We start from the raw sequence: 95234 nt of genomic DNA, 5'->3' as shown, positions 1-95234 counted from the left end.
TTGAGCGATGGCCCTTCCATACAGAACCACCGGATCACTATGACCTGCTTTCGCACCTGCTCGACTTGTCGGTCTCGCAGTTAAGCACGCTTATGCCATTGCACTATCAGCACGATTTCCGACCGTACCTAGCGTACCTTCGTACTCCTCCGTTAACACTTTGGGAGGAGACCCGCCCCCAGTCAACTGCCTACCATGCACTGTCCCCGATCCGGATTACGACCAAGGTTTTAGAACCTCAAACAAACCAGGGTGGTATTTCAGGGCGGCTCCACGCAGACTGGCGTCCACGCTTCAAAGCCTCCCACCTATCCTACACAGACCGGTTCAAAGTCCAATGCAAAGCTACAGTAAAGGTTCATGGGGTCTTTCCGTCTAAGCCGCCGGGGAGATTGCATCATCACAAACACTTCAACTTCGCTGAGTCTCGGGAGGAGACAGTGTGGCCATCGTTACGCCATTCGTGCAGGTCGGAACTTACCCGACAAGGAATTTCGCTACCTTAGGACCGTTATAGTTACGGCCGCCGTTTACCGGGACTTCAATCAAGAGCTTGCACCCCATCATTTAATCTTCCGGCACCGGGCAGGCGTCACACCCTATACGTCCACTTTCGTGTTTGCAGAGTGCTGTGTTTTTTATTAAACAGTCGCAGCCACCAGTTTATTGCAACCCCTTCACCCTCTGCGCGCAGGCGCATCAGGCTACAGGGGCGTACCTTATCCCGAAGTTACGGTACCAATTTGCCGAGTTCCTTCTCCCGAGTTCTCTCAAGCGCCTTAGAATACTCATCTCGCCCACCTGTGTCGGTTTGCGGTACGGTCTTGTTAAACTGAAGCTTAGAGGCTTTTCTTGGAACCACTTCCGATTGCTTCTTCACCGAAGTGAATGGCCTCGCACCCTTGAATCCTGCGCCCGGATTTGCCAAAGCGCCTTCTCCAATGCAAGGACCGGGACTTCCAACACCCGGACAACCTTCCGCGATCCGTCCCCCATCGCATTTAACAATGGTGCAGGAATATTAACCTGCTTCCCATCAGCTACGCATTTCTGCCTCGCCTTAGGGGCCGACTCACCCTACGCCGATGAACGTTGCGTAGGAAACCTTGGGCTTACGGCGAGGGGGCTTTTCACCCCCTTTATCGCTACTCATGTCAGCATTCGCACTTCCGATACCTCCAGCACACTTTCCAGTGCACCTTCGCAGGCTTACGGAACGCTCTCCTACCATGCACATAAATGTGCATCCGCAGCTTCGGTATATTGCTTAGCCCCGTTACATCTTCCGCGCAGGACGACTCGATCAGTGAGCTATTACGCTTTCTTTAAAGGATGGCTGCTTCTAAGCCAACCTCCTGACTGTTTTAGCCTTCCCACTTCGTTTCCCACTTAGCAATATTTGGGGACCTTAGCTGGCGGTCTGGGTTGTTTCCCTCTTGACACCGGACGTTAGCACCCGATGTCTGTCTCCCGTGATTGCACTCTTCGGTATTCGGAGTTTGCTATGGCGTAGTAATCCGCAATGGACCCCACAACCATGACAGTGCTCTACCCCCGAAGGTGATACACGAGGCACTACCTAAATAGTTTTCGGAGAGAACCAGCTATTTCCAGGTTTGTTTAGCCTTTCACCCCTATCCACAGCTCATCCCCTAACTTTTCAACGTTAGTGGGTTCGGACCTCCAGTACGTGTTACCGCACCTTCATCCTGGCCATGGATAGATCACCTGGTTTCGGGTCTACACCCAGCGACTGAATCGCCCTGTTCGGACTCGCTTTCGCTACGCCTGCCCTAATCGGTTAAGCTTGCCACTGAATGTAAGTCGCTGACCCATTATACAAAAGGTACGCCGTCACCCCTTCGCAGAGGCTCCGACTGTTTGTATGCATGCGGTTTCAGGATCTGTTTCACTCCCCTCCCGGGGTTCTTTTCGCCTTTCCCTCACGGTACTGGTTCACTATCGGTCGATCACGAGTATTTAGCCTTGGAGGATGGTCCCCCCATCTTCAGACAGGATTTCACGTGTCCCGCCCTACTTGTCGTACACCTAGTTCTTCCTCGCTGTTTTCGTCTACAGGGCTATCACCTGCTATGGCGGCACTTTCCAGAGCCTTCGACTAACAATGAAGATAAAGAGTACAGGCTGGTCCCATTTCGCTCGCCACTACTCTGGGAATCTCGGTTGATTTCTTTTCCTGCGGTTACTTAGATGTTTCAGTTCACCGCGTTCGCTTCACGTAGCCTATGTATTCAGCTACGGATGACCCATACGGGCCGGGTTTCCCCATTCGGATATCGGTGGATCAAAGCTCGTTTGCCAGCTCCCCACCGCTTTTCGCAGGCTACCGCGTCCTTCATCGCCTGTGATCGCCAAGGCATCCACCACATGCACTTGTTCGCTTGACCCTATAACGGGTGTGTCTCCTGCATGATCCACGGGGAATCACACGCTCGCCACCCTCGCTACAGGTTGAGTATTCGTGTTGCGCCGTATTCCAAAAGCGATCTTTCGATCTCTCTTTTCATACATTGATACAATCACAACCCTGATTCACCTACTCAACCACCCATCTCTAAGTGATCTTTCGTGAATCTCTTTACTACTTCTTCCTGATTGTTAAAGAACGACAGCCGATATAAAGCTCTGCTTCATATCACTCTGACTGGCTCAATCGCCAATGCACAACGCTCTGCCTTTTACTGCCCGCAGAACGCTACGCATTGAGGATTGGTGGAGGATGACGGGATCGAACCGACGACCCCCTGCTTGCAAAGCAGGTGCTCTCCCAGCTGAGCTAATCCCCCAGTCATACAGCTACCCCAGAGGTTCAGACGATCAGCACACCAGACAAGACTTTGGTGGGTCTGGATGGATTCGAACCATCGACCCCCGCCTTATCAAGACGGTGCTCTAACCGACTGAGCTACAGACCCCTGAGTCTGTCCTGATTTCACAGCCGATAAGCGTGAGCGCTCAACGCATTGCTTTTACACAACTGACGCGTTTAGCTCGAGAAAGGAGGTGATCCAGCCGCACCTTCCGATACGGCTACCTTGTTACGACTTCACCCCAGTCATGAATCCTACCGTGGTGACCGTCCTCCTTGCGGTTAGACTAGCCACTTCTGGTAAAACCCACTCCCATGGTGTGACGGGCGGTGTGTACAAGACCCGGGAACGTATTCACCGCGGCATGCTGATCCGCGATTACTAGCGATTCCAGCTTCACGCACTCGAGTTGCAGAGTGCGATCCGGACTACGATCGGTTTTCTGGGATTGGCTCCCCCTCGCGGGTTGGCGACCCTCTGTTCCGACCATTGTATGACGTGTGAAGCCCTACCCATAAGGGCCATGAGGACTTGACGTCATCCCCACCTTCCTCCGGTTTGTCACCGGCAGTCTCCCTAGAGTGCTCTTGCGTAGCAACTAGGGACAAGGGTTGCGCTCGTTGCGGGACTTAACCCAACATCTCACGACACGAGCTGACGACAGCCATGCAGCACCTGTGTTATGGCTCCCTTTCGGGCACTCCCACCTCTCAGCAGGATTCCATACATGTCAAGGGTAGGTAAGGTTTTTCGCGTTGCATCGAATTAATCCACATCATCCACCGCTTGTGCGGGTCCCCGTCAATTCCTTTGAGTTTTAATCTTGCGACCGTACTCCCCAGGCGGTCAACTTCACGCGTTAGCTACGTTACCAAGTCAATGAAGACCCGACAACTAGTTGACATCGTTTAGGGCGTGGACTACCAGGGTATCTAATCCTGTTTGCTCCCCACGCTTTCGTGCATGAGCGTCAGTATTGGCCCAGGGGGCTGCCTTCGCCATCGGTATTCCTCCACATCTCTACGCATTTCACTGCTACACGTGGAATTCTACCCCCCTCTGCCATACTCTAGCCCGCCAGTCACAAATGCAGTTCCCAGGTTAAGCCCGGGGATTTCACATCTGTCTTAGCGGACCGCCTGCGCACGCTTTACGCCCAGTAATTCCGATTAACGCTTGCACCCTACGTATTACCGCGGCTGCTGGCACGTAGTTAGCCGGTGCTTATTCTTCCGGTACCGTCATCCCCCCACCGTATTAGGGCGGAGGTTTTCTTTCCGGACAAAAGTGCTTTACAACCCGAAGGCCTTCTTCACACACGCGGCATTGCTGGATCAGGCTTGCGCCCATTGTCCAAAATTCCCCACTGCTGCCTCCCGTAGGAGTCTGGGCCGTGTCTCAGTCCCAGTGTGGCTGGTCGTCCTCTCAGACCAGCTACAGATCGTCGCCTTGGTAGGCCTTTACCCCACCAACTAGCTAATCTGCCATCGGCCGCCCCTGTAGCGCGAGGTCCTAAGATCCCCCGCTTTCATCCACAGATCGTATGCGGTATTAATCCGGCTTTCGCCGGGCTATCCCCCACTACAGGACACGTTCCGATGTATTACTCACCCGTTCGCCACTCGCCACCAGGATTGCTCCCGTGCTGCCGTTCGACTTGCATGTGTAAGGCATGCCGCCAGCGTTCAATCTGAGCCAGGATCAAACTCTTCAGTTCAAACCTGTTACTGTTTTTCGGTTCAGTTAAGAACCGGTCGCTCACTCAACGTACTGACGAATGATCTCTCCATCTTTCAATGGAAAAACCTTCCTTTCATTACTGTGTGAGACTTGATACTTTCGCTTCTTCCGGCAGATCCCGAAGGATACGCCGGCGCGTCGCGCATCAAGCGCCCACACTTATCGGCTGTTAATTTTTAAAGATCGATTACGCATTCACTACCGAACCCGCACCGCCAGTCGTCAGCATCACAACCACCCGGTACCGCTTCGTTCTGCGTCGCTGCATCAGCAGCAGAGAAACGAGATTATGAAGAACTTCCGCTACGCCGTCAACAGGTTTTTCTAACTTCCTGAACCTGCCTGCTTCGCTGAAAGCCTTGCCACTGCTGGCTCTCCCGCCTCCCGCGCTCCGTTGTCCGAAGCACGAAAGAGCGAGATTCTAGCGAGCCGGACTCCGCCTTGCAAGCGTTATTTTGATAGGCATGGATTGCGCCAGAAACGGCGCGAGGACCACGACAAAACCGGACACCCAGCAAGGGCAAAAAGGACCGAAAACAATACCGAAAATCCGTGTTCCGCTAGCTGCCCCGAACGCATAATCAAACAGCCGCGTGCATAAGCATCACTCGTTCGACCACACCTAAATAGTGATCAAGATCCGGCGTCGCGCGATTCTCTTCTTTGGCAAGATCGTCCCATCTGCGCAGACGCAACGCGTCTTCCGCGTAAGGCTTTTGCAGGAACGCCTCAGCTTCCTCCTTGCTAAAAATGCCGCCCTGCAACTCCAGGCTCCGCACCGAATCAGCGGAAAGCTGGCCGAAATACGTGTCGTCGATGGCGCACAGGCAGCGCTTGGCGTCGACGTGCAAACGGATCGGCTCCAACACCGCGCTCGACAAAACCGGCCGCAAGAACGGCAGCGCAAAATACTGATGCAGATCGTCGATGCCCCGCTCCGTCGGCGTCTCGCCCTGCAGATTGAGCAAGTGGCCGAGGTCGTGCAGAAACGCCGCGGCAACCAGTTCCTCGTCAGCGCCAGCCTCCTCGGCCAATAAACCACTCTGCAACGCATGTTCGAGTTGCGTCACCGGCTCGCCGCTATAGGCCAGCTTGCCGTACTGCTCGAACAGGGAACGAATATCCTTCACACTCAATGCCACGCTCTCACTCCCACGGTAATGAAAAGGTCTTCAGATTGGTGAAGCTCTTCATGGCTTCCTGAACGCCTTCCTTATAGCCAAGCCCGGAGTCCTTGATGCCGCCGAACGGCGTCAACTCGATCCGGTAGCCGGGCACTTCCCACACGTTGACCGTTCCCACGCGCAATTCGTTGATGAAGCGCGTGATCGCATCCTGCCGGTTCGTGCACACGCCCGACGACAACCCGAACGCCGTGCCATTGCTAATGCGAATCGCGTCGTCGATTGTGTCGAAGGTGATGATCGGCGACACCGGCCCGAAGGTTTCCTCGCGCACCAATGTCATCGACGGATCGACGCCGTCCAGCACCGTCGGCGCATACAACGCGCCCTTGCGCTGATTGCCGATCCGCAGACGCGCCCCGCTCGCCACCGCCTCATTCACACGCGCCTCGAACAGCTGCGCAGCGGCGACGTCGATCACCGTGCCCATTTGATTGGATGCATCGAACGGATCGCCAAAAGACCAGGCGCGCGTCTTCTCGACGACCAGATCGGTGAAATCGGCGGCCACACTTTTCTGCACCAGCATCCGCTTGACCGCAGTACAACGCTGCCCGGAATTCTTATACGAGCCCTGCACCGCAAGCGTCGCCGCACGTTCGAGATCGGCGTCGTCGAGCACGATCAGCGGATCGTTGCCGCCCAGTTCCAGCACGACGCGCCGGTACGCCGCCTTGCCCGCAATATATTTGCCGATCGCCACGCCTCCCGTGAACGTGACGAGTTCCGCCAAAGGATGCGTGATCAGTTCATCGGCGATTTCGCGCGGGTCACCGGTCAGCACCTGCAGCATCGGCGCGGGCAAGCCGGCTTCGTACAGGACATCGGCGAGATACAGCGCCGACAGCGGCACCTTTTCCGAGGGCTTCAGCACGACCCGATTGTTCGTCGCAATGGCCGGCGCGATCTTATGCGCGACCTGGTTCATCGGATGGTTGAACGGCGTAATCGCGGCAATGACGCCCGCCAGCGGCTCGCGCTGCGAAAACACGCGGCGCTTCTTGCCGTGCGGCGTGAGATCGCAGGAGAAGCTCTGCCCGTCGTCGTGCAATGCCTCAATCGACGCGAACTTCAACACATCGGCGACACGGCCGATTTCATACCGCGAGTCCTGCTTCGACAAACCCGACTCGAGCGAAATCAGATCCGACGCCTCTTCGGTCCGCTCTCGCATGAGCGAAGCCGCGCGCTCCAGGATCTGCGAGCGCTCGTAACGCGTGAGCTTCGCTTCATAGGCCGCCGCGTACTCGAACGCGGCGCGCACGTCATCGACGCTCGCCAGCGGGACTGTCCCCACGCGCATTCCCGTATAAGGATCGAACACGTCGAGCTTGCGCGAGCGCGTCACGCGCTCGCCTTTGAGCCGCAGCGCTTCCGCCCGAAAAGCCGGATGGTCCCGCAGCACGGCGTTCATGATGACGACACGCGATTCAAGGCGATGTCGAAGATATCGAAGTTGCGCAGCCTCTTGCCGCCATCGCCGCCGCTGGACGGCAACGCTTCGACACGCCGGTTGAACAGCAGCGGCACTTCCTGCTCGGAAATCCCGCCATGCGAGCGCAACGGCACCGTCAGCCCGGACAGATCATGCTCAGCGCGCCGCGTGCCGAGCACGACATGCTTCGTGCTGACCACGACGATATCGCCGACGCGGTCGTTCGGCAGCTCGAAGCGCTCGCAGGCCGCCGCGTTGTCGAGCACGGTATCGATCCCCTGCAAGCCGCCGATCCGCTCGATCACCTGCGCGACGCTGACATCGTGCGGTAGATAGACGGTCGCGAAAGAACCGAGCGCGCCGTGATGCACCACATACGGATCCGTGATCGGCAGAATCACACGCGCGCGGCCGGCGCCGAGCCAGTCGTCGAGTACGTCCTGCAGATAGATCACGTTCGGCTCGCCGGTCTGCGGATCGTGCTTCGCGTTCATGCCGTGATCGGCGGTCAGGCCGATCACCCAGCCGAGCGCGTCGAGCTTCGCGAGGTAGCCGTCCATCATCGCGTAGAACGCGTTCGCGCCCTCGGTGCCCGGCGCCCATTTGTGCTGGATGTAATCGGTGGTGGATAGATACATCAGGTCGAGCTTGCGCGTTTGCGCGAGCCGCACGCCGGCGGCGAACACGAATTCGGACAGCCCCGCGCTATACACATCGGGCACCGGCAAGCCGACCAGATCGAGTACTGCGCCGATGCCGTTTTCCTCGAGCGTCGCCTTGTCGGCTTTCTCCGCCGAGAAACAGATGCCCTTCAACTGCCAGCCGAGCAGCCGGCGCAACTTGTCTTTCGCGGTGACCACGGCGACTGCGGCGCCGGCTTCGGCGGCAGCGGCGAGCAAGGTGCCCGCGCGCAGATAGGCGGGGTCGTTCATCATCACTTCCGCGCCCTCGCCGCCGTTCGCGTCCGGGTCCCAGAAGTAATTGCCGCAGATGCCGTGCACCGAAGGCGGCACGCCGCACACGATCGACAGATTGTTCGGGTTGGTGAACGACGGGACCACGCAGTCGCCCTTGAAGGCGCCGCCGCCCTTGAGCATCTTGCCGATGAACGGCGCGACGCCCGCCGCGACCGCGGCTTCGAGATAATCGAATTCGCAGCCGTCGACGCACACCACCACCGTCGGTTGCGAGGGCAGCCGGTAGCTGCGGCCGTTGACTTCGATCGTGCGTTCGCTTGTATTCGCCATCGTTCCCTTCCATGCGTGCCGGGCACACGCGTCGTAGTCAGTTCGTTGCAGCCATCTCAATCGTTCGACGCCGCCGGCGTCCGCAACACGTTCAACGGCCCCGCCGTTTCGCACGCCGCGTGGGCGCGCCGCAGGCCGCCGTTCACGTGCGCATGCATCAGCGCCGCGGCATGCTCGGCGTCGCGTGAAGCGAGCGCCGTCAAGATCGCGCGATGCTCGGCAAGCGAGCGCTCCATTGCGTCGGCATGCACCACCAGCGCGGCACGTCGAAACAGACTCAATTCGCACACCAGGCGCCGGTACGTTTCATACAACTTCGAATTACCCGATGCCGCCACCAACGCATCGTGAAACGCCACGTTCGCGCGCGCATAAGCATCGTGATCCCCGGCGTCGAGCGCCGCGCGCATCGCGTCGAGCCAGTCGCGCAACACGGCGAGCGTGCGGGCATCGATACTCGCCGCCAGCATCCGGCACGCCGCCTCTTCGAGCACCGCGCGCACTGCGTAAATCTCATCCGCTTCCGCCAGCGACACCGTCCGTACGAACACGCCGCGGTTCTTCTCGGTACGCACGAGCCCGGCCTGCTCCAGCGCGCGAAACGCCTCGCGCACCGGACCGCGCGACACCTGCAGGCGCGTCGCCCAGTCGGCTTCGTTGAGCTTGTCGCCGGGCGCGAGCGCCCCCTCGATGATGTGCCGTTCGATCTCGTCGCGAACCAACGTCGTGAGCGAATGCCTGCGCACAACCTCAATCGGATCGACAGAAGCAGTTTGCATATATTCGGTCATTTTGACAAATTTTGCCACATCGATATCTGTATGGGCTTTGCGCGCCGTCATGGCGCGCAAACACAACGTTCAGGGTTCGGGCGTCAGTCGACCCGACGGCGTGGGACGCGCGCCGCGATCAGCAGCAGCGCAGCGAGCGAAACCAGCAGAAGAATCAGCGATAGCGCGGAAGCCGGCAGGTAATAGCCGCGCTCCACCTGGCCGACGACCACGATCGGCACCGTCGCGAATCCCGGCGGATACACGGTGAGCGTGGCGCCGAGTTCGCCGAGCGAGAGCGCGAAGCCCAGCGCGAGACTCGCGCGGATCGCCGGCACCAGTTGCGGCAGCACGACGCGGCGCAAGACCATCGATGGCGGCGCACCGAGGCTTGCCGCGGCTTCGCGCAGAATCGTCAGTTCCGGGCGCAATGCGGCGGCGGCGCAGCGGTAGCAGAACGGCAGCACCAGCGCCAGCTGCACAAAGACGACGATCGCCGCGGAGCTCGACAGATCGAACGGCCGCTTGTGATACGCGATCAGCACCGCGAGCCCGAGCACCACGCTCGGCACGCCGTTGGGCATCATCGCGATGGTGTCGACGATCGCGCCGAGGCCGCGGCGGTCGCGCCCTTCGAGCGCCAGCGCGAGCCACAGGCCGAGAATCGTGCCGAGCACCGCGACGCCCATGCCGATTTCGAGGCTCGTGGTGAGCGCGTCGAAGTCGCTCGAACCGAGGCGCTCGAACCAGCGCATGCTGAAGCCGTCGGGCAGGATCGTGCCGGACCAGTGCGCGGCCACGCTCGACAGTGCGACGACCAGCACCGGCAACACGAATAGCCAGAAGCACAGCAACCCGGCCAAGCCGAGCAACACGCCGCCGAGCAGGCGCACCGCCAGACTGCGGCGCACCGGCCGCGCTTTCTTGTGCATGACCGGCAAAACGGTCGGGTCGAGTTCAACGGCCATGGCCCGCTCCCTTCACCTTGCGACGGTTGACCTGGCGGTACAACGCGTACAGCGACAAAGACATGATCAGCATCACGACCGCGCCGGCGGCGGCGGTCGGCAGATCGAGATCGACGGTGGCGGAACTGTAGATCGCCACCGGCAGCGTGATCAGATGCGCGCTGCCGAGCACGAGCAGAATGCCGAACTCGTTGAGCGTGAGCAGGAAGCAAAGAATCGTACCGGCCGCGATGCCCGGCCACGCAAGCGGCAGAATCACCTTGAACGCGACCATCCAGCCGCTCGCACCGAGACTTCGCGCGGCTTCGATCAACCGCATGTCGAGCGTGGCGAACGAAGCCAGTGTGGGACGCACGACGAACGGCGCGTAGAACACCACTTCCGCGAGAATCACCCCGCCCACGCCGAACAGGAAGTCGAGCGGCGGCGCCTGCAGATGAAAGAGCCGCTGCAAGCCGATGCTGACGGAGCCTTGCGAGCCGTACAGAAAGATCAGCGTGAAGGCGACCAGAAACGACGGGAACGCGACGAACAGTTCGAGAAAACGCGTGATCATCCGCGCGCCGGGAAACGGCTTGAAGAACAGGAGCGACGCCAGCGCGACGCCGAGCAGCGACGCGAGCCCGGCGCTGGCGAACAGAATCCACAGCGTCGTGCCGATCACGCCGCTCGTTTCCGGATTGCCGAAGAACGCCGAGTAAGCGTGCAGGCTCAGGCCGTGAGGGCCGGCCAGGCTCAGCAGCACCAGGCGCACGAGCGGATAAACGACCAGCGGCCCGAGCACCACCACCAGGATGAACAGCAGATGCCATTGCGCGGCGCGTTCGCGACGCTTTACCGCGGCCGTATGCGAGGCAGCGCTGGCGCTACGGCGCGCGGCGGCGGCATCGGCTGTGGCCGAGCCGAGCGGATTGGGCGTATCAGGGGTTGATAAGGACGACATCGTCAGCCTCGTAACGCAGGGAAATACGCGCACCCTTCTCCGGCATCATGCCGTGGCCGCGCGGCATGGTGACGAGCATCGGCTCGTTGGGCATCGCGTCCAGTGCGACGGAGACCGACAATACCGCGCCATACCATTCGACCGACGTGATCGTGCCGTGCAACTGCCCTTCGCCGAGCGGCACGATCCGTAACGCCTCCGGACGCAGACAGGCCACGCGATCGCGCTCGTTATAGCGTGCGTCGCCCAATCCGAAGGCGACCTGCGGCGGCAGCAGGTTGGCCGCGCCCAGATAACGCGCGACGAAGCCGTCGGCCGGCGTGTCGTACAACTGCTGCGGCGTGCCGAGCTGGGCGATGCGGCCTTCGCGCATCAATAGCGTGCGGTCGGACAACACCAGCGCGTCGTCCTGATCGTGCGTCACGCAGACGATCGTCAGATTCGGCAGGCGCTCATGCAGCGCCTTGAGTTCGGAACGCACCGAGGCGCGCAGATTGGCGTCGAGTGCGGAAAGGGGTTCGTCGAGCAGCAGCACATCGGGTTCGATCACGAGTGCGCGCGCGAGCGCCACGCGCTGCTGCATGCCGCCCGACAACTGCGCGGGCATCACGTGGCCGGCGTCGCCGAGTTGCACGAGCTTGAGCGCGTCGGCGACGCGGCGCGCGACATCTTTGGACGGCGTGCGGCGCGCGCGCAACCCGAAGGCCACGTTCTCGAACACCGACAAATGAGGAAACAGCGCATAGCTCTGGAACAGCAGACCGAGATTGCGCTTATGCGGCGGCACGTGCGTGAGATCGTGACCGGCCACGGTCAGCGTGCCGGCGAGGCCGTCCGCTTCGATAAACCCCGCGATGAAGCGCAACAACGTCGTCTTGCCGCAACCGCTGCGGCCAAGCACGGTAAGCAATTCGCCGCGCTGGATGGTCAACGACAGATCGTCGAGCACCGTGCGCGAACCGAAGCGCACCGTCAGATGATCGATCTGCACGCCGCCCGGCGTAGTCGAACGCGCGGCATCGAGCGTGTCCGGTGCGGCGCCGAGCGCGCCTGGCTGAGCAAGACTGGCGGTATTCACCGGGTTCATCCTCCAACTGGATTAATGCTGACGCAGCGCCTCGGGATTCCGCAGGCGCCGCCTGATTCCGCGACGTCGCCCGGTTACGTGACCGGTTGACGTCGATAACGCGACGAACGACGGCTTACTTCGGTTTGACCACTTCGATCTGCTTGCCCGACGAACCGATCACATCGTTCTTCCAGCGCGCCGTCCAGTCGGCCTTCTTCGCCATCACATGATTCCAGTCCACCGGAATCAGTTTCACGCCCGCGATCGCCTGCTTGACCGCTTCGCCATTCTTGCCGGTGAGCGGCACGTCGGTGCGCGCCGGAATGCCGAAGATGTCCGGCACCTTCGCCTGCACTTCCGTCGACATCAGGTAGTCGATCAGCTTCTTGCCTTCCGCCTGGTTCGGACCGTTCTTGATCAGGCCGATGGCGTACGGCAGTTGGAACGTGGTCGGCTGGCCGCCTTCGTGCGCGAGGAAAATCGGCTTGAGCGACAGGCCGCCGTTGGCCGCGTCGTCCAGATCCATTTGCAGGTCGCCGTTGGCAACCGCGATCTCGTTACGCGAGAGCAGCACGTCGAGGTAGCCCGTGCCCTTGGTGTGGAACTTGGCGCTGTTTTCAAGCTTCTTCAGATAGTCGAACGCCTTGTCTTCGCCCATCAGCAACGAGGTCAGGATGATCACCGCCATGCCGTCGCCCGCCGTGGCCGGGTTCGAGTAGGCAACCTTGCCGCTGAAGTCCGGGTGCAGCAGGTCGGCGAAGGTCTTCGGCTGGGTCTTGGTGACTTCCGGGTTGATCGCGAACGAGAAGTAGTTGTTCACGAAAGTCGCCCACGCGCCGTTCGGCGCCTTGGCGATCGCCGGCACGTTCTTGTAGTTGGCGCTCTGATAAGCCTGCAGCAGGCCGCTCTGGTCGGCTTGCTGAATGAACGGCGGCAGCGTGACGAGCACGTCGGCCTTCGGCTGATCTTTTTCGATCGTGGCGCGGTTCACCACTTCGCCGCTACCCGCCGTGACGATGTTGACCTTCACGCCTTCCTTCTTTTCGAAGGCCGGCAGCACATCCTTGTAGAGATTCTCGAGGCCGTCGGCGGTGTACAGCACCACGGCGTCGGCCGCGTGCGCCTGCATGGCCGTGGCGCCGAATGCTGCCGCGGCGACCAGCGCCGGCAGCAGTTTGCGTGCGAGGCCGGCCGTGGCGTGAAGGGAATTTGTCTTTGTCATGTCGTTTTCTCCGAAAGGCAAAAAACCAGACGGTCGGGAGATCCCGATACCTGTTGTGATTGAACGGCGGTAGCGCCGCGCCGCTTGCGTGTTGCCCGCATGAAGCTGTCGTGCGGATTCATGCGGATTGCAGATTGCCAACAACTTTGCTGTCCTCTTGTCGCCTCTGTCCAGCCTGACTCACAGCCCCGCTACGACACTCGCGCCGCCGGCCTTGCCTGAATGGGCACGGCAAGGATTACAGGTTTCCATGACAGCGCCATGACGATTCTGCCGATTTCCAAAAAATGACACAATTCGCCAATAATATCCAAATCAATATTGCCGTCGCCGTGCTGGGCGGCGCTCGTTCAGACAACGACGAAAGTTTGCGCGATGGCTGGAATCGAGCCGGTCCGGCCACGCCTGACACCCTGTGTGCCGACTCAACGCGATCCTACATGGCGAAAATGACGATGTATGCGTAACGCTTCGCGGCAGCGCAAGTTCGCGGCGGAGGTCGCTTTTGCCACGAACTTGCGCTTCCGACACGCCGCGTCTGTGGGCTAGTTCCGATCGACGGCGCGTATTGTGCCCGGTCAATCGGAATATTGCAGCGGATGGGGATAGTGGAAACGCGGCGTGTGTGTGTTGCATCCGCGCTTAAGGTGAACGACAGCACAGTGCGAGCCGCGGATCGGCTGCATCCTGAAGGCGGCTCGGCGGTATTCGACGCAGGGACGCCCGCCGCCGGCGGCAATCAGTGAGCGCCGCTCAGGCGATCAGGATTTCCGGACCGTGCGCCGTGATGGCCTTGCCGAGCGTGCGCTCGGGAGCCAGTTCGGTCACCAGATAACGTGCCGACTCGATGCCGTTGATACGCACCGGCGTCACACGGCCGAACTTCGAATGATCGGCGACGACCACCACCATGTCCGCCGCGGCGATCATGCGGCTACGCACCTCGGCGGCCATGCGGCTGTAGTCGGTCAGATAGCCGTCCGGCGAAATCCCACCCGCGCCGATGAAGGCAAAGTCCGCGTGATACTGCGTCAGTTGATGGACGGTATCGAGCCCGAAGGTGGCGTCTTCGATGTCGGACAATTCACCGCCCAGCAGCGTGATGCGATTGTCGTTGCGGCGGCCGAGCAGCAGCGCGATCCGCCAGTCGTTCGTGTACACGGACAAGCGATGCCGGTCGAGCAGCGCCCGCGCCACCGCCTGCGTGGTGCTGCCCGAATCGATGATCAGGGACGCGCCGTCCGGCACGAACTCCGCCGCGCGCTCGCCGATGGCGCGCTTCGCGCCGGCATTCGCGGCTTCGCGTGTATCGAGGTCGGGCTCGCGCCGGTCGCTCGACAGTGCGCCGCCATGAGTCGTGACCAGCAGGCCGCGCCCGGCCAGCGCGTTCAGGTCACGGCGAATGGTCTCGCGCGACACGTTCAGTTCGCGCACCAGCTCCGCGACCGAGAGCGCGCCGGTTTTGGCGACTTGCGCCAGGATGTATTGGTGACGTTGTTCTGCGAGCATCGACGGCGTTTCCTTCATCATCCCGCGTGGGGCTTGTCACGCGGGGCGTTTCTTGATCAAACGCCCTTCAGATAAGGGCTTTTTGCATCTGCAATCTGCACTGCGTGCGGCATCTACGGTTATCTGCAAGTTGCTGAACTCCAGATGTCGGCGCAACTTCTTAGCTCACTCGCCGAAAACCTACACCGGCCGTGCGAGTTGACGCCAAGGCCTCGAAACAGCTAAAGCCGGATACCCATATAGAGGCTTCAAGGCGTTCCTTGCGTTCGTCTGGAAGCGACCGTATCGCGGCGCAATTGGACCTGCCGATTCCAATCTCCGGTCGACGGCAAGATTAGTCGAGTGGCAACTCATTCGCGCGCGCCGCGACGCTGGCGAAGACCCCGTTCTCATACAAGGAATTGAGCCCGCCTGTGATGGCTTCGACGCCGGAATCATACACGGTGCGAAAATTGTGTGAGGATTTCCTCGCGGGCCACATTGAGCGACAGCTTCCGGATCGCAAGGGCCGTTCGGCTCGACACTCGGTCCTACAATTCATCGGCCGCTGAAGTCTCTTGTGCGGCGCGCCGCAAAAATGGCGGCGACCGCAAAAATCAAAGTCCATGCCGGCGGTGGGCGGCTCAACGAGAGAGGTGCCCTGCCCGAGGTCTTAGTCCGCGTGTGCGCGATCGAACGCCCACACTTCGGGGAAACCCATCAACTCGCACATCTCGGAGAACGGATACATCGCGTCAACGGCGGCTTCCGTGCTCCTGTGCGCCAGAATCTGCCCGTACATGTCCTTGAGCGCCTTCGTGACGGCTAAAAAGCCTGAAGCCGGATAGATTGCGAGCGAGAAACCGAGCTTCTGCAACTCATCGGGCGCAAGCTGCGGCGTCCGTCCACCTTCGACGACGTTCACCAGCAACGGAACATTGAAGGTTCGCCCGATCGTTTCGAGTTCCTCGATACTTTCCGGCGATTCGATGAACAGCACATCCGCACCCGCCTTCGCATACGCCTCGCCACGACGCAGCGCTTCATCGAGGCCGAGGGATGTACGTGCATCGGTGCGTGCGACGACCTGGAAATCGCAATCGCTGCGGCTTTCCACGGCGACCTTGATTTTGCGCACCATATCCTCGACCGGGATCACCCGCCGCCCCGGTGTATGGCCACATTTCTTCGGGAATTCCTGATCCTCGAGTTGAATGCCTGCCGCTCCCGCTTGCTCATAACCCCGGACGGTATGCGCGACGTTCAGTAATCCGCCATAACCCGTGTCGCCGTCGCAGATCATCGGCGTGTTCGTGCCGCCGCAGAATGCCGCGACGCGATTAACCATGTCGGTGTAGGTCGCGAGGCCCGCATCCGGCAGACCGAGGTACGACGCTACGGTGCCGAAGCCAGTCATATACAGACAGTCAAAGCCCATTGAGTCGGCCATCTTCGCGGATATCATGTCGAAGATGCCCGGGGCAGTGACAATCTCCTTGCGCGCCAACCGCGCTTTCAACGCTTGACGTTTGCCTTGCTGTGTGACGCTCATACGTGTCCTGTTTAACGAGTGAAGTAAAGTTTCAACGTTGCGATTCATGTGAAAGCGATGACGCCGGCAGTGCATCGTTCGGGTCGGTCGAAGGCGCAATGTCCTCGAGCGAGCGCCGATTCGTCTCGATACCGAACACTGCAAGGACAACCGCCAATACGACCAGCGCGCCGATGATCATTGTCAGCACGTCCTTCACACCGCCCGTCGCGTACATCATGACGACGAGTTGCGGCGCGAAGATGCCCGTAATGCGCCCGGCGCAACCCGCGATGCCACTTGCCCGCATGCGGTTCTCCGTCGCGAAGAGCTCGGGGATGTAGGTCGCAATGCCCAGCGCCACCATCAGATACGTGAGCGTGAACAGCAGGAAGCCGAGCAGCGTCGCCATTTCGATGCCGGTGGAATGCCCGTATAGCCAGCCAATTACCGCCGCAAGCGTCGACACCGCGATGAGTCCCTTCTTGCGCCCGATCCTGTCGGCGAGAAGTACGCCTAGCAACGCGCCTGCCGGTCCGCCGAGCGACATGAGCGCCGTATAGCCCAGCGACGATGCCATGCCGATGCCCTGTTTCATCAGGAACGTTGGCACCCAGACGATGAAGCCGTAGATCACCATGTTGATCGCAACCTGCACGACGATAGACACGAACGTGCGGCGGATCTGCGAGGGCCCGAAGAGCTCCATCAGCGTGGTTTTCCTGGTAGCGGTGTGCGGCGCATTGACGACGGGCGGCAACGTTGAATTGCGCGCCGACTCCTCCTCCGCTGCGCGCAGGATCGCTTCGGCTTCGTCGTAGCGGCCTTTCGATTCGAGCCAGCGCGGTGATTCAGGCATCTTTTTGCGAAGGACCCACACGATCATCGCGCCGACGCCAACGATTGCGAACATAGCGCGCCAGCCGATCGACGGAATGATCAGATAGCCGAGGAATGTCGAAAAGAACAGCGCCGAGTTGGTGATGAGCGACAGATACGCTGACCATTTTCCGCGTACGGTGGGCGGCATGAATTCGCCGATCGATCCGTAACCGACGACGATCTCCGCGCCCAGGCCGAGGCCCATGAAAAAGCGGCACACAATCAGCCACGTCATGTTCGGCGCAAACGCGCCCGCGATCGATGCGAGACCGAGCACCGCGAGATTGAATTGATACGTGAATTTGCGGCCTTTGGCGTCGCCCAGCACGCCGGCGGTAAACGCGCCGATCAACATGCCGATGAACGTCGACGAGAGGAACGCCGCGTTCAGGTGCATCGTCGACCAGCCGGTCTTCGCGAGCGCGCCAAGCACGCCGCCGGCAAGGTAAATGTCGAACGAATCCAGGAACATGCCGCCGCCGATCAGCCACAGCACGCGCCTGTGAAAGCGTGAGATCGGCAATCGGTCCAGACGAGCACCAGCGCTGACGGTGCGTACGGTTGTGCTATCGGTGCTCGGCATGTGTCGTCTCCAGTATTGTCGTCGTCGCGACTATCGAATGAATGCTCGTGATGCTGTTGCTGGGCGAACCAATGCTGGGATTCAGGATCCGGGGACGCTCCCGTTGGAGCGTTCGAGCACGGCGTTTTCGGCAGCAAGAATGTGGCAGCGCATGGCGGCTTCCGTCCACGCAGCGTTACGCGCTTCGAGCGCGCGAACGATTTCGAAATGCTGGCGTGCGCTGCGTAAGCGGTCGTCGTCGCTATACGTGCCGAAGGTCCACTTGATCAGCGGCGTTTCCTTCATCGACTTGAGGGAGCGGTCGAGGCGCGCGTTATTGCCGGCGGCCGTGATGATGGCGTGAAACTCCCCGTTCGCGGCGAACCATGCTTCGCTGGACTGAGCCGTCGATGGGCGTTGTGTGATCGCGAGCATCGCCTCGGCCAGCACCTCAAGACGCCCAATGTCGGATGCTGCGATAGACAAGGCCGCGCGTCCTGCGAGATACGGCTCGACCAAAAGACGCGCCTCGAAGATCTCCCGTGCATCCTGCAAGGTCCACGCTTTCACGCGCACGCCGTAGTTCGGGCGCGTTTCAACCCACCCTTCGGCATCGAGACGCCGCAGCGCCTCGCGTACCGGCGTGCGACTCACGCCCAGGCTCCTGGCAAGCTGTTCCTCGCGCAGATATTGACCGCCGCGATATTGGCCGCTCGTCACAGCGCCCTTGATTGCGGCGTAGACGTCGTCCGCTGAACGCGCCGGCTCGGCCTGCATTGTATGCAAAGATGCATTTATGTCTGACATAACGAGGCCACTTAGTGAGTATCAGGACACATTGTATGCAATGTCTGATGCGACTCATCTCGGGGATTTCCCGCAATACCGGTTAGCTATCGAGTTGGCCGTGCCGGATCAGCGGCCTGTTGACTGATTGGAAACGATGAGATGCGGCTGTTCGACCTTCCAACGGCGGACGCCTCATGGTTTGCACCGGCAAAAATTTCTGTTGCCAAACTTTTTGTTGTCGTATCATCCGTTTTGACAACACTTGTTGATTTCCGGGCCGGTTGTGCATTGCATGTTGCGACGCCACCCGCTGTCCGGCAGCCCTCCCTTGACTTTGTCAGGGGACATTGCCCACCACCGCGGAGAAATTATGGGACGTCGCTCTTTCCTCATGTCTATGGTTGTTGTCGCCATGCTCGGCACAACCGTCGCCCACGCTGACACCAAAGAACTCGTTGTCGGCACCGACACCTCCTTCATGCCCTTCGAATTCAAGCAGGGCGACAAGTATGTCGGCTTCGACCTCGATTTATGGGCGGAAATCGCGAAAGATCAGGGTTGGAAATACAAGATTCAACCGATGGATTTCAGCGGGCTCATCCCGGCCCTGCAGACGCAGAACATTGATGTCGCGCTTTCGGGCATGACGATCAAGGAAGAACGCAAGAAGGCGATCGATTTCTCCGATCCGTACTACGACAGCGGGCTCGCCGCGATGGTGCAAACCGGGAACACCAGCATCAAATCCATCGACGACCTGAATGGGAAAGTCATTGCGGCCAAAACGGGCACCGCCACCATCGACTGGATCAAGGCGCATCTGAAGCCCAAGGAAATCCAGCAGTTCCCGAACATCGACCAGGCCTATCTCGCGCTGGAAGCAGGCCGGGTGGATGCCGCCATGCACGACACGCCGAATGTGCTCTATTTCGTCAGCACCGCCGGCAAAGGCAAGGTGCAGGTCGCCGGCACGCCGGTCAGCGGCGACAAATACGGCATCGGTTTTCCGAAGGGAAGTCCGCTGGTCGCCAAGGTCAACGCAGAGTTGGCCAGGATGAAGGCCGACGGCCGCTACGCGACGCTGTACAAGAAGTGGTTCGGGTCGGAGCCGCCCAAGTCGTAATCGTCATCAGCAGGACGCGCGGCGAGCCCCGCTGCGCGACAGACGACTCAACAAGGAGCGGTGTGTGGAATTTGATTGGTCAGTTATCTGGACTGCGCTTCCAGACTTGATGGCCGGCGTGAAATTGACGGTGTTCATTGCGTTCGTGGGACTGATCGGCGGATTCGTCGTCGGCGTCATAGCCGGCATGTTCCGCGCATACGGCCCACTCGCACTGAACGTCGCCGCGCAGGTCTACATTGAACTCATTCGCGGCACGCCGATTGTGGTTCAGGTGATGTTTCTTTACTTCGCGCTGCCACTGCTTGCGCACATCAAGGTCGACGGGCTCACCGCCGCCGTCGTCGCGATCACCGTGAACTCGGGCGCCTATCTTGCCGAGGTCGTACGCGGTGCGTTGCTGTCCATTCCGAAGGGCTTGATGGAAGCCGGCCTCGCAATGGGATTGTCGATGCCGCGCGCGCTGCTGAAAATTATCGGACCGCTGGCATTCCGCCGGCTGATTCCGCCACTGGGCAATCAGTGCATCGTGAGTCTGAAGGATACGTCACTGTTCATCGTCATCGGGGTGGGCGAACTGACGCGCCAAGGCCAGGAGATCATTGCCGGGAATTTCCGCGCGGTTGAAATCTGGTCTGCCGTCGCAGTGATCTATCTGGTTCTCACCGGCGTGATGACACTGTCGTTGCGTCTCGTTGAACGAAGGATGCGCATACTATGAGCATGGTCGAATTCCAAAGTGTCTCAAAGAGCTTCGGCCACGTGCCCGTGCTTAAGAACATCGATCTTCGTATCGAGAACGGTGAGGTGGTGGTGATCGTCGGGCCCTCGGGCTCGGGCAAATCCACCCTTCTCCGTTGCATCAACGCGCTCGAAAAAATTAGCGGTGGTGAGTTGCTTGTCGATGGTGTGAGCGTCAAAGGTAACGCATCCGACATACGCAGCATTCGCCTCGAAGCCGGCATGGTGTTTCAGCAGTTCAATCTGTTTCCGCAGATGACAGCGCTCGAAAATGTCATGTTCGGTCCCATCGAGGTACGCGGCGCAACGCGCACCGAAGCGCGTGATCAGGCGATGGCGTTGCTCGACAAAGTCGGTCTCGAATCGCGGGCCAGTCACTATCCGTCGGAGTTGTCCGGCGGACAACAGCAGCGTGTGGCCATCGCCCGTGCGTTGGCCATCAAACCCCAGCTGATGCTGTTCGATGAGCCGACGTCCGCCCTCGATCCCGAGCTGCGTCACGAAGTGCTGAAGGTCATGCAGGACCTGGCGACGGAAGGCATGACGATGATCGTCGTCACGCATGAGATCGGCTTCGCGAAACGGGTGGGGACACGTCTGCTGTTTATGGACAACGGAGGAATTGCGGAAGACGGTGAGCCGGCAGAGTTGATCGATAACCCGCCTACGCAACGATTGAAGGACTTTTTAAGGCATGTGTCGTAGTTGAGTCGTACATCGGGTGCAAGCTTTGAGTCGTCCTTTATTTCCGCCCCGGCGTATCACGGGAGACATGGCTTCCACGCCGGAAGCGGGCGATTTTTTCGAAGGCACGTCCGCATACTTTTTTGCACTGTGTCCGGCCGGTGCGGCTATGTGCGCCCGGTTATTTCCCGCTCGCCGCGAACGTGAGACACGATAGCGCGAAGACGCAAATATCTTCGTAGGGGTTGCCCCAGTGCTCCAACCGACTATTTCCGCGGTTGACCAGACGCTAGCTCGGCTCGCTTTTTCAATGCGTCATTCATCGCATGCATGCTAATAACCGTGTCCCTCAGCACGCTCTGAGTCAGGGTGCCAGCAAGAATGCCAGTGAATGTTTCAGCCTGAATAAAGCGCGTTTTGCTGCCGATAGGTTCGAGAATGAAGCGGTGCTCGCCGTCAAAAAGACCAGGAAACCAAACGTAGCCTTTCCAACGTAATTCTCGAACAGCCTGCACCGCCAATATCTTGGGATGAAACACCATTGCGTCTGGCCCCGTCCCCGCCACAAACTCGATGACGTTGCCTTCACGAAGCTGCCCTCGTAATTGTGAAATCTCCGGATTCCACAATGGGTAGTCGTCGGTCGCCGTGAGGAGCGTCCACACCGTGTGAGGTGGACTGTCAATCAAAGTCTCTGTTTCAATCGAACCGTTGTGGTGCAGCGCCAATATTGCCAGGAATGCCAGGAAAACTGCCCCTGCAAAACCGCATATAACGCGCTTGACTAAATTCAAGATGGATTCCTTGCGGTCGAAGAAGTCGCATATTAGCCGCTCTGGCATGCTCACCCACTGATCCTTGCGCAGGCGTTTGCCGATAGCGACCCGTATGCAAGCGGCATGAATGGCTCTGAACCGCCTTTCGAATTGCATATATCGGCCTTTCAATCTTCGTCGAGAATCTCATGCACGGCCTTGGTCGCGAAGCGGCAATCACCCTGAATCGTCATTCAGGCCACTTTGTGAGCCATTCCGTTGCTGCTTTATTTTTCTCGCTAGAATCACCGGCTGCAACCGGTCCGTCACGCTATTCCCCGATACATCCAGCTTTTCTAACAATCCATTTTTGATTAGAAGGAAGACTCTATGTCAGGCGATTCGAGCAAACTGGATTTGGGCGATTTCGAGAGGTATATGGAAACTCTCGTGCGTGACTGGCACGTGCCGGGAGTCGGTGTGAGTATTGTCAGGGATAGCGAGGTCGTGATGACGCAGGGGTACGGCTATCGCGACGTTGCGAACGCGCTGCCATTTACTTCCTCGACACTGTTTCCAATTGCGTCGAATACGAAGCTCTTTACCGCTGTCGCTGCAGGTTTGCTGGTTGAACGCGGCCTGCTGAGTTTCGATGAACCCATTCGCAATGCAGTGCCCAGTCTACGGTTTTATGATCAATCACTTGATGCGGCAGTCACATTACGCGACATGCTCGGGCATAGAACCGGTGTGCCGCGTTATGACATGATCTGGTACGAATCGGATTACTCGGCGAAAGATCTGTTTGATCGCATCCGGTTCATGAAGCCGATTGCTCCGCTGCGCTCGCGGCTCATCTACAACAACATGATGTACGAAGCGGTCGGCCATATCATCGAGTTGATAAGCGGCAAGCCATGGCAACAATTCATCAGCGACGAGATTCTGGTGCCCCTTGGTATGCACCGAACCTTGTTCACGTATGGCGACGCAAAAGCCGACGACCAGGGAGACTACGCGCTACCGTTCTCTGAACGACGCGACAGCAATGAATTTTGGCAACCACCTGCGCCGAAAGATGACGAGTGCAGTCCGGCGGGCAGCATCGTCGCCAGCCTGGAGGACATCGCGCGCTGGTCGATCATGCTGATGAACGACGGACTGATCGACGGCAAGCAAGTCATACCTGAGAGCGTTCTAAAAGCGACGCTCGCTCCCGGCTTGCCGTGGCCAACCGAAATGAGCGACGTGTACGGCTTTAAAACCGAGCTTAACGGCATCTATGGCATGGGACGCATGACGGCTGCGTTTCGGGGTCATCTGTTGACGAGCCATGGCGGCACGCTGCGTGCGTTTCATTCGCAGGTGTCATATCTGCCGGAAGAGAAGATCGGTGTTTCTGTATTCGTGATAGGCGACCATTGCGCCCCGCTAAGCAACGCCATCGGCTTCGATATCTATAGTCGCGCGCTTGGCCTCAAAGAGACCGACTGGACGGCGCGCCTGCTCGACTTTCGCAGGAAGGCAAAGGCGACAATGCGCGAGGCGCGAGAACGGGCCGTGCCACGTGCGGTTCCGAACACACAGCCGTCGCACAACCTAGCGGATTACGCCGGTTCGTACGAGCATCCGGCGTATGGAACGTTGGATATCGCAACCGACGGCACGCAACTCCAGTTCGCATTCCGTCAGGTCAAGCTGCCCCTTAACCATTTCCATTACGACCGCTTCGACACGGCTAATGACGAGACGAATGGCGCGTGGTCGGTTTCGTTTCTCACGAGCATGCTCGGCGATATAGATCGCGCGGCGATACAGCTTGATGAGGCGGAAGCGGTGTTCGTTCGCCGGCCAACGCGACCCGATGCGGATGTCCTTGCAAGACTTGTCGGCACGTACGAAACGCCTCTTGGCAGGAAGGTCGGTGTCAAGCTGAGTCGGGACGGCGATATTTCGCTGTTCCATCCGGGCGAACCGGCCGATATCCTAAAGCCATTCAAAGGCTTGCAATTTCGCAGCAGCGATTTCCCGAGCATCACGTTTGAATTCGTTCTCGAAGAGGACGGTCGTGCGAAAGCACTTCGCCACTGGAATGCGCATGTCGAGCTGGAATGGCCGCGCATCGACGACTCCATCCCCGTTGATGCGCTCGAAGGCGGTGGGCTGGTCAAGAGTTAGCCTGGCGTTCCAGGCAGACGGCTGTAGGTATAGCTAACTGCCCGGACACGTCGCCTGCTCACATGCTTCAATAGAACTATCCTTTCGCGATGCAATGCCTTCGTCATGACAACCTTTGAACCGGTCACATTGTCTACCACTCGTCTCATTCTGCGGCCGCTGCGCCATGAGGACGCGCAAGAGCTGTTTGCGATCTGGTCAGATCCTGAGGCAATGCGCTATTTTCCGTTTCGAGCGATGACATCGCTAGACCAGGCAACGGATCGCGTCTCACGCAAATTGAAGACGTCAGCCGACGGCGAGGATTTTATCTGCGTAGTTGAATTGCGGACGACTCGCGAAGTGCTCGGCGACTGCGCTCTCTTTAATGCGAACGAGCAATGCCGGCGCGCGGAGATAGGCTTTAGTCTTAAACGCAAGCATTGGGGAAACGGATTTATGCGAGAGGCGGCTTCCGCGCTAATCGAGCATGGTTTCGGCACGCTGAATTTTCACCGGATTGAAGCGGATATCGACCCACGGAATTCAGCCTCGGCGCGTCTTCTCGAGCGGCTCGGGTTTATCCGTGAAGGACTGTTGCGTGATCGTTGGATAGTTGGCGACGAGGTGTCAGATAGCGCGTTGTATGGCCTGCTTGAACGTGATCGTGTGGCCAATACGGACACTAACTGGCGCTAGACCGATGAACTTGCCACTGTCCCTTGAGAGGCTGAACTCTCGACGACGGCGCAAATCCACTTCGCGTGTCGACCTACCGGAATTGGCTTACCACTGCTGCATTCTCTGCCGCGATGGTGGTCACGCGACAAACGGGAGCGGCGCACTCCCCGACTCGCCTCTTACCCATTTTGCGGCGCCTAGCCCAGACGAGTGAAAGTGGGGTTTTGTCTTCCATTTGACGACTAGGTGCTCGCAAGTTGCCACCTACTTCAGCTGCGACGTGACTAATCCGACCTACGCCAGAGGAGCTTCATGCCACTTTCTCCCAGTTCAATTCCACCCGCTGGCAAAACTCCATGCCTCACCTGACGACTTTTCCTGAAGGAGCAGTTTGCCTTCGTTATCGTGAATCACGGCTGCAACGGAGGGACTCAATAGCAAATCGCTACCAACCTTTTTCCTCAGCCAACTGAGGTAGCTTTCGTTATCAACGTGCAGCGACACCTTCCCCCCGATGAGTTCTTAGTTATCGGACTGTCGGCGATTTAGGGGGTGTAGTCGACCGTCTCTTCCTGACCGAACAGAGCCCCAAATATACCTCAGTGATCTAGCGCAATGCGGTAGCGAAGAGACTCAGCGAATCCATAGGCGGCCGTCTTTTTGAAGCGCTCGATCAAGACACCATTGCATGCTGCGATAACCCGCTGCGAGGCTAAATTCTCCGGGTCAACCGTTAGCTCGACGTAGGACAAACTTTGTCGCCTCGCTTCGCCCAGGATTAAATTGAGCGCTTGGCTGGCGTAGCCGTTGCCTCTCTTCCACGGTACGACTGAGAAGCCGATGTGTCCGAGTACATTCGGCGGCAATTCGGCGGTTCCAGACTGCCAACGAAATCCGATTGCGCCGCTAACTTCGCCACCCCAGATCCATCGGACAATGCCTGGCAGACGCGCGACGGTCGAGCCATCGGGCAAAGGAATCGGCCCGCCCGATGCGGTTGGATCATCCAGGCCGTCGACAAATGCCTCCGCGTTCACTTCGATAGCGTGCAATTGTTCGCGCGCAGCGACGTCTTTACGAACATTATCCGGTGACCATCCCGTCTCGAGGGCCGAAACGTAGCTTGGCAGCAATGCGGTCGTAGGTCTCAACAGTTCAATTGCGCTCATTTTGTTCGATGCGTGTCAGGGAGCAATGATCGTTAGCAGTTTAAGCGGTGCCGTCGAATGGCTCAAAATAGCCGAACTTTGCCGGATGCCCTTGAGCGTCGAATCGCTCCGCATGGATCAGCGCCCGGTTGTATTACCCGGCTCTCGACACAAGCTGGCGACGCGGCCTTGCTGCCGGAAACCCATCGCCTCGTATATCGCTCCGGCATGGTAGGTTTCATCTGCAACCATGATAAGCCGGTCCGAGCGTCCGGCGGTCAGCTTGACAACCTCGCTTATCAAAGTCTTGCAGACATTTTTGTTTCTATGCCGTGTCTCAGTAATAACTGCCTGGAAACGTCCAATGCCGTCGAGGAAGAATAAACCAAGACTTCCCACCTGCTCATCATCGATAAAAGCTCCCCACCAGTTTCCCAGACCGCGTTCGATCAGGTTCCTGTAAGCCCTCTGTTGATGCGCCATGTAACGCTGCGAGCTAATGCCCGTCGGATCCGGCATGTCGGCGAGTTGCATTCGGGACCAATCGTCCCATTCCTGCTGCATGGCAAACGGGCGCACCTTGACCAATGAATTGGTCGCAACCTGATTTATCTCATCCGGATGGGCCACCAGCACCCGACAGACAGTTGCCTCATAGCCTTGTTTCACGAATGCGTCGAGGGTCACCACGCTGCCGGCGCTCTCTGGCCACGCAAATGTCCGGTGTGCAATCAGCGGTGGTGTCCCGATGAGTTGGGCAAAATCATGCTCTAGCCGTTTCAGATCACTTTCCGCTGGTCCCTGTTGCAGGACCAGCATGTTGCCGAAAAAGTATTCGGGCGCGTCTGGTGTGCGAACGACGATATAGTCATCCCGTGACTCGACCATCCCGGTTTCCGTGTGCAGCAATAGATCAGTAGCGAGACCGAGGTTATCGGGAAATTGGTGCATTTTTTATATCATTACCAACGAACGGAAATCGTTCTTCTGCTTTTATGCGTATTGATTCTTCGCTTAGGGCGGATCACAACGTGCTGGAGGCCTCGTCAAAATCCGGCTCCATGGTTGCGATTGTCAGCGATCTACCCGGTCGTGTCGACCGGCCGAAATTAGCCGTTGCATACCGCACGCCGCTCATCACGGCTGCGTCCGTGACATGCTCTCGCGGGTGGAGAATCGCCGCCACCAATGGTTCAGTTTTTCGCATCCTTCCATCAAAGAAGCCGCTTCATGAGCCTGCATGAAGCACGCGAAGATCGGAGCGGCGTACAGATCGGCAAGTGTCACTTCGCCGCCAATCAGGAACCCTTGCTCATCGGACAGGCGGGTCAGCTCAGATAAACATACAGCGGCACGCGGCAGCGCGGCGGCGATCTTCGGCTCATCTGCCAGACGGCCTTCGCGAGTTGAAACTACGCGTTCAACGTATATGTCCCAAACAAGCGTTCGATATGCATAGGCATCCAGTATCGCGATAATCTGGTTTGCCCTGGCACGAGCTTTCGGATCTCTCGGCTGCAGCTTGACGCCGGGAAAAGCTTCGTCGATATAGCGCACAATCGCGCTTGTCTCGTAAAGATGGAAATCGCCATGCTCGAAGGCCGGAATGCGTCCGAACGGATGGCGTTCCAAATGCTCCTGTGGAACGCCGGTCGCTGCGAATACGTCTACCTCGACCAAACTGTATTTGATCTGCTTCTCTTCCAGAGCCAGCCGGGCGATTCGCACGTACACACTCCATGCTGCTCCGTACAGTCTCACCACTTCGGTCGTTGTCACAGGATCGCTCCATTCGCGTACGAGAGGGCGCGCTGTCGATAGGCTATGCGCGAATCATCTCGTCAATTAACTGGAGTGGCATCCGGAAACGTCCATGCGCCGTTCAGAATCTCAGCACGTGGCCGATAGAGTCGCACCGTATAGTTCCATCCGGCAACGATCGGAAGGCAATTTTCGACGTGGCCATCGCAGCCACCGAACTGTATGGCGATCGAACCGTCAGCGCCCTTTTTTGCAGTAAGGTCATTGATCGAGTACGCGTTAGACGAGTTCTTTTGAAAATAGCCCCGTGCATTGTAGAGGCTCACCGACCAGAAGGCGTCCACGGGAACGTTTTTAACCACGAGTCGATAGACCGTCTTCCCGTCGTTTCGCGATGGTGTGAAGTTGAGGTAAATCGCGTCCCTGTCCGGATTGCCTCCCCACGCCGCAGCGGCTCCGAGCAGGCGTCGCACCGGGTCGACTTCCTCTTTGGTACCGAAGGCGTGCTTGAAATCTGGAATCGTCGACGCAAGAACCAGTAGCGCGTCGCGGACCTTTTTCTGACTTACCGGATCCCAGTTCGGCAGGTCGAGCTTGCCAGGCGACTTCTGGCTTACTGTGATCGAGTCCTGTAGCTTGTGGACCTGCTCGATGTCCTCCGGGCTAGACGGCTCGACAAGGGTTCGAATCGCAACGGCAACGTAACGCGTGCCGACGCTCTCCCGCGTGAGGACATGCGTGCCTTCGCCGTAGAACACATTCGGCACGTACTGATCCTCATTGATGATCTGTAACGCCATGAAGCGCTTGCCAGGATCAGGCATGTCGATCGTAACCGGCCCCGCATCGAGATCGAACACTCCTGACGTATAGAGCGTGTCGCGGTTCAGGCGTATGACCGTCTGATGATCAATCGGTGCAGGCTCCCGGCGGTGTTCCAACTTGCCAAGGGTCCCTTGCTTTACCAGTGAAGTGAAATACAGGTCCGACTCGGCGCGAACAAAATTGTCGACTGTTACCGGTACGGGCGATCCGCCAGACGACTGGGTCTGGGCGGCCACGACTCCCGCGGCAAACAGAAGCGTTGCCAACGTGATTGAGTATTTCATACCTGTCCTTTTGCTTATCTGACCTGGAATGGCGTCGTAGCGCGAGCGCGTCAACGCACTTCGGTACCGGCTGGCGGAGCCCATTTCCCCTGCTTGACGATGTCCTTACGTCAGCGAGAATTGATTGCCGGGCGCGCATGGCAGCCAGTTTGTTTGCGGCACGCTTGACAGGTTGCGGGCCGATCGCGATTTTCAGTGATCCATCTGGCTCTTTCGTGAGACTACGGTCCACTTTCTCCTGCCGGATCACCAGGAGACGGCCCAGTAGGTATATGTAGGCGTCAGCCACGGTACGTTCATCGGGTTTCGCAACTGCCGCCGTTTGCGACTGCGAAAACGCCGCACCCGGGATTCCAATGCCGGCCGCGAGAGCCAACGCTACTACAACGCTTGCAAATACCTGCCTCGCCGCTGCGCAACCATGCGTGTACTACCTCCGTTCGAAAGGGATGTCGCTGTGTTCTGTCCCTGTCTGAGCATTGTTGAAACTTTCTGGAGAAATTGCAAGCTTTGGAAGCTTGCCCTAATGCCAGTGGTCAACGACCGAGAGGACACAGAGTGTGTCAAAACGTTAGCGCCTGAACTGAGTCAACGCGCCGAGACCGGGCGACTCATGAAGCGATTCGTCGAAGGCGATGCCCGCAACCAGGTCGCACTACTTCCTAATGTGTCGACGAAAAAATAGGACAGGACAGACGATCGCCGACTTTCGCCGTGACAGCGGCGCAGCGATTCGCAATGTATGCGGGCGTTTCGTCGAACTATGTCGCGGGCTGACGCTAGTATCCAGTGACATGGTGACCATCGAGGGTAGCAAATTCAAGGCGTCATACAGTCGCGACAGGAATTGCACGGCTAGCAAGCTCGATAAGCGTCGGCAGCAGAACTGGTCAGCACGCGCACGCTCTACGGCCCTGCGCTTCATTCAGATTCCACCGAAAACCCCAGATATTCGAACCTCGGAGCACTGTTCGCGTCGACAAAAGAACTGAGCGCTCCCACCGACACAAGAACATCGACCGTCGTTCGGCGCTTCGACACGAAATGCCACGTTGGAGGCATAGCAGGCATAGTGGGTTCGTTGCTCGCCTGACGCAGCGCTGCCAGCAGATCGGCGCGATCGGGCGAATACGCGACAAAGCCTTCGTTCGACACCGCCGCCTGATCGATACCCATTGCCGCACACACCTGCTGCTTGATGGGAACGTCTTTCTCATCGGCATCGCGCGACTGCTGGATCAGTTGCGCGACGCCCGCATCGACCAGCTTGCCAGCGCGCAACAACGGTGGCAATCCCGGCGTCCAGGCGTCGGGCGGACACGCTTTATGCGCGGGTGTCAGCGCGATGAATGGATTGATTTCCGCCGGATAGATCCGGCATACCAACGGCCTCTGTTCATAGATACCGCAGCGCATGTCGTCCCTAAGATTCGGGCATGGGCCGGGATGCGTGCCCGCCAGAATGACCACGATTCTCGCCGGCAAGGACCCACTCATCGCGGCAAACGATCGACGACGTTTTTGCGCCGCCTGAAGATTGTCCTCAGCGGGCTCTTCTGGCCACGGCAGCGCCTCGCAAAGAATCTGCACTTCGTCGCCGTGCTCCAGCCAGGCAATCGCCTCGCTCACTGTCAACGGCAAACGCAGGTCGTGGCAACACTTGCCACACATCGTGCACGCAAAATCGATATCCATGTCTCATAGCCCTTGCGTCGCGCGACGCGGTTCGGTTATCCAGCTACAAGTCCGGCAGACACACACGAGTGCGGACGCCCCCGTGTGGTTACCGCTTAGCTGAAACAGTCGGGCTTAGTCGCGTGAAAGCGCCAGACATTACAGGCCACGACTTTTATTTTTAGTCCATTGCGTGAATCTGCCTTCAAATCCCGCCCTGACGGTGCAAGCATGCGCTCGAGCAACTCCGAGCGGACGGCTTCCGGAAATACTGGCAACTGGTTGTTGGCAAAGATTGCCATGGCAAGTCCGCGCTCCGGAATCAGCGTGACGATGGCTCGACCGCCAGCCCGGCAATCCAAGAATCAATTCCGGCTTCGTCGACGTGCGGGACGTGGCCGATCTGCATGTGCGGGCGATGACTCACGAAGCCGCCGGCGGCGAGCGCTTTCTTGCCATCGCTGGCGAAAGCATGTGGCTGGCCGACGTCGCTCAGGTGCTCAAAGCGCGCATTGGGGCGTTGTTTTGTACAGATGCCAGCGTGCTCAAGTTTCGCCACGGTAGGGAAAGGCCGGGGTATTGTGTTACGCGTCGCGCGGCAATGCTCGCTTGCCCCGCTTACCTGCTAACCTAACCGCCTTGGCCGTGCGCGAGCGCCCCTCGAGAGACGGGGACGCCGCGTGGCCCATCAACCGAACTGCCGATGCCGCCACTGTTTCGCCGTCTACTGCTGCTGTTCCACGCGCTGCGTTACGGCGCGCGCCTGATCTGGCTTGCCGCGCCGCAAGACCACAAGCTGCACTGGATGATCGAGCTGATCGGCCGCTTGCATGCGGCTGACCGCAGCGGCAAGAGCCTGAGCGGCGTGCTGCCGGCACTCGGGCCGCTGGCGGCCCGGTTCGCGCAAACGCTGGCCGAACGGCCCGAACTCGCGACCGGCACCTTGCACGACGCCATCGACGCAATCGATCACATGGAAGCCCCGCTGCCGCCGCACGAGTCCGAACAGGCGCTCGCGCGCGCTTTCGGCAGGCCGCTCGCCACGCTGTTCAGCGCCGTGGATCTGGTGCCGGTGCGCAGCGGCTTCGCCGAACAGACGCATCTCGCGCGGCTCATCGTGCCGGTGAACGGCCATTACGAAGTAACCATCAAGCTGGTGCGCGCCGACCAGTTGCAACAGATCGGCGATGAACTCGCGCTGCTGCGCTGGGTCGCGCGCTGGCTGGAAAAGTTTTCAGGCACCGCGCGCCGCCTGCAATTGCGCACGCTGGCGCAGACCTTCACGGACGACATCCTGCGCCGCTTCGATCTGCGTGCCGAAGCCGCCAATCTGAGCCAGACCGGCCATCATTTCGACGACGACAAGCGCATCGTCGTGCCGGACGTGATCTGGGATCTCTGCACCGCCTATACGCTGACCATGCAACGCGTCAGCACCTTGCCGGCGAGCGACCTGCCCGGCCTGCATGCACATCACATCAAACTCGCGCCGCTCGCCGCGCATATCGTCGAAGTGGTGACCGAGCAGGCATTCGAGCATGGTTTCTTTCACGCCACGGTCGACGCGCGCCGCGTGCGCGTGAGCATCGACCCGGACACGCAGGGGCGCCTCGTGCTGGCGGAATTCTCGATCATGTCGAGTCTCTCGACCGGCGAGCGCGAGTTCTTCGTGCACGGCGCAACCGCGCTGTTCGAACAGGACTACGGGCGGCTCGCCGAAATGCATCGCGATGCCGGGCACGTGCCGCACGACACGCGCGCCGAATTGCTCGAAGCCGAGTTGCGCACGCGTGCGGAGGCGCATTTCGCGGCCGCGCCGGAAGACCGTTCGGCGGGTTCGCTGTTTCATCATCTGCTGCATGCGGTGCATCCTTTCGAGGGCGCGGTGCCCGCGCGGCTCGCGACCGCCCAGCGCTCGTTTCATCAAGCGGAACTGCTAGCGCGCGCGCTGCATCCCGGCGTCGACACGTGGAATATCGCCCGCGGCGTGCTGGCGGATATCGCGCGGCGCGACGTCGATCACCGCGGCTGGCTCAAACGCATTAGCCGCGAGTTGCCGCATCTCGCGCATATGCTGCCGCGCGTGCCGCAACTGGCGGTGCGCTATCTGCAACACGAGCACGATCTCGCGCGCACGCCGCAGCAGAGTGCGCAACTGATGACGGAGATCGGCCGCGAGTACCGCCGCACGCGGGTGCTGCTGTGGGCGTGCGCGGTGTGCGGCGGCGTGCTCGGCGCGGGGACGGTGCTGCTGATGTGGTGAAGTGCGCCGGTTCGCGGTTCAAACCACACTCCGCCCACACGTTCGGCCGATTGCAGTTTCAAGCAAGACGCGCGTTGCGTCTCCCGACAAGATGGCGGCTTTTCTCTTGACGCTTGCCAATGCTCGCTTCCTTTATCGCCGCTGTTTTCGTCGTGTTGTGGTCGACCGGTTTCGTGGTCGCCCGCGCGATTACACCGTATGCGGATCCTAACCTGTTCCTGCTTGCACGCTTCGGCGGCACGGCGCTGATATTCGCGCTGGCCGCGCTGTTTGCACGCGCCACGTGGCCCGGCGGACGCGACTTCGGCAAACATCTGGTAGCGGGCGCACTGCTGCAAGGCGTCTATCTCGGCGCGGGCTACTGGGCCGTCGCCCAAGGCTTGAGCGCGGGCGTGATGGCTTTGCTCGGCGCGCTGCAACCGCTCGCGACGGCCGCGGTTGCGGCGCCGCTCTTCGGCGAACGCCTGTCGCGGCGCGGCTGGACCGGCATGGCGCTCGGCCTTGCGGGCGTCGTGCTGGTGCTCGAACCGAAGCTGACGGCGGCCGCCGCACCGACGCCGCACGGCAGCGCGCCCACCTGGCTCGTCGTGCTGATCTCGATCGCCGCGATCGGCGCGATTACGGCGGGCACGTTGTTCCAGAAGACTTCTTTGGCCAAGGCCGATATTCGCAGCGCGAGCGCGGTGCAGAACTTCGGCGCGGCGCTTGTCGCGGCCGGGCTTGCGCTTGCGCTCGGTGAACATCGCTGGATTGCGTCCGCTACGCTGTGGGGATCGCTCGCGTGGGGGATCGTGATGCTTTCCGGGATCAGCGTGACTTTGCTGGTGTGGATGATCAGACGCGGCGACGCGGCGCGCGCGACCGCGCTGATGTTTCTCGCGCCGCCGCTCGCCGCGCTCGAAGGCTATGTGGGCTTCGGCGAGACGCCGGTGCCGCTGCAGATTGCGGGGTTCGCGGTTGCGTTGGTAGGCGTGTTGCTCGCGCGCTCGTGATGGGCGGCTTGCTCAAAATGAGCGGCGCGGGCGCGACGAGTACCGCCGCGAATCAATCCGCCGTGTCCGCTCCGGCCGGCACTTTGGCGCGCGCCTTGCTGCCGGGCGCAGGCGCCCACGCCGGGCGGCTCTTGCGCGCCGAATCCACCACGGCAATGTAACGCCCAGCCCACGGCGTCACCTCTCGATCGCTTTTCAACACCCACAGCGACTTACCCGACTCGACGAGCGCAACATATTCGGCGTCGAGAATGCCATAGTGATCGATAAACGAATTGAGCGACGCGGGAATGCGCACGCAACCCTTCGAGTGACGCATGCCGAGCAGCGATTCGAGATGGTCGGGGTCGGTGGCGTGCATCTGGAAACGCATCTGCGACATGCCGCCCTTGCCCCAACCGCGCTCGCCCTGGGCCCAGCCGAGGTCGAAGATCCGCATGTCGCGCTTGCCATAGCCGCGAATATGGTTTTCGTTCTGCGTGCCTTCCGAACGGAAATCCATGTTGGCCGGCGTATGCTCGAATACGCCGAGCGGTGTGATGAAGTGATCGTATTCGCCCGGCTGACCCGTCGAAACCGGCGACGCGCCGATCATCTGCCAACTGTCGGCCGGCGCGGCCCGAAAATAGATGAAGAGCGCCTGCACATTGGCATTGCGATCGACCAGCACGACATACTCGCCCGACAGATCGCCGAGCATATGCGCGCCGAGCGCGGCTTCCAGCCGATCGGCATAGGCTCGCTGATCCGCGGCCGGCACTTTCAGCGTGCGCGTGACGCTCTCTGCGAAAACGTCCCGCAGCATAAACGCGCGACGCGGGTCGACCACGCCGGCGGCATCCGGCGCCGCGACAGCCGACGCGTTGACGGCGACCACCGGACGATTCGCCGCCTTTGGTGCCGAGGCCGCAACGGGCGCCGAAGCTGCGATCGCCGCGCCGCATGACGCCATGCAAAATGCGGCGCTAAACGCACGTGCCAAACGGCGCAAGGAAGGCAACGCGCGGGCGATGCTCCGCACGGAAAGTCGATACGGCATACACGACACGTCGCGCGGACGATCGACCGGCGCGAAAGACAGATGGTCTATTACAGGCTGGCCAGGCCGCTTGGTGTGGTTCATCGCGTGTTTGAGCAAACCTGATTATTATTGACTGCTCGCCGGCTCATGCGGCGCTCTCAGAACGAGGATGTTACTAAGCACATTGCGATCTGTCGATGAAGATTCGCCGACTCAGTGATACCCCTGTAATAAGCGGACGTCTTTGCCGGTCAAAGCGGCGGATTTAAAGCGGTGCGAAGGTGAATTGAACCCGGGCCGGTTACGGTTCGACATGTGCGCGAGCGCGCAAGGAGCAAAAAGGAATCATGACGCAACACGATCCAGTCGCACGCCAGGCAAGCATCGCTGAGGAAATGCACATCAGCGCCGGGTTCGATCCTGAATATGAAATCGAGCGCCGGGTGGCTTTTCTCGCGAATTATCTGCGTAGCAGCGGCCTGAAAACGTATGTGCTCGGGATCAGCGGCGGCGTCGACTCGACAACCGCGGGGCGGCTCGCGCAACTCGCGGTTGAGCGATTGCGCGCCGAACATTACGATGCGCACTTCATCGCAGTACGTCTGCCTTACGGTGAACAGAAAGACGAAGCGGACGCGCAGCAGGCATTGCGCTTTATTCGCGCGGACGAAAATCTCACCATCGATATCAAAGCCGCGGCCGATGCCATGCTCGTCGCGCTCGATCAAAGTGGCCTGCTCTACAAGGACGAATCGCAACAGGACTTCGTGCACGGCAATATCAAGGCGCGGCAGCGCATGATCGCGCAATACGCGATGGCGGGCGCGCGGGCCGGCGTGGTCATCGGTACGGATCACGCGGCCGAATCGGTGATGGGCTTTTTCACGAAGTTCGGTGACGGCGGCGCCGATGTGTTGCCGCTCACGGGGCTCAACAAGCGTCGCGTGCGCGCGCTGTCCAAAGCGCTGGGTGCGCCCGATGCATTAGCGCACAAAGTGCCGACCGCCGACCTCGAAATGTTGCGGCCGCAACGGCCCGATGAGGACGCCTACGGCATTCCATACGATGCTATCGACGACTTCCTGGAGCGCAAACCGGTGAGCGATGCGGCGCGCGAGACCATCTTGCGTTTTTACGACGTGACGCGTCACAAGCGCGCGTTGCCGTACACACCGTTCGATTGGCCGACGCAGACAAGCGGAGATTGAGAAAGGGATGGGTATGCAGGTGACGCGCCAAATGCGCCGCGCCGGGCGCTGCGCGGCGTGTCAGCTTACGTGCGCTCTTGTCGCGCAACGCATTGAGGATAAATCGATCGCGCCGGGTTACTGAGCCGCCGGCGGTTCGTCGGTGAACAGATCGGCGCTGGCTTCCAGCGTCTGACCGCCCAACTGTTTGCCGTGAATCTGCCGCGCGATCACTTCGCCTACATAGGGCACTTCGGCGTCCAGTTCGACCATGGCGTACGCGCTGGGCTTGCCGGCGTCGACCACCTCGATGTTTTTCGCGTAATGCCCAAGTTCGTGCTTGAGGAACTCCCGCACTTCCTGCTCGCTGCACGATTCCGCGATGTTGCGCACGATCAGGTTCATGCGGCCTACCCTCTGCGCGCGTTGCGGCCAGCGCCGCGATCCGCGGACTGCACGCGCACAGGGCGCAATGCGGCACGCTGCTTCGCCTGCTCGGCAGCGAGTTGGCGGATCAATGCAGCACCGGCGGCGCCCAAAGCGGCCAATGACAGATAGAAGGCGATCATTTAATTCTCCCCTGCGAGTTTCGTCCCGTACTCAGGATAGCCACAATCGACAGTAAAAGCGATGTAACACAGTGTCGTCAAAAAACGGACTTAAATATCGCCGTCAATGCACTGTACCTGAATAAGCGGCGTCAAAAATAGCAAAACAGCTGTTCATTTTGCGTGATAGGCCCGGCAAGCGCATCGAATGCGGGCGCTGAATGCAAAAACCGGGCCGCGACACGCATCGCCACGGCATCCTGCGGGGGACCTGCGCAAAAGGCGGACTGGTTGTCGCGATCAGTCCGCCGCTTGCACGTTGGCCGAACTCACCCACCATGCGTTCTTGCCTTGCGGCAGCTGAACCAGCACCGCGGACGGATCGTCGACGCCGTCATCCGCAATTTCGCATACCGCCAGACCGTCAGGCAGGCGCTTTACCTCGCCGGCCGACTGGAACAGCGCAACCCGTTGCGCGCTCAACGGCCGCAACTGGCGATACACGTCGAAGCTGATGGCCGCGGGCACATCGCCGCGAATCTTCAGCGTGTCGGCCTGGCCGCAATGCACTGGCTCGGCAGCGAACACGGCAGTACTGCCGAATACGCAGCCGATAGAAAGAGCCATGACGGCAAGACGTGAATGGATCATGATGATTCTCCGAAAACTAGATGGGGTCACGGCCTGCGAGTTGCAAGCCGGGCGGCTGAATAGATGCCAGATGCGCATGAACGAAGCAGGCGCCGCAAACGAGGCGGCCGGCTTCATGGCGGGTTGTCGCGGCCGGCGCCATGACCATTGTCGCCACCGGTGGCCACGTCGAGCCGGCTGACGTCGCAGGACGTTTGACTGAAGCCCGAATAAACCACCGACCAGTTGCCGATAATCGCGGCTTGCGCTTCGGCGAGGCTCAGTTTGCCTTCGCAGACGCAGCGCTTGAGCATGACTGCCGCGCGCGCCTTGCGGCGCTCGCCCTGATGGCCGGCCCACGGCAGAAGATCGAGATTGGCGCGAGCGTCCGGCGAGCCGCCGAGCACGATAGGCACGCGGCGATCGAGCGCGAAGGAGGCGCCGTTGTCCGCATCGATGCCGCGCGCGGCGAGCATGCGGTCTTTATGCGCCATCAGTTCGTCGAACGGCGGGGCGACCGTGTCGGCGTAACCGGGACGGCAAATCGTGTCCCCCACCGATTGCTGCGTGACGCGCTCGTCGAGCATGGCGGCGTCCTGCGCGCAGGCGTCGACCGTGCGTAGCATCGCCAGCGCCGTGAAACCAACCGCGAGCGCAAAATGCGCAGTGCCGCGGGGACGCGCAACGCCGCACCGGCGCTCGAGCGCCGGCAAAGCCGTGCCGTACGTACTGCTGGTCGCGTCGCTGGAATACTCTGTGCGACGCCTGTCTGCAATGCCTGCGTTCATTCGTCGGCGCGCCGGGAGCGGCACGCAATAGTTCAATTCGCAGACTAATTAAAACACATTCAATATGGATAAGTAAAAAAGCCTGACTACGCGCGCCGCGCGCATAGGCCGCATTTAGCCGATTTGGCAGGCCGAGGAAACCGGCAGCGCCACCGCTCGCGCGTCGCCGGTCCCAGCCGCCTGATAGCCAGACGCCCTTGCGATGCCAAGGCGTCCCGCACGCGCCGCGTCCGCGACGCGGCGCGTCGATTCGCCGCTACTGCGGCACACGCGCCTGCAATGCGCGGATACGAAACAGCGCCTGCGTGTTGGACACCGTCGTATCGTACATCGTTGCGAGATCGGCCTTTAGCGCGGTACGCGATCCGCCGTCGAGATAAATCATATGTCCCGAAGGATAAAAGCGCGCCGACAGGTTCTGCCGGACCTGCTGGCTGAGCAACGGCATTTGCTGCAGATCGAGCACGGTCTGGTAAAACGGCGTGACGAAATCGAAGAAGCCGTTCGCCGACAGCACCTTCAGATCGGGATTGAGCGCCATCACGGCGGCCAAATCGCCGGCGGTGTACAGAATGATGTTGCCCTTCGAGTCGACGCCCTTCTGCGCGCCCGTCGGATCGATGTGACTGAAGTCCCAGTACTTGAAGGCCTGGTCGTTCAGATCCGTGAACGACGAATTCGACGTGTACTTCAGTTGCTCGTTCAGATACACGTTCCACATCGTCGTGTAGACGCCGGTGACCGCCGTCATGGTCGGGTCGTTGCCGCCGGAATTCGGGTCGATCTTGCCGGCAATGCCCGTGCCGATCGCCGTCACACGGCCGTCGTACTCGCCGAGCGCAAGCCCCTTGGATTTCAGCAGCGTGGTGAGGAATAGCGAATTGCCCCGGCTGTCGTACGAGGCGACATCCAGGCTCCACGCGAGCAAGGTCGTTTTGTCGATGCCCGTGTATTCGCTGAGCTTTTCGACCGTGGCCGCGTCGGTGGTCGGAAACTTGCGCAGCGCGGCCAGATAGTCGGTGCGCGCGAACTGCGCGACTTCTTCGGCGAACGTGCCGAGATCGGTCGGTCGTGGCGCGATGCCGAGCTTCTTGTGATACCACGCGTCCGCGGCCGCCGTGGGCAGCGCGCCGACCGGGTTGCCGGCCTGCGTGTAATCGAGAATCGACGATTGCAGCGTAATGCCGTTCAGATCCACGCCGTCTTCATGCAAGCGGTACGCCAGCACGCAACTGCGCGCCGTGCCATACGACTCGCCGAACAGGTACTTCGGCGAATTCCAGCGGTTGTTCTTCGTCAGAAAACGCTTGATGAACTGCTTGATCGAGTCCGCGTCCTGGTCGACGCCCCAGAAGTCGCGGTTCTTCTTGGGCGCGATCGCCGCCGAGTAGCCGGTGCCGACCGGATTGATGAAAACGAGGTCGCTCTTGTCGAGCAGGCTATCCGGATTGTCTTCCATCGAATACGGCGCGGGCGGCGTGAAGCTCGGCATCGAGGTCTTGATGCGACGCGGCGCGAACGAACCCAGCAGCACGAACACCGACGACGATCCCGGGCCGCCGTTATAAAAGAACGTGACCGGCCGGGCTTCTTCCTTCTGGTTGTCCTGCGTGAACGCCACGTAGAACATGCGGGCTTCCGGCTGCGAACTGCTCGGATCGACGATCACGAGGTGGCCCGCGGTTGCCGTGTAGTTGATCCTGTGCCCGCCGATGGTGACCGAGTGGTGCGTGACGGCGGCGCTTTCATCCGTGGCGGTGACGGAATCGTCAGGCCCGTTGCCGTAGGCGACCGGATCGAAGAACGGCTGATCTTTGGCTTTGTGCGGCGCGCTGGCGGGTGCGGGCGCCGGAGCCGGCGTGCCCGAAGCATGCGAATTGTGCGACGGCTGCGGACTAACAGAAGCTGACTCGGTATTCGTCATGATCGCTCCATGGGTTCGTTCACGTCTTTTGTGCACCCCGAAGGACTTTCTTCGGGGCGTGTGTTGCAGACTATAGTGCGGCCGCCACCTTCTGACCATTGGGACTGCCGAGCCCCGTGCAGGCATCCCAACCCGCGGATGCCGCGAAACTGCCGTTGTTGCCTTGCGTGATGTCGTTGCACGCGCCCGCCGCCTTATACAACTTAGGGTTGATGAAGCCGGCCGGCTGCCCTTTCGCCGCATTGATACGCGCGATCAGCGCGGCCCACAGCGGCGCGACCGCGCTGGTGCCGCCGACCACCGTCTGCGTACCGTCGATCAATACACTGTAGCCGGTCACCGGCGAAGCGTCGCCCGCCACGTCGGGCACGCCGCGCCCGCTGAGCGCTTTCTTGCCGCCCTTCGTCGACGTGGCGGACAAGCCCTTCTGCCAGACCGGCAGCGGGAAAGCCTGGCTCACGCCGCCGCCGGTCGCGCCGCCTTGCGCGCCGTCGTTCCAGACCGCCTCGTGCGAGATCGCGGTGCCCGACGCGGTCAGGCTCGTGCCGCCGCAGGCCAGCACATAGGGGCTCGACGCCGGGAAGTCGACCTGGTCGCTGCCCGTGCCGTCGCTCGAACCACTGTCGCCCGACGCCGCGCAGACCGTCACGCCAAGGGTTGCCGCTGACTGCAGCACGCTGTTGAAGGCCTGCAACGACTGACTGGTCCAGTTCGACTCCGGACCGCCCCAACTGATCGAAATCACCGACGGTTTGTTGGTCGTGTCGTGCACCGCGCGGCTCACCGCGTCGATAAAGCCGGCGTCGCTGTTCTGCGTGAAATACACCGCGATTTCCGCCCCAGGCGCGATTGCGCCGACAATTTCGATGTCGAGCGTGACTTCGCCGTCCGGTCCGTTCGGATCGCCCGTGGGCTGGTTGCTGCCCTGATCGACGCCGACCGACTTCACCTTGGGCGACGCAACGCCGAGACTCGCGAAATAGGACTTGAGATCGCTGGCGTTATACCCGCCGCCCAGTTCGATGATGCCGACGCACTGCCCGCCGCCGTCGCCTTGCGGAAAGTGGTAGAGCGACGCGAGCTGCGGAGGCGTGAACGAAACCTGATGACCACGGGCCGGCTGGAACGGCGGCCGGATGCGAAAGTGCGGCCGCGCCTGCGGGCGGTTGTCGAGGCCGAGCACGGCCTGCACCACGCCGTGCAGATCGTCGGGCACGCTGATCGCGCCGGTGCGGCCGCGGAACTGGCCAGACGTGTGATGTTCGTAATGTTCGAGCTTCACGGCGAACGCGTCCTGGAACTGGGCAATCGTGCCGCTCAGCAGCACCGTGCGCGCCGCCGGATCTTCGCGCACCACCGTCAAACCGTGTGCGCTGGCGAAGGCCTTGACCTTGGCGATGTCGTCCGGCGCGGCGCCGTAGTCCTTCGCGAGCGTCTCGCGCGACAACGGCTTGACGCTGGGATCGCCCGCTTCGATCTTGCTCATCAATGCGTCGAATTGCGCCTGCTGTTGACGGCGCAACATGACGAATACCTCGATCCGCTCTGTGGGATCGCATTGCCCGACGACTTTCGAACCCTGTTCCACTGTTCGCTCACTGCCTGGCAGCGGCTGCTTATTGACCATGGTGTCGACTCTCCAGTTAGCGTGACGGCGGGTTCCACGAGTTGGATCCACTCGCCACGCGCCTCTCACAACCTCATCGCCTGAAGGCGGCGGCAAGTTCGCTGTTTCGAGGACGTCAAAACGGTCCGACCAATCCATTCAAACACAGTTCCGGCGTGCGCGGCAGTTGTCCGAATGGCTAACGCCGCGCCGCCGCGATGCGCGTCTTTCGCCGCTCGCGCTATGATGCTGCAGCGGCAATCCAGCCGTTACATTGCCTCGCGCGCCATCCGCGCGCACGATCAAAGAATCAGAGGAAGCCCCATGTCAATTTCGATGTATCAAGCATCACTGCCCGTATTGATTCGCGGCCTGACGAACCTGCAAGTTATTCTGGGCAAAGCCGAAGCGCATGCCGCCGCGAAACAGATCGAGCCCACGGTGTTCACCACCGGCCGGCTCGCACCGGACATGCTGCCGCTCACACGCCAGGTCTATATCGCGAGCGACACCGCGAAGGGCTGCGCCGCCCGGCTGGCCGACGTCGAAGCGCCGAAGTACGACGACGTCGAGCAGACTTTTGAAGAACTGATTGCCCGCCTTCAAAAGACGATCGATTATTTGAAGGAATTCAAGCCTGAGCAGATCGACGGCTCGGAAGAACGCCCGATCACGCTGAAGCTGCGCTCGGGTCCGGTCGAGTTCACAGGCCAGTCGTATCTGCTCGGTTTCGTGCTGCCGAACTTCTTTTTTCACGTCACGACGGCGTATGACATTCTGCGTCACAACGGCGTCGATCTCGGCAAGCTCGATTATCTCGGCGGCATCAAGTAAAGCGCGAGCCTGCGGACTCGAAGTTGGCGCGGAAGCGGCAACGAGCGCGCACAGAGAGAGGCCTTTGGGAGCGGGAAAGATCGGCTCGCCCGCCTGCTCAAACGCGCGGCTGGAACGCGATGATCGCCATGCCGGCGAGCGTGAAAGCCACGCCGGCGGCGTCCCACAGCGTGGGCCGCACCTTGTCGACGCACCATAGCCAGGCAATCGCCACAGCTACATATACACCGCCGTAAGCCGCATACACGCGGCCTGCGGCGGTACCGTGCAGGGTCAGCAGCCAGGCGAAGAGCGCGAGGCTGAGCGCGCCCGGCACCAGCAGCCAGATCGAACCGCCCTCTTTCAGCCAGCGCCACGGCAAATAGCAACCGACAATTTCGGCAATGGCGGTCACGGCATAGAGCAAAAAAGTTTTCATCGAGTGGGAAAGCGAGTGATTGTGCCGCCACGAACAAGCTCTGGCGCTCTATTGGCTTTATTAACACAATCACTTTGCGCGCGGGCATGGGGCATGCGAGAGTCTTGGCATTTCCTTTAATTGCCAATGGCCATGAGCATCGCGTCACCCTGCATCGACATCTGCAAGTTCGACAGCAAAACCGGCTTCTGCATAGGCTGCATGCGCACGCGCGACGAATGCAAAAGCTGGAAGAAGATGAAAGACAAGCATCGCCGGAAAATCATCGAGGACCGCTCGCGGCGCGAGCACAAGCTGAGCAGATAAGCGGGCTCTCCTGCGCGGTTCACGGCCGGGCGGTCTGGAGAAGCGACGCGCCCTAGCCAGCCAGAATCAGTCCAGCGAGAGCCGCAACGCGAAACCGATCAGCGCGGCTGAGAAGGTCCAGCGCTGCAGCGTTTGCGCTAGCGGATGGGCGCGCATCCAGCCGGCGATCCGCGCGGCGCCGATCGCGTACAGCATGTCGAAACAGGCGCCGATAGCGAGCAGCACCAGACCGAGTTCGACCATCTGCAAAGCCACCGGCCCCGCCTCCGGACGCACGAACTGCGGCAGCAGCACAGAGCAGAACAGCAGCGCCTTCGGGTTCAGCAAGTTGGTGAGCAAGCCCTTGACAAAAGCAGCCCGCAACGGACGAGACTCGACGCTTGCCGTAGCACCCGCGCGGCCGCCGGCGGCATGACCGCCAGGCAGCGCGAACACCGGCGAACGAAAGATCTGAATTCCCACCCACGCGAGATAAACCGCGCCGCCATAGCGCACCACTTCGTATAACCACGGCGCGCTGCGCAATAGCGCGGCCACGCCGCATGCCGAGAGCGTAACGTGCGTCGCGCGCGCGAGCCCGAGGCCGCCGGCAGCCGCGAAGCCGCTGCGCACGCCGCGTCCGATACTGGTTTGCAGCACCAGCGCCATGTCCGGTCCAGGCACGGCATAGACGACAAAAAGCGCCGCAACATACACAGCCAGCAGATGTGCGGAAATCATCGAATTCTCCTGTTTTCAAGGCTCTATCTTGCAATCGTCGGCGGAGGGTTTGCTGGCGTATTACCGGCCCGGAGTGCTCACCCGTGGAGGAATGCGCTAATATTGCGGCCCGAGCACCGGCTTTCCTCCAATCCGTCATCAGCACCACAGAGCCATGACAACCGACCTCGATAAAACCGACCGCGCGATCCTCGCCGCGCTTCAGAAAGATGGCCGTATGTCCAACGCGCGGCTGGCCGAAACGGTCGGCCTCAGCGAAACGCCCTGCGCACGCCGGCTGAAGCGCCTCGAAAACGATGGCTATATCGACCAGTACCGCGCGATGCTGTCGCGCTCCGCGCTCGGCTTCGGCGTCGTCGCGTTCGTCTACGTGCGTTTTGCCGTGCACGACCGCGCGGTGGCGACGCGCTTCGAGCGCGAGGTGCAGGCCATCCCGCGCATCCTCGCGTGTCACAACGTGTCGGGCAGCGCCGATTACATCCTGCAGGTGGTGGCGCGCGATCTCGACGACTACGGCACCTTCATGCGCGATGAAATGCGTGGCCTGCCGGGCGTGACATCGGTGGAATCGGCGCTGTCGTTGCGCGAAGTGAAGGCCAACGGCGGCTTGCCGCTGTCCTGAACGCTAACATGGCATAGTCACCCCTTTAAAACGGCGCGAGCCGACCAGTTGAACACGGAGTTCTCATGGATCACGAACAGGCGCGAGCCGAAGAAACCGCGGCAATGCAGCGTGTATTGACCGCGACCCAACGCGTGCAGTCGGCGTTCGCGTCGCTGCAATCGCAATTCCCGCCGGCCGGCAGCGGCACGCCTTCGCAGTTCGCGCTGCAAACATTCGACGCCGCGCTGCAGGAACTCGAAGACGCGCAAGCCGCATTCGACGAACTGCTTGGCGATCTGCTCGACGGCAATCGTTGAGACATTGGAAGGCGTGTTTTCGTCGGCGCGGGGCGGCGGATCGTGCCGAGTCACGCACGCGCCGCGCCCCGCCATATCGGCTCAAGCCGCTCTCCACCGGCAGCAGCGAGAAATAGCCTTCATTAGCCTTTCTTTTCCATCGAAATTGAAAGACAAGACGCCTCCCACCACCACAACGTGGCCTGGCCCACACCCCGCCAAACAATATTTGCTTCGTTTAACGAAGCATGTTGACTTCCGCTTGCTGCAGTGCCTAAAATTCGCCGTCTTCATCAACGAGGCCCATGCCTTGGACACCAGCAGTAGTCGACCTTCGAACAGTTTCACTGCCTGACCGGCCCGACGCCCGCGCTTTTTTCTCAGCCGCCGTCTTGCCGACAGGCAGACGGTGCGCGCCGCAGTAACTTACTCCGTGCACCTTGACTAGCGCCATCCGGCCGCGCCGTGCTTACGCACATGCGTCCCGCCGATTGGCATCCCGTCGCGAGCCTTCGCTCGCGGCAGCGTTCGCTCGCGCCGTTTCGATTCGTTCGACATGCGGTGCGGCCGAACGCGTGGACCAACACGTGCGTACCGAACGCCGATAAGGAGCCGCCATGGACAGTGACAGTTATCCCATATGCCGACGAGTTGCCGCTCAATGTCCGCTCAGTCACGACCGAGCGGACAGGCAAACAATCATTTGCCCAAGGAAAAGCGAGTAGACCTGCTTCGCCGCGCGCCTGATGCGCCGCGCTCCGTGTCTGCTGGCTTTCCGCAATCCGCGTCAAGCCCTACGCCCGGAGAAAAAACATGTACCTCGCCACTCTCGTACCGACACGGCAGCAAACCCACAGCCATAGCGACGCCGCCCTCGCACTGCACGGCGTCAAGCCGCACTGGCTCGCCGTGGCCTGGCACCGCGTCAGGGCGCTCGCTTTGCGTGCCGTCTCGCGGTCCGCTTCGTAAGCACACACGCTCAGCGCGTCTTCGCGTTTGCGCCCGCGCCGCCGCCCCGTTCGGCCGCGCATCCGGCGGATCCTGAAGACGCCCCGCTCAATCCAATCAAACCTACTCAGGCGGCCAGCATGTCCACTCCAATCAACGTCTCACCACCCCGCAGCGCCGTTCTCGACGACGCGCACCTCGGCGACATCAAGGGCGCACTCGGCACCATCGCCCATCACGACACGGGGGCGCGCAACAGCTGGTGGGCCCGCGTGCGCACGCTGCTCGCGATTGTTGGGCCCGGCCTCATCGTGATGGTCGGCGATAACGACGCCGGCGCCTTCGGCACCTACACGCAAGCGGGACAGAACTATGGCACGACCTTGCTGTGGACCATGCTGCTGCTCGTGCCCGTGCTGTTCGTCAATCAGGAGATGGTGCTGCGTCTGGGCGCGGTGACCGGCGTCGGTCATGCACGGCTGATCTTCGAGCGCTTCGGCAAATTCTGGGGAGCCTTCAGCGTCGTGGATCTGTTCATCCTCAACGCGTTGACGATCGTGACCGAGTTCATCGGCATCACGTTCGTGCTCCAGTTTTTTGGCATTTCGAAGGTGGCCGGCGTTTGCATCGCCGCGGCGGTAACCATGGCCGCAGTGAGCACGGGCGACTTCCGGCGCTTCGAACGTTTCGCCGTGGTGCTGTGCGTGATGAGCCTGTTGCTCGTGCCAGTGCTGGTATCGATTCACCCGCCGGTCAGCCAGATGGCGCACGATTTTCTGATCCCGGGCTGGCCCGCTCAATCGAAGCTGAGCGACGTGATGCTGCTCGTGATCGGCATTGTCGGCACCACCGTCGCGCCGTGGCAGTTGTTCTTCCAGCAGAGCTACATCGTCGATAAACGCATCACGCCGCGCTTCATGAAGTACGAAAAGGCTGACCTGTGGATCGGTATCGTTTTCGTGATGATCGGCGCCGTGGCCATGATCTCGTTTTGCGCGGCGCTCTACGCGGGCAAGCCCGAGTTCGGGCATTTCACCGACGCGGGCGGCGTGATCGCCGACCTCGAAAGATATGCCGGCCGCACGGCCGCCGTGCTGTTCGCCGTGGCGCTGCTCGACGCGTGCATCATCGGCGCGGCGGCGGTGTCGTTGTCGAGCGCCTACGCGATCGGCGACGTCTTCAAGATTCGCCACTCGCTGCATCGCGGCGTGTCGGACGCGAAGGGCTTCTACCTCGTCTATTTCGCCATCGTGGCGGCCGCGGCGACGCTGGTGCTGATTCCGGGCAGCCCGCTCGGCCTTCTGACGGAAGCAGTGCAGACGCTCGCCGGCGTGCTGCTGCCGAGCGCGACCGTGTTTCTGCTGCTGTTGTGCAACGACCGCGCGGTGCTCGGACCGTGGGTCAACTCGAAGAAGCTCAACCTCTTCACAGGCGCAGTGGTCTGGGTGCTTGTCATGCTATCCATCATTCTCACGGCTTCCGTCATGTATCCGGACATCACCGGCGAAGTCATGCTTGAAGTGCTCGCAGCCGGCACGCTGATGGCCGTGGCAGGTTATGCGGCCACCGTCGTGGCCCGCAAGCTGCGGCGGAAATCCGGGAGCGCAGTGGCTCAGGAGAGCGAATTCGTGTGGTCCAAGGAAACGCGCGCAGCGTGGCGCATGCCGCCTCTGGACGAGTTGCCGGCGCCGCAATTGACGCTGTCCAAGCGGGTCTGGATGGGCGTGCTGCGCGGCTATCTGATCGTGGCGGTGGCGCTGGTGATCGTGAAAGTCGTGCAGATGGCGCTGCTGCATTGAACCGATAGCGCCCAGCCGGCGGCCGGGCCTGCCTCGGTCAATCACTATCCGTTTCGATGACCGCTTCGCAGAGAATCGGGAAATTGACCGAGTTCGCGATGTAGCACTTCTCGTGCGCCACGTGATGCAGGTGCGCGGCGAGTTCGGCATCACCGCCCGCGCGAATCACGACGCGCGGGTGCAGCACGATCTGTGAAAAACGGCCGTGTTTCGGGTCGTCCAGCATGGTGCCTTCGGCGTCGTCGCGATACGCCGTCACCGTGATACCGGCATCCGCGCACAGATGCAGATACCAGAGTTTGTGGCAGGCGCTGGCCGAGGCGACCAGCAGATCTTCGGGGTTCCAGCGGGTGGCGTCGCCGAGAAAGGCGGCGTCCGATGAACCTGGAATCTCCGGCTTGTTGCCTGCTGCTATCACATGATCGCGCCCGTAATCGCGGTAGCCGGAAGTGCCGCTTCCGCGATTGCCGGTCCATTGCACCGACACCTTGTATTTGTGCTCGCCGTACGCCATGCCCATCTCCTTGCCGTCGAATCGGATCCGCTTGCCGAGGCGTGCATTTTATCCGCGGCGCTCACGCGATGGACACGCCCCGCTTGCTGACTAATTCCGCGACGGCGGCGGCGCGCCCCTGCCGGCGAAATTCGGCACGCGCGGGTCCGGGTTCGCGTTGAGGCTCGTGCCGTTCGCCCGCATGGTGTTGAGTGCGGGACCGGCTCTTACCCCGCCCGCCGTTCCCGCACCCGGCGACATCGGGCTCAAGCCGGCGGCCGTCGACGGACCCGTTCCCGCTGTGGCCCCCGCATTGTTGCTCATGCCGGAAGGCGCGCCATTGACGGCAGCCGCTCCGGTGGCGCCTGGCTGCGTGACCGACTGCCCATACGCTGCGGCAACGGCACCGATCATCATTGCCGACGCCGCGATACTGCCCTTTACGATCTTCATAGCCCACTCCGTTACTTCGTCGAATTGCGCGAGCGCGAGGTCCGTGTTGCCCGACCGCTCAAATAGTAAGACGGCGCCCGGCCCGCTTCGTTCGCCACCGTACGACCCGGCCGACCCACACGCAACCCAGCGTCTACTGGATGACACGTGGTACACGCTCGACCACGTCCACACCAGGCTGCTGAAACTGGCCGAGGGTTTTCAGGCGACGACCGGCGCACGCCTGGCGAGCATCCGCCACGACCGCCCGCAACCTATCCGCGACGAACTCAGCGACGAAATCTGAACGTGTAACCGCTCGCGCGAAAGCGTACAAATCCTTACAAAGCAGCACGCAGCCCGCGTGCACCGAACGCACTTTCGCGGCGTTATTGCAGGCACCTACCCGCGGAGTCCGCCATGAATACGAACCTCACTTCCAGCCAGCCGCAACGCAGCCGCATTCATCCGCTAGTTGCCGGCGCGGCTGTCGCCGTCATCCTGGCGAGCGCAACCGGCATCGCCGCGATGACCGGTTTGCTGCCGACTTCGCACGCCGTCACGGAACCCGCGCTGCCGGTCACGGCAGCGGCGGCGCCGCTCGCCAGCACGCCGGTTGCGGCACCGCAAGCGGCCCCGGTTCAGCAGACGGCGCAGCAAACCGCCCCTGCCCGGCCGCCGGTTCATCATCCGCACCGCGCGACACCGGTCGCCGCGCCGAATTCCGCAAACAATCAGGGCTACCAGGCACCTTACGACGCCGCGGCACCGCGCCCGGTCGCCGCCGACCCGTACGCGGGCGAAGTCGTCGCCATCAATACGGTGCAGGCGCCCGAGCCGACCACGGGCCTCGGCGCGCTGGGCGGCGCGGTGGCGGGCGGGCTGGTCGGCAACCAGATCGGCGGCGGCCGCGGCAAGATTCTCACGACGATTGCCGGCGCGGTCGGCGGCGGCCTCGCAGGGAACGGCATTGAACACGCGGTGCGCAAGCAGACCACGTACCAGGTGCAGGTCCGCATGCAGGACGGTAGCTACCGCAACTTCAGCTACCCGACGCAGCCGGCCGTGCAGATCGGCCAACGCGTTCACGTCTCCGGCGATTCGCTTAGCGCTTCGTGAACCTGCGGCCGGCGTCCAAAAAGGAATAAGACGGCTCCGTCGCGCGTTATGATCAATCGTTACGCCAGAACGGCTGATCGCGCACGATGGAGCACGCCTACATCCACCTCTTGCACCAGTTAGCCGGCCATCCCGGCTGGACGCTCACGGTCATCTTCCTGGCGGCGTTTCTGGAGTCGCTCGCCGTCATCGGCACTTTCGTTCCGGGCAGCACCGCCATGTTCCTTGCCGGCGCGCTGATCGGCACCGGCTCGCTGAGTCTCGGCTGGGCACTCGCGTGGGCGATCGCCGGCGCCATCGCCGGCGACGGCATGAGCTTCTGGATCGGCAGCCGTTACAAGGACCGCATCGTCCAGTTCTGGCCGTTCTGCAAACATCCCGAGGTGCTCGAGGCAGGCCACCGCTTCTTCCACAAACATGGCGCGAAGAGCGTCGTGCTGGCGCGCTTCATCGGCCCTTTGCGGGCAATCGTGCCGGTGGTGGCGGGCATGCTCGGCATGCCGCCGCTGCGCTTTTACGCAATGAACGTGCTGTCGGCGCTGATCTGGGCGCCGGCCCATATCCTGCCGGGCATGATCTTCGGCGCCTCGGTGCTGCTGGCCGGCGCGGTGTCGTTCAGGCTCGTCGTGATCATCGCGCTGCTGGTGGGGATTGTCTGGCTGAGCTTTCGCGCGGCGCGTTTTCTGCTCTCGCACGCCAATGCGTGGTCGAGCGCGGCGGGCCAACAGCTGGGCAGCTGGGCCTGTCGGCATCCGGGTCCGTTCGGCCGTTTCGCGCGCAAGATGCTCGACCCCAGTACGCCTGACGCCAGCAGCATCCTGCTGACGTCGCTGGTCGTACTCGTGTCGGGCGCGCTTTTTTTCGGCGTGCTCGACGACGTCGCCAGCGGCGATCCGCTGACGCGAGTGGACGTCTCCGTCTACCACTTCCTGCAATCGGTACGCACGCCCTGGAGCGATACCGTTCTCGCCGGTCTCTCGACGCTCGGCAGCAGCATCACACTCGCGGCGCTGGTCGTGACGGTCACGGTATGGATGCTGTTGGAGCGGCGCCGGCGCACCGTCGGCTACTGGCTCGCGGCGGTGGTGTTTTCCCAATTGCTGATCTACGTGCTGCAGTTCGCGATGCACCGCGCGCCGCCCAATACGTCGATGATCGGCGCCTATGTGTTTCCGAGCAATCACGTCGCCGCAACCGTCATTGTGTACGGTTTCCTGGCGTTTCTGCTGGCGCGCCGGGTCGAGAGGCTGGAAGGGGTGCTGGTGGCGGCCGCGAGTGCGATCGTGGTGATCCTGGTCGCGCTCGCGGGACTGTACTTCGGCAGGTACTGGGTGTCCGACGCGCTCGGCGGCGCCGCGCTCGCCTACCTCTGGGTGGCGATCGTTGCGTTGACAGCGATGTGGCGGCACCCGGAAACGCCGCCCGAACGTGCGTTCATGCCCGTCGTGGTGCTGGTGGTCGTGCTGCTCAGCGTGGGTGTCCAGGTCGGCTTCAACATGCCCACGCCGCCGCCGGACAGCGCGCTGCGCCCGCCTCCCGTGCTGGTCTCGCAATCGCAGTGGACACTCTCCGTATGGAAGCGCCTGCCGTGTTACCGCTCGGACATGGGCGGCGATCGCAAGGAGCCGCTCACGCTGCAGTGGGTCTCGAACCTCGATTCGATCCGCGGACAGTTGCGCGCCCAAGGCTGGGTGGAAGGCACGGACGTCTCGGCGCACAGTCTGCTCTCGCTGGCCTCGCCCAATGTGGCGGCGGTGTCGCTGCCGGTCTTGCCGAAGCTCAACAACGGCGTGCCGTCTTCGGTGGTGTTCATGCGTCCGGGCGACACGCGCGACGAGCGCGACGTGCTGCGGTTCTGGCCCAGCGGTTACGCGGTGGGCAACGGCACCTCCGTCACGCCGCTGTGGGTCGGCGCTTTCGCGCACGAACGGCTGTCGCGCGCGTCGTGGCCGATCAACATTCTGCGGGTCGACAGGGAGATGACCTCGTTCGATGCGCACGAGAAATCGAGTGCGGGTCTCGGCGCGGAGCTCGTCGCCCGGGTCAGCTGCCGCGGCGTGCCGGTGTCGCTGCTCGCTTCGCCGACGGAGTGAGCGCGTTCGCTGCTCCAGCGAAGAAATCCTTCTGCGCTCAATCAGTTATGTCGCTTGGCCAGGAGTTGTCCACAGGGATGTGAACAATTTCTGTGGATAAATTCGCCCGCGACGCTCAAGAGCTACAAACACCTGTTCCGCTTGAATTTAACAACCTGGTTGCTGGCACACGGCCTCTGGTTGTCCGCATCATCGGGACACGGCAGGTGTTTTGCGTGACCATTCAGGGCGACTCCGGTCGCCCTTTTTTATCGGGTTGCTTGCTGCGCGTTCCCGGATTTGTTCGATGTCACGGCTGCGTACACGACCCGCGCATTGATTCTGCATGTCGGCACAATTCCCCTCCTGATCCGCAGACGCGCTCTCGTTGCCCGCGCCCGTCGCAGGCTTTTTTATGCCTGCGCTGACGCCAGCCTGGTGGTCCGTGTCGATGCACGATACATAACTTGCTCAGGACGGGGTGGATAACCGTCAATGCAACTGGACGCCGCTGACATTTCCCAGCGTTATTGCGAAATAGTCCTGCTGACTATCCAACGACTATCCCCGATGATTGAAAGAACTCGGGGAAGAGGTCAAACGATGAAAGCTGTACGCTGCGACAGGTATCCACGTCTTACGTATCCACGCCTCACGCCTCCTGTCTTTCCCGTGCGGGCCGCATTAGGCGCGTCCTGATTGATGGAGCGCGCCCGCTTCGATCTGCCCATGCCCGGCGTAGCGCTTTCACCGGAAAGCGTTGAACGTCTGATGGCCGAACCCTGGCGCTACGGGTTCATTTCCCTGCTGCGCCGTATCGGCGCCGATCCCCGCATTGATCCGGTCGGCACCGCGCGGCGTCCACAGGCGGAGCCGTTCCGTCTCGGCCAGGCACCGAGCCTCGCATTCGCGTCGCGCGAGATTGCCGACGTGCGTGAGGTCAACGGGCGTCTGAAGATACGGCTTCTCAGTCTGGGCATGTTCGGGCCGAACGGGCCACTGCCGATTCACATGACCGAGATTGCACGCGAGCGTGAGCAGAACCGGCGGGATGCGACGCTCGTCAACTTCCTCGACATCTTTCACCACCGCTACCTGACTCTGCTGTACCGGGCGTGGGTCTCCGCACAGGCCGCAGCGGGCCTTGACCGGAAGGATGACGAAACATTCTCCTTTTTTGTCGCGAGCCTCGCCGGCCACGATCCCGCCGAAATCGCCGGCCGGCCGTTTCCTGGCCATGCGCGCCTCGCCGCCTCTGCGCATCCGGTGCGCGAAGCGCGTAATCCCGACGGCCTGCGCGCGACGCTTGAGCAGTACTTCGGCGTACCGGTCGCAATCGAGGAATACGTCTTTCACTGGCTGGAAATGACGCCGGCCAGCCACAGTTATCTCGGCAAGCCCGTGGAGTCTTCGACGCTTGCGATGGGCGCGATGCTCGGCGAGCAGGTGCCGGACCGCCAGCACCGGTTCCGCATTGTCCTGGGGCCGCTCGACTTGCAGGTGTATCTGCGTTTCACGGCGCAGGGCGTGGACCTGCCGAAGCTGGTCGAATGCGTGAGGGAATTTGTCGGGCGCGGCTACCGGTGGGAACTGGAACTGCGCATCAAGCCACAGGGCGCACCGCCTGCGGTGCTGGGTGGAACGGAACAACTTGGCTGGTCCAGCTGGCTTGGACAGGCGCCCACGGATGCGCCGATTACCGGCATGCGCTTCGAACCGGAACAGTACGTGGAGCAGCCGGCGAGGCGATCCGTACCGTACCGTCAACGCCCGGAAACCGGCGCGGGTGATCTGCTGACGTACTACAACGAGGAGTTCCTGTACCTGCGCGAACTTGCCGCCGAATTCGCGCAGGCGCATGTAAAAATCGCCAGGCGTCTGGGCATGCAGGCGGGTGAAATCGGCGATAGGTATGTCGAGCGGCTCGTCCAGGCATTCGCTTTCATGTCCGCCCGCATGCGCATGAAACTGGACGCCGCATTCCCCGACTTCACGCGCCCCCTGCTGCAATGCCTCTATCCGAATTACCTCGCGCCGACGCCATCGATGGCGGTGGCACGGCTATACCCGGATCACGCCAGGAGCAAACTTGCACAGGGGTTTCATGTCCCACGCGGCAGTCCGTTCGCCTCCCCCGTGCCGCAGGGTGGCGGCTGCGTCTGCCAGTTCCGCAGCACCCAGGACGTCACGCTCTATCCGCTGGAAATCGTCAGCGCCCGGCTCACCGGCATTCCGCCCGATATCTCCGCGCTTGACCGCTACGTGCGCCCGGACCGGAACGTACGCTCCGCGTTACGCCTGCGGCTGCGAGCCACCGGCAGCGCCACCATCGGACAGCTGCGCGGTCTGGATCGCCTGCCGGTCTATCTGGCGGGCGACGTGCGGCTTGCCTCCCAGCTGTTCGAACTCCTGCATACCGGGGCGGCCGCATCGGTACTCGCCGCGCCGGGGAGTTTTGCCACTGCCCAGGAGCCGCTGCACGTGGTGCGAAACCAGGCCGTGATGCATGAAGGCTTCGGCACGGATCAGGCAATGCTGCCGCTTGTCTGGCCGAAGTTTCACGGCCACAACCTGCTGCACGAATATGCCACCTGTCCCGAGCGTTTCCTGTTCTTCACGCTCACCGGACTCGAGGCGGGCCTGCGCCGGATCGAAGCTCAGGAGGTCGAGATCGTCGTGCTGCTCGACCGCCCGGCAGGCGAACTGGTCAACCAGGTCGATGCCTCGCATTTTGCGCTGTTCTGCACCCCTGTCATCAACCTGTTTCCTGTCACGATAGACCGGCTCGAACTGCCTGAGAACAGCACGACCGCCGCCCTGCATGTCGATCCACTCGCGCCGGCCGACTACGAAGTGTTTTCAGTCGGGGCACTCTCGGGATTCGAAACCAGGGAATCCGCGAGTCTTGAGTTCCAGCCGCGGTATCCGACGCTGGCCCGCGACGAGAACAGCACCGGCCGCTATTTCGTCACCCGTCGCGAGCCCGCCCGGGGCACCGATCTGGCGCGTCGCTACCAGACACGCGCCACCTACGCGCCGGGCGACACACTGGTGTCGCTGGTCGATGCGAACGGCACGCCCGCTCATGACAATATCCGGTTCATCACCGCGCAGGTATGGGTGACGAATCGCGATCTGCCGAACCTGCTGGCCGTCAACGGGGTGGACGATCTCAGCACGGTCGTCAATGCACCGCTTGCCAGCGTCGGACTGATACGCGCGCCGGGCACGCCAAAGCGACCGCTTGCACAGGGCACCACCGCCTGGCGGCTGGTGCGCCAGCTCAATTTCAATCATCTGCCGCTGGAGGACCCAGGCGGCGCGGGACTGCGCGAACTGCTCCTGCTCTACCGGACCGGCGACAACCCCGGCTTCGTGAAGCAGGTGCAGGCAATCACGGGCGTGCAGATGCAGACGGTGACGCGCCGCCTGCCCGGTACCGGCGATCTCGTCTTCGGCTGCGGCACCGGCTGCACGCTCACCGTCGACGAAGGAGCGCTTGCAGGTGAAAGCCCGTATCTGCTCGGCGTGATCCTTGAACACTACCTGGCGCGCCACGTCCCGATGCATACCTTCGTGGAGACCTCGATGCGTTCGGTACAGCGCGGCCCCGTCGCGCTCTGGCCGCCCCGCATGGGCACCCGCAGCGCGGCCTGAATGGCCTGAGTAGCCGTGAGCCACATCCATTCATTCTGGAGGAAGGACACTCATGCTGGATTTTTCGACCCGCCGCACCATCACCGTGAGCGGCGCGGCGCTGCCGGACTCGCCGTCAGGCGAGCCCGCACTGGTGCTCAGATCAATCCGTGGCGAGGAAGCCCTGTCGGAAATCTACGCCTACACGCTGGACATGGTGACCACGCAAGACCTCGACATGTTCAGCGACGACGCGGCGAACCTTGACCTGCGTGCGATGATCGGCAGGCCGCTGACCGTGGCTATCCAGCTTGAAGGAATGAGCGGGGTTTCCGGCCCTTCGTGGATGTCGAACATCGGCTGCGGCATGCGTGAGATCAGCGGCATCGTGACCAGCGCGCGCTTTGTCGAACAGCAGGACCGGCAGAGCCATTACCGGCTCACGCTGCAACCCGGCCTCTGGCTTGCCGGGCAGCGCTCGGACTACCGGATATTTCAGCGTAAGAATGTTATCGACATCATTCGCGAAGTGCTGCGCATCTATCCGTTTTCCTGCGCCTGGCGCACCAGCCGGATATACCCGCGACTGGACTATCAGGTCCAGTATGGCGAAACGGATTTGAATTTTGTGCAGCGGCTGATGGCTGAGAACGGCATCTACTGGTTTTTCGAGCACTCGAAGGGCTATCACCGGATGGTGTTCGTGGACCATGTAGGCGCGCACAAGCCGGTGGAGAGCGAGGCGTATCACACGCTCGCGTACTACCCGCCGGGCCACAGGATCGACGCGGAGTATATCGACGCGTTCGATATCGCCCAGACGTTGCAGTCGGGCGTGTGGACGACCGGCGACTATGACTTCAAGCAGCCCGAAGCCAATCTCGGGGTGCGCAAGGTCCAGCCGCAGAAGACGATTCACAACGATCTGACGCGCTACGAGTGGCCGGGCGACTTCACCAGCACGGCCGAGGGCGAGAAGTCCGCGCAGATCCGCATCGAGGAACTGTTCGCGCGCGGCGAGCGCGCCGAAGGCCGCGGCGCGCTGCGCAATGTCGTATGCGGGACGACCTTCCATCTGGAGAACCATCCGTATCGCAAGGCGAACCAGGAATACATGGTGATCCGCGCGAAGCTCGATGCCGAAGAGACGATGGAATCGACCGGTCCGGGCGTCTACCGGTTCGACACCGACTTCACCGTGCAACCGGCGACCAATGTATTCCGTCCGGCGCGCACGGTCCCGAAGCCGCGCACCACCGGACCGCAGAGCGCCGTGGTGACGGGCTTCGATAGAAACGTCGTGTCCACCGAGCCGTATGGCCGCGTGACGCTCAAGTTCCGCTGGGACCGCTCGCCGAACCGGGACGAGAATTCGTCGTGCTGGGCGCGGGTCATGTCGCCGTGGGCGGGCAATGGTCACGGGGCCATCAACCTGCCTCGCATCGGCACGGAAGTGATCGTCGATTTCATCGACGGCGACCCGGACCGGCCGTTCGTCATCGGGCAGGCCTACAACGCGGACAACATGCCGCCGTGGCCGTTGCAGGACAACCATGCCCTGTCAGGCCTGCTCAGTCGCAATCTGCAAGGGAGCGGGTCGAACCAGTTCGTTGCGGACGACACACCGGACCGGTTACAGGCGCAGGTGACGAGCGATCAGGCGAACTCGCGGCTGGTGGTGGGTTACAACACGCGCATCGTGCCCGGCGAGGGACGCAAACAGGCGCGCGGCATCGGCTGGGAACTCGCCACCGATTCATGGGGCGTGGTCCGCGCAAACCGGGGCATGCTGGTGACCACCGAGACGCGCAGCGGTGCGCAGTCGCCCGCCAAGGACATGGGCGAGACGGTGCAGCGCCTGACGCAGGCGCGCGCGCAACACGAGGACATGGCGCGGCTCGCGCAGCAGCACAACGCGCAGTCGTCCGACGCGAGCCAGCACGACACCGCGAAAGCCATCAAGGCGCAGAACGACGCGATCCGGGGCGACACCGCCCACTGGCGTGAAAATCCGTTCCCCGAAATGACGCGGCCCGATCTTGTCGTTGCGAGCGCGGCGGGCATCGGGATGACCGCCGCGCAGGGAACACACATCGTGAGTGGACAGGATCATGCGGTGACAGCAGGTCGCGACGTGAGCGTGTCGTCGGGGCGCTCACTGTTCGCGTCGGTGCGCGGTGCGATCTCGATGTTCGCCTACCAGCTTGGGCTGAAACTGATCGCCGCGAAAGGCCGCGTCGATATCCAGGCGCAGAGCGACCAGATCGCGCTCGCCGCCCTGAAGGACATCACGGTCAGCAGCACGGACGGCAAGGTCGTCATCACCGCGTCGAAGGAAGTCTGGATCGGCGCGGGTGGGTCGTATATCCAGATCAACGGCAGCGGGATTATCAATGGCTCGCCGGGGGTGATTCTGGAGAAGGGGGCATCGTGGAATGTGCCCGGACCGTCGCTGATGTATGCCCGCCTTCCGCAGTTGGCTACTCATCCTATTACATTTAACTGCACAGCATTTGCGGCGCTGGAATCATCGGGGACAAGTTCAGACGCGGCGGCATTCATGCCGCCCAGCCCGGACGCAGCGAACATATCTACGCTCGCGGCGCCGACCGCCCCCGTCAGTTTCGCTGCCGCCTCGGGTAGCCTGGGAGGAGCCACGGCTGGAAGCGCGTCCGGTACGGCGCCTCAACAGGGGAACAAGGGCGAACCATGTACGTGGCAACTCGCGGATATTGTTGAGAACATCACAAGAAACGTGGACAGTGCGGATTATCTCGCTGTGAACGAAGATGGCACGCCGTACTTGTTTGGCACCGGTCAGTTCATGGCATGTTATGCAAATTACTGCGGTCACTTCGAATTAGCCTATGATTCGCGGAAGAAAGAAATTACCGCGACGGTGCGTATTTTGATGCGTCCGCGACAGGTGCGAGAAGCCAGCGCAGACGGAACATTTACGGTTGTTAGCTACAACCACGACAAGGAATGCGGTTTAGTAAAAGGTCCCGAGCGAAAGATCGAACCACGTACAGCAGAGTCGATTGCTAATTTTCTAAGTGATGCCAAGGCGAAAATAGAGAAAGATTTAAATCAAGATGGCTATAAGTTAACCGTGGCGGACTGTCTGAAGGGTAACGCCTGTTCATGCAAGATTCCGGTACATTTTCGCGTTGAATTTTTGACAAACGATCCGAACGGTCAAGCGCATGCAACAGTAAATCTGCATCCCTCCGTGGTGCGGGCCGACTCTGCGAATTGGGGAGAATCCGTCAGGTACGAAGACCGTAAAAACGGAAAGGAGGTCGCAATTCTGGTACACCATGTCCACACGCACGAAGCCGGGCATTTGTTCAGCTTCCCCGATGAGTACTATTACGCCTGTGGCGCGGTGCATAAGCAGTACATCAAGCCGGACAAGACCGTAAATATCCCGCTCGCGTTGTCAAACCCGAATAAGGATACGTGGCAGGGCAAAACGCAAGACACCCTGATGGGCGGAGGCGTCTACTTTAACAAGACAACTCGCACGCCGCCCTACTACCTCGAACATATCTCGGAGTGGTTCAAGCAGAAAAGCGGGATCACCTGGAAGGTAATCTAGACCAAGGAAAGGTAGCCAAGTGCGTAACGTTAGAAAATTATTTCTGGTGGCAGCGTTGGGTTTCTCAACTTCAATAATTGGTGGTGCTGCAATGGCAGGTAAGGATGGAATGCAATTCGCGGTTAATGGCTCATCTACCGGCAATGTCGTGACAAGCGTAAAAGTGGAAAATGGTCACTACACAATGACGATGCGCGGCGATACATTCGACGCCAAGATGGCGGGGTTCGGCGTATTCGAGGGCCAAGTGGACGCGGAAACGGAGAGTCAGCTTGAGGCGCTTAGAAATAGTGCTCCTCCTGGCGGACCCTATACCAGTTGGACACAAGTGAACAAGTATCTGCATTCGTTCTACGCGAACGGGACGAAGCTGGCAAAACTTGACGTCACAGGAACGATCGCGCCCAGAGACGGCAGACTAGTCCTTACGCTAGAGTTCCAGAATTCCGGTAAAAGCGAAGTTGTGTTCCGCAGCCCTGCTACTTGGGAAGGGATTTTTAACCCAATCAATGGGAACTCGTGGATTCTGGTTACCGGCGTCCGCAGCGACAATTTAAAGAAACATGAAAAGGAACTAGAGTTCGACACATCATGGTTCGGTGGCCAAGCACTTCTTAATCGCGCGGACTTTCCTGATGATGTAGTTCGAATCCAGCCTGGCCAAATTCGCAGGGCTAATTTTCTGGTGTGGCCGAGTAACCCTTTCAAGATGGGACGTTATCTTCTCGGCATCACTGTTGCGATCCGTGAAGTTCTGGCGCCTCAAGCCCTGAAAGGAAGCGTCGAATTCGTTGCGCCCGATACCTATGTTGAATTCACACAGGACTACCCTACGACCCATGAGGAACATGCGGCATTCGCCACACATTTGCGGGAGCAGAGCCAATGAGGCTAGCTTTCCGTGCCAGCGTCAAGCATAGGCCTAAGCCATGAACCTGATCCGACTCGGTGACACCACCGACCACGGCGGCGAAGTTATCACCGCCTCCGAAGTCATGCGCTATGGCGGTGTGCGCGTGGCCCGCAAGGGCGACGAAGTGACCTGTCCGCTCCACCCTGAGGTCGTGCCCAACGTCATCGTTGAGGGCGACGACAGGATCACGGACCACGGTGTCCCCGTCGCGCGTCAGGGCCACCATGCCACATGCGGTTGCAGCCTTATATCCAGCGTCGTCTGATTTCACGTTCTCGGGTCGCTTCCACGACACGGGTATTTGCATGGGCGTGCTGCGCAACCACGGCATGCCGGTGACCACCGAGACGCGCAGCGGTGCGCAGTCGCCCGCCAAGGACATGGGCGAGATGGTGCAGCGCCTGACGCAGGCGCGCGCGCAACACGAGGACGTGGCGCAGCTCGACGCGATCCGGGGCGGCACCGCCCACTGGCGTGAAAATCCGTTTCCCGAAATGGCGCGGCCCGATCTTGTCGTTGCGAGCGCGGCGGGCATCCGCATGACCGCCACGCGGGGAACGTACATTGTGAGTGGACAGGATCATGCGGTGACAGCGGGTCGCGACGTGAGCGTGTCGTCCGGGCGCTCACTGTTCGCGTCGGTGCGCGGCGCGATCTCGATGTTCGCGTACCAACTCGGGATGAAACTGATCGCCGCGAAAGGCAAGGTCGATATCCAGGCGCAGAGCGACCAGATGGCGCTCGCGGCCCTGAAGGACATCACGATCAGCAGCTCGGACGGCAAGATCGTCATCACCGCGTCGAAGGAAGTCTGGATCGGCGCGGGTGGGTCGTATATCCAGATCAACGGCAGCGGGATTATTAACGGCTCGCCGGGGGTGATTCTGGAGAAGGGACTTTGGGATGTGCAGGACGCAGACGCTCGCATACCGAGCTTCCCTCCGTTCGGATCGGGTACGCCCACTGATGACTACATCCATTCGCTGTAACTTTCCCTCCTGACAGACCTATGATTATCAGCCCGCCCTTTCTTTCAGCAGCCCACCCGCAGCAGAATGACGCAATGCCCACAGCGGATGCGGGCAACACGGTCGTACCCGACGGTGATGTGTGTGCCGCCAACATGCTCGAATGTGCGCCGGGCAACGGCGCCTATCCGGTCAGCTTCAATCTTGGCTGGCATGGCGGTGCGCATCTGAAAGCCCCGCTCGACGGCAATCAGGTCACTTCCGTGCGCGCCATCGCGGACGGCACAATCGTGTACGTGCGCCAGACGGATACGACCCATAAGCCGACGCTTCAGTACCGCAACGTGCGTACGGACGACGGCTGTGTCGTCATCCGGCACGATACGGAAATTGGCGAAGGCGACAACGCGAAGGTCACCTATTACTCGGTGTACATGCACCTCCAGGCCGCGCTGTCGTCGCTGTCCGTGGGCAAGAAGGTTTATCGCAAGGATATCCTGGGCACACCGGGCCAGATTTACGGGCAGTTTCCGCAGATCCACTTCGAGATCGTCTGCAACGAGGCGAACCTGAGGAAGTTCATCGGGCGCGCCCCGGGCCGCTGGGCAGCACCCCGGCTCGTACCGATGCGGTCTATGGCGATAACTGGTTCTTCATTCCTCGTGGTGCGAAGCTCTTTGCCAACGAACCACACCCTTTCCGTGATGACGACAGCGCGCCGCCTGTCGCGACGTTGCACCCACAGCCGTCTCTCGCGCCGGCGGGAACCGGTTGCGATCTTGTCGCCCGCATGCATTACGAGAAAGACTGCACGTTGACGACCTACCGGCAGAATGCGGATTTGGGCTGGTCCGTTTTCGGCGCAATGCCCCTGGAAAGAGATGCAGAGTACGGCCTGTATCGGCGTGCTAATGCCCTTCACGGACGCTTTACAGACGATTCTCTGGCGGCAATTGCTCCAGGCATGGCCGTGGCCTCTCCGAGTGCCATCTTCGAGATGATCCGTTTCGGACGCTGCATCAACGATCAACTGCCCGCCGGCGCGCGCTTCAATCACTGGCGGAAAGTTAGGACACCGGACGGTGACGGCTGGATCAATCTTTCGAAACCTGGTGTGCGAGTCTATAGCGATGCGGATTTCCCGGAGTGGGCCGGCTGGAGCTTCATTAACGATGACCCCACTCCCGACAGCCTGTGCGATTCACCGACTGTGAAGCGGTGGCTGGACGTCAATCATTCCGGTCATGTCAGCCACGCCGACGCTGTCGGGGCTCTGGGTGTCGATGCGGTTCATCAGCGCCTTGCTCACGCTGTCTGCAAGTTTCCTTCGGAATGGAGCCGGGACGGACTGGAGGCGCGATACAACTGGCTCAGGAGTCCGCATGAGGCATTGACCAGTCCGTTATCGGACGCAGCTTTTAGCAAGCTGGTGGATCACGCGCGCGATCTGGCGTTTTGGGAGGACGTCAGCGATCCTGATTTTCCGCATGCCGATGAGGTCTGGCATTTTCCGCCGACGGCATTTCTGCGGCACTTCAGACCGTGCCGTTGGCTCTCGTGTGAAGAACTGGAACAAGTCTACCCAAATACCTACGTCGAAAAATCGGGTGGACATCTGCATCAGGCCGCGAATGCTTTATCGAATGAGGTGCGTGAGCGTTATAGAACCATACTGAACCGACTAATGGAAAAGCACTCTATTACCCGAAATCCGATGCGAATGTCCCACTTCTTGGGCCAAGGAGCAGAAGAGTCAAGAACGCTCGCGTGGATGGAAGAACATCGAAGCGAAGCTTCATGCAACTCCTTATATGGGCATCTCAACGGTAACGACCTTCCGGGAGATGGCTACAAATTTCGAGGAAGAGGTATGAAGCAGCTAACAGGTAAATTTAATTATGCGGAATATTGGGTATATAGAGGCTGGTTAAGCCGGCAAAGTTTTACAGCGTCCTGGTGGAGTCATCCGCATCCGACGAGGCCAAACATCGCGACGCCGGACATCCTGCTGACAGTGCACTACAACACTATAGACACCGGCACTTGGTACTGGGAAGCGGGACCGAACCACGGGCTCCCGCATCCCCAAAGCACCATGAATAGCTACGCTGATAGAGGGGTAACGGCAGAAATCGCACATGTGCTTACAACACAAATAAACGGCGGCATCTACGGCCTGGAGAATCGGACCTATCACACGATGCGGTTGTATAAACTCATTGGAGATCAATAATGCATCTAGCGAATCGGTTCATCGCTGTCGCTTTGTTTGCATGCGCCTTTGTTGAAAATGCCACTGGCACATCGCAAGCGGCGATAAAAATTTACACTGACGAACATGTCCGTTTTTCGTACCCAGCCAATCGGTATGCAAAAATTGAAAAGCTCGATACGTCTCAAACTGATTTTCATGCATATTCTCTGCGACTGAAGGGTGTCGAGGCTGAGGATGTTTTAACGGTGTGTGAAAAGAATATACACGACTGCGGAGCCGATACGGGATTGGTTCAACCGTACTGGTACGATGCAGAAGGAACTCTGATGCTATTCAGCGCGACTACTGCGGTGACGAAGAAATCAGTGATCCCAGGAGAAACAGTGTACGAAGCTTTCCCTGCGTGCCCTGCTACAGAGGCTGGTGGAGCGTCGGCATATGCCGGAGATTGCTATGAGCTAGTCGCCAGTACACAGAATAAAACGATCTCCCTGACATACTGGATTGGGCCTAAGTCACGTCATCGCTCAAGGCGACAAGCTGTTAAGGCTGCAACTGAAATAATCCGTTCTGTTGAAGATAAATAATTCGCTTTCGGCCTTAAACTGGGAAAAATCACGATTGATCTCATTCGTTCAGATTTTGGGCGAATACTACTCTTCCTGCGACTGTGCGACGATATTCGAGTTTGCGAATCATTTCATGTCAGGTACGGACGGACAGGCGAAAATATTTACCGCATTTATGCTAAATCTGAAACCAGAGGGTGTGGAGGGGCTGCGAACTCGCCACTGGGAACAAGTGGCACTTTCGTATAACGGAAAGAATTGGAAGAAAATTAATCCAAGCTATGCGGCTAACTTGGCCAAATACTATGCGCAATTTAAATAAAATCATCATTTTGGCGTTGCTAACATGCCTTTGCCGGTCTACGGTTGCCGGGGAAGCCATCATCTTCGACCAAGCAAATTTGCTCGCTTTTAGTGATAGCGGGAGGGTTGCAGGATTTTATGATTCTGAGGATAACAAGTTCTCATGCTACTTTTTATTCTCGCAAAATTCCGAGGAAGATGAAAAAGTCCAAAATGTTCAAGAATATTCAGTCACCAAGATGCTTACCTTCGTTCCAAGTGATAGTTCCCTTGAATTCGAGGAGAGGTATAAACAATTCGACATACAAGGGCTTTTGTATAGGAAGAACGGTGAATGGATTATTAGAACATCCCGTCCGCAAGCTGGATGCGGAAATGCCACGGGGGTTTTCGAATTTGATCCACCGGATATCCGAGCCGAAAATTATATTGAATCAAAAAGAATTCCAGCAACAGGTATTAGACTAGTAAATACGAAGACGTTTTTTTATGACTTGCGGGGTGGGAAATTCATTGCTAGAAAGGGCTATCTAACGAAGTCGAACGGAGTCATCGTGTTAAGGACATATGGTCAGTTTTCCTATGTCCGGTTCGCAGACCCACGAGCGAACGCGACAGATTCCGGTCGGGTTTCAACCGGTTGGGTTCGCTCGGCCAACTTGGTTAATCCCTTTCCGCCGACCAGTAGGCAATGAACGAGGAACGATTCCATGATGAACCTGATTCGACTCGGTGACACCACCGACCACGGCGGCGAAGTTATCACCGCCTCAGAAGTCATGCGCTATGGCGGCGTGCGCGTGGCCCGCAAGGGCGACGAAGTGACCTGTCCGCTCCACCCTGAGGTCGTGCCCAACGTCATCGTTGAGGGCGACGACAGAATCACGGACCGCGGTGTCCCCGTCGCGCGTCAGGGCCACCATGCCACATGCGGTTGCAGCCTTATATCCAGCGTCGTCTGATTTCACGTTCTCGGGTCGCTTCCACGACACGGGTATTTGCATGGGCGTGCTGCGCAACCACGGCATGCCGGTGACCACCGAGACGCGCAGCGGTGCGCAGTCGCCCGCCAAGGACATGGGCGAGATGGTGCAGCGCCTGACGCAGGCGCGCGCGCAACACGAGGACATGGCGCAACTCGACGCGATCCGGGGCGGCACCGCCCACTGGCGTGAAATCCGTTTCCCGAAATGACGCGGCCCGATCTTGTCGTTGCGAGCGCGGCGGGCATCGGCATGACCGCCACGCAGGGAACGTACATCGTGAGCGGGCAGGATCATGCAGTGACAGCGGGCCGCGACGTGAGCGTGTCGTCCGGGCGCTCACTGTTCGCGTCGGTGCGCGGTGCGATCTCGATGTTCGCCTACGAGCTTGGGCTGAAACTGGTCGCCGCGAAAGGCCGCGTCGATATCCAGGCGCAGAGCGACTAGATCGCGCTCGCGGCCCTGAAGGACATCACGATCACCAGCACGGACGGCAAGATCGCCATCACCGCGTCGAAGGAAATCTGGATCGGCGCGGGCGCGCTCGTATATCCAGATCGACGCCAGCGGGATGTCGGCACGCCACGAGTCCCCTCCACCTCAGCGCTTCGCGCGCAGCGAAGTCCTCGAATCGTTGCGCGTCCACGCTCGCGTCGGCACGCACAAGACTTCTCGTCCGTTCGTCCAGAACGGCACCCCGGATCATGCCGCCGCGCGTGCATCGGTTATCATTCAATCGCCCGCTTACCGTGGTCCGCCCATGCGCGCGCGAGCTGCGAGTCAGGCACAACCTGACTGTTGCCGACAGGACGATCATGAGAGTTCTCCTTGTTGAAGACGACCTGCAGATTGGTCAAAGTCTGCTGCGTGCACTCAAGGACGCCGACTATAGCGTCGACTGGGTGAGAGACGGCGTCGCCGGGCGCGACGCGATGGCCAATGCCGAATACACCGTCGTGCTGCTCGATCTTGGCTTGCCCGGCGTGAGCGGCATCGAGTTGCTGAAGTCGTCGCGCGCGGCTGGCAACGTGGTCCCGGTGCTGATCCTGACCGCCCGCGATGATCTCGATTCGCGCGTACAGGGTCTCGATGTCGGCGCCGACGACTACCTGCTCAAACCTTTCGACGTCCCCGAACTGCTCGCCCGCATCCGTGCGGTGCTGCGGCGCAAAGCGGGCTATGCATCGTCGCGTCTCGGCGACGAATCGCTGAGCCTCGATCTCGACAAACGCACGCTGACCTGCAACGGCGCAACGACCGTGCTGTCCGCACGCGAATTCGCACTGATGCTCGCGTTTCTCGAACGCCCCGGCACGATCCTGTCGCGCGAACAGCTTGAGGACCGTTTGTACGGCTGGGGCAAAGAGGTCGAAAGCAACGCGGTGGACGTGCTGATTCATTCGGTGCGCAAGAAATTCGGCCTCTCGGTGATTCGCAATGTCCGCGGGCTCGGCTGGACCGTGATGCTCGGCGAAGCCGGCAAAGGCCCGGCGTCATGACGCGCCTACGTGCGCTCGTCGCGGCAACGTCGCTGGTCGCGCTATTCGGCGCCACGCAGCCCGCGCTCGTCGAAGCGAAAACCGTCCACTACACGAACGAGAAGGCCTGCCCTGTCGTTGCCGATCGCCCGGACCACAAGCCGTCGACTCGCGAGCAGATCGCCCATACGGTGAACGGCGACATCGCGTACTACCGTTTCGGCCACGGCACGCCGATCGTGCTGCAAACCGGTTTTCGCGCGACGGTCGCGGAATGGGACGCGGCCTTTCTGACCGATCTAGCCAAACGGCACGAAGTCATCGTCTTCGACAACCGCGGCATCGGCCGCTCCGAACCGGCTGCATCGAGCTTTACGATGCGGGACATGACGCTCGACGCGGCTGCGCTGATCGACACGCTGCGACTCTCCGACGTCACCTTCGTCGGCTGGTCGATGGGCGGCGCCATTGCCCAGCAACTCGCGCTCGATGCGCCGCTCGCCGTGCGACGCATCGTCCTCATGAGCGCGCCCGCGCCGGGATCGCTCGGCGTGCCGGTGACGCCCGAGGTCGAAGCCATCCTGTCGGGCAAAGCGGGCACCACCTTCATGGACGTCATGCGGCTCCTGTTTCCGCCCAACGCCGTGGATGCAGCGCAGCGGTGCTTCCGTCGGAATATGTTCCAGCCGGCCGGCTATCAGCCGCCCGCTGTGTCCGCGACCGTGACCGAGGGGCAGTCCGCGTTGCTGCACGATTGGGCCGGTGACGAGGCCGCCGCTGCGGCGCTGAAAAAGGTCCGCCTCGCCACCCTGATCCTGACGGGCGCCGACGATCAGGTCTTGCCGAAGCAGAACTCGGAAGCGCTCGCCGAACAGATTCCGCATGCGCAACTGCTCGTGGTGCGTTCGGCGGGCCACGCGATGATGTATCAATACCCGCACGCGCTGGCCGCCGCGATCAACACGTTTATCGCAAGGTCGCGCCCGCCCAGCAGCGCCGAATAAATCCCCCAGCCTCGGCCGGCGCCGCACGCATTCCAGTCCAAAAGTCACTCAAGGCCGAGCCGTGGTTCGCCGGTTTCACGCGCTCATTTCCCGCTCATTCTTCACGCCTAAGCTCTATTCCATCGACGGGCAATGCCGGCTCCCACAGCCAGATCGCAACGCTCGTCGCAACACGGAGTGGAGAAAATCATGTTCACTGAGCTTGCAAAGAAACTGAGCGCCTTGCTGATCACCACCGACGACCACGAACGCGACGCCTATCTGGCGTCATCGGCCGATCTGGTCGATCTGGAGCACCGCATCAACGTGGTCGAAACGCATGCGGATCCGGTACGCTGGTATGGGGCGAGCACGCCGCATGAAGGGAGGATGTGAAGCACGTCGTGCCGCCCACGCTTTAATGCGCGCGTCGCTCAAACGGGTCCATGAGGTGCGGACCGACTGGCTCGCCTGCTCCCGGCGAAGCGCCGAACTCAGTGACGCCACTCGTTCATACGGCCGCCCAAAATTTTCCAACGGAAAGATCCCGGCTTCTGCGGCCCGTTTGGCCAACGCATCTTCTCGTTGGAAAAATCTACCGGACCCGATCGCCGCAGATGCCCATTCTCGGCAATGCGAAGCAACAGACGCGCACACCGCATCAGTTTTCTCTAGAGTTGAAGGGTCGACCATCCAACACGCCAGTCGACTTTGTCGCGCTGATCGTCCAACGCGAGTTTCAATCAAAGGGAAAAACAAATGAAAACTTCTGTTCACCACGAAATACAGACCTATTCCGACGGGCAAATCGGGGGTCGTCAACTTCAAACGGGCGCCTTAAAACTTAAGCACACCATCCCCCCGGACGAGATCCGGGATAACCTGCCGGCCGGTCAAGGCGGCGTCGGGTTTCTCTTTCACGCGACCGACTGGGAAACCCTTTCCTTTTCGTTTCACAATGTGAAGCATCGAAATGCGTCATTCGAAGAAGAGCTTTGGAACACCAGGCCTTTCATTGCCTCACCCATCTATTCGGGATCGCAGATCATCGGCGCCAATATCGCCTGTCCCGTGCCGCTCGAAATGTGGCTCGGCAGCCCGCGCGGCATCAAGCGATTTCGCGAGACGCAATTTTTCCCGGCCCTGGAGCTGGCAAGACAGGCCGGCCTGAACATGGTGGCGATGGGCGCCTCCACGCCTTATGCGTGCAACTACGGAGCCCTGCCGCGCGACATCAAACCGCCGCATATCACCACCGGCCACGCCGCCACCGCCGCGATGCTGAAAGACTGGGCCATGCACTGCTGCAATGAACTCGACCTCGAATTCGGCAACACCAAGCTTGCTCTATTCGGCGCAGCTGGCCGGCTCGGCACGACGGTGGCCAAATACGCGCTCTACAAAGATGCACCGCGCGAGCTTGTTCTGATCGATCTGCCGGACAAGGTGAATCTGCTCGCCGAGCAAGCCAGGGAGTTGATGGCATCGGACCTGCTCGGTAAAACGCGCGTCTCTGTGCACACCTTCAGTCCAGACACCCCACTGCCGGACTTCGACGGCGCGATTCTGGCGAGCAGCACCAGCGTGCCCTACCTCACCGCGGCCGATCTCAAGCGCGCGCAGTTCTGGATCGACGACTCCCACCCGCGGGCGGCGAGCGTCGAGGCCGAACTCGCTTCACGCGGACATACGCTATATATTGAGTGCTTCGCCCGTGGGCCGGCCGGACTCAACACCGCGTTCCCGTTCCGGCTGCCGACCACGCGCGACTGCTATACCTGTTTCGCCGAAGGCTACTCCGCCTGGCAGGAAGGCATTGCGTCCGACTTCATCATCGGCAGCCCGCCCGTGTGGTCCGTCTCGTACACGCACAGCCTGCTGAAGAAGTACGGTTTCGCGGTCGGCCCTTTCCACGGAAAGGACGGTTCGCCGATCGAGCCGGCGGCTGCGCAACTTCGCGGCAAGCAAGAATTGATGGGCTCGTAAATGTCACTGGAGGCCTGATGGTCATGCCGCGCGAGAGCATGCGGGACGTGCTGGAACGAAGCCGGTTTGCAATACGATGGGGCGGCGCACTGGGCCTCCTGTGCCACCCGATCTACTACGTAGTCTGGACCTATGTCCTGCCACAGCCTTACGACAATCTTTCCCTTCGACTGAGCGCGGCGCTAGTCTGCATTCCGTTGATTTTTCAGGCGCGCTGGCCGAAGCGGTTCAATCATTACCTGCTGATCTATTGGCATTGCTGCCTGATCTACGTCCTGCCATTCGTTTGCACATTCCTCGCGATCAGAAATTCATTCTCCACCATGTGGATGATGACCGAGGTCATGATGATCTTCATCATGGCGTTGTGCATCGACAATCCGCTTTTGCTGATGGGCTGCATCGGCATTGGCGTGTTCTCCGGGTCGCTCGCCGCGCTGCTCAGTTCGCCGGTGCCGATTGTCGTGACCGCCGCCGATCAGTCGAATCTCGCCTTGCTGCCGGTCGTCGTCCTGTGCAGCATGGCGTTTAGTCATGCGATCAGTAAAGGACGCATCTTCGTTGAAAAGAACCGTGCGCTGCAGGCGCTCGCCGGTTCGATCGCGCATGAAATGCGCAATCCTCTGAGCCAGTTGCGCTACGTGCTGGATCGCGTGGAAGAAGCGCTGCCCGCAACCATGGGATCCGAGCGCCTGCTCGCGCTCGTGCACGACCCGCACGATCGACACGATAGCAATGGAAATACCGCCGGACTGTATCGTCATCTCGCGCAAGGGCAGTTGTCGATCGAGCGCGGCCTGCGCATCATTGCCATGACGCTGGACGAAGTCAGCGCCAAACCGATTCGTCCGGACTACCTCGCTTATCTGAGCGCGGCGAGCACCACGCGTAAGGCACTGGAAGAATACGGCTTTGCCGACGAAAAGGAACGCGACAAGGTCAGGCTCGTGGTGCGGGAGGACTTCACCTTCAAGGTCGACGAAACCGTCTATCTGTTCACGCTGTTCAATCTGATCAAGAACGCGCTCTATCACATCGCCACGCATCCGGCGGCCACGCTTACCCTGACCATCGAGCAGCAGTCGGTCATGGTTCGCGACACCGGTCCCGGCATTGCGCCCGCGATGGTATCGCATCTGTTCGAGCCGTTCCGTACCGCGGAGACTTCGGGCGGCACGGGGCTCGGGCTCGCCTATTGCCAGCGCGCCATGCGCGCCTTCGGCGGCAGTATCGGTTGCCGCTCGGAAGTCGGCAGGTTCACGGAATTCACGCTGCAATTTCCCGTCGTGCCAAAGAGCGAAATCGTGGACCACGAGCGGCAGATATTTGAACGCGCCACGCCGGTCTTCAAAGACAGGCGCATTCTGGTCGTGGACGACGACGCCGGTCAGCGTGCGCGCGCCTGTCGTGCGTTGTCGAAAGTGGGCGCATGCGTGAGCGAAGCGGAAAACGGCGCGGTTGCATTGACCGTGCTCCGCGAGTCGGCCCCTTACGACCTCGTGTTGATGGACATCAACATGCCGGTTCTGGACGGCTATACGGCCGCCGAGAAAATTCGCGCCGCTCACGACTATCCAAGCTGGAATGTCCTGATTGCCGCCTATACGGCCGAGCCCGGAAGCGTGGTGCGCGTGCTCGCGCGGCGCGCCGGCATGGACGGAATCATCAGCAAGTCCTGCAGCGTGCTCGAATTGATCACGACGCTGCAGGCGCTTCTCGAAAACGGCAACCGCCACCATCTGAGCCAGCAATCCGACGCGTTCTCCGGCAAATCGATCCTCGTCGCGGACGACGACACCTACAGCCGGCTGGTGGCCAAAGCCTATCTGGAGCGATGCGGCGCAAGCGTCGTCGAGGCCGAGCATGGGCAGGCCGTGCTCGCGCATCTGCAGGCGGACGGCGTGATCGACGCCATCGTCATGGATATGAATATGCCGGGCATGGGCGGCCTGGAGACGACCGCGTCGATTCGCGCCCGTGCCGACTCGTATGCCACCGTGCCGATCATCGCGCTGACCAGCCAGTCCGATCTCAAGGCGGTGCAAACCTGTCTCGCCGTGGGCATGAACGAAGTCATGATCAAACCGGTGCAAGCTGGTTCGCTCTACGCGTGCCTCGCACGACAGTTTGGGCGGCAACGTGACTCGAACGCGCCGGCGCAAACCGACCTATCGTCGACGTCGGCGGCCACGCCGGCCGGCAATCTGCCGATCGTGACGGACAGCGAACTGCTCGACGAGAAACACCTCGAAGAGCTGGCCTCGCTCGATCTGCTCGACGAATCGTTCCTCAAAGGCATCGAGCAGATCCGCCAGCTAGTGGCGCGGCTTGCGACAAGTGTCGCGGCCGGCGACCTCGAATCGACGCACGGCGTGTTGCACATCCTGCTCGGCGTGAGCGGCAATCTCGGCGCGCGAGCGCTGCATCAGTTCGCGCGGCAAATCTATCCGCGCGTGGTGCAAGGCGAATGGCCGGCGGAAACCGATTGGCTCGCGCGAATCGGCATCCTGAGCGAGCGTTCGACCGATGCGCTGCAGACGTATTTCGCCACGGCCAAGGCGGGCCGTGAGCATCGGGATTATTTCAGCGATCAGGAGTGACGCAAGTTGCCATGCAGGCCATCCAGATCACCGCAAAGCCGCCTGACTAGCGGACGGCTCCTCGTCATCAGCGGCGTGCAGGCGGCTATTGAATCCCGGAAAACCCATCGTCACCGTCGTCCCCGCGCCGACCGTCGAATCGACTCGCAGGCATCCGCCGAACGACTGCATGATGCGGTTGCAAAAGATCATCCCCATGCCGTGGCCGCCGGCGCCGGCGTACGTGGTGACCGGATCCTGCAGCAGACGCGCCTTGACCTCCGGCGCGATCCCCGGGCCGTTGTCGCGAATGCGAATCTCGGGTTCAGGGAACGCCACCACTTCGAGCCGCAACGCAGGCGCGCTGCTGCCGTCGAGCGCACGCAGCGCGTTGGACAACAGCGAAGACAGCACGAGCGCCACGCAATTGGGCATGGCGTGCACGATAAAATCCCCTTCCACGTCGACCCTGACCCAATCACGCTGTGACGCGACAAACGGATACGTGTCGAGCAGCGTGGCGATCAGGCGCGTCGCCCTGACGGCGCGCGTACCGCCGCCCGAGGCGGACTTCTGGCCGCCGCTCTTGTGCACCGTCGCCCAGAATGACGAGATCAGCGTCAGGCAATACTGCGCATTGTTCAACATCGACTTCGCGGCGAGGCCGATCTCCCGCTGACGCTCCGGATCGTATTGCTCGGCCACGTCGTTCTCGACGGAGCGCGCGAACAGCGAGATCGTGGCGAGCGGCGTGTTCAGTTCGTGGGCGAGGAAGGCGAGCGTCTCGTCCATGGCCAGCAGCCGCTGCTGACGCGTTTCGCGTTCCGTGTAGCGCGCGGTTGCGAGTTGCAGCACCTCGCGCACCATGTCCGTTCGCAGCGGCTTTTCGATAATGCGGAACACGTCGCCGGTATTGACCGTTTGCAGCAGCATGTCCTTGTCGGCATAAGCGGTCACGAGAATGCGCACGATTTGCGGATACTCGCGCGCCACCTGGCGCAGCAGATCGTCGCCGTCGCGGCCCGGCATGCGGAAGTCCGTCACCAGCACGGCAATCTCCGAGGCGTGCTTGCCGAGCACCGTTATCGCCTCGTCGGCGCCTTGGGCGACATACACTTTGTAATCGGCGCTCATCGCGCGCGCGAAGTGATTGCGCGACATCTCGTCGTCGTCGACGAAGAGAATGGAAAACGGCGGCTGCATAGGGTCACTCATCGCATTCCCAGCGGATGGCGGCGGGTCGACATTGAACGAAACCCACGTTACGGATGATAAAAATGGCTTGCCGCGCGGCAAGCACCGGATCGTTTTGGCGTTTGGAAGTATAGGGTATCGCGTCTCGCGAAAAATGGGGAATCACCGCACAGCCTTATCCGATATGCATCAGCGCAAACCAGACCGGCTCGCCGCGCATAACGGCACGTTGCTTGCGTACCGACAGAGCCGGACTGATCCACTGTCGCCTGCGCCGCGGGACCGCACAGCATGGACGCCGGAACCCTTCGAACCAGTGCGGTGCCATGGAACTGTCCAACGATGGCGATGCCGGCCGGGCCGGGCGCGTGCGCAGACGGCGGCAATCCCGCGTGCTGTCGCGCTACGCCGGGCGGCCCATCCGGCTGATCTGGCGCTACGTGGCGCGCCGCAAGCTGACGCACACCGTGGTGCTGGCGAGTGTCGTGGCGGCGGTCGGCTGCGCGCTGGCATCACAATATGGGATCCGCAATCTGATCGACGCGTTGCCGAACGGCCGCGCCCACCCGCAACACGTGATTCACGCGTTTGCCGTGCTGGTCGCGCTGATCCTCGCCGACAATCTGTTCTGGCGCATCGCGGGTTGGGTCTCGGCGCGCACGTTCGTGGCCGTGACGGGCGATATCCGGCGCGAGATGTTCGACTATCTCACTGTGCACGCCCCCACCTTCTTCGCCGACAAGCAACCCGGCGTTCTGTCCAGCCGGATTTCAGCGACGGCCAACGCGGTGTACGTGATCGAAAACACGGTGGCGTGGACGGCGTTGCCGCCGAGCCTGACCGTGGTCGGGGCGATCGTCATGGTCGGCGCGGTCAGCGTTCCCATGAGCCTGACGCTGGTCGCCATGTCCGCCGTGCTGGCGTTCTGCCTGTTCCTGCTGGCGCGCAAAGGCACGGCCCGGCACGAGGCATTCGCCGCGCGGGCCGCCTCGGTCGACGGCGAACTCGTCGACGTGATCGGCAATATGGGCCTCGTGCGCGCCTTCTGCGCCGTGGTGATGGAACGGCGCCGCTTCGACGAACTGCTCGCGGTCGAAAGCGACGCCCGCAAAAGCAGCGTGCTTTACCTCGAAAAGCTGCGCCTGCTGCACGCGCTCGCCACTTCCGTCCTGTCGGCGTGCGTGCTCGGGTGGACCGTGTGGCTGTGGAGCGTCGGCCGTGCGACCACTGGCGACGTGGTTCTGGTCGGCTCGCTCGGTTTCTCGATCCTGCATGGTTCGCGCGACATCGCCGTGGCGTTCGTCGACCTGACCCAGCATGTCGCCCGGCTCGGCGAAGCGTCCGAAACATTGCTGATCCCGCACGCCATGCCCGAACCCACCAGAGCGGCGCCGCTGGAAGTTCGGCAGCCCACCGTGGACTTCGAAAACGTGACCTTCGCGTATCCCGGCCGCCGCCCGGTGGTGAGCGGTCTGAACCTGCATATCGGCGCAGGCGAGCGCGTCGGTCTGATCGGCCCGTCGGGGGCGGGCAAATCGACCATCCTCGCGCTCCTTCAGCACTTCTACGAACCGGTCTCCGGGTGCGTGCGCATTTCAGGCCAGGACATCGCGCATGTCACGTTGCAAAGCTTGCAAGGCGCCATCTCGGTCGTGCCGCAGGACGCGTCGCTGTTTCACCGCTCGCTGCTGGACAACATCCGCTACGGTTGCCCCGACGCCACCGAGGCCGACGTGCGCCGCGCGTGCGAGGACGCCTACTGCCTCGATTTCATCAACGCGATGCCCGAAGGGCTCAACACCATTGCGGGCGATCGCGGCACCAAACTCTCCGGCGGACAGCGGCAGCGCATCGCGATTGCCCGCGCCATTCTGAAAGACTCGCCCATCCTGCTGCTCGACGAAGCGACCTCGGCGCTCGACACCGCATCGGAGATCGCCATTCAGGCCGCGCTCGAACGGCTCATGCAGCATCGCACCGTCATCGCGATCGCTCACCGGCTGTCGACCCTGCAGTCGTTCGACCGGATCGTGGTGCTCAACCGCGGCCGCGTCGTTCAGCAAGGCACGCCGGCCGAGCTGGCCGCCGTGCCGGGCATCTATCGCGACACGCTGGCCCGGCAGATCAGACGCACGCCGGCGCCGCGCTCCGATCTCATGTGATCGAAACGCCGGCGACGCCGCAAGGTCCTTCTTTCACACGCCGCCGCCCCCGCCGACCAGACGGCGCACGAGTTCACGGCCCCGGTTCGTCAGCCGCAGCGTCGACGCGCCGCCCACCATCACGCCCTCCTCGCGCCGGTCGATTTCGATCAGCTCGTATCGGCTCAGCGCGAGCACGTCAGGATCAATGGCTTCCTGACGCCGCCCGGTGTCAGCGAGACGCAGCAGTATCGCGAGTTCATGATGGCTCAGCATCGGGTATCTCGTCGGTTGAGATTGGACAAGGCCCTCATGCTAGCGAGCGAGCCCGACATTCGGGCTACGGTTCTGTTGCGTCGAGTTACGCGGTTACACCTCGGCTGCGCGTATGCCTCGCTTGTTCCCCCGTCACGGTCCGCGTCGTTGCTACTTTTTTCCGTATGGCCGCGCTCGCGCCGAGTAGACGGCACGGTGCCACGGCCCGGTCGACCGTAACAAATCGAAACGCCCGTCAAGGTGGTGTCGCGAGAATTAGCTCCACAGTCGGATAGACTCTGGGCGTGATTGTCTGGATTCCTGTCGCCGGCACCGGCGATGCCCATCCTGGGAGTTCGTATGACGCTCTTCGACAGCCATTGGCCGGACCGTCCATCGACGGCGTTCGCCGGGTGCCACGCATCCGGCGGGAGACCGTTATGAGCGAAGCGTCGACGATCCAGGCCAAGCGTCCGCGGCGTGGCCGCATCGTGTTCGCAATCGTGGTGCTGGCGCTGATCGCCCTGGTGGTGTTTCATGTGTTGCGCTCGAAGCCGGCCAAGCCGGGCGTGGCGCCCCAGGTCGTAACGGTCGCCGCCGCCACTACTGGACCGATGCCGGAGACGCTGAGCGAACTGGGCACCGTGACGCCGGTTGCCACCGTCACCGTGCTCCCGCAACTGAGCGGCTACCTGACCGCCGTCGGCTATCGCGAAGGCCAGGACGTGCAGAAAGGCCAATTCCTCGCGCAGATCGACCCGCGCCAGTATGAAATCAGCAAGCGTCAGGCCGAGGCGCAACTTGCCAAGGACAAGGCGGCGCTTGCCCAGGCGCGCGCCGATCTCGCGCGCTTTACCCAGCTCAACGAGCGTAAGTCGATCGCCGAGCAAACCTATGCGGACCAGAAGTTTCTCGTCCTGCAGGACGAGGCGGCGGTCAAGGCCGACGAAGCCAACATCGCCCAGTTCGATCTCGACCTGATCTACTGCCACATCACTGCGCCGGTGTCAGGCCGGGTCGGGCTGCGTCTCGTCGACCCGGGCAACTACGTGACCGCGTCGAGTCAACCGGGCATTGCGGTCATCACCACGATGAAGCCGACCACCGTCCAGTTCACGGTTCCGCAAACCGCGCTCGATAAGGTGCTGCAACGCGTCAACGCCGGCGCGCAGTTACCCGTCGCGGTGTTCAGCAGTGACAATTCCCGGCAGATAGCGACCGGCACGCTGTACGCGATCAACAACCAGATGGCGACCGCGACCGGCACCGTCACGTTGCGCGCAACGGTCCCCAATGACGACGAGGCACTCTTCCCCAACGAATTCGTCAACGTCAAACTGCTGGTCGACACGCTGCAAAACGCGGTACTGGTGCCGACGCCCGCGGTGCAGAGCGGCGCGCCCGGCGACTACGTGTATCTGGTCAACGCCGACAACACCGTATCGGTGCGCAAGGTCACGCTGGGACCCAGCGACGGTCAGCATACGGTGATCACAACGGGACTCGCCGCCGGCAACGTGGTCGTCACCGACGGCATGGACCGCTTGAGCGACGGCTTGAAGATCAAGGCGTCGGCTGCGCGGCCGGGCTCGGGTGCCGCGGGTGCGTCGGCGGCCACGCCGGCCGCACGGCCGGCCTCCGCGTCCGCGGCCGACGCGGCATCCGCGGCTTCATAGCACGCCGCCCCGTCGATGAACTTCTCCCGCCTGTTCATCCTGAGGCCCGTGGCGACGTCGCTGCTGATGGTCGCGCTCGTGCTCGTCGGCCTGGTCGCGGTGCGCTTCCTGCCGGTCTCGTCGCTGCCGGCTGTCGACTATCCGACCATCCAGGTCCAGACCTTTTACCCCGGCGCGAGTCCGAATGTGATGGCGACCACCGTCACCGCGCCGCTCGAAGTCCAGCTCGGCGAGATTCCGGGCTTGCAGCAGATGGTGTCTTACAGTTCGGAAGGCGCGTCGGTGATCACGCTGCAATTCGATCTCTCGCTGAATCTCGACATCGCCGAACAGAACGTGCAGCAGGCGATCAACGCCGCCAACAGCTTCCTGCCGGCCGGCCTGCCCGCGCCGCCGACCTACGCCAAGGTCAATCCGGCCGATCAGCCGATCCTCACGCTCGCGGTCACGTCGAAGTCCATGTCGTTGACGCAGTTGCAGGACACCGCCAACAATCGCCTCGCCACCAAAATCTCCGAAGTGCCCGGCGTCGGCCTCGTCACAACCGCCGGCGGCAATGTGCCGGCCGTGCGCGTCGAAGCGGACCCGCAGAAGCTCGCCGCCTACGGCCTGAATCTCGACGATCTGCGCACGCTGCTCGCGAACGTCAACGTCAGCCAGCCGAAAGGCAATTTCGACGGACCGGAGCTCGATTACACCATCAACGCGAACGACCAGATCGTCGATCCGCAAGACTATCTGGCCACCGTGATCGCGTATCAGAACGGCGCGCCGGTGTATTTGCGCGACGTCGCGCGCGTGAGCCAGGCCGCGCAGGATGTGGAACGCGGCGCGTGGTACAACCGCACGCCGGCCATCGTGCTGAACGTGCAGCGTCAGCCGGGCGCGAACGTGATCGCCACCGTCAACCAGATCATGAAGCAATTGCCGGCGCTCGAATCGACGCTGCCCGCCGGCCTGCAAGTCACGGTGGTCGCTAACACCACGGGCGTGATCCGCTCGTCGGTCTCGGACGCCGCGTTCGAACTGGTGCTCGCCGTCGTGCTGGTCGTGCTGGTGATTTTCGTGTTCCTGCGCAACGTGCCCGCCACCATCATTCCGAGCATCTCCGTGCCTGTCTCGCTGATCGGCACGCTCGCCGTGATGTACCAGCTCAACTATTCGATCGACAACCTCTCGCTGATGGCGCTGATCATCGCGACCGGTTTCGTCGTGGACGACTCGATCGTGATGATCGAGAACATCGTGCGCTATCTGGAAGAAGGCAAGACGCCGCTCGAAGCCGCGCTCGAAGGCGCCGGCCAGATCGGCTTCACGATCCTCTCGCTGACGGTCTCGCTGATCGCGGTGCTGATTCCGCTGCTGTTCATGGGCGGCGTAATCGGCCGGCTCTTCAGCGAATTCGCGATCACGCTCGCGGTGACGATCGTGATCTCCGCGGTGGTCTCGCTGACCGTCGTGCCGATGCTCTGCGCGCGTCTGTTGCGCGCGCAGGCGCAACGCCATCCGAGCCGTTTCGAGCGCATCAGCGAAGGCCTGTTCGACAAGACGCTCGCCGCGTACGAGCGCGGCCTCGTCTGGGTGCTCGATCACCAGTTGCTGACGCTGGTGGTCGCGCTGATTACGGTCGCGCTCACCGCAATTTTGTACATCGTGATTCCGAAGGGACTGTTTCCGGTGCAGGACGTCGGCGTGATTCAGGGCATCAGCGTGGCCGACAACTCGGTGTCGTACACGGCCATGGTCCGGCGCCAAAGCGCCCTCGCCGACGCGATTCTGAAGGATCCCGACGTGGTGTCGCTGACCTCGTATGTCGGCATCGACGGCACCAATCCGACGCTGAACAACGGCCGCTTCCTGATCAATCTGCGCCCGCGCGACGACCGCTCGATCACCGCCGAGGAGATCGGCCGCCGCATCCAGCAGGAAGTCGCCGACGTGCCCGGCATCCGCCTCTACCTGCAGCCCGAACAGGACCTGACGCTCGATACCTCGATCTCGCGCAACCAGTACAACTTCGTGCTGCGCGGGCCGAACCAGCAGGCTTTCAATCAATACGTGCCCGCGCTGATCGCGCGCATGAAGCAGATTGCCGCGATCACGGACGTCACCAGCAATCTGAACACCAACGGCTTGAGCGTGAACGTCGAAGTGAACCGCCAGCTTGCCGCGCGCTACGGCATCACGGCGGCCACGATCGACAACGCGCTGTACGACGCGCTCGGCCAACGCATCGTCTCGACCATCTTCCAGCAGTCCGATCAGTACCGCGTGATTCTGGTGGCAAAGCCCGAGACGATTCCCACTGTGCAGTCGATCGGCAATCTGTATTTGCCGAGTCAAACGAGCAGCACCGGGCAGGTGCCGCTGTCGGGCATCGCCAAGATCAGCATCACACAATCGCCGTTGTTGATCAGCCACCTCGCGCAGTTCCCTTCCGTCACGATCTCGTTCAACCTCGCGCAGGACGCATCGCTCAGCGCCGCCGTGGCGCAGATCCGCGACGCCGAGAAAGCGGTGGATCTGCCGCCTTCCATCACGACCTCGTTCCAGGGCGCGGCCCAGGCGTTCGAGGATTCGCTTTCCAGCGAGGTGTATCTGCTGATCGCCGCGCTGGTCGCGGTGTATATCGTGCTCGGCGTGCTGTACGAAAGCTACATTCACCCGGTGACGATTCTCTCGACGCTGCCCTCGGCCGGCATCGGCGCTTTGCTTGCGTTGATGATCGCGGGCAGCGATCTCGACGTGATCGGCATCATCGGCATCGTGCTTCTGATCGGCATCGTCAAGAAGAACGCGATCATGATGGTCGACTTCGCGCTCGAAGCGGAACGCGTGCACGGCAAGCCGCCGCGCGAGGCGATCTTCGAAGCGTCGCTGCTGCGCTTCCGGCCGATCCTGATGACCACGCTCGCCGCCATGCTCGGCGCGCTGCCGATGCTGCTCGGCACCGGCACGGGTTCGGAACTGCGCCGGCCACTGGGTCTTGCGATCATCGGCGGGCTCACGCTCAGCCAGGTACTGACACTGTTCACGACGCCCGTGATCTATCTCTTCTTCGACCGCCTCGCGCAGCGTGTGAAGAACCGCCGCCGCGCCGCGAATGACGGCACCGCGGCGCCGCCGGAGAACGCGCCGTGAACATCTCGGCGCTCTTCATCCGGCGCCCGGTCGCGACCGCCCTGCTGGCGTTCGCGATCCTGATATCCGGCGCGCTTGCCTATTTCCGCCTGCCGGTCGCGCCGCTGCCGAACATCGCCTTTCCGGTGATCGCGTTGCAGGCGAACATGGCAGGCGCGAGTCCGGAAATCATGGCGGCCACGGTTGCCGCACCGCTGGAGCGGCGCCTCGCCACCATCGCCGACGTCAACCAGCTCACCTCGATCAGTTACGTGGGTTCGTCGCTGATCATCGTGGTGTTCGGCCTGAACCGCGATATCAACGGCGCGGCGCGCGACGTGCAGGCCGCCATTCAGGCCGCCCGCGCCGATCTGCCGACCACGCTGCGCAGCAACCCGACGTACCGCCAGTACAACCCGGCCGGCGCGCCGATCATGGTGCTCGCGCTGACCTCCGACACGCTGACCAAAGCCCAGCTCTACGACTCCGCCGATTCGGTGATTCAGCAGCAGTTGTCGCAAGTCACCGGCGTCGGGCAGATCACGCTCGGCGGCGGCGCGTTGCCCTCGGTGCGCGTCGAGCTGGAGCCGGGCAAGCTGAACAGCTACGGCATCGGCCTCGAAGACGTGCGCGCGGCGATCGGCGCGGCGAACGCGAACAGCGCGAAAGGCCATGTCGATCAGGGCGAGCAGCGCTACGTGGTGACATCGAACGATCAGATCAGCAAGGCCGCGCCGTATCGCGACGTGGTGATCGCCTATCGCGACGGCGCACCCGTGTTGTTGCGCGACGTCGCCCAGGTGCGCGATTCGAATGAAAACATTCGCAATGCCGGACTCTACAACGGCAAGTCGGCGGTGCTCGTGATCGTTTATCCGACGCCGGGCAGCAACGTCGTGCAGACCGTCGGGCAAATCCGCGCACGTCTGCCGATCATCGAAGCCGCGTTGCCGAGCGCGATTCATGTGAACGTCGCCATCGACCGCTCGGAGTCGGTGAACTCCTCGGTGGCCGATACCGAGCGCACGTTGTTCATCGCAGTGCTGCTGGTGGTGGGCGTGGTCTTCGTGTTCCTGCTGTCGCCGCGCGCCACGCTGATTCCGGCGGTCGCGCTGCCGCTCTCGATCGTCGGCGCCTTCGGACCGATGTATCTGCTCGGCTATAGCATCGACAATCTCTCGCTGATGGCGCTGACCATCGGCACCGGCTTCGTGGTCGATGACGCGGTCGTGGTGCTGGAAAATATCGTGCGTCATCTCGAAGCCGGCCTCGAGCCGAAAGAAGCCGCGCTGCGCGGCAGCGCCGAGGTCGGCTTCACCGTGATCTCGATGAGCCTCTCGCTGATCGCCGTGTTCCTGCCGATCCTGCTGATGCCCGGCATTGTCGGGCTGCTGTTTCACGAGTTCGCGGTCACGCTATCAATCGCGATCATTTTGTCGCTGATCATTTCGCTGACCGTCACGCCGGTCATGTGCGCCTACCTGCTCAGCCACGAACGCGCGATGCATTCAAAGGCACGCTGGGCACGCTGGATCGAGGCGCAGTTCGAGCGCTTCAAACAGGCCTATTCCCGTTCGCTCGCAACGGCGCTCGATCACGCGCTCGCGGTCGTCCTGCTGCTGATCGGTCTGCTCGTGGCCAACGTGTTTCTTGCACGGCTCCTATCCGGGACGTTCTTTCCAGAGCAGGACACCGGCATTCTGATCGGACAGATCATTGCCGACCAGAGCGTCTCGTTCGCCGCCATGGAAAAGAAGCTCGCGCAATTGCAGTCGATCGTGAAGCAGGACCCCGCGGTAGCCTCGGTCGCAGGCTTCACCGGCGGACGCGCGCTGAATACCGCGAACGTATTCATCGAACTCAAACCGCTCGCCGAACGCCATCTGTCGGCGACTGAAGTGGTCAACCGCTTGCGGCCGAAGCTCAACGCCGTCTCGGGCGCGCGGCTTTTCCTGCAGGCGCAGCAGGATCTGCAGATCGGCGGACGCCAGGCCGCGGCCGAATACCAGTACACGCTCACCAGCGACGATGCGAACGCACTCTTCACATGGGTGCCGAAACTCGTGACCGAACTCGGCAAATACCGCAGCAAGATGGAGGACGTGAATTCGGATCTGCAACAGAACGGCTTGCAAACCTATGTGAATTTCAGCCGCGCGACCGCCGCGCGTTATGGCTTTCAGCCTAACCAGATCGACAATGTGCTGTACGACGCGTTCGGCCAGCGCACCGTGTCGACCATTTACAACGCGCTGAATCAGTACTTTGTCGTGATGGAAGTCGCGCCGGCCTATTGGCAATATCCGCAAGCGCTCAATCAGATCTACCTGAGCACCGCCGCCGGCAACGCGAACGGCACGCAGCAGACGCAGATGTCGCGCGCCACCGTTAAAGCCGTGCAGCAGCCGGCGGCTGTCAGCAGCGCGTCGAGCACCAGCGCGAACACGAATTCGCTGAACGCCGATGCCGAAGCGAATCAGCAGACCAACAGCATTTCGAACAGCAAGGGCGGCAATTCCAGCGGCAGCGCCGACAGCACAGCGGCCGAAACCATGGTGCCGCTCGCCGCGCTGATGACCTTCTCGAACAGCCACACCGCGACGCAGGTGAACCACCAGAGCGGACTTGTGGCCGGCACCATCTCGTTCAACCTGCCGGCAGGCGGATCGCTGAGCGAAGCCGGTCAGATCATTGCGCAGGCCGAGCGTGACATCGGCATGCCGGCGTCGGTGCATGGCGCGTTCGCGGGCGCCGCGCAGGCTTATGGGCAGTCGATGGGCGCGGTGCCGCTGCTGATTCTCGCGGCGCTGGTGGTGGTGTATCTCGTGCTCGGCGTGCTGTACGAGAACACGGTGCACCCGCTCACGATCCTGTCGACGCTGCCGTCGGCGGGCATCGGCGCAACGCTGGCCTTGCTGATCTTCGGCACGCCCTTTTCTGTGATCGCGATGATCGGCATCATTCTGCTGATCGGCATCGTCAAGAAAAACGGCATCATGATGGTCGATGTCGCGATCCAGTTGCAGCGCCACGAAGGCAGGAACGCGCGCGACGCAATTCACGAGGCCGCGGTGGTCCGCCTGCGTCCGATCATGATGACGACCGCCGCCGCCGTGCTGGGCGCCGTGCCGCTCGCGATCGGCATCGGCCAGGGCGCGTCGCTGCGCCAGCCGCTCGGCGTGACGGTCATGGGCGGCCTGCTCGTCAGCCAGGTTTTTACGTTGTACACGACGCCGGTGATTTATCTGTACCTCGACCGGCTGCGCGCGCGACTCGCCAGATGGTCAGCGCGCCTGCCGTGGAATCGCCGCGGCGAAGCACCGGATACGAGTTCATGATGAAGACGATCTCCCCCACCCGACTGGCCGGCGCGATGCTGGTGTTTTCGACTGTGTTGTCGACGGTGTTGACTGCCGGCTGCACGGTCGGCCCCGACTATCATCGCCCGCCCTTCGCGACGCCCGCCACGTGGAAAGAACTGCCTGGCTGGACCGAAGCGCAGCCCGCCGCCGAGTTTCCGAAGGGCGACTGGTGGACGGGCTTTAACGACCCGCTCATGGATGAATTCGAGCCGCTCGTGTCGGTGTCGAACCAGACCGTGCGCCAGGACTATGCGAATTACCAGCAGGCACTGGCCGAAGTGCGGCTCGCACGCAGCGCGCTGTTTCCGACGATCGGCGTGACGGGATCGGCGACCCGCGCACGTTCGTCGACCGGCAACTTCAGTAGCGGCTCACTTGGCGGTCTGGGCGGGGCGAGCAGTTTTCAGCGCATCAACAATGCCGGCTCGCTCGAAGCCAACGCGAGCTGGGCGCCCGACCTGTGGGGTCTCGTGCGCCGCAATATCGAGCAGAGCGCCGCCACCGCGCAAGCGACTCAGGCGACGCTCGCGAACGCCACGCTCTCCGAGCAGATCGCGCTGGCAAACGCGATCATCGATCTGCGCGTGACGGACGCGAATATCGACCTGCTCACTCACACCGTCGACGCGTTCCAGCAATCGTTACGCGTCGTCGCCGAGCAGGACAAGGCCGGCACCGTGCCGCCGTCAGACCTGGTGAGCGCGCAGACACAACTGGAGTCGGCGCAATCGAGTCTGATCGCGCTGGGCGTCGCGCGCGCCCAGAATGTGCATGCGATCGCGGTGCTGGTCGGCAAGAACCCCGAAGAGTTGGACATACCTCCGAACACCATGCTGCCGACGCTGCCGTCCATTCCGGTCAGCGTGCCGTCCACCCTGTTGCAACGCCGGCCCGACATTGCCGCCGCCGAGCGTCAGATGGCGGCGCAGAACGCCGCAATCGGCGTGGCCGTCGCCGCGTATTACCCGACGATCTCGCTGTCGGCGCTGGACGGCTTCACGCAGTCGCCGTTGGCCGGCCTGCTGCATATCAGCAACTACGTGTGGTCGTTGGGTGGCCAGGCGAGCGAGACGCTGTTCGACGGCGGGCAGCGCAGTGCGCAGGTCGATGCGGCAAAGGCGTCGTACGAAGCGGCCGTGGCCAATTATCGCGGCACCGTTTTGGCGGCGTTCCAGGGCGTGGAGAACGACCTTGCCGGCTTGCGCATCCTCGCGCAGCAATCCGAGGTGCTGGAGCGCGCCGTCCGCGACGCGACGCGCGGCACCGAGATTGCGCGCAACGAATACCAGGCCGGCACGGTGGACTTTACGACGGTGGCGACTGCGCAAGCCGCTCAACTGAATCTTCAGCAAACCGCATTGAACGTGCAACAAACACGCTTGCTCGATGCGGCGTCGTTGATCGGCGACCTGGGAGGCGGCTGGTCCGATAGCGAACTGAGTGATCCGCGCAGGACGGGGCAACAGAGCGCGTCGCCGTAAGCCCTTACTTGCCGATCCGTTCGGTCGAGACGCTAGTCGTTTTCTTTCGCCACCACCGCGCCGGCGATCCGATGCCGCGCTGGCGACGCCGTGACAAAGCCCGGTTCACCGCGCGACGACTATCTCAGGATAGCGAAGCAAGCATATTCGACAGCCGTCTGATGTGAGCCTTGAACGCGTCGCTGGCTTCGCGATCGGTGGTGGGATTCAGATGCGACGTCTCGGCGAGTTGAGCCTGCTCGTGGAAATCGTTGGCGACCGTGCGCCGCACGTCCGGTGGCAACGACCGCACGATGGAGACCAGTAGCGCCTCTTCGGCGTGGATCATGCCCAGAATCGAATGAGTGTCCATGGCAACAACTCCGTTGATGGCGCAGTAAGTTCAATCTAGCACGCTCCGCGCCGGGTATTCTGGTTACTTCCGCATACCTCTCGTTACAAACCGTCAGCGGCCGGTTGGTTATCATGTGCGCTCGCATCGCTCTGAGCACCGTTGGCTAATTATGAGGAAGATCGGAAAAGCGTTGGTAGTCGGTCTGGTGCTGGCAGAGGTCGGATTCGCCGTTTACCTGCTGTCCCCAAAAAGTGATCCGGCCACCCGCGACCCCGCGGCCGTTTCGGACGGCTCCGCGGCGTCGGCTTCGGACAAAGTGCAGTCCGGCACGTTACATGTGACAGCCGACCACGCAATCGGCACGCCGCCGCCCGGCGCGAGCGCGGATATCGCCACTCGCGCTCCCGCGCCGAGCCCCGCTCAATCCGTGCAGGGACACATCACGTCCGCCCCCGAACGGTCAACTAAACACGCCGCGCAATTGCCGCAGCAACCGGCACAACCGCATCCCCAAACGGTCCAAACGCCCGCCGTGGCCACTGTGCTTGCAGGCACCGATTCAAAAGCAGCCACCGTTGTGCAACCCGCCCGCAGCCGCGACGGTCTGCACCGCCGCGACTCGACTTCGCGCTCGACCTCGGCAACGGACGAACTCGTCAAGGAATCGGCCAAGCTCGATCCGGCGCTCCCACCGCCTGAGCCGGTTGCACACGACGACCAGCCTCGTCGCGGCTCGAACGCGGTAGGAGCCGCGATGACGGAACAACTCGTCAGAGAGTCCGCCAAGCTCGATCCGGCATTGCCGCCGCCGAACCCATCGGGCGTGCACTAGTCGGGTGAAACGCCGTTCGTGCGGCCGCCGTAATCCACGTGATCGCCGTGATCACGCACCGGCTGCTCAAGCCATGATGCGTTCGATTGCGCCGTAGTCTACGATGTAGTGCACATCCATGCGCGCCAGCAGCAAGTCTGCCAATGCAGCGCGGCGCAGGCCTGGACGCATTCCCATCGCAGCGAATCTTGATGGAGCACGAGCATGGCCAACGACTCCCCCGACATGGCAGAACGCGGCACCGGCTGGATCGACCAACCCGACAATGCTCAGGCGATCGCGCTGCTGGTCGAGAAAATCAAGGCACAGCAGGCGACGATTGCCGCGAGCAGCGCCACTCATCTGGACGGACGCGTCGACCGCGGCCAGCATCAGAAGCAAACGCTCGGCGCCTTCGGCACGCTGCGGATCTTCGAAACGATACCCATCGCGCTCAAGCATGGTCCTTTCGCGAAGCAGGACGATCTGGAGCGCTCGCTTTGCTATCGGGTCGCCTGCCGTTTTTCGAACGGCCAGCCCTGCCCTTTCTCCGACCAGGCCGCGGATGTTCGCGGTGTCGCCATCAAGTTCTTCACCGCCGAAGGCATGGAAACCGACCTCCTCATGACCAACGAGGGCGGCCGTTCGCACGCGCGGAACGCGGTGCAATTCATGGACTTCGCCGATATCCTCGTCGCCCAGATCGCCAGAGGCGCGCTGGGAGCACTGGAGCGGGCGTCGATCGAACTGTTGAACGGCACGCTGGGCCCCGCCGAAACGGCACGTATCGTCGCCATCCTGGCCAAGGAAACGACGTTGCACTCCGTCGAAAGCCTGACGACCGAGCGGTTCTGGGGCTCGGTGGTGAAGCTCGGTCCCGCAGCCATCAAGTACTCACTGCAACCCGAAGACGCCACGGCGCCAGGCACCGACGGCGACCGTCACGGCGACGACTATCTGCGCGAAGACCTGTTGAACCGCCTGCAAAAAAGTCCGCTCAAGTGGCAGCTCTGCGCGCAGTTCTTCGTGGATGAAGAAAGCACGCCGGTCAACGATGCATCGGTGGTATGGGCAGGGTCGCCGATTGCGATCGGCGTGCTGGAGATTGCGTCACCGCCTTCCGCCGACGATGAAACGCGCATCAATCGGATGGCATTCAACCCGGCCAACGGCTTCGAACCGCTCGGCATTACGCACGCCCGCAAAGATGTCTACGCGGCCAGCGCCGCAAATCGCAAGGACCGCGGCGTCTTGTCGAGCGAGGAGGCGCGCCGCTGCATTGGGCCAGTGTGAAACCGCTTGCGCCCTAAGCGGATCATCGTGAAGCCTCTCGACAGAGACCGGCAGGTTCGACGCCGGCGGATAGATTTGCAATGCCAGATCGAAACCTTCCTGAACCGGATCGATAGCGCGGTCGTTGACGGTCACGACAAATTCCACGCGTCGGTAAGCGGCGCGAAATTCGATCAGTGTCTGCGAAAAATGGCCGAGAGAGCCGCAGGACGTGGTTATTGAGCGTACCCGCCAGCGCCTGCGGATCGCCGCGCGAGCGCCCGGCTAACGCCCCACTACTCGCACTCACACCCGCTAATTCTCCGCTCATTATGCAAACGCACAATCCGTCTCAGCACAGCCTGATTCGCCTATCGAATCATGCATCACTGAAGCGGAGCAATCATGCAACACGAAGAGAAAGCAGCGTTTCGGCCGTATATCGACGCCTTGCTCGATCAACTGGAAACACATTCTGATCGGGCGGTGCTGCGCTATTTCGACCATGACGTAACGGGCAGTACCCTGCGAACGGCAATCTTTCGCTATGCACGGGCGCTTGCGGTGCTCGGCATCGGCCGGGGCTCGCTGGTCGCACTGCTCGCCCCCAATTGTCCGGACGCGCTTGCGATCCGCTACGCGGCAAACCTGCTTGGTTCGGCGACGATGTTCGTGCCTGCATCAACGAATGCCGGGCGGCACGCAACCTTGCTAGCCCGCGTCCAACCGGCGCTTCTCGTGGCCTTCCCGGAAACCCTTCACGACATACCCATTGCGCTCGAGAGCCGCGTGCTGTTCGCCGGCGTCGGTCCCGCCTCTGTACGCCTGGACAAGCTTGCGCAAATGCATGCGAATCAGCCGTTGCGCAGACCACTGAGCGCCGACGACCTCGCGGTCGTCGTCTCGTCGGGCGGCACGACGGGCGTGCCCAAATGCAGCCGCCGGTCCTTCGCGGCGTACTCGGCGATGGTCTGCGCGGCGAACGACAAGGACCGGCGCCAGCTTATCAATGGCCCGCTCGCGTACCTGTCGCAAGTGCTGGTGGACATGACGCTCATCGGCGGTGGTACGGTCGTGTTGAAGCGTCGCTACGATCCCGCGGAGACGCTCGCGACGATCGAATCGGAACGTATCACCGACGTGCTGCTCGTCGAGCCTCAGCTGTTCGAAACAATGGACCACCCGGACGTCGGCCGGCGCGACCTGTCGTCGCTGCGCTCCATCGCGCACATCGGCGGGTCAGCGCCCGCGGTACTGCGCGAACGCGCGATCGCGCGTCTCGGTCCCGTGCTTACCCATCTCTACGGTTCAAGCGAAACCGGTGTCGTCAGTATTCTGCCGCCATCCAACTATGAGGCCAATCCGGAACTGCTGCTTTGCGCGGGCGCTATTCGACCCGGCGTCGAGGTACGTTTGCGGCGCGCCGACGGAACGGTGGCAGGTGCCGGACAGTGCGGAAACATCGAAGTTAAGTCGGCCGCCGTGGCGGATGGTTACTACCATCAGCCGCTCGAAGAGGCACAAAAGTTTCAGCACGGTTGGTGCCTGACCGGCGACGTCGGCTTCATCGACGAAGCAGCCGATCTGCACGTTCTCGGCCGCGCGGCCGACGTCGCGGAAATCGACGGAGTGACGATCGGTCCGACACAGATAGAAGATGTCTTGTGCCGCTTACCTGACGTTCGCTACGCCGTGGCGCTGGCCGCAAACAGGAGTGCCAGCGAACACGGATGGGACGCGCTGATCGAACCGTGGACCGCTGGGCAGGTGGACGTCACGCGATGCATGCGCAGGCTGGAAATTTCGCTCGGCTCGTTAATCGCGAAGCGGATCCGTATCGTCGTGGCCGATCGCGTGCCGCTTACTGAACAGGGAAAAGCCGACCGCGCCGCAATCGAAATGATCCTGCAAGGCGACTCTCAGCCGAGCCACGGTGCGCTGCAACCGGTCGGCAATGTCGACACTGGCCGTCAGCCGGGCGATCGCCGCAATGCCTCCGCCAATGGACCCCGATCCGCCACATGACACACCCATCATCCGTTTTCCTCAGCTAGCGCCCGCGTAAGGCTAGCTGAATTGTCACGGCGATTCGCCCGGACTATCTCAGGGTTCATTTCGCCGCCCCGTTCTTGTCGATATGGAAAGGAGTAGCAAATGCGTCACTATCAATGCAACAGTCCCGAGGCAGCGGGCCGCATCCTGGCGGCATGCCTGTTAATCGATGGACACCTCAGCCTCACTGAACTCGACGCGCTTGACCGCTGTGGTATGGAAAGGCGCCTGCGGTTGGATCGACACCGATTGCTTTCGATCGTGCAAACGCTGTACGAAGATCTGACGCGGTCTGGCTATCTGAATTGGAGCGACGTATGTCAGGTCGATCCCGCGACGCTCGCCTGGCTCGCGGCTGATGTGCAAGACCGGCGGCTCCGTCGCGACATCATGGACCTGTGCAGCGAAGCGGTCATGGCCGACCAACGCCACTGCTACCGCGAAGCCGAGTTCCTGAGACTGCTGCGCGACGCGTGGCAACTTGCGGCCCGTCCCGTTCGGCAAGTTTCGGTAGAGGGCACGTCCGCTTCTTAACCCGTGGCCTCTCGCGCCACCGGCCATATAATCTGCCGCATGGCTGCGAGGATGGCTCGACATCATTGTCATAGCCGCGCGATAAATGGAGGCTCCTTTTACATGGATCACGCTGTCTTTTCCGCCATTGTGCCTGGGCCTCTCGTTTCGAGTGCGGCGGAGAGATGACGCTCGCCGGCACCCTTGTTCAGCTCTGCCGCACGGCTATTTTCGGGCTCGTGCGTGAGCTGGCGGCCTGGAAGGCTTCCCGAGCGCGCGCGACATTCGCCGCAGAGGCAATGCTCTCGGTCGCGCTCTCTGTCGCGCTTGCAAACGCGTTGGGCCTATCGGACACGTGGTGGGCCGCAATCAGCGGCTTCGCGGTCATGCAAACGAGTTTTTCCGGTTCCGTGCAGCGTGCCGCACACCGCATCATCGGCACGGTGATGGGGGCCGCGCTCGGGGCCATCGCCGGGCCGTGGGTCGGCGACCGTCCGTGGGTGTTCGTGCCCGCGCTGGGGGTGATCGGCGCCGTCGCGGTGTATCGGGCCAACGGGTCCAAGGCGACCTACGCCTGGGTTCTGGGCGGCGTGACGGCCCTGATGGTGATGTACGAAGCGCACAAGTTCGCGTCCTTCCGGGCGACCGCCTTGTTTGCGGCGCTGCGCGTCGCCGAGGTCGCGGTTGGAACACTTGCTTGCCTGCTGGTGGCGAGCGTGTTTCATTTCGGGCCGAAGTGGTATCGAAGGAACAGGACGGCACTGGAGGCTTCAACCGCTCGTGCGGCGGGTGAGTCCGACGGTGTACCAGCCGCTGAAAATTTGACGCCGCCACTGGAATCGGCACGCTCGACTCGTATGCTGTTGTGCTTGCAGGCCGCGCTGTCCATCACAATCCTTGCATCGCTGACGTACGTTCTGCATCTGCCGGGTTTCGCGCAAGCAATGGTTACGGCGATCGCGGTGCTGATCGTGCCGCCGGGTCTGGCAGCAGAAGGAACGCGGCAGCCGGTCATGGAAAAGATGGTGCAACGCGTAGCCGGCTGCCTGCTGGCCGGTGTGATTGGTGTGGCGCTCCTCCCTCTGATGCAAGGGCAGGCAATCCTGTGCATGCTCGCGCTGTCCATCGGCGTGTGGGCAGGATGCCACGTGCAAACAGGACGGGAAGGAGCAAGCTACGTGGGGCGGCAATTCACCATCGCCTTCATCATGGTGTTTGTCCAGGATCACCACTGGTCGTCCGATCCATTGCCTGCGCTCATGCGGCTATCCGGCATTCTCACCGGAATTGCCGTGCTGGCGCTGGTGATGTTCGTGACCGGCCGGCTGTACATGCCGCCCATGCCGCCCATGCCGCGGGATGCGAGTCGTTGAGACACGTGCGCACTTCGTGTTTTCGCCGGGATTCATTTTCGACTGCGATCATTCACCTGGTAGCCGTTCAGCGAGTCCGCGGCACCGTGATAGATGGTCGTATGGTCAATTCGCGGAAACGCTCGAAGCCTGTTGAACGCTCAGCGGCTATACATTGCATTCCAGTCCTCAGCCGACACGCCGCCGCCCACTCGGGACGTAATCGATGCACCGGCGTTGTTACTCGTCGATGCATCGCGCGCCGCCACCTTCGCTTCGGCGGCCTGGACTTCATCAGGATAGTGCGTCGTATCGCCGTCACCGACGTGCCATCCCACGCTCTCCAGTTGCACGAGTTCTGCACGGACCTGCGCACGTGTCGTGTGTTCGGTCGACTGAGCGAACGACGCAACGGGAATCACAAGCGCGCTGGCAAAAAGGGCTCCACGGATAATCGATTTCATGGCAAACACCTCGATAAATGTTGAACCTGCCTGTAACAAACTCTATTGTCTGAAGTGGCGAATGAAGTCTGTGCTTCAACGGGGCGCGCAATGCATAAGTGAATATCTCGCTTCCATCAACCGGGATCAGATCGCGCCATCGATCTACATTGCGCTTCTGCGGTAGCATCACCATCACAACCTGGAGGCTCGACATGAATGCGAAACCGCTGACACTTGGTATCGATCACATCGGCTTGACCGTTCGCGATCTGAATCTCACTCGCGACTTTTTCATCAATTGTCTGGGATGGACGCAAGTTGGCGAGAAGCCGGACTATCCGGCTGCGTTCGTGTCCGACGGACAGGTGATGCTCACGCTGTGGGAAGTCCAGAATCAGGCGGGACGCGTCGAATTCGACCGCAAAACGAACGTCGGCCTGCACCACCTGGCGCTGCGCGTGGGCAGTGAAGCAGCGCTCGATGACGTGTTCTCGAAGGTGTCGAAATGGCCCGGCGTCGAAGTTCAATTTGCACCAGAAACCTTGGGTGCCGGCCCGAAGCGGCACACGATGATTTTCGAACCGGGCGGCATCCGGCTCGAGTTCGACTTCGATCCGCGAGTCGCGGCGGCCTGAGCGCGCGCTGCAACTGCAAGCAGACTCAGTGCGGCAGGCGGTCCGCGACTTTCGCCACACCCGCCGCCGCGCACACCTCGTCCTTGTCGCCGCCGGGTGCGCCGCCGATCCCAAGCGCGCCCACTATCTCTCCATTCACCTTGAACGCTACCGCACCCGGCAATGCCATGACGTTGTGCACGGTCGCGAGTTGCGGCGCGTATGGACTCGTCTTCATCAATTCGAAAAAGCCGCTCGACCGGTCGAAGCCGAATTCCGGCCCTAGTGTCACGACGGTAAACGCTTTACGCATACTCGATTCAGCGGTGTGTACCGTGCTCCTGTCTCCGCGCAGTACTACCTGGGGCGCGCCATCCATATCGAGCACCGTCGCGGTCACCCAGTAATGCTTCGTTTCGCACACGCGAATCGCTTCTTTCGCCGCGTCGAGCGCGACATCGAGCGGCAAGGTGTAGTGATAGCCGGACGGCTGCGGGTCTTGTGCCTGACTTGCCGGCGACACGAGCGACGCAATGCATAGCGATGCGGTCAGACTAAAACGTTTCATGGTTACACCGTGCGGGCCGCGATGGCGCGTGAACAGATCGATAAACGGCAGTAGTGCACACATAAAGTTTTGGCGCATGTCGACTGACAATATCTGCTTGTGGTTCAAGCGAACTATAGGAGTCGCGGTGGCTATTTGGCACGGCGTGTCGCTGAAGAACAGTTTTTCCTTGCTGGAATAAATGCTTCCAGAAATGGATCGGTTGGCGGCAACTATTCCCCATTAGCCATTTGCAACAGGTCCGGGGCTAGCCTATCTTGAATCACTGAGCGGGATTGGCTGCGTGGTTTGCGTCAAGGGCCAATCGGAGCATTAGCAGCCAATTCGAGCACGGATCGAGGGAGACGCGGCCATGACAACACCGCTGCATGGTCAGATGATGGACGTCCCGCTGACGGTTTCTTCGTTGCTGGCGCATGCGTCACGCTACTTCGGCACGACAGAGATCGTGTCGAAGCGCGTCGAGGGCGATGTGCATCGGTACACGTATCGCGACTGCGAGCGGCGCGCGAAGCAACTCGCGCAGTCGCTGATCGCGCTCGGCGTCGAAGCGGGCGACCGGATCGGCACCCTCGCATGGAACGGCTACCGGCACCTGGAAACGTACTACGGCACGACGGGCTTCGGCGCCGTCTGCCACACGATCAATCCGCGGCTTTTTCCCGAGCAGATCGCCTATATCATCAATCACGCCGACGACAGTCATGTGCTGTTCGACATCACGTTCGCGCCGCTCGTCGACATGCTTGCGCCGCAATGCCCGAACGTGCTCGGCTGGATTGCAATGACGGACGAGGCGCATATGTCGCGCATGTCGACGGCCGCGTCGTGCTACGAAGCGTTGCTCATGGCGAAGGACGGCGACTTCGACTGGCCGCTCATCGACGAGCGAAGCGCATCGAATCTCTGCTACACCTCGGGCACGACAGGCAATCCGAAAGGCGCGCTGTATTCGCATCGCTCCACGGTGCTGCATGCGTTCGGCGCATCGCTTCCCGATGCGATGGGCTTGTCCGCGCGCGATTCTGTGTTGCCGGTCGTGCCGATGTTCCATGTGAACGCGTGGGGCATTGCGCATGCCGCGCCGTTGACTGGGGCGAAGCTGGTGTTCCCCGGCAAGGACCTCGACGGCAAGTCGCTCTACGATCTGATGGAAGCAGAACGCGTCACGTGTTCGGCGGGCGTGCCGACCGTGTGGCTCGGACTGCTCAACTACGTGCGTGAAACGGGCGTGCGGTTCTCGTCGCTGGAGCGCACGATAATCGGCGGCTCGGCATGCCCGCCCGCCATGCTCAGAATGTTCAAGGACGACTACGGCGTCGAAGCCATCCACGGGTGGGGCATGACGGAAATGTCGCCGCTCGGTACCCTTGCAAGACTCAACTGGGAGCAGACGCAGCGCCCGCCCGACGAGCAGCGCAGGCTGCTCGAGAAGCAGGGACATGTGGTCTATGGCGTCGATATGAAGATCGTCGGCGACGACGGGCGCGAATTGCCGTGGGACGGCGCCACGTTCGGCGATCTGCATGTGCGCGGACCGTGGGTGATCGACCGCTACTTCCGCCACGATGCGTCGCCGCTCGTCGATGGCTGGTTTCCGACCGGCGACGTCGCCACGATCGACCGCGACGGCTTAATGCGCATTACCGATCGCAGCAAGGACCTGATCAAGTCCGGCTGCGAGTGGATCAGTTCGATCGACATCGAGAATGTGGCGGTCGCCCATCCCGCGGTGGCGGAAGCCGCGTGCATTGCCTGCGCGCATCCCTTGTGGGCGGAGCGGCCGCTGCTGGTGGTCGTCAAGCGCCCCGATATGGATGTGACCCAGCACGAGTTGCGTGCGTTCTACGAAGGCAAGGTCGCCAAGTGGTGGATTCCTGACGACATCGTTTTCGTCGGCGAATTGCCGCACACTGCAACCGGAAAGCTACACAAGCTGAAACTGCGCGAGCAGTTCCGCGACTACATATTGCCGACGGCACGCGAAGTTCAGAACTGTCCACTGACCAATCGGATGGCGGGCGGTTAGTACCCACCTGGAAGTCGCGGTAAATCGATGCACCGCTGCCCCAATCGCAAATTAATCTCCGCAACGAAGCATGGAAAACCGACGCCTTGAACCTGGAACCCTATGGCCTGCCATGCTGCGCCAGGCGGAGCACGCACTACGCTGCGGTGCGCTGCAACAGATCGAGACTTCGCAGACGGTGCTGGAAAGCGACGGCATCCGCTTTGTCGTGCGGCAGGTCTCGACCCTGATCCGCAAGGAGCAGCAGCGGCGGCAAACACCAAAGCTTCACGACAGGGATCACGCGCCGGCAGACCCATTCCTGCC

Annotated in this window: 82 protein-coding genes, 2 tRNA genes, 2 rRNA genes and 5 pseudogenes (1 of these 91 only partly in view); 52 read left to right on the top strand and 39 right to left on the bottom strand. The window is 61.5% G+C overall.

Going from position 1 to position 95234, the window contains the following annotated elements:
- The 12 genes from B0G71_RS37175 to phnS form a co-directional block, all read right to left on the bottom strand.
- Positions 1-2408 (bottom strand): 23S ribosomal RNA (locus B0G71_RS37175); the annotation flags it as partial.
- A gap of 323 nt (positions 2409-2731) precedes the next feature.
- Positions 2732-2807, bottom strand: a tRNA-Ala gene (locus tag B0G71_RS37170).
- A 52-nt stretch (positions 2808-2859) separates the two neighbouring features.
- Positions 2860-2936, bottom strand: a tRNA-Ile gene (locus tag B0G71_RS37165).
- An 81-nt stretch (positions 2937-3017) separates the two neighbouring features.
- Positions 3018-4548, bottom strand: a 16S ribosomal RNA gene (locus B0G71_RS37160).
- Positions 4549-5152: 604 nt separating this feature from the next.
- Positions 5153-5713: a phosphonate degradation HD-domain oxygenase gene (locus B0G71_RS37155; RefSeq protein WP_116121243.1), complete on the bottom strand. Its 561-nt coding sequence runs from the start codon at positions 5711-5713 to the stop codon at positions 5153-5155.
- A gap of 4 nt (positions 5714-5717) precedes the next feature.
- Positions 5718-7169, bottom strand: a complete 1452-nt coding sequence (gene phnY, locus B0G71_RS37150; RefSeq protein WP_116148241.1) for a phosphonoacetaldehyde dehydrogenase — start codon at positions 7167-7169, stop codon at positions 5718-5720.
- Positions 7166-8437, bottom strand: a complete 1272-nt coding sequence (phnA, locus tag B0G71_RS37145) for a phosphonoacetate hydrolase (RefSeq protein WP_116148239.1) — start codon at positions 8435-8437, stop codon at positions 7166-7168. Before phnA ends, phnY begins: the two co-directional genes overlap by 4 nt.
- 56 nt (positions 8438-8493) lie before the next feature.
- Entirely contained in the window at positions 8494-9228 is a 735-nt protein-coding gene (locus B0G71_RS37140; protein WP_116149226.1) for a phosphonate utilization associated transcriptional regulator, read from the bottom strand.
- A gap of 83 nt (positions 9229-9311) precedes the next feature.
- Positions 9312-10175, bottom strand: coding sequence for a 2-aminoethylphosphonate ABC transport system, membrane component PhnV (phnV, locus tag B0G71_RS37135; protein WP_116148237.1), 864 nt, complete (start codon positions 10173-10175; stop codon positions 9312-9314).
- Positions 10165-11118, bottom strand: a complete 954-nt coding sequence (locus B0G71_RS37130) for a 2-aminoethylphosphonate ABC transporter permease subunit (protein ID WP_116148235.1) — start codon at positions 11116-11118, stop codon at positions 10165-10167. The genes phnV and B0G71_RS37130 overlap by 11 nt, the downstream gene beginning before the upstream one ends.
- A complete protein-coding gene (gene phnT, locus B0G71_RS37125; RefSeq protein ID WP_116149224.1) occupies positions 11096-12196 on the bottom strand; it encodes a 2-aminoethylphosphonate ABC transport system ATP-binding subunit PhnT in 1101 nt (366 codons plus the stop codon). The genes B0G71_RS37130 and phnT overlap by 23 nt, the downstream gene beginning before the upstream one ends.
- 124 nt (positions 12197-12320) lie before the next feature.
- A complete protein-coding gene (gene phnS, locus B0G71_RS37120; protein WP_116148234.1) occupies positions 12321-13409 on the bottom strand; it encodes a 2-aminoethylphosphonate ABC transporter substrate-binding protein in 1089 nt (362 codons plus the stop codon).
- A 287-nt stretch (positions 13410-13696) separates the two neighbouring features.
- Here phnS and B0G71_RS37115 point away from each other — a divergent pair, with 287 nt between their 5' ends.
- A complete protein-coding gene (locus B0G71_RS37115) occupies positions 13697-13876 on the top strand; it encodes a hypothetical protein (protein WP_116148232.1) in 180 nt (59 codons plus the stop codon).
- Between the two features lie 286 nt (positions 13877-14162).
- On the opposite strand, the gene B0G71_RS37110 is transcribed toward B0G71_RS37115, so the two are convergent.
- From B0G71_RS37110 to B0G71_RS37095, 4 genes are all read right to left on the bottom strand, one after another.
- Positions 14163-14918, bottom strand: a complete 756-nt coding sequence (locus B0G71_RS37110) for a DeoR/GlpR family DNA-binding transcription regulator (RefSeq protein WP_106286413.1) — start codon at positions 14916-14918, stop codon at positions 14163-14165.
- Between the two features lie 652 nt (positions 14919-15570).
- The gene (locus B0G71_RS37105; protein WP_116148230.1) at positions 15571-16449 is read right to left on the bottom strand and encodes an oxaloacetate decarboxylase; all 879 of its coding nucleotides are present in this window, start codon (positions 16447-16449) and stop codon (positions 15571-15573) included.
- A gap of 31 nt (positions 16450-16480) precedes the next feature.
- A complete protein-coding gene (locus B0G71_RS37100; protein ID WP_116148229.1) occupies positions 16481-17893 on the bottom strand; it encodes an MFS transporter in 1413 nt (470 codons plus the stop codon).
- An 81-nt stretch (positions 17894-17974) separates the two neighbouring features.
- On the bottom strand, positions 17975-18679 hold the full coding sequence (locus B0G71_RS37095; RefSeq protein ID WP_116148227.1) for a GntR family transcriptional regulator: 705 nt from the start codon (positions 18677-18679) through the stop codon (positions 17975-17977).
- Between the two features lie 352 nt (positions 18680-19031).
- Between B0G71_RS37095 and glnH the strand changes: the two genes are divergently transcribed.
- From glnH to glnQ, 3 genes are all read left to right on the top strand, one after another.
- Positions 19032-19784: a glutamine ABC transporter substrate-binding protein GlnH gene (gene glnH, locus B0G71_RS37090; RefSeq protein ID WP_116148225.1), complete on the top strand. Its 753-nt coding sequence runs from the start codon at positions 19032-19034 to the stop codon at positions 19782-19784.
- 64 nt (positions 19785-19848) lie between these two features.
- Positions 19849-20505, top strand: coding sequence for a glutamine ABC transporter permease GlnP (gene glnP, locus B0G71_RS37085; RefSeq protein WP_116148223.1), 657 nt, complete (start codon positions 19849-19851; stop codon positions 20503-20505).
- Entirely contained in the window at positions 20502-21230 is a 729-nt protein-coding gene (glnQ, locus tag B0G71_RS37080) for a glutamine ABC transporter ATP-binding protein GlnQ (protein ID WP_181916896.1), read from the top strand. Before glnP ends, glnQ begins: the two co-directional genes overlap by 4 nt.
- 245 nt (positions 21231-21475) lie before the next feature.
- On the opposite strand, the gene B0G71_RS37075 is transcribed toward glnQ, so the two are convergent.
- Positions 21476-22141 (bottom strand): SRPBCC domain-containing protein, encoded by a 666-nt coding sequence (locus B0G71_RS37075; RefSeq protein ID WP_116148221.1) that lies wholly within the window; start codon positions 22139-22141, stop codon positions 21476-21478.
- A gap of 213 nt (positions 22142-22354) precedes the next feature.
- Between B0G71_RS37075 and B0G71_RS37070 the strand changes: the two genes are divergently transcribed.
- Together B0G71_RS37070 and B0G71_RS37065 are read left to right on the top strand one after the other, a co-directional pair.
- Positions 22355-24142, top strand: a complete 1788-nt coding sequence (locus tag B0G71_RS37070; RefSeq protein ID WP_116148219.1) for a serine hydrolase — start codon at positions 22355-22357, stop codon at positions 24140-24142.
- A gap of 105 nt (positions 24143-24247) precedes the next feature.
- Positions 24248-24820: a GNAT family N-acetyltransferase gene (locus B0G71_RS37065; protein ID WP_116148217.1), complete on the top strand. Its 573-nt coding sequence runs from the start codon at positions 24248-24250 to the stop codon at positions 24818-24820.
- Positions 24821-25401: 581 nt separating this feature from the next.
- On the opposite strand, the gene B0G71_RS37055 is transcribed toward B0G71_RS37065, so the two are convergent.
- The 4 genes from B0G71_RS37055 to B0G71_RS37040 form a co-directional block, all read right to left on the bottom strand.
- Positions 25402-25971, bottom strand: coding sequence for a GNAT family N-acetyltransferase (locus tag B0G71_RS37055; RefSeq protein WP_116148215.1), 570 nt, complete (start codon positions 25969-25971; stop codon positions 25402-25404).
- A 117-nt stretch (positions 25972-26088) separates the two neighbouring features.
- Positions 26089-26901, bottom strand: a complete 813-nt coding sequence (locus tag B0G71_RS37050; RefSeq protein WP_116148213.1) for a GNAT family N-acetyltransferase — start codon at positions 26899-26901, stop codon at positions 26089-26091.
- A 186-nt stretch (positions 26902-27087) separates the two neighbouring features.
- Positions 27088-27729, bottom strand: a complete 642-nt coding sequence (locus tag B0G71_RS37045; RefSeq protein ID WP_116148211.1) for a glutathione S-transferase family protein — start codon at positions 27727-27729, stop codon at positions 27088-27090.
- A gap of 62 nt (positions 27730-27791) precedes the next feature.
- A complete protein-coding gene (locus tag B0G71_RS37040; RefSeq protein ID WP_116148210.1) occupies positions 27792-28820 on the bottom strand; it encodes a DUF1254 domain-containing protein in 1029 nt (342 codons plus the stop codon).
- A gap of 692 nt (positions 28821-29512) precedes the next feature.
- Here B0G71_RS37040 and B0G71_RS37030 point away from each other — a divergent pair.
- Positions 29513-29704, top strand: a pseudogene (locus tag B0G71_RS37030) (IS5/IS1182 family transposase); the annotation flags it as partial.
- 37 nt (positions 29705-29741) lie between these two features.
- Here B0G71_RS37030 and B0G71_RS37025 read toward each other — a convergent pair.
- Both B0G71_RS37025 and B0G71_RS41120 read right to left on the bottom strand, forming a co-directional pair.
- A complete protein-coding gene (locus tag B0G71_RS37025) occupies positions 29742-30515 on the bottom strand; it encodes a YkgJ family cysteine cluster protein (protein ID WP_116148208.1) in 774 nt (257 codons plus the stop codon).
- 95 nt (positions 30516-30610) lie between these two features.
- Complete coding sequence (locus B0G71_RS41120) at positions 30611-30796, bottom strand: hypothetical protein (RefSeq protein WP_147308745.1); 186 nt, start codon at positions 30794-30796, stop codon at positions 30611-30613.
- Between the two features lie 35 nt (positions 30797-30831).
- Between B0G71_RS41120 and B0G71_RS42295 the strand changes: the two are divergent.
- From B0G71_RS42295 to B0G71_RS37010, 3 genes and pseudogenes are all read left to right on the top strand, one after another.
- Positions 30832-31011: pseudogene (locus B0G71_RS42295) on the top strand (aldehyde reductase); the annotation flags it as partial.
- Positions 31012-31197: 186 nt separating this feature from the next.
- Entirely contained in the window at positions 31198-32757 is a 1560-nt protein-coding gene (locus B0G71_RS37015; protein WP_116148206.1) for an AarF/ABC1/UbiB kinase family protein, read from the top strand.
- Between the two features lie 119 nt (positions 32758-32876).
- Positions 32877-33749 (top strand): DMT family transporter, encoded by an 873-nt coding sequence (locus B0G71_RS37010; protein ID WP_116148204.1) that lies wholly within the window; start codon positions 32877-32879, stop codon positions 33747-33749.
- A 52-nt stretch (positions 33750-33801) separates the two neighbouring features.
- Here B0G71_RS37010 and B0G71_RS37005 read toward each other — a convergent pair whose 3' ends face one another.
- Positions 33802-34701: a L,D-transpeptidase gene (locus B0G71_RS37005; RefSeq protein ID WP_241974917.1), complete on the bottom strand. Its 900-nt coding sequence runs from the start codon at positions 34699-34701 to the stop codon at positions 33802-33804.
- Between B0G71_RS37005 and B0G71_RS42290 the strand changes: the two genes are divergently transcribed.
- Together B0G71_RS42290 and nadE are read left to right on the top strand one after the other, a co-directional pair.
- The gene (locus B0G71_RS42290; RefSeq protein ID WP_258875804.1) at positions 34613-34903 is read left to right on the top strand and encodes a hypothetical protein; all 291 of its coding nucleotides are present in this window, start codon (positions 34613-34615) and stop codon (positions 34901-34903) included. The two genes, B0G71_RS37005 and B0G71_RS42290, sit on opposite strands and share 89 nt — an antisense overlap.
- Positions 34904-35117: 214 nt before the next feature.
- On the top strand, positions 35118-35978 hold the full coding sequence (nadE, locus tag B0G71_RS37000) for an ammonia-dependent NAD(+) synthetase (protein ID WP_116148202.1): 861 nt from the start codon (positions 35118-35120) through the stop codon (positions 35976-35978).
- 117 nt (positions 35979-36095) lie between these two features.
- Here nadE and B0G71_RS36995 read toward each other — a convergent pair whose 3' ends face one another.
- The 6 genes from B0G71_RS36995 to B0G71_RS36975 all read right to left on the bottom strand — a co-directional run bounded on the left by B0G71_RS36995 (position 36096) and on the right by B0G71_RS36975 (position 41474).
- Positions 36096-36362, bottom strand: a complete 267-nt coding sequence (locus B0G71_RS36995; RefSeq protein ID WP_116148200.1) for an RNA-binding protein — start codon at positions 36360-36362, stop codon at positions 36096-36098.
- A 5-nt stretch (positions 36363-36367) separates the two neighbouring features.
- Positions 36368-36526, bottom strand: coding sequence for a hypothetical protein (locus B0G71_RS41625; protein WP_166678989.1), 159 nt, complete (start codon positions 36524-36526; stop codon positions 36368-36370).
- Positions 36527-36805: 279 nt separating this feature from the next.
- Positions 36806-37156: a hypothetical protein gene (locus B0G71_RS36990; protein WP_116149219.1), complete on the bottom strand. Its 351-nt coding sequence runs from the start codon at positions 37154-37156 to the stop codon at positions 36806-36808.
- 113 nt (positions 37157-37269) lie between these two features.
- Positions 37270-37923 carry a hypothetical protein gene (locus B0G71_RS36985; RefSeq protein WP_116148198.1) on the bottom strand — a complete coding sequence of 218 codons (654 nt, stop codon included), beginning with the start codon at positions 37921-37923 and terminating at the stop codon, positions 37270-37272.
- A gap of 256 nt (positions 37924-38179) precedes the next feature.
- The gene (locus B0G71_RS36980) at positions 38180-39847 is read right to left on the bottom strand and encodes a S10 family peptidase (protein WP_116148197.1); all 1668 of its coding nucleotides are present in this window, start codon (positions 39845-39847) and stop codon (positions 38180-38182) included.
- Between the two features lie 70 nt (positions 39848-39917).
- Positions 39918-41474: a protease pro-enzyme activation domain-containing protein gene (locus B0G71_RS36975; RefSeq protein ID WP_116121220.1), complete on the bottom strand. Its 1557-nt coding sequence runs from the start codon at positions 41472-41474 to the stop codon at positions 39918-39920.
- Positions 41475-41777: 303 nt separating this feature from the next.
- On the opposite strand from B0G71_RS36975, the gene B0G71_RS36970 reads away from it, so the two are divergent.
- Positions 41778-42287 (top strand): DUF1993 family protein, encoded by a 510-nt coding sequence (locus tag B0G71_RS36970; RefSeq protein ID WP_106286337.1) that lies wholly within the window; start codon positions 41778-41780, stop codon positions 42285-42287.
- A gap of 97 nt (positions 42288-42384) precedes the next feature.
- Here B0G71_RS36970 and B0G71_RS36965 read toward each other — a convergent pair whose 3' ends face one another.
- Positions 42385-42705: a YnfA family protein gene (locus tag B0G71_RS36965; protein ID WP_116121219.1), complete on the bottom strand. Its 321-nt coding sequence runs from the start codon at positions 42703-42705 to the stop codon at positions 42385-42387.
- Positions 42706-42837: 132 nt separating this feature from the next.
- Between B0G71_RS36965 and B0G71_RS36960 the strand changes: the two genes are divergently transcribed.
- On the top strand, positions 42838-43011 hold the full coding sequence (locus tag B0G71_RS36960; RefSeq protein ID WP_106286349.1) for a DUF1289 domain-containing protein: 174 nt from the start codon (positions 42838-42840) through the stop codon (positions 43009-43011).
- Positions 43012-43077: 66 nt separating this feature from the next.
- On the opposite strand, the gene B0G71_RS36955 is transcribed toward B0G71_RS36960, so the two are convergent.
- Positions 43078-43731, bottom strand: coding sequence for a LysE family translocator (locus B0G71_RS36955; protein WP_116148195.1), 654 nt, complete (start codon positions 43729-43731; stop codon positions 43078-43080).
- Positions 43732-43885: 154 nt separating this feature from the next.
- On the opposite strand from B0G71_RS36955, the gene B0G71_RS36950 reads away from it, so the two are divergent.
- The 4 genes from B0G71_RS36950 to B0G71_RS36940 all read left to right on the top strand — a co-directional run bounded on the left by B0G71_RS36950 (position 43886) and on the right by B0G71_RS36940 (position 47378).
- The gene (locus tag B0G71_RS36950; protein ID WP_116148193.1) at positions 43886-44353 is read left to right on the top strand and encodes an Lrp/AsnC family transcriptional regulator; all 468 of its coding nucleotides are present in this window, start codon (positions 43886-43888) and stop codon (positions 44351-44353) included.
- Positions 44354-44418: 65 nt separating this feature from the next.
- Positions 44419-44652, top strand: a complete 234-nt coding sequence (locus B0G71_RS36945) for a hypothetical protein (RefSeq protein WP_106286340.1) — start codon at positions 44419-44421, stop codon at positions 44650-44652.
- Positions 44653-45444: 792 nt separating this feature from the next.
- Positions 45445-45600, top strand: coding sequence for a hypothetical protein (locus B0G71_RS41620; protein ID WP_181916894.1), 156 nt, complete (start codon positions 45445-45447; stop codon positions 45598-45600).
- Positions 45601-45719: 119 nt separating this feature from the next.
- Positions 45720-47378, top strand: coding sequence for an NRAMP family divalent metal transporter (locus B0G71_RS36940; RefSeq protein WP_116148191.1), 1659 nt, complete (start codon positions 45720-45722; stop codon positions 47376-47378).
- Positions 47379-47415: 37 nt separating this feature from the next.
- Here the strand turns inward: B0G71_RS36940 and B0G71_RS36935 are convergent, their stop codons facing one another.
- Positions 47416-47892: an OsmC family protein gene (locus tag B0G71_RS36935; protein ID WP_116148189.1), complete on the bottom strand. Its 477-nt coding sequence runs from the start codon at positions 47890-47892 to the stop codon at positions 47416-47418.
- Between the two features lie 90 nt (positions 47893-47982).
- Positions 47983-48324, bottom strand: a complete 342-nt coding sequence (locus B0G71_RS36930) for a hypothetical protein (RefSeq protein ID WP_116148188.1) — start codon at positions 48322-48324, stop codon at positions 47983-47985.
- Between the two features lie 46 nt (positions 48325-48370).
- Here B0G71_RS36930 and B0G71_RS36925 point away from each other — a divergent pair, with 46 nt between their 5' ends.
- The 21 genes and pseudogenes from B0G71_RS36925 to B0G71_RS36840 all read left to right on the top strand — a co-directional run bounded on the left by B0G71_RS36925 (position 48371) and on the right by B0G71_RS36840 (position 71729).
- Entirely contained in the window at positions 48371-48610 is a 240-nt protein-coding gene (locus B0G71_RS36925; protein ID WP_220377337.1) for a hypothetical protein, read from the top strand.
- 113 nt (positions 48611-48723) lie between these two features.
- Positions 48724-49422: a glycine zipper 2TM domain-containing protein gene (locus B0G71_RS36920; RefSeq protein ID WP_116148186.1), complete on the top strand. Its 699-nt coding sequence runs from the start codon at positions 48724-48726 to the stop codon at positions 49420-49422.
- An 86-nt stretch (positions 49423-49508) separates the two neighbouring features.
- Complete coding sequence (locus tag B0G71_RS36915) at positions 49509-51515, top strand: bifunctional DedA family/phosphatase PAP2 family protein (RefSeq protein ID WP_116148185.1); 2007 nt, start codon at positions 49509-49511, stop codon at positions 51513-51515.
- Positions 51516-52196: 681 nt separating this feature from the next.
- Positions 52197-53240 (top strand): annotated as a pseudogene (gene tssG / locus B0G71_RS41615) (type VI secretion system baseplate subunit TssG); the annotation flags it as partial.
- Between the two features lie 45 nt (positions 53241-53285).
- Complete coding sequence (gene tssF / locus B0G71_RS36910; RefSeq protein WP_258875800.1) at positions 53286-55151, top strand: type VI secretion system baseplate subunit TssF; 1866 nt, start codon at positions 53286-53288, stop codon at positions 55149-55151.
- A 52-nt stretch (positions 55152-55203) separates the two neighbouring features.
- On the top strand, positions 55204-58731 hold the full coding sequence (locus tag B0G71_RS36905) for a type VI secretion system Vgr family protein (protein ID WP_258875740.1): 3528 nt from the start codon (positions 55204-55206) through the stop codon (positions 58729-58731).
- A gap of 19 nt (positions 58732-58750) precedes the next feature.
- A complete protein-coding gene (locus B0G71_RS36900) occupies positions 58751-59620 on the top strand; it encodes a hypothetical protein (protein WP_147308744.1) in 870 nt (289 codons plus the stop codon).
- A gap of 40 nt (positions 59621-59660) precedes the next feature.
- Positions 59661-59909, top strand: coding sequence for a PAAR domain-containing protein (locus tag B0G71_RS36895; RefSeq protein ID WP_116148181.1), 249 nt, complete (start codon positions 59661-59663; stop codon positions 59907-59909).
- A 43-nt stretch (positions 59910-59952) separates the two neighbouring features.
- Positions 59953-60633: pseudogene (locus B0G71_RS36890) on the top strand (DUF2345 domain-containing protein); the annotation flags it as partial.
- Positions 60634-60653: 20 nt separating this feature from the next.
- Entirely contained in the window at positions 60654-61430 is a 777-nt protein-coding gene (locus tag B0G71_RS36885) for a M23 family metallopeptidase (RefSeq protein ID WP_116148177.1), read from the top strand.
- Positions 61403-62845, top strand: coding sequence for a hypothetical protein (locus B0G71_RS36880; RefSeq protein ID WP_116148175.1), 1443 nt, complete (start codon positions 61403-61405; stop codon positions 62843-62845). The genes B0G71_RS36885 and B0G71_RS36880 overlap by 28 nt, the downstream gene beginning before the upstream one ends.
- Positions 62845-63414, top strand: a complete 570-nt coding sequence (locus B0G71_RS41115) for a hypothetical protein (protein WP_147308743.1) — start codon at positions 62845-62847, stop codon at positions 63412-63414. Before B0G71_RS36880 ends, B0G71_RS41115 begins: the two co-directional genes overlap by 1 nt.
- Positions 63401-63718 (top strand): N-acetylmuramidase domain-containing protein, encoded by a 318-nt coding sequence (locus B0G71_RS36875; RefSeq protein ID WP_309546280.1) that lies wholly within the window; start codon positions 63401-63403, stop codon positions 63716-63718. The genes B0G71_RS41115 and B0G71_RS36875 overlap by 14 nt, the downstream gene beginning before the upstream one ends.
- Positions 63702-64394: a hypothetical protein gene (locus B0G71_RS41110; RefSeq protein WP_147308742.1), complete on the top strand. Its 693-nt coding sequence runs from the start codon at positions 63702-63704 to the stop codon at positions 64392-64394. The genes B0G71_RS36875 and B0G71_RS41110 overlap by 17 nt, the downstream gene beginning before the upstream one ends.
- A gap of 15 nt (positions 64395-64409) precedes the next feature.
- Positions 64410-64661, top strand: coding sequence for a PAAR domain-containing protein (locus B0G71_RS36870; protein WP_116148172.1), 252 nt, complete (start codon positions 64410-64412; stop codon positions 64659-64661).
- 43 nt (positions 64662-64704) lie between these two features.
- Positions 64705-65256: pseudogene (locus tag B0G71_RS42285) on the top strand (DUF2345 domain-containing protein); the annotation flags it as partial.
- A 241-nt stretch (positions 65257-65497) separates the two neighbouring features.
- Positions 65498-66181 carry a response regulator transcription factor gene (locus B0G71_RS36860; protein ID WP_116148170.1) on the top strand — a complete coding sequence of 228 codons (684 nt, stop codon included), beginning with the start codon at positions 65498-65500 and terminating at the stop codon, positions 66179-66181.
- Positions 66178-67164 carry an alpha/beta fold hydrolase gene (locus tag B0G71_RS36855; protein ID WP_181916892.1) on the top strand — a complete coding sequence of 329 codons (987 nt, stop codon included), beginning with the start codon at positions 66178-66180 and terminating at the stop codon, positions 67162-67164. Before B0G71_RS36860 ends, B0G71_RS36855 begins: the two co-directional genes overlap by 4 nt.
- A gap of 189 nt (positions 67165-67353) precedes the next feature.
- Positions 67354-67539, top strand: a complete 186-nt coding sequence (locus B0G71_RS36850; protein WP_116148168.1) for a DUF3563 family protein — start codon at positions 67354-67356, stop codon at positions 67537-67539.
- A 363-nt stretch (positions 67540-67902) separates the two neighbouring features.
- On the top strand, positions 67903-69129 hold the full coding sequence (locus B0G71_RS36845; protein ID WP_116148167.1) for a hypothetical protein: 1227 nt from the start codon (positions 67903-67905) through the stop codon (positions 69127-69129).
- Between the two features lie 17 nt (positions 69130-69146).
- A complete protein-coding gene (locus B0G71_RS36840) occupies positions 69147-71729 on the top strand; it encodes a hybrid sensor histidine kinase/response regulator (protein WP_116148165.1) in 2583 nt (860 codons plus the stop codon).
- Positions 71730-71756: 27 nt separating this feature from the next.
- Here the strand turns inward: B0G71_RS36840 and B0G71_RS36835 are convergent, their stop codons facing one another.
- Positions 71757-72923 carry a hybrid sensor histidine kinase/response regulator gene (locus B0G71_RS36835; protein WP_116148164.1) on the bottom strand — a complete coding sequence of 389 codons (1167 nt, stop codon included), beginning with the start codon at positions 72921-72923 and terminating at the stop codon, positions 71757-71759.
- Positions 72924-73228: 305 nt separating this feature from the next.
- On the opposite strand from B0G71_RS36835, the gene B0G71_RS36830 reads away from it, so the two are divergent.
- The gene (locus B0G71_RS36830) at positions 73229-75064 is read left to right on the top strand and encodes an ABC transporter ATP-binding protein (protein WP_116148162.1); all 1836 of its coding nucleotides are present in this window, start codon (positions 73229-73231) and stop codon (positions 75062-75064) included.
- A gap of 33 nt (positions 75065-75097) precedes the next feature.
- On the opposite strand, the gene B0G71_RS36825 is transcribed toward B0G71_RS36830, so the two are convergent.
- Complete coding sequence (locus B0G71_RS36825; RefSeq protein WP_116148160.1) at positions 75098-75319, bottom strand: hypothetical protein; 222 nt, start codon at positions 75317-75319, stop codon at positions 75098-75100.
- A gap of 419 nt (positions 75320-75738) precedes the next feature.
- Between B0G71_RS36825 and B0G71_RS36820 the strand changes: the two genes are divergently transcribed.
- From B0G71_RS36820 to B0G71_RS36805, 4 genes are read left to right on the top strand one after another with little or no spacing between them, the layout of a single operon-like run.
- Positions 75739-76974, top strand: coding sequence for an efflux RND transporter periplasmic adaptor subunit (locus B0G71_RS36820; RefSeq protein WP_116148158.1), 1236 nt, complete (start codon positions 75739-75741; stop codon positions 76972-76974).
- Positions 76975-76989: 15 nt separating this feature from the next.
- Entirely contained in the window at positions 76990-80115 is a 3126-nt protein-coding gene (locus B0G71_RS36815; RefSeq protein WP_116148156.1) for an efflux RND transporter permease subunit, read from the top strand.
- Complete coding sequence (locus B0G71_RS36810) at positions 80112-83432, top strand: efflux RND transporter permease subunit (RefSeq protein ID WP_116148154.1); 3321 nt, start codon at positions 80112-80114, stop codon at positions 83430-83432. The genes B0G71_RS36815 and B0G71_RS36810 overlap by 4 nt, the downstream gene beginning before the upstream one ends.
- Positions 83429-84937, top strand: coding sequence for an efflux transporter outer membrane subunit (locus B0G71_RS36805; RefSeq protein WP_116149213.1), 1509 nt, complete (start codon positions 83429-83431; stop codon positions 84935-84937). Before B0G71_RS36810 ends, B0G71_RS36805 begins: the two co-directional genes overlap by 4 nt.
- 124 nt (positions 84938-85061) lie before the next feature.
- Here the strand turns inward: B0G71_RS36805 and B0G71_RS36800 are convergent, their stop codons facing one another.
- Positions 85062-85289: a hypothetical protein gene (locus tag B0G71_RS36800; RefSeq protein WP_116121189.1), complete on the bottom strand. Its 228-nt coding sequence runs from the start codon at positions 85287-85289 to the stop codon at positions 85062-85064.
- A 151-nt stretch (positions 85290-85440) separates the two neighbouring features.
- On the opposite strand from B0G71_RS36800, the gene B0G71_RS36795 reads away from it, so the two are divergent.
- The 5 genes from B0G71_RS36795 (at position 85441) to B0G71_RS36770 (ending at position 91292) form a co-directional block, all read left to right on the top strand.
- Complete coding sequence (locus B0G71_RS36795) at positions 85441-86103, top strand: hypothetical protein (protein WP_116148153.1); 663 nt, start codon at positions 85441-85443, stop codon at positions 86101-86103.
- Between the two features lie 204 nt (positions 86104-86307).
- The gene (locus B0G71_RS36790) at positions 86308-87375 is read left to right on the top strand and encodes a catalase (RefSeq protein ID WP_116148151.1); all 1068 of its coding nucleotides are present in this window, start codon (positions 86308-86310) and stop codon (positions 87373-87375) included.
- A 384-nt stretch (positions 87376-87759) separates the two neighbouring features.
- Positions 87760-89379, top strand: a complete 1620-nt coding sequence (locus B0G71_RS36780) for a class I adenylate-forming enzyme family protein (RefSeq protein ID WP_258875739.1) — start codon at positions 87760-87762, stop codon at positions 89377-89379.
- 129 nt (positions 89380-89508) lie between these two features.
- On the top strand, positions 89509-89940 hold the full coding sequence (locus B0G71_RS36775) for a TerB family tellurite resistance protein (RefSeq protein WP_116148149.1): 432 nt from the start codon (positions 89509-89511) through the stop codon (positions 89938-89940).
- A 164-nt stretch (positions 89941-90104) separates the two neighbouring features.
- Positions 90105-91292 carry an FUSC family protein gene (locus tag B0G71_RS36770; RefSeq protein WP_116148147.1) on the top strand — a complete coding sequence of 396 codons (1188 nt, stop codon included), beginning with the start codon at positions 90105-90107 and terminating at the stop codon, positions 91290-91292.
- Between the two features lie 140 nt (positions 91293-91432).
- On the opposite strand, the gene B0G71_RS36765 is transcribed toward B0G71_RS36770, so the two are convergent.
- The gene (locus B0G71_RS36765) at positions 91433-91735 is read right to left on the bottom strand and encodes a DUF4148 domain-containing protein (protein WP_116148145.1); all 303 of its coding nucleotides are present in this window, start codon (positions 91733-91735) and stop codon (positions 91433-91435) included.
- Positions 91736-91929: 194 nt separating this feature from the next.
- Here B0G71_RS36765 and B0G71_RS36760 point away from each other — a divergent pair, with 194 nt between their 5' ends.
- Entirely contained in the window at positions 91930-92352 is a 423-nt protein-coding gene (locus B0G71_RS36760) for a VOC family protein (protein ID WP_116148144.1), read from the top strand.
- 25 nt (positions 92353-92377) lie between these two features.
- Here the strand turns inward: B0G71_RS36760 and B0G71_RS36755 are convergent, their stop codons facing one another.
- Positions 92378-92899 (bottom strand): heme-binding protein, encoded by a 522-nt coding sequence (locus tag B0G71_RS36755; protein ID WP_116149211.1) that lies wholly within the window; start codon positions 92897-92899, stop codon positions 92378-92380.
- A gap of 352 nt (positions 92900-93251) precedes the next feature.
- Between B0G71_RS36755 and B0G71_RS36750 the strand changes: the two genes are divergently transcribed.
- Complete coding sequence (locus B0G71_RS36750) at positions 93252-94928, top strand: 3-(methylthio)propionyl-CoA ligase (RefSeq protein WP_116148142.1); 1677 nt, start codon at positions 93252-93254, stop codon at positions 94926-94928.
- Between the two features lie 70 nt (positions 94929-94998).
- Positions 94999-95234, top strand: partial view of a phosphorylase gene (locus tag B0G71_RS36745; protein WP_116148140.1) — the beginning only. Its footprint extends 688 nt past the window's final position; only the first 236 of its 924 coding nucleotides appear in the window; it begins with the start codon at positions 94999-95001; its stop codon lies off the right edge, out of view.

Source organism: Paraburkholderia sp. BL27I4N3 (assembly GCF_003386115.1).
In the GTDB taxonomy this organism is placed as follows: Bacteria; Pseudomonadota; Gammaproteobacteria; order Burkholderiales; family Burkholderiaceae; genus Paraburkholderia.
This window is presented reverse-complemented; position numbering and strand designations above follow the sequence as displayed.

What these genes read in the sequence shown, in the direction of transcription:
- phnY (WP_116148241.1), bottom strand. Translation starts at nt 7,169, where the DNA reads ATGAACGCCGTGCTGCGGGACCATCCGGCTTTTCGGGCGGAAGCGCTG.
- phnA (WP_116148239.1), bottom strand. Translation starts at nt 8,437, where the DNA reads ATGGCGAATACAAGCGAACGCACGATCGAAGTCAACGGCCGCAGCTAC.
- B0G71_RS37140 (WP_116149226.1), bottom strand. Translation starts at nt 9,228, where the DNA reads ATGACCGAATATATGCAAACTGCTTCTGTCGATCCGATTGAGGTTGTG.
- phnV (WP_116148237.1), bottom strand. Translation starts at nt 10,175, where the DNA reads ATGGCCGTTGAACTCGACCCGACCGTTTTGCCGGTCATGCACAAGAAA.
- B0G71_RS37130 (WP_116148235.1), bottom strand. Translation starts at nt 11,118, where the DNA reads ATGTCGTCCTTATCAACCCCTGATACGCCCAATCCGCTCGGCTCGGCC.
- phnS (WP_116148234.1), bottom strand. Translation starts at nt 13,409, where the DNA reads ATGACAAAGACAAATTCCCTTCACGCCACGGCCGGCCTCGCACGCAAA.
- B0G71_RS37115 (WP_116148232.1), top strand. Translation starts at nt 13,697, where the DNA reads ATGACACAATTCGCCAATAATATCCAAATCAATATTGCCGTCGCCGTG.
- B0G71_RS37110 (WP_106286413.1), bottom strand. Translation starts at nt 14,918, where the DNA reads ATGCTCGCAGAACAACGTCACCAATACATCCTGGCGCAAGTCGCCAAA.
- B0G71_RS37105 (WP_116148230.1), bottom strand. Translation starts at nt 16,449, where the DNA reads ATGAGCGTCACACAGCAAGGCAAACGTCAAGCGTTGAAAGCGCGGTTG.
- B0G71_RS37100 (WP_116148229.1), bottom strand. Translation starts at nt 17,893, where the DNA reads ATGCCGAGCACCGATAGCACAACCGTACGCACCGTCAGCGCTGGTGCT.
- B0G71_RS37095 (WP_116148227.1), bottom strand. Translation starts at nt 18,679, where the DNA reads ATGTCAGACATAAATGCATCTTTGCATACAATGCAGGCCGAGCCGGCG.
- glnH (WP_116148225.1), top strand. Translation starts at nt 19,032, where the DNA reads ATGGGACGTCGCTCTTTCCTCATGTCTATGGTTGTTGTCGCCATGCTC.
- glnQ (WP_181916896.1), top strand. Translation starts at nt 20,502, where the DNA reads ATGAGCATGGTCGAATTCCAAAGTGTCTCAAAGAGCTTCGGCCACGTG.
- B0G71_RS37075 (WP_116148221.1), bottom strand. Translation starts at nt 22,141, where the DNA reads ATGCAATTCGAAAGGCGGTTCAGAGCCATTCATGCCGCTTGCATACGG.
- B0G71_RS37070 (WP_116148219.1), top strand. Translation starts at nt 22,355, where the DNA reads ATGTCAGGCGATTCGAGCAAACTGGATTTGGGCGATTTCGAGAGGTAT.
- B0G71_RS37065 (WP_116148217.1), top strand. Translation starts at nt 24,248, where the DNA reads ATGACAACCTTTGAACCGGTCACATTGTCTACCACTCGTCTCATTCTG.
- B0G71_RS37055 (WP_116148215.1), bottom strand. Translation starts at nt 25,971, where the DNA reads ATGAGCGCAATTGAACTGTTGAGACCTACGACCGCATTGCTGCCAAGC.
- B0G71_RS37050 (WP_116148213.1), bottom strand. Translation starts at nt 26,901, where the DNA reads ATGCACCAATTTCCCGATAACCTCGGTCTCGCTACTGATCTATTGCTG.
- B0G71_RS37040 (WP_116148210.1), bottom strand. Translation starts at nt 28,820, where the DNA reads ATGAAATACTCAATCACGTTGGCAACGCTTCTGTTTGCCGCGGGAGTC.
- B0G71_RS37025 (WP_116148208.1), bottom strand. Translation starts at nt 30,515, where the DNA reads ATGGATATCGATTTTGCGTGCACGATGTGTGGCAAGTGTTGCCACGAC.
- B0G71_RS41120 (WP_147308745.1), bottom strand. Translation starts at nt 30,796, where the DNA reads ATGGCAATCTTTGCCAACAACCAGTTGCCAGTATTTCCGGAAGCCGTC.
- B0G71_RS37015 (WP_116148206.1), top strand. Translation starts at nt 31,198, where the DNA reads ATGCCGCCACTGTTTCGCCGTCTACTGCTGCTGTTCCACGCGCTGCGT.
- B0G71_RS37010 (WP_116148204.1), top strand. Translation starts at nt 32,877, where the DNA reads ATGCTCGCTTCCTTTATCGCCGCTGTTTTCGTCGTGTTGTGGTCGACC.
- B0G71_RS37005 (WP_241974917.1), bottom strand. Translation starts at nt 34,701, where the DNA reads ATGGCGTCATGCGGCGCGGCGATCGCAGCTTCGGCGCCCGTTGCGGCC.
- nadE (WP_116148202.1), top strand. Translation starts at nt 35,118, where the DNA reads ATGACGCAACACGATCCAGTCGCACGCCAGGCAAGCATCGCTGAGGAA.
- B0G71_RS36995 (WP_116148200.1), bottom strand. Translation starts at nt 36,362, where the DNA reads ATGAACCTGATCGTGCGCAACATCGCGGAATCGTGCAGCGAGCAGGAA.
- B0G71_RS41625 (WP_166678989.1), bottom strand. Translation starts at nt 36,526, where the DNA reads ATGATCGCCTTCTATCTGTCATTGGCCGCTTTGGGCGCCGCCGGTGCT.
- B0G71_RS36990 (WP_116149219.1), bottom strand. Translation starts at nt 37,156, where the DNA reads ATGATCCATTCACGTCTTGCCGTCATGGCTCTTTCTATCGGCTGCGTA.
- B0G71_RS36985 (WP_116148198.1), bottom strand. Translation starts at nt 37,923, where the DNA reads ATGAACGCAGGCATTGCAGACAGGCGTCGCACAGAGTATTCCAGCGAC.
- B0G71_RS36980 (WP_116148197.1), bottom strand. Translation starts at nt 39,847, where the DNA reads ATGACGAATACCGAGTCAGCTTCTGTTAGTCCGCAGCCGTCGCACAAT.
- B0G71_RS36975 (WP_116121220.1), bottom strand. Translation starts at nt 41,474, where the DNA reads ATGGTCAATAAGCAGCCGCTGCCAGGCAGTGAGCGAACAGTGGAACAG.
- B0G71_RS36970 (WP_106286337.1), top strand. Translation starts at nt 41,778, where the DNA reads ATGTCAATTTCGATGTATCAAGCATCACTGCCCGTATTGATTCGCGGC.
- B0G71_RS36965 (WP_116121219.1), bottom strand. Translation starts at nt 42,705, where the DNA reads ATGAAAACTTTTTTGCTCTATGCCGTGACCGCCATTGCCGAAATTGTC.
- B0G71_RS36960 (WP_106286349.1), top strand. Translation starts at nt 42,838, where the DNA reads ATGAGCATCGCGTCACCCTGCATCGACATCTGCAAGTTCGACAGCAAA.
- B0G71_RS36955 (WP_116148195.1), bottom strand. Translation starts at nt 43,731, where the DNA reads ATGATTTCCGCACATCTGCTGGCTGTGTATGTTGCGGCGCTTTTTGTC.
- B0G71_RS36950 (WP_116148193.1), top strand. Translation starts at nt 43,886, where the DNA reads ATGACAACCGACCTCGATAAAACCGACCGCGCGATCCTCGCCGCGCTT.
- B0G71_RS36945 (WP_106286340.1), top strand. Translation starts at nt 44,419, where the DNA reads ATGGATCACGAACAGGCGCGAGCCGAAGAAACCGCGGCAATGCAGCGT.
- B0G71_RS41620 (WP_181916894.1), top strand. Translation starts at nt 45,445, where the DNA reads ATGTACCTCGCCACTCTCGTACCGACACGGCAGCAAACCCACAGCCAT.
- B0G71_RS36940 (WP_116148191.1), top strand. Translation starts at nt 45,720, where the DNA reads ATGTCCACTCCAATCAACGTCTCACCACCCCGCAGCGCCGTTCTCGAC.
- B0G71_RS36935 (WP_116148189.1), bottom strand. Translation starts at nt 47,892, where the DNA reads ATGGCGTACGGCGAGCACAAATACAAGGTGTCGGTGCAATGGACCGGC.
- B0G71_RS36930 (WP_116148188.1), bottom strand. Translation starts at nt 48,324, where the DNA reads ATGAAGATCGTAAAGGGCAGTATCGCGGCGTCGGCAATGATGATCGGT.
- B0G71_RS36920 (WP_116148186.1), top strand. Translation starts at nt 48,724, where the DNA reads ATGAATACGAACCTCACTTCCAGCCAGCCGCAACGCAGCCGCATTCAT.
- B0G71_RS36915 (WP_116148185.1), top strand. Translation starts at nt 49,509, where the DNA reads ATGGAGCACGCCTACATCCACCTCTTGCACCAGTTAGCCGGCCATCCC.
- B0G71_RS36905 (WP_258875740.1), top strand. Translation starts at nt 55,204, where the DNA reads ATGCTGGATTTTTCGACCCGCCGCACCATCACCGTGAGCGGCGCGGCG.
- B0G71_RS36895 (WP_116148181.1), top strand. Translation starts at nt 59,661, where the DNA reads ATGAACCTGATCCGACTCGGTGACACCACCGACCACGGCGGCGAAGTT.
- B0G71_RS36885 (WP_116148177.1), top strand. Translation starts at nt 60,654, where the DNA reads ATGATTATCAGCCCGCCCTTTCTTTCAGCAGCCCACCCGCAGCAGAAT.
- B0G71_RS36880 (WP_116148175.1), top strand. Translation starts at nt 61,403, where the DNA reads ATGCATTACGAGAAAGACTGCACGTTGACGACCTACCGGCAGAATGCG.
- B0G71_RS41115 (WP_147308743.1), top strand. Translation starts at nt 62,845, where the DNA reads ATGCATCTAGCGAATCGGTTCATCGCTGTCGCTTTGTTTGCATGCGCC.
- B0G71_RS41110 (WP_147308742.1), top strand. Translation starts at nt 63,702, where the DNA reads ATGCGCAATTTAAATAAAATCATCATTTTGGCGTTGCTAACATGCCTT.
- B0G71_RS36870 (WP_116148172.1), top strand. Translation starts at nt 64,410, where the DNA reads ATGATGAACCTGATTCGACTCGGTGACACCACCGACCACGGCGGCGAA.
- B0G71_RS36860 (WP_116148170.1), top strand. Translation starts at nt 65,498, where the DNA reads ATGAGAGTTCTCCTTGTTGAAGACGACCTGCAGATTGGTCAAAGTCTG.
- B0G71_RS36855 (WP_181916892.1), top strand. Translation starts at nt 66,178, where the DNA reads ATGACGCGCCTACGTGCGCTCGTCGCGGCAACGTCGCTGGTCGCGCTA.
- B0G71_RS36850 (WP_116148168.1), top strand. Translation starts at nt 67,354, where the DNA reads ATGTTCACTGAGCTTGCAAAGAAACTGAGCGCCTTGCTGATCACCACC.
- B0G71_RS36845 (WP_116148167.1), top strand. Translation starts at nt 67,903, where the DNA reads ATGAAAACTTCTGTTCACCACGAAATACAGACCTATTCCGACGGGCAA.
- B0G71_RS36840 (WP_116148165.1), top strand. Translation starts at nt 69,147, where the DNA reads ATGGTCATGCCGCGCGAGAGCATGCGGGACGTGCTGGAACGAAGCCGG.
- B0G71_RS36835 (WP_116148164.1), bottom strand. Translation starts at nt 72,923, where the DNA reads ATGAGTGACCCTATGCAGCCGCCGTTTTCCATTCTCTTCGTCGACGAC.
- B0G71_RS36830 (WP_116148162.1), top strand. Translation starts at nt 73,229, where the DNA reads ATGGAACTGTCCAACGATGGCGATGCCGGCCGGGCCGGGCGCGTGCGC.
- B0G71_RS36825 (WP_116148160.1), bottom strand. Translation starts at nt 75,319, where the DNA reads ATGCTGAGCCATCATGAACTCGCGATACTGCTGCGTCTCGCTGACACC.
- B0G71_RS36820 (WP_116148158.1), top strand. Translation starts at nt 75,739, where the DNA reads ATGAGCGAAGCGTCGACGATCCAGGCCAAGCGTCCGCGGCGTGGCCGC.
- B0G71_RS36815 (WP_116148156.1), top strand. Translation starts at nt 76,990, where the DNA reads ATGAACTTCTCCCGCCTGTTCATCCTGAGGCCCGTGGCGACGTCGCTG.
- B0G71_RS36805 (WP_116149213.1), top strand. Translation starts at nt 83,429, where the DNA reads ATGATGAAGACGATCTCCCCCACCCGACTGGCCGGCGCGATGCTGGTG.
- B0G71_RS36800 (WP_116121189.1), bottom strand. Translation starts at nt 85,289, where the DNA reads ATGGACACTCATTCGATTCTGGGCATGATCCACGCCGAAGAGGCGCTA.
- B0G71_RS36795 (WP_116148153.1), top strand. Translation starts at nt 85,441, where the DNA reads ATGAGGAAGATCGGAAAAGCGTTGGTAGTCGGTCTGGTGCTGGCAGAG.
- B0G71_RS36790 (WP_116148151.1), top strand. Translation starts at nt 86,308, where the DNA reads ATGGCCAACGACTCCCCCGACATGGCAGAACGCGGCACCGGCTGGATC.
- B0G71_RS36780 (WP_258875739.1), top strand. Translation starts at nt 87,760, where the DNA reads ATGCAACACGAAGAGAAAGCAGCGTTTCGGCCGTATATCGACGCCTTG.
- B0G71_RS36775 (WP_116148149.1), top strand. Translation starts at nt 89,509, where the DNA reads ATGCGTCACTATCAATGCAACAGTCCCGAGGCAGCGGGCCGCATCCTG.
- B0G71_RS36770 (WP_116148147.1), top strand. Translation starts at nt 90,105, where the DNA reads ATGACGCTCGCCGGCACCCTTGTTCAGCTCTGCCGCACGGCTATTTTC.
- B0G71_RS36765 (WP_116148145.1), bottom strand. Translation starts at nt 91,735, where the DNA reads ATGAAATCGATTATCCGTGGAGCCCTTTTTGCCAGCGCGCTTGTGATT.
- B0G71_RS36760 (WP_116148144.1), top strand. Translation starts at nt 91,930, where the DNA reads ATGAATGCGAAACCGCTGACACTTGGTATCGATCACATCGGCTTGACC.
- B0G71_RS36755 (WP_116149211.1), bottom strand. Translation starts at nt 92,899, where the DNA reads ATGAAACGTTTTAGTCTGACCGCATCGCTATGCATTGCGTCGCTCGTG.
- B0G71_RS36750 (WP_116148142.1), top strand. Translation starts at nt 93,252, where the DNA reads ATGACAACACCGCTGCATGGTCAGATGATGGACGTCCCGCTGACGGTT.